The organism is Opacimonas viscosa, from assembly GCF_024199005.1.
Lineage (GTDB): Bacteria > Pseudomonadota > Gammaproteobacteria > Enterobacterales > Alteromonadaceae > Opacimonas > Opacimonas viscosa.
In genome coordinates this window covers 57,672-171,565 of sequence record NZ_JANATA010000002.1, presented here as the reverse complement: position 1 = coordinate 171,565, position 113,894 = coordinate 57,672, and the positions used below count along the sequence as shown (strand labels likewise).

The window sequence follows — 113,894 nt, the reverse complement described above, 5'->3', positions numbered from 1 at the left end:
TATTTCCGTATTTCCGTATTTCCGTATTTCCGTATTTCCGTATTTCCGTATTTCCGTATTTCCAATAATGTTTGTTGGTTAACGGTATAATGGCAAGCCTTATTTTGTTGCAGGCACAAAAAAACCGGTAAAAACCGGCCTTTTCGTATAAACACCCTTACGAGTGAGTATTTTGCTCAGTTCCGTTGCCAGAACCTTTTTCAGCTTGGATTCTCATGTAAATTTCTTCACGATGAACTGATACTTCTTTTGGGGCGTTAACTCCGATTCTCACTTGGTTGCCTTTCACACCAAGTACAGTCACGGTGACGTCATCACCTACCATTAAAGTTTCTCCAACACGACGAGTCAAGATAAGCATTCTTTTGCTCCTGTTCCTTTAAGTTATTCATCCATGTTTTGAAAACTGTCAATGACGTTTTCAGCTTCCTTGTTGTTTTCGGTCACTACGAAAACACTGAAATAAGTATATGTACAAATTTAGAAAAGACTAAATTTTTTCTTCAATAAATTTATATACTGATGACAATGCATTTTCCAAATTCTCAGGCTGACTTCCACCAGCTTGAGCCATATCAGGTCGACCACCGCCTTTACCACCTACTTGTGAGGCTACAAAGTTGATTAATTCCCCTGCTTTTACTTGGCCAACCAAATCAGGAGTCACTCCCGCGATAAGGTTAACTTTGTTTTCTCCAGGCACACCTAAAACAATGATCCCAGAAGAAATTTTTTGTTTCAGCTCATCCAACATACCGCGAAGCGCTTTCGCCTCTACACCTGGTAAATTTGCGACTAAAACATTTTGTTCTTTGATTTTTTGTACTTTACTTAACAAATCAGAACCTTGTTGACTTGCTAGCTTTTGCTTTAATGCGTTTAGCTCTTTTTCTAAGTTTTTAATATTTGCATTTTGTAGCTGTACTTTATCAAGTACATTTTTAGCATCAGTTTTGAACAGACTAGCGACTGTTTGTAACGTACTTTGCTGTTCTTGGACTAATGCCAAGGCAGTTGCGCCTGTAACAGCTTCTATTCTGCGCACACCAGATGCGATACCACTTTCTGAAGTGATCTTAAGCAGACCAATATCACCTGTTGCTTTTACGTGGATCCCACCACAAAGTTCAGTTGAAAAATCACCCATTTTGACAACGCGTACGTCATCATCGTATTTTTCACCAAACAGTGCCATAGCACCAGATGCTTTTGCTGATTCTAAATCCATCAAGCGTGTATCGAGTATGTGGTTGGCGCGAATTTGTTCATTCACACTGTTTTCCACCTCTACCAATTGCGCAGTAGTAACACCTTCAAAATGCGCAAAATCAAAGCGTAGTTTTTCGTGGTCTACTAGAGACCCTTTTTGATTAACATGCTCACCTAGGATGTTCCGTAATGCAGCATGTAGAAGATGGGTAGCACTGTGATTTAGCGCAATTGCCTGACGTCTTGTTGTATCTACTTTTGTTGTAACCGTATCACCGACATTAAGTACAGCAGCAGCCATACCCTGATGGGCAAATGCTGCATTGAGTTTTTGAGTGTCCTGAACCGTAAATACCACTTCACCTTTATTATTTAGGATGTCACCACAATCACCGACTTGACCACCTGACTCAGCATAGAAAGCGGTTTTATCCAGAATAACAATACCGCTTTGTTCGGCAGTAATACTAGAAACGGATTCATTATTTACTATGATTTCCAACACAGAGGCAGTATCACTAACACAGGTATATCCTGTAAACTCAGTATTATGCTCAACCGTTAATAACTCGTTGTAGTCTGTACCAAAATTACTCGCCTTTTGTGCTCGCGCTTTTTGTTCTGCCATAGCTGCAGCAAAGCCATCTTCATCTATAGTGTAATTTTGTTCACGGGCAACATCAGCGGTTAAATCTGCTGGGAAACCATAAGTATCGTATAATTTAAATACCAAATCACCAGGAATAACTGAACCCTCAATATCCTTGAGTGATTCATTTAATATGTTCATACCACGGTCAAGGGTCTTGGAAAATTGCTCTTCTTCTACCCTTAATACTTTTTCAATCACCGGTAACTGTTCAGTCAACTCAGGGTATGCATCGCCCATTTGCGAAGATAATGCAGATACTAATTTATAGAAGAAGATATCATCAGCACCCAAGCGATAACCATGACGAACAGCGCGACGAATGATGCGACGCAGTACATAACCACGGCCTTCATTAGATGGCATAACACCATCACAAATTAAAAAGCTACATGAACGAATGTGATCGGCAATAACACGTAATGATTTATCCGATAAATCAGTGGTTCCAACAACGTCAGCAGCAGCTTTAATCAATGCTTGAAAAATATCAATTTCGTAGTTGCTGTGCACATTTTGCAATATTGCAGAAATACGCTCTAGGCCCATTCCAGTATCAATCGAAGGTTTAGGTAATGGTTCCATAGTGCCATCGGCAGAACGGTTGTACTGCATGAAAACTAAATTCCAAATTTCAATAAAGCGGTCACCATCTTCTTCAGGTGTGCCTGGCTTACCCCCCCATATGTGTTCGCCATGATCATAAAAGATCTCAGAACATGGACCACAAGGACCGGTATCACCCATCGACCAAAAGTTATCAGAAGTTGAAATGCGGATGATTTTATCTTCTGCTAAACCAATTTTTTGCTGCCAAATGGCAAAGGCTTCATCATCTTCGTGATATACTGTGACTAATAATTTTTCAGCCGGTAAGCCTAAGGTGACAGTTAAAAACTCCCACGCCATACGAATGGCATCTTCTTTGAAATAGTCGCCAAAAGAAAAGTTACCTAACATTTCAAAGAAAGTATGGTGACGTGCTGTATATCCCACATTATCTAAATCATTGTGCTTACCACCGGCTCTGACACATCGCTGTGAAGAAACAGCTCGGTTGTAAGAACGTTTATCAGTACCTAGAAATACGTCTTTGAACTGATTCATGCCCGCGTTGGTGAATAATAACGTAGGGTCATCTGCAGGAACTAAAGATGAGCTAGAAACCACTTGATGTTGATTTTTTTGAAAATAATCAAGGAAAGCTTGTCTGATATCAGCGGTTGAGCGCGCCATAGTTAATCCTTTAGTGGAATAATAAAATAAATTAAAACAATTAGTTACGAAGAACCTGTATAAAAAATATACTTCATATAGAAAAATAAGTGCGTAAAATATCACAAATGCAGATGTGTTTTAAGATCTAATTTGGTGAAATTCTTAATAAATAGACAGATAACTAGGTCAATTTAGCAACATCTTTTGCATTTTTAGCACCATTTTTAGCACCATTGCAAAATGATAACGGGCCTCATACAACGCTTTACTCATTTCTATAAAAAAGGCAATTAGCTTCTGTACGACTCATCTTTTGGGGATTCGGTAATCGCGAAAGAAATTTGGTCTTGGCTAAAGCCGCGATATTGTAGAAAGCGCATTTGTTTTTGTTTCTTTTGCCAATCCGTCTCGACTTCTTCACCAAATTTCTTGCACTTGACTTCATAAGCTCTGCTGTACCAATCAATTTCTAATTCATCCAATGCTTCGTGCAACATCGAAGAATCAATATTGTGAACCTTTAATGCTTGTTTTACCCGAGATAAACCTTGCCCTTTCATCATACAGTTGCGGACAAAATGAAAGGTAAATCGCGCATCAGATTGGATCCCGTTTTCAACAAATTTATCTAATACCGTATTAATGTCTGAAGTCGAAAACTCTTGTTGCGATAGTTTTTGGATAATTTCCGCAACACTGTGCTCACGCTTGGACAGCAAACGCGTTATTTTATGACGCAGTTGTTTATACGTTTCTTTTTTTGCGACTGCGATATCATCAGCATCTGCGTTACTGATAAAAGCTTGCTGTGATATAGAGTCATCCGATGATTTTTTCTGACCCTTATCAGGCTCTAGAAACGAAGTGTCTGGTGTATCGACAAAATTAGATATATCCGTGGTACTTTGTTCCAGCTGAGACATCTTCTCTCTTAGTACTGCTAGCGTTTTATCTTTGTTAGGAGTTGCTTGGGACATAAACATCACTTCTTTTGTGAACCTAATCTGCGCTATTATGGTAAAAAAAACCATACAACTTGTCACTGAATCTACATGACTTATTCATTAAAATCTTTTTCAAGTATTGCGCAAATCGGTAAGGATTCTTGGCAGCGTGCTTTTGCGAATGGTGGTCCCACTCTACAGTACTCTTTTTTATTAGCCCTCGAAGAAAGCCACAGTGTCGGTTCTAAAACAGGTTGGACGCCACATTTTATTGGTATTTATAAAGCAGCTGACTTAGTCGCGTTACTGCCCGGATATAGTAAATCACATAGTTATGGCGAATATATTTTTGACCATGCTTGGGCGAATGCATACGCTCAACATGGGTTTAATTATTATCCAAAATGGATTTGTGCCGTACCGTTTACCCCAATTACCAAACAACGAATTGGGTTTATTGAGCTAGTAACTAACACCACAGAGTCAACCGACAATTCAATAAACCGCGCAGCAATAATAGACTTCCTAGGTCAAGCCTTACCCGAATATATAACAGAGCAAGGGTTCTCATCCGCGCATCTTCTATTTGTTAATCACACTGAAAATACCTTATTGAACAGTGAAACTAAACTGTCTCAAAGATGGTCTTTGCAATTTGAATGGCAAAATCAAAACTATACGGACTTTACTGACTATTTATCTTGGATGGTGTCACGCAAACGTAAATCAATCAAAAAAGAACGTAACAAAATTGCTAAACAAGGGATTTCAGTTAAACAGCACTTTGGGACTGAACTTAGCTCAGAACATATGGCATTTTTTTACGAATGCTACAAAATCACCTATCTCAAACGCAGTGGACATGAGGGATACTTGACCCGAAACTTTTTTGAACGCTTGTACAATGATATGGCTGAACACATATTACTTGTTATTGCATATGAAAATGAACGGCCTATCGCTGCTGCGTTCTTTTTGTACGACACAACTGAGTTATACGGACGTTATTGGGGTGCACTAAATGAAGCCGACGGTTTACACTTTGAGTGCTGTTACTATCAAGGGATTGAATTTGCTATCCAACAAAATATCCAACGCTTTAATCCTGGTACCCAAGGCGAACATAAAATATTACGAGGCTTTGCACCGACCTATTGTCATTCTTATCACCTACTCAATCACCCTGATTTTGCGCATGCGGTAGAAGATTTTGTCCAGCGCGAAAAACCCGCTATCCAAGCATATAAGCTTCAATGCGATGAATTATTACCATTTCGCAAGGAAAACGAGTCACTTTGATCAGAGTGTATAGACCAACCAATGTATCGCAAACTAATTGATTTCCAAACCAGCATATATCGTAGCAAAATTGACAGTGTCCACTATTTTTGTCAGTCTTTGCCTACAAAAAAATAACAACAGAACCTTAGGGAACAATAATGAATAAAACGTTAATTGCGAGCCTTGTCGCCAGTACTTTTTTACTTGGTGCATGCTCACAACAAGCACCGACAGAAGCAGCCACAGCCGTCACTACCACTGAAATTGCACCTGCAGCAGAACTTGGGTCATTTGGTATAGAGTTGGACGCACGAGACTTATCGGTAAAACCTGGTCATGATTTCTTTATGTATGCGGGCGGTACTTGGTATAAAAACTACGAATTACCCAGTGATAAAACACGCTACGGTGCTTTTTCTAAATTAGCCGACCGTTCGAACGAACAAGTTAAAGCTATTATTGACGAATTAGCAGCTAAAACGGACTTGACGGGTAACGAAAAACTGGTGGCTGATTTTTATAATGCATACATGGATACAGCGACATTAAACAAACTGGGCTTAAAACCTATCCAAGCGGATTTAGATAAAATAGCAGCTATCTCTTCTGTTGCTAATTTAACAGAAGTATTTGGTGAAGCTTGGTTAACCGGAGGTACATCCACAATTTGGGGTGGCTTATGGACTAACCGTTTAGATCCAAATGAATATCAACTGCAACTTGGTGCTGGTGGTATTGGACTTCCTGACCGTGATTACTATTTGGTTGATTCAGAACGGTTTGCCAATATCCGTGCTGAGTATACTAAGCATATTGCGCAAATGCTTAGCTTTACCGGAATTAGCGAAGCCGATGCAACAGCCCAAGCAAAAGCAATCGTTGCACTAGAAACACAAATTGCCGAATATTTGTGGCCACGTGAGAAGCGTCGCAACCGCGACCTAACATTAAATCAATATTCTCGCGAAGACTTTGCCGCTGAATTTACTGGCTTTGATTGGGATGCATTTTTTGCTTCCTCTGGTCTAAAAATTCCGCACATTAACGTAACTCAACCGGAGCCTATCAAAGCTGCGATTACACTCATTAACAATGCCGATTTAGAGACTTGGAAAGCTTATTCTACCTATCATTTGATTGCAAATAACGCATCGTTACTTTCAGAAGATATCTACAATGCTAATTTTGCCTTTGCTGGTACTGTATTAAATGGCCAAAAAGAACCTCGCCCTCGTTGGAAGCGTGCGATATCCGCTATGGCGAGTACAGAAAGTTTAGGTTTTGCTATCGGTGAGATCTACACAGAGCGTTTTTTCCCAGAAAGCTCTAAAGAAAAAATGTCAGAATTAGTTGAGAACTTGCGCACAGCACTTGGCGAACGGATTGATGGTCTAGATTGGATGGGCGAAGAAACCAAAGTTAATGCCAAAGCTAAACTTGCCGCCTTCCGTCCAAAAATTGGTTACCCTGATGTGGCTATCGATTTCAGCGGTGTTGCTATCTCTGCTGATAACTTAGTCGGTAACGTGCGTAATTTACGAGAGTTTTTCCAAGCGAAAGACGTTGCCAATGAGATGAAGCCAACTGATCGTGAACGCTGGGGTATGGTGCCACAACGCGTGAATGCATATTACAATTCATCCTTTAACGAAATTGTTTTCCCTGCTGCAATTTTACAACCTCCATTCTTTGATCCAAATGCTGATCCGGCAGTCAATTATGGTGGTATTGGTGCAGTAATCGGCCACGAAATGGGCCATGGTTTTGACGACCAAGGCTCAAAATCAGATGCCAACGGTATTCAACGTAATTGGTGGACAGACGCCGACCGTGCTGCATTTGAGGAAAAAACTCAAATGTTGGCTGCACAGTATTCTGCGTATGAGCCGATCGAAGGAAACTTCGTTAATGGTCAAAACTCATTGGGTGAAAACATCGGTGATGTCGGTGGTTTAGCCATGGCTTACCACGCTTATAAACTTAGCTTAAATGGTGAAGAAGCCCCTATCATCGATGGCACTACTGGCGATCAACGCTTCTTCTTAGCATGGGCTCAAGTATGGCGTGAAAAACGTACTGAAGAAAGTATGCTAAATCAGTTACGAGGTGGTACGCATGCACCAGGTCGCTATCGTGCACTAGCACCGCGTAACCACGATGCGTGGTATGAAGCGTTTGATGTTAAACCAGGTGACGCATTGTATCTTGCTCCAGAAGACCGTGTGCGTATTTGGTAGATCTACAGCGGAACAATGTATAAATGATACATTGTTCTTATTACCAAAAATCAAAGTTTCCTTACATACTATCCCCTTGCGATTGAGTTAGCTCTCAAGGGGATATTTTTATCATGGTTCTAAAATTTAAGCCGTCATCATTGATATATTTACCTGCACAATCCTGTTTGTGGTCTAAGGGAGCAGGTTAACTAGCGGGCCAGTTCATATACACTCATACTAACAGCACTGCCTAAATTCAAAGAATCTATTTCTCCAGAACCACCAATGGTAAACGCTTGGGCTTCAGTATTTGCTAATAATTCATGTGGAACACCGCGCGCTTCATTGCCAAATAAATAACATGCAAACGCCTTAAAATCTGGTGCTTGAATAGGTTTGCCTTGCATATCTAAATAAGCAAAGTTGGTAAACCGCGCAGTTAACTGCTGAAAAGTAACATCCAATTCGACCGGGACATGAAAAATAGCGCCCATGCTTGCTCGGACTACTTTGGCGTTGTAAGGATCGACACTATTGGGACTCAACAATAACGTAAACTGTCCAAACCAACCTAAGGTTCTCAAGATCGTACCTAAATTGCCCGGATCTTGGACTTCATGCAAATATACAAAACGCATCTTGGTATGCGTTTTTTGTTGGCTAGTTGCCTGAGAAAGAGGTACACAAGCCACCATGCCTTGAGGAGATTTGGTATCACTGATCACTTTCATCTGTTTATCGTTGACCACTTTGATTGAAAAAACAGCACTTAACGATTCAGCCCAAGCGACATGCTCGGCTGTCACATAAAGAAACAAAGGCTGTGAATGAAGGTCAAGTCGGCCTTGTTGGAATGCGTTGTAACATTCTAGAATCAAGTGTTCTCCTTCAATTAGATAATAACCAAGCTGTGTCCGGTATTTTTTTTGATGGAGTTTTTTAACATCATCCAGCTTCATTGATTTATGATCCTATAAGCAAAAATTGGCAATTTACGCGCACAAGCATACAATATGTATAGATTTTTCGATACTAGAAGCACACCCAAACAATGGCAAAATCAAAAACCAGTAAAAAATGGATGGAAGAACACGTCAATGACCCTTATGTAAAAAAGGCCCAAGCTGACGGTTATCGTTCTCGTGCGAGTTATAAGCTGATTGAAATCAATGAAAAAGATAACATCATACGACCTAACAGTACTGTGATGGACCTTGGTTCTGCTCCAGGAGGATGGTCACAAATCATCGCACCGATGGTGGGTGACAACGGTCGTGTTATCGCCTCTGATATCCTTCCAATGGACGGTATCCCTGGTGTTTCCTTCTTACAAGGAGACTTCACCGAAGCTGTCGTTTATGAAGAAATATTGAAAATGCTAGGCGATGAGATGGTTGATACGGTGGTGTCTGATATGGCTCCCAACATGAGCGGAGTGAATACGACGGATCAATACGCATCGATGTATTTGGTTGAATTGGCGCTGGATATGGCTCGCAATGTACTGAAGCCAAATGGAGCTTTTTGTGCCAAAGTTTTTCAAGGCGTAGGTTATGAAGAGTATGTCAAAGACGTTCGTTCATCCTTTAAACAAGTCATTGTTCGTAAACCTGCTGCATCTCGCCCTCGTTCTCGCGAAGTTTATCTTGTTGCAAAAGGATTCAAAGGATAGGTAAACACGTCCTAGCAAGGTATGCGTTAAGCCGCTTATTTTGTTGGGGCACTTTTATCTAGCAAATGCAACTTATCTGGGACACCGTTCCATTCATCCGCGTCTTGGGGAGCAGGCTTTAACTCAGTAATTACCGGCCATTTTTGACTAAGCTCATCATTTAAAGAAATGTAATGCACTTGATCATCTGGAATTTCTGTATCTTGGTAAATTGCTTCGGCTGGACATTCAGGCACACACAGTGCACAGTCAATACAGATACTAGGGTCGATAACAAGAAAATTAGGCCCCTCAAAAAACGCATCTACCGGACACACCTCAACACAATCAGTGTACTTACACTTGATACAGTTATCTGTTACCACAAAAGCCATGCTGAGCACCTTATTTGAAAAAACAAACGGATTTTAGTCTAACTACTTTAAAACTCAAGAACTGTGACTTTTTATCGCAAAATCGGTGTAAAACTATCATCTACTCGCTAACTCATTTAAAATAAACACATGTACAGATTGTCTGTGCGCTTACTGAGAATATTTACTATGTTACGTTTGACCGATATCATCCTCCCTTTAAACCATTCGGAAACGGATTTAGAGGAAGCTATCTTAGCAAAACTAAATATTCCTAAAACCGAGCTACAAAGTTTTGAGATGTTTAAACGCGGTTATGACGCACGTAATAACAATAATATTCAGCTCATTTATACACTTGATTGTCGCATTGCCAACGAAAACGACCTTTTGGCGAAATTTGCTAATGACCAACATGTGCGCCCTACTCCTGACATGCGCTATAAGTTTGTGGCACAAGCACCAAGCGAAGTTACTGACCGTCCTGTTGTCGTTGGTTTGGGCCCTTGTGGGTTGTTTGCTGCTCTCATTCTCGCACAAATGGGGTTTAAACCGATCGTGCTAGAACGCGGAAAAGCCGTGCGTGAACGCACTAAAGATACCTTTGGTTTTTGGCGTAAAAAACCCTTAAATCCCGAATCAAACGTGCAATTTGGAGAAGGGGGTGCCGGGACATTTTCCGATGGTAAATTGTATAGTCAGGTCAAAGACCGTAAATTTTATGGTCGTAAAGTACTCAAGGAGTTTGTTGACGCTGGTGCTCCAGAAGAAATCATGTATGTCAGTAAACCGCATATAGGGACTTTCAAACTCGTCAACATGGTCGAAAAAATGCGCGAGCAAATCATCTCTTTAGGTGGTGAAATCCGTTTTAGTACCCGTGTAGAAAAACTCGACATTGCCGGTGATACTATCCAAGGGTTACACCTGAACAATGATGAATATTTGGCATGTAAACAGGTTATTCTAGCTGTCGGACATAGTGCTCGAGACACATTCCAAGCTTTGTATGATCAAGGTGTGTATATCGAAGCAAAGCCGTTTTCAGTGGGTTTTCGCATTGAACATGAACAAAGCATGATTGATCAATGTCGCTTTGGAGAGAATGCTGGCAATCCCATTTTGGGAGCGGCTGACTACAAACTTGTTCACCATTGCCACAATGGTCGAACAGTATATAGCTTTTGTATGTGTCCTGGAGGAACCGTCGTAGCTGCGGCATCAGAACCAGGCCGCGTAGTGACCAACGGAATGAGCCAATACTCACGCCATGAACGCAATGCAAACAGTGCAATAGTCGTGGGCATTACGCCAGAACAGGATTACCCAGACCATCCTCTAGCAGGTATTGATTTACAACGTTCTTTAGAAGAATTAGCTTTCAAAGTTGGTGGCGAAAATTATCACGCTCCTGCGCAACTCATCGGTGACTTTTTGAAAGGCCAATCCAGTGCTGAGTTAGGCGAGGTAAAACCGTCTTATACCCCAGGAATTACTCTAACCGATTTGCGTAAAGTCGTACCGGATTTTGTCAGTGAAGCAATCCAAGAAGCTATTCCTGCATTTAACCGACAAATCAAAGGTTTTGCAAAACATGATGGCTTGCTCACTGGTGTTGAAACCCGTACATCATCACCTATTTGCATAAAACGCGGTAAAGGCTATGAAAGTGTTAATATTAAGGGGCTCTACCCTGCTGGTGAAGGAGCGGGTTATGCTGGTGGGATTTGGTCAGCGGGTATTGATGGGATCAGAGTCGCCGAAGCCGTTGCCTTGGCTCATTCCCAGGCAACACCTTTAAACCACGATTAGGCAGCAAATTCAGCTAGTGACTTAGGCCGCGCAACTGCAGAATGCAACTCCCAGAAATACTGATGCGAATCATATTGAGCCGAATTTAGATCTACACTTGCTAAACGATTCGGATCTGTAAAAGTCATACTAGCAGGTGACAATGTCATTAATGGCTGAACAGACTCCTCACTATGACTCAGCACCTGTGACGCGGCTTTAAAATACGTCACAAAATCATGGTCCAGCGCGATCTGTTTAGGGTAACTCACAGCATCATCCGGCATCGCGGCAGTATTAACTTTGAATACCGTTTGCCATCCAGTATCTATTGCAACTTGGTATCGCGCCTGAAGGTATTGACTCACTTGGGCATAAAATGCTTGCCAACCACAAGGCATCGATTTATCACTATTAAAAAAGCGTACGGCCCATGTCAATAAGGGATAACGGTCAGGTTCAGCAGTACAATCATCCAGTAAATCATGCATAAATTGTCCCGCAGCGACCTGATATTCCCATTGTAGGTAACGCATGACGTAGCGTAATAAACCATATCCATCCGCCATAACATACACTTCATACAACGCTTTCATTTTTTTCAGATCCGCAGGTGTATAACTATATGTAGAAGTTAAGAAACCATGTTCGTCTGCTTTTATTTCGTACTTTTCAAGATAATCTGGAGCAGCCATAGGGCTATTAGGTAGCAACTGTGTAGGGTACGCTTTGACCGAAACATCCATATCTATATAACGCTGAAGATCAGCTTGGAAACTAGCCAGAGTCATACCAGGTAAACCAATCATCAAATCCGTAGATAGAGGTAGATTCAAATCAGTGAAAGCCTGTGCCAATTCATCATAACGCTGGGTGCGGATATTCTTGCGGTTAATGACTTCAAGAGTTTTCTCATCCGTCGTTTGGATGGAGATGATCCCTTGTCCGATAATGCCTCCCTCAGTGAAAATCTTTATGATTTCCACTAAACGCCACGTGGAGTTTTTAGTGTAGTTCACAACAATTTCTTGTGGATAACCATAGCGCTTTTTGGTATCAACGATAAATTGTGAAATTTCAATATCTCGGTCGTACAAGCCATAATTCGCATCGGCAATCCACATCACTCGGATTTTATTTTCACCTATCCAGGTAATTTCATCTTTAACCCTTTCGAGGTCAAATTTACGGATTTTTTGATTCGTTGCAGAGCCCCAGTCACAAAAAGTACAACCATAAGGACAACCGCGATTTGTCTCAATAATAGCGGCTTCCACGCGGCCTTGATAAGCATCAAACAACCCTGATAAATAAGGAGATGGTACCGCGTCTGGTGATTTCATTCGCTCGCGGTCTGCAGTACGTAAAAAACGTCCCGTCGTACGCTCCCGATAAGTAAGGCCGGTGACCGAGGCCAATTTACGTAAATCAGCTTCAATACGTCCTTTTGCAGTGCGTTGTAAAGTCGCAAATATCTCAGTAATCGTGATTTCACCCTCACCGTGCACAGCAATGTCTATGGAAGGGTTTTCCGCTAGAAAAGCCTCACACGCATGTGGATAATCGGGAGTACTTGGCCCACCGTGAATAGTATAATTTCCTGCGTTATGTTGGACTACCGCTTGGCTGATTTGCAAGTTTAAATCTATCGACCACATGTAATTACTAAACAACCATACACCTGGACCAAACTTACGGTAAGGACCATTGAACAGTGCATCAGGTTTCATATAATTCAACGGGATGAAATTAAATGTATCCGTTAAAACACCATCTTCATAGGCCAATAATGCGCTGTATAACACCCCTAATGCCAAAGGAAAATGGTTTTCCATATGAGGTACAAAATACACTGGGATCCGCTGGTCTTTACTGGTTTGCTGCCAATCTTTAGGTATATCTAAAGTCAGTGCGTGCTGAGTATCGGTTTGAAACGGTTGCAGATCGAGCTCTGTTTGTGCAATCACTTCTTTTTTCGGAGCCAATAGACCAGCGGCAAACCACAGAGCGACTTTTTCCTCTAAATTCGCTTGCTGTGTTTGCAAAAATGGTTTTTGTTGGAGTACAGATGCTAACGACTTACCCTCACCAAATCCCAACAAACACATGACATCTAATGCTGTTAAGCTCACAAATTCATTAACCGCTGCTGACCATGCCACAAAACCTTGTGCCGTCAATGAAACACTAAAATGTGTACTCAACCGCAGCGCATCGGGAACAGTGGTCACGGAACTCAACAGTGGGTTTGTCTGAAGTGATGATAGCTCAGACAAAGATTTAGCTGTGATCACTGGTGGTTCAGCGACCGCTTCTGTTAATAACGCACCAACATCCACGTATTGTTGTAAACGCTGGGTTACTTTAGCGTAATCAAGGTGAGTAAATACTGAAGTGAGTAAAGGTTGCTGAGCTATTTCGTCGGCAATTTGTGGTACTGGCAAACCAGCATGAAGTGCCGCAGTCTCTATTAATACTAAATCAGCATCACCCATTGGAATAGATTGGGAGGTACCTGCAACATTGGCCAATAAAGGCATGCCATTGCGAAAGAATATAATCTTGTAAGGGTTTATAAACAAGCCAAGCACCTACTATTCAGTGATAAAGTATGTGTATCGATGTTTTGAGAATAAACCCTTGTTAATTCCTTGTAAAGGCTAACCGTTGAGGTTGGGACCTAGCCACATATCAGCTGTTTCAGTTGACCATTTTTTACGCAATGCATAATCATCACGCTGATCAGTTTGAATTTGTGCAACAGCAAAATATCTAGCTTCTGGATGAGCAAAATACCAACCAGACACAGATGCTCCCGGCCACATGGCGAAACTTTCTGTCAACTTCATACCAATGCGTTCTTCCACTTGTAACAGATCCCAAATGAGTTGTTTCTCAGTGTGTTCAGGACATGCGGCATAACCAGGTGCTGGACGTATACCTTGGTATTTTTCTCGGATCAAATCATCGTTGCCCAGCGTCTCATTCGGCGCATAAGCCCAATGGACTTTACGAACTTGTTGATGCAGATATTCAGCAAAGGCTTCAGCAAAACGATCGGCCAGTGCTTTTACCATTATCCCGTTATAATCATCACCTTGCGCAATGAAACGCTCAGCAAGTTCGTCTTCGCCAATCCCGCCCGTTACGGCAAATGCGCCAATATAGTCGGTTCTACCGGAAGATTTCGGCGCAATATAATCACTTAAGCAGTAATTAAATCCCTTAGGCTTATGGGTTTGTTGACGAAGATTATGAGCAATAACCGTTTGCCCAACTGTAGGATAAATTTCAATATCATCCAGCACACTATTCGCCGCAAATAAACCAAATACCCCTTTGGCTTGTAATGTTTTATCAGCTATCAAAGTTTGTAGCATATGTTGCGCGTCATTGAATAATTCAGTTGCTTCGCGTCCGACGACCTCATCGGTCAAAATCCGTGGGTATTTGCCAGCTAAAGACCAAGTCATAAAGAACGGCGTCCAATCGATATAATCCACTAAAGTCGCTAAATCAACCGAGACTTCTTGTACCCCTAACTGCGCTGGGGTCACAATATCCACTGCAGACCAATCACAACTAAACTTATTGGCACGAGCTGCCTCTAGTGAAATTGGTTTAGAACGCGGCTGTTTGCGAGCGTGTTGTTCACGTACTGTTGCGTATTCTTTATCGAGTTTCGCTGCTAATTGTGGACGTAACTCGTCAGAAATTAATTGCTGACAGACGCCAACAGCACGACTGGCGTTAGGCACATAAACCACTGGGTGGTCATAATTTTGCTCAATTTTTACTGCGGTATGTGCCTTTGATGTCGTTGCCCCACCTATTAGAAGCGGTAAATCCATTCCCAAACGTTGCATTTCTTTAGCGACATATACCATTTCATCCAAAGATGGCGTGATCAATCCAGATAAACCTATCATATCTGCACCCTCGTCTTTAGCTACTTGTAATATTTTCGCACAAGGTACCATCACGCCTAAATCAATCACTTCAAAGTTATTACATTGCAAGACGACACCTACGATATTTTTTCCAATATCATGGACATCACCTTTTACTGTGGCCATCACAATCTTCCCATTAGATTGGGATTTTCCGTCTTTTTCCGCCTCGATAAACGGTTGCAAATGACCAACGGCTTTTTTCATTACCCGAGCAGATTTTACAACTTGTGGCAGGAACATTTTACCTTCGCCAAATAAATCGCCCACCACATTCATACCGTCCATTAACGGACCTTCTATGACGTGTAATGGTTTTTCAGCAGCAAGACGCGCAGCCTCAGTATCTTCAATAATATAGTCGGTAATACCTTTGACCAGGCCATGTTCCAAACGCTTATTGACTGGCAGTTCACGCCAAGACAAATCTTCAGCTTTTGCTGCTTTGCCATCGCCTTGGTATTTTGGAGCCAACTCAAGTAGGTTATCAGTTGCTTCGTCATGACGATTTAAAATGACATCTTCGACAGCATCACGCAGTTCTTTGGGAATTTCATCATACACTTCAAGTTGCCCAGCATTGACAATAGCCATGTCCATACCAGCACGAATAGCATGGTACAAAAATACCGAATGCATCGCTTCTCGGACAGGGTTATTTCCTCGAAATGAGAAAGAAATATTTGATAGGCCACCTGACACATGACAATGTGGCAGGTTTTGGCGAATTTTGCGCGTTGCTTCAATAAAATCTACGGCGTAATTGTTATGTTCTTCGATCCCTGTCGCAACGGCGAAAATATTCGGGTCAAAGATAATATCTTCTGGTGGAAAGCCCACCTCTTCAACCAAAATTTTATAACTGCGGGCGCAAATATCGTATTTGCGCTCAATTGTATCTGCTTGACCGGTTTCATCAAATGCCATAACAACCGTAGCTGCGCCATAACGTTTAATTTTTTTTGCTTGCTCGATAAAAGGCGCTTCGCCTTCTTTTAGGCTGATCGAATTAACAACGGCTTTACCTTGGACGCATTTTAAACCCGCTTCAATCACCGTCCATTTCGAAGAATCGATCATAATCGGTACTTTGGAAATATCTGGTTCAGCAGCAATCAAATTCAAAAATCTGACCATGGCAGCCTCTGAATCCAACATCGCTTCATCCATATTAATATCGATGATCTGAGCGCCGTTCTCAACTTGTTGCTTGGCAACCTCTAAGGCCGTTTCATAATCTTCTTCTAGGATCAGACGCTTGAACATGGCTGAACCCGTAACATTGGTTCGTTCTCCAATATTGATAAAACGTGATGCTAAAATAGTTTGTTCACTCATCATCATCTCCTAATGAACAAATGGTTCAAGACCCGATAAACGCATTTTTACGTCGATATCAGGTAATTGACGAGGCTTTATACCAGCCGTCACTTTGGCAAATGCAGCAATATGTTCAGGTGTCGAACCGCAACACCCTCCTACTACGTTAACTAAACCTGAGTTCGCCCATTCTTTAATATGTTCAGCCATCTCATCAGCTTCTAGATCGTATTCGCCAAACTCATTCGGTAAACCTGCGTTGGGATGCGCAGAGACAAAACTCTCTGAGATAGACGATAATTCATCGACATACTGACGTAACAAATCTGGACCTAGGGCACAGTTGAGCCCAAATGAAAATGGCTGCAGGTGACGCAACGAATGATAGAATGCCGCAGTCGTTTGACCAGATAGGGTCCGACCTGAAGCGTCGGTAATTGTCCCTGAAACCATTACTGGTAAGCGTTTATCTAGTTTTTCAAATACTGATTCGACCGCATATGCAGCGGCCTTTGCATTAAGAGTATCAAAAATAGTTTCTAACATGATGATGTCAACACCACCAAAAATAAGTGCCTCAGTGGCTTCTTCATATGCTGCAACAAGCTCGTCAAAAGTCACATTCCGTGCACCTGGATCATTGACGTCTGGTGAAATAGAAGCGGTCCGATTCGTCGGACCAAGAACGCCCGCTACAAAACGAGGCTTCTCCGGGGTGGAGTATTCCAATGCCACTTCTTTGGCAATACGAGCTGCAGCAATATTGATATCTTTAGCAATATCCTGCATGTCATAATCTGCCATGGCTATCGTAGTTGCATTAAAAGTGTTGGTCTCAATAATATCTGCACCGGCAGCGAAGTAAGCGGCATGAATCGCTTTTATCGCCTCGGGCTGCGTCAAAACTAATAAATCATTATTGCCCTTTACATCACAGTGCCAATTTGCAAATTGTTCACCTCGGTAATCTTCCTCGGAAAACTGACGCTCTTGGATCATGGTTCCCATTGCCCCATCGAGAATAAGGATACGTTCTTTTGCTAACGTAGAAAGTTTGGATAAAGTTGTCACGAAAAACCTACTTATAAAAAAGCGTTATTAAATCGAATAACTGTGTTTAGGAAGTGTTGTTAAATCATACGGTGTCACTTGATACACGTAATAATTAAGCCAATTGGTATACAATAAGGTGCCATGAGATCGCCATCTAACGAGTATCTCTTGGCTGGGATCATCTGCTTTAAAATAGTTTACAGGGATAGCTGTCTCACTAGATTGAGCTGAATCTCTTATATATTCCTGTAATAAAGTATCTGCATCATACTCTGGGTGCCCTGTGACAAACACCTGTCGTTTATCTGTAGTAGCACATATATATGCACCACATTCTGAGCCTGCAGCGAGCACCTCAATGCCTGGTGTCTTTGCATAAACCGCTTCAGGAATATTACCAAACCTAGAGTGTGGCGCAAAAAAATATGGATCAAAACCACGCATTAACTCATTGGTGGGCGCAAGTACCGCATGCTCGAAAATCCCGGATAATTTAGTCGGACGAATATCCCGAACGACTCCATGGAAATGATACATCGCGGCATGTGCCGCCCAGCAAAGATACAATGTGGATTGGACATTGATTTGTGCCCAATCAAATATTTCTTGGATTTGCGTCCAATAGGTGACATCTTCATAGGCTTTGAATCCTAAAGGAGCCCCTGTGATGATCAAACCATCATATTGCTTTGCCTTAATCTGGCTAAACGGTTGATAAAAATCATCCATATGTGATTGGGGAGTATTTTTGGGCACCTGATCATCAATGCGAATCAAATCGATGTTAATTTGTAGTGGCGTATTCGATAACAAACGTAATATTTGGATCTCAGTTTCGATCTTATTTGGCATCAAATTTAAAATGCCTACTTCCATTGGCCGAATATCCTGCTCACCAGCACGTGCTAGGTCCATGACAAAGATATTCTCTTGTGTCAGTACGTTTTGTGCAGGTAAATTTTCAGGGATCCGAATAGGCATAACACACTCCTTTCAATAGCATAGAGTTATTGTGTCTGATTTGGGGTAAATGTCAAGAGTTTACGTCTAGACGTCTAAACGTCTTCGTTCGTAAATAAATTCTCAAGTGGCTAGTACCTGAACTGACTAATATATGTAGGAGCAAATGAAAATTAAGTGGCCAATGAAAATGTGCATCTACTGATACAGTGTCTTTGCTAGCTAATGCAAAGCTTTAGGTCTGCTATGCTATGAAGAACCTTGCATACTTTGTAATATCTCTAACTCTGCACGCGGCAAATCACAAGCAGTAATAATTTCCTCAATATCTGCTCCTTCAGCAATCAACTTAGCCGCTTTTGCATAGAGTTTAATTTGTGGATCTTGCTCACCTAATGCGGCAACTTTCTGACTGAGGATTTGTTGTTCATTTTGCAAAGCAAAAACAGCAGCGTCTATTTTAGTTTCGAAATGACTTAATGATTCCCCCTGCACTTGGACTTTTTGACCTAATTCGGTATGTAAATGTCCCATTTTTTGTTGTAACGCAGAAATACTCGCGAGGTTAGCTTTTTGTTCACTTAATAATTTTTGGATAAGCATTTCATGCTGAGAGACCTTTTTAGCACACATATAGGCATACAATAACCCTAGAAAGGCAATACCAAATACAACTAATAGTCCAATCTCTAAAACACTCATCAATACCTATCCTATTTAACGACGAAGAAACACTTTGTCCCAACTAACAAAGTGTTCCTTTAAATGAAGAAGCTGATTATGAGTTCTGCACTTGGCACAGTTTCTCAATTAGCGATGATTATAAACCGCCGATTTCATCCCATTCTTCTTCAGTGAGTAACTTGTTTAAGTCTACTAATATCAGCAAACCATCCTCTCGATTAGAAACACCTTGAATAAATTTAGCGCTTTCTTCGGTACCTACATTGGGTGTCGAATCAATCTCTGAGGTTTTCAAGTATACAACTTCCGCCACACTGTCGACTAAAATACCAACGACATTATTCTCTGATTCAATAATAACAATACGGGTATTATCAGTGACTTCACCTGGCAACAGTCCAAATCGAGAACTCGTGTCGATAACGGTCACTACGTTACCACGTAAATTAATAATACCTAAAACATAATCAGGGGCTCCAGGTACCGGTGCGATTTCTGTATAACGAAGGACTTCCTGAACCTGCATTACATTAATGCCGTAAGTCTCATCAGCTAAGCAATATGTTACCCATTGTAGTACTTCATCCTTCTCAGAACCAGATTGTTCGATAACACGTTCTTCATTCATACCTTTTACTCCACTGTACTCTTTATTGTTGGTTACTGACCAAACCTTGTTGCACCATATCAACAACTGCAAACGTGTCTAACAAAATGCACATTTGCTCTTTTATGATACCGGCTAACCAAGGCTTAGAGCGTGACGGATCACGCCATTTAATATTTTCTTTTTCACATAAAACAGTATCGACCAAATCATGGCAAGCTATACCCCAATTACTGTCATTTAATAAAATTACATATTGATATGGACTTTCCACTTCATCAGCAACACGACCATTAGGATCTATCAACCAGCGGCTGCCATCAACCACATTATAGTTCGTGCCTTTGATGTCCATCACACCCAAACACCACTGTGCCTTACCCGCAATACGCTCGATTTTGGATATTTGATGGATCCCACCAAGCTCAGCCAAAGGAAGCGCAATTTGAGTACCATTAATCACACATACAATACTTTGAAAAGACCTGGCAACTCGTTCGTGTAAGTAGCCATATTCAGTAACAGTCGGCGTATAATCGGTATCTGAAATGGTGCTTTGTGATGTATTGACTGAACTATTTTGCTCTTGCATTTCTGGCACAACAGGAGCAACAACTTGTGGGACAGCGAGGGCAGTAATATCTGCCGATGCGGGTGCATCAAACTCTGGTAAAACCGGCTCCGCCAACTCAGGATAACGATGTAAAGCATTTAAAAATAATGTTTCCAATGGCGAACTATCCAACTCTTCGACTAGCTCGACTGCTGAATGAGCAGGTACACGGCCAAGATGTCCCAAATTCGGTTCATCCGCTAACAACGTATCTAGAAAATCATCCAGTGGCAACACTTCACGCATGCAAGGCCCCTTGATCATTAGAGAAATCATCGATAGGTTGAGTGTTTTTATGATTGGGTAGTTTTCTGATTTTTCCAGGTCGACATTGATGTTGAATATGCATCAATGCCATCGTGTACGCTTTATTCCCTTTCGCTTTTGGGTATGCAATATTTATAGGGGTTAACTGACTACTCGCTTCTCTGAATTGAGTATCCACAGGTATGACGCCTTTCCACAAGTTTTTAGGGTATTCTTCTCTAAGCGTCTGATAGGCACGTGCACTGGCCTTTAATCGTTTATCAAACATAGTGGGTAAAATTGTGGAAGGTAATGCTTTGTGGAGTTTAGTTTCCAACATAGTCAACGATTGCATCATCTTAGTTAAGCCTTGCAAAGCCAAATGCTCAACTTGTACTGGGATCACAACATGCTGACAAGCTGCCAGAGCATTTATCATTAATACGCCTAACATAGGCGGACAATCAATTAATACATAATCGTATTCATCTACCACAGCTTTAATACCATTAGTCAGTTGCAAGCCCATTCCTTGCATTTGTCCGTATTGACCATCTAGCGTCGCTAAATTCATACTACCAGATACAATATCAATATTGGTAAATGTTGTTTTTTGAATCAGTTCTGGTAAACGTTGTTGCGGATATTGAGCGATCAATACCTCAAAAATTGAATGGTTTACTCGTGCATCTGCAGTAAAATAATGAGATAAAGAAGCGTGTGGATCTAAATCTATCAGTAATACTTTGTAGGCTTGCTCAGCTAATAATCCGGCTAACGAAACGGTGGTGGTAGTTTTACCTACCCCACCTTTTTGATTAGCAATCGTCCACACTTGACACTGTTTCATACCATTTCACTCTTGATGCATTGACTGATATGTTCGAGATCAATGTTGACTTGAGCAACCTTTGCTTTGGTCACTGCACCAGGCATACCGTAGACCACAGATGACTTTTCGTCTTGCGCCCAAATCGTTGCCCCAAGTCGTTTTAAGCGCGTACAAGCTTCAGTGCCATCACTGCCCATACCTGTCAAAATAAGTGCTAGTACATCACCACCATAGACTTTAGCAATATCAAAAAAAGTTAAATCAACACTCGGTTTATATAAAATACGACCGTCATCTTCAATGTCAGTAATTCTTATCGTACAAGCACTACTCGTTCCTTTTAATAACATTTGACGACCACCCGGCGCTAGGTAGGCGACTCCCGGTTGCACTTTCTCGCCATCTTTAGCTAACTTTACAGAAACATTTGATGTCTGATTCAACCTCTGCGCAAATGCTTCGGTAAACGAACCTGGCATATGTTGGACCAAGAATATTGGATAGGGAAAAGAAGCTGGTAATACAGCAAGTGTTTTCTGTAGCGCAACAGGCCCACCAGTAGATGCACCAATCGCTAAACATTTATACGTCTTACCTGATTTAACTACACCAGAAATGATTTTAACAGGTTCAGCGACAGGTGCAGTAACTAGTGTTTTTTCAGCTCTAATAAATGTTTTAGGAGCATTCTTTAGCTTAGCAATATCACGCGTTTGGCGTTTCAAAGTATGACGTTTACGCACTAATGTCAAAATTTTACTGCGTAGTTTAAAACCTACATCTTTATCAGGGTTAAACTTGTTATCAAATTCTTTTAATAAAAAATCAACGGCCCCAGCGTCTAATGCGTCTAATGTCTGGTCAGCACCTTCGGCCGTCAGTGACGAAAACATTAATATCGGTACAGGCTGGTGTTGCATAATTTGTTTAACCGCAGAAATACCGTCTAAAACCGGCATTTCCACGTCCATTGTGATGATGTCTGGAGACAATTCCTTTGCTTTTAAAATCGCTTCCTTACCATTACTCGCTGCATCAATAACTTTTAATCGCGCATCCTCCTCAATCATCTCCTTTAAACGGCGACGGTGGAAGATCGAATCATCTACTACCAATACTGTATAGTTCACAAATGCGTCTCTTATTTTAAGTTACTGTTAGCGTACCGCTTCAATAAACTAGGAATATCCAAAATCAACGCAATACCACCATCAGAGGTAATAGTCGCACCTGCCATACCTGCTGTACCTTGCAGTAATTTATCTAGAGGTTTTATAACGACCTCTTCCTGTCCGATCAATGCATCCACCACAAAGCCCACTTGTTGGGTTGATATCTGCACCACAACAACATGCCCTGTGTCCCTGGGGGTGGGCTCTGCTAGTGGGTTTAACCAATCATGCAAATAAAACAATGGAATTGCTCGGTCACGTACAATCATGGTTAACTGACCATCAACTTTGTTGGTCTTTTTGATATCCATATTAATAATTTCATTCACACTGCCCAATGGTAAAGCAAATGTCTGGGCACCACTTTCGATCATTAACGTCGGTAATATCGCAAGTGTCAGTGGTACTTTAATCTCTAGTCGAGTACCAACACCCAGTTCTGAGTGGATATTGACTGAGCCATTGAGTTGATTGATTTTGGTTTTCACCACATCCATACCAACACCACGACCGGATACGTCAGTGATCTCAGTTTTTGTTGAAAAACCTGGAGCGAAAATCAAATTATAAGCTTCAACATCCGACATCCTTGCCGCCGCATCAACATCTAACACACCACGGTCAATAGCGATTTGTTTCAGTTTTTCTGCGTCCATGCCTTTACCATCATCTTCGATGGTTAGTAAAATATGATCGCCCTCTTGAGAGGCCGCTAACTTGACAACCCCCATACGCGGTTTACCTGCCGCCTCACGTTCATCAGGCATTTCTACACCATGATCAACCGAGTTGCGAACCAAATGCACTAATGGATCAGCAAGTGCTTCTACCAAGTTTTTGTCTAAATCTGTGTCTTCTCCAACTAACTCCAGCGTAATTTCTTTCTTTAAACTCCGCGCCAAATCACGGACCACGCGAGGAAAACGACCAAAGACCTTTTTAATCGGTTGCATTCGGGTTTTCATGACTGCACCTTGCAAATCACCAGTAACTACATCCAAATTGGCAATCGCTTTGGTCATACTCTCATCACTGGAATTAATCCCCAGACTAATGAGACGGTTGCGAACCAATACCAGTTCACCCACCATATTCATAATTTCATCTAAACGACGAGTATCGACACGGACTGTCGTTTCAGCTTGAGGTGCAGTGTTCGCTTTCTTCGAATCTTTACCCGCTGCTTTGACTGGAGCAGAACTTTTTGCCACGTTAGATGAGGCCGGTGCTGCCGCCGATTTTTGATTTTGCGCTGTCACTGACTTAGGGGAGTTAGCAGCTGGTGTTGACGGTTGGTCGGTTTTCGAGTCTGGTGCACCAGGTTTAGCTACCTGTTGATTCTGCGGTGCTTTCCCAGATCCATGAAGCTGATCTAACAGCGCTTCAAATTCATCATCACTGATTTCGTCACTATTTGTAGTACTTGGTCCGCCAGCAGGTGCACTAGACGTTGTAGCAGCAGATCCTTTTGCACCACTTTCTGCGGTGTTGTCAGCCGCTGTTTTAAACTGGCCTTTGCCATGTAAATCATCTAATAAGGCTTCAAATTCATCATCACTGATTTCATCCGAAGAAGCGTTGGCAGAAGTTGCTTTCTCACTGTTTGTAGTGGGTGCTATTGGTGCGCCTTTACCGTGCAGCTCGTCTAATAAATCCTCGAATTCATCTTCTGTAATGGCGTCAATACCATCACCAGCATTACCTTGAGAACCCGCATTTGCATTATCATTGGTGGCTTCAGGCATCTCGTCAGTCACATTTTCAATGACTTCAGTAGACTCGCCCAAAATCGTTTCTCCAGGTGTTTCAGGAGAACTTAACTTATGCAGGATATCAATCAATTCTGCAGGTGCTGCCTCTAGCGGATTGCGCGCTTTGACATCTTCAAACATATCCACAACAACATCTGTTGCCTGAAGAATAACATCCATGACTTCAGCATTAAGGCTTCTTTGACCATTGCGCATAACATCAAAGACATTTTCAGCCCCATGGCAAATATCAACTAATTCACCCAATGATAAAAACCCAGCACCGCCTTTTACGGTGTGATAACCACGGAAAATAGCATTCAATAGTTCTCCGTCTTCTGGATTATTTTCTAGCTCAACTAGCTGTTCTTGTAATTGTTCTAATATCTCACCAGCTTCAACTAAAAAGTCTTGTAAAATATCTTCATCGACATCAAATGACATATATCCCTCTCTAGAATCCTAAACTTGATAGTAAGTCATCAACATCATCTTGTCCGTTGACCACATCATCGCGTTGTTCGGCATCAATTACGGGTCCTTCCGCTTTGATTTTATTTTCAGGCTCTGCTTTTTTATCCACCACTGGCTCACCAAAAACCGTCAGCATATGGACTAAATTATCTTGTACTTCTTTCACTAGAGTAATCACCCGTCGAATCACTTGGCCAGTAAGGTCTTGATATCCTTGGGCCATTAATACTTCGGTCATCAAACTATTAAGCTGCTGAGTTTCTTGAGAAGTATCTTTGAGTAATTTATCCAGTTCTAAGCACAAAGCTTTGAATTCACCGACGACAATCTCGCGCGACATCAACTTGTCCCATTCAGGAAGGATCTCTGCAATGCGAGTGTTTATCTCCTCAGTAATCGGCATACTTTTTTCTAAAGCATCCATGGTCGTATTGGCTGCTTTTTCAGTTTCTTCAATCACGTACTCCAAACGAGATTCAGCATCTGGAATGTCTTCTTCGACTAGACCAGTAATTCGGGCATCTAACTGAAAATTATTTAATGAATCATGTAACTGACGCGTCAATTTTCCAACTTCAGTAAATATTTCTGGCGCAGAACGCAAAGCTGCAGCATCAATAGCTGCATTTGCTTCAATTACTTGGCCATTTTCTAAATATTTCACTAGTTGGTGCGCTTCTGCAAGCGACATTAATGACGTAGTTGTTTCAGACATCAAGGTCTCCTTAACTCACTTTTTGGATTAACCCAAACGCTGGAAAATTTTATCTAACTTTTCTTTTAGAGTCGCAGCTGTAAATGGCTTCACTACATATCCATTCACACCAGCTTGTGCGGCAGCAACGATTTGTTCTTTTTTAGCTTCCGCAGTTACCATGAGTACCGGTAAATGTTTTAACTTATCATCCGCTCGAATGGCCCGTAATAAATCTATGCCTTGCATGCCTGGCATGTTCCAATCAGTCACCACAAAATCAAAGTCCCCCTGATTCAACATAGGTAATGCGGTATTGCCATCATCGGCTTCTTGAATATTAGAAAAACCCAAGTCTTTTAATAAATTTTTAATGATTCTGCGCATTGTAGAAAAATCATCTACAACCAAAATTTTCATATTAGTGTCCATGTGCCCTCTTCCTCACTTTCTAATTTTTTAACTGTAATATTGGAAACTGTTATGCTTCAGCGGTTTGCCATGACCGTAACTTTGCTTTGAGCTTTAACATAGCTTGACTGTGAATTTGGCTAACTCTGGATTCGCTCACATCAAGCACTTCACCGATCTCTCTTAGATTCAAGTCTTCATCGTAATATAATGAAAGTACAATCGCTTCACGCTCTGGTAAGGTCGTTATTGCTTTGGCCAGAGACTTTTGAAACGAACCTTGTACGAGTTCGTCATAAGGCGTATCGGCAGACTTGTTCTTATCTGTTGTAATAACATCTTCAGCAACACCCAAATCTTCGATTCCTACGAGCTTGCCGGCATTTACCTCGTTCAGCATTTGATGGTATTGCGCCAACGGCACCCCCATTCTTTCTGCGACATCAGTATCCTTGGCATCGGCACCTGTTTCACGTTCAACTTGAGAAATAGCTTCGGTGATTGCTCGAGAGTTTTTGTGGACGGAACGAGGAGTCCAATCGCCTTTGCGGATATCATCCAGCATCGCTCCTCGGATGCGAATGCCAGCAAACGTTTCAAAACTGGCGCCTTTAGTCCCATCAAAGTTTTTGGCGGCTTCGAGTAAACCAATCATACCGGCTTGAATTAAATCATCTACCAAAACACTAGCGGGTAAACGTACCATCAGGTGATGCGCAATACGTTTCACCAAAGAGGCATGCTTTTCGACTAATTCCTTTCCTTGTAACTGCTGTTGATAAGCTTGTGCTTTTGAACTCACAATTCACCTCCTACTACTTTTTTGTCGACGAGTTGTTCTAAAAAGAATTCCAAGTGCCCTCCTGGCTGATTTGGTAATGGCCATTTCGTCACCTGTTGTGCCAAATTACTTACAGCAACAGCTGCAGGTGAACTAGGAAATGCATCTACAATGGATTGTTGACGTCTCACAGACTTGCGAATATTTTCATCAAATGGCACTGTCGCCACTAACTCTAGTGCGACATCTAAAAAACGACTGGAAACCATAGATAATTTTTGAAAAAGTTCTTGGCCTTCTCGGATATCCCTCACCATATTGGCAACAATTTTAAATTTAAAAACGCCATGTTCACGGTTCAGTAATTTAATCAAAGCGTAAGCATCTGTTAATGAGGTGGGTTCGTCACATACAACCACCATAATATCTTGGGCGGCCCGACTGAAACTGAGCACCATATCTGAAATCCCAGCAGCAGTATCGACCAATAAAATATCAATCGGTGTCTGCATGTTACTAAAAGCTCGAATGAGACCGGCATGTTCAGCTATCGATAAATCAGTCATGGCTTGGGTACCGGATGATGCTGGAGCAATTTTGATTCCATGAGGTCCGGTAATTAAAATATCGTCAATGGTACATTCACCCGCCAATACGTGAGCAAGGTTTCTTTCAACGCGCAAACCCAGTAATACATCGACGTTGGCCAAACCTAAATCGGCATCCAGAACCATGACCCGTTTACCTTGTTTAGCTAGGGCTATGGCAGTATTTAATGTGATATTGGTTTTACCGACACCACCTTTACCACCGGTAACAGCAATTACTTTGACTAATTGCGACTGGTGCATTTTTCTTAAACTGCTTGCTTGATCATCCATCATATTGCTCGCGCTGCATGTTGTGTATGCATTCCTTTAGTATAGTTCACTGAATATTTTTTATATAATTTCGCTGCTTCTGCGACAATTTTTTCCGCTCCAGCAATGGCAATGTCCTCAGGGACTTTTTGTCCATTGGTGACATAACTAAGTGGCAAATCATTTTCTATCGCGACACTGAGAACTTCACCGAGCGAATAACACTCATCCGTTTTGGTCATAATACAACCGGCTAACTCGATCCCTTGATAAGCCGCGATAATGCGTTGTAACACTTGATACTGAGCGCTTGCTTGGGTGACTAGATATTTTTTAATTGGCATATTAGTCACATTTTCGAAAGTCGATAATTGGTTAATCAAACGCACATCACGCTGACTAAACCCTGCAGAATCAATCAACACTAATTTTTTATGACGCATTTGAAAAAGTATATCGGCCAACTCCTGTGAACTTTGTGCTTTTTTTACCTGACAGCCAATGATTTTTCCATATGTAGCGAGTTGCTCGTATGCCGCTATGCGATAATTATCAATGGTCACCATCGCCACAGAATCGGCACCGTGTTGTTTGGCAAATTGAGCAGCTAATTTAGCAACTGTTGTCGTTTTACCGGTTCCGGTCGGCCCGACTAAAGCCACTACACCGCCTTCTTGTGTAATATCATGCCCAGCAATGCGTAAACGATTTGCTAATAACTTCAACACAAACATCCAAGCTTGACGTTCATTACTCGTATCAGGCACAAAGGTCATTAATTGCTCTGCCAACGGTGCATTGATCCCCATTTTTTGTAATTCATGACAAAGGAAATGCTTAACGGGGTTCTGGCGTTGTTTATCTTGTTGAACTAAACCTGCGACTTGATGTGTCAATACACTGCGTAAAGCGTTTAACTCAGCTTTAATTTCCGCAATATCGGTAATATCAGCACTAGTAGTTGCTGTGGACGAGTTTGCTAGCTGTGCTGCTTGAGTTGTTTGTAACGCTGCCTGTTCAGCACTCATTTCGGCTAAACTTTTGGGTCCTTTAGCCGGTGTGTGATGTTCCTTTACATTTGCTTGTAAGGCTTGTGAATGTTGGTCCATTTGTGTCTGCTGATGAATCGTCTGAGCAGACCCATTGGTTTTAGCCATTTGCTTTTCCAACAATGCTTGTAAGTTATCTTGTCCTGAATCGCCAATGATTTCACTCAATGTTTGACTAGGACGGACAGAAGTCGAAGCTGTGTTACGGGTATTGTTCTGTGGCGTCAAAATACGTGGTGCAGTTTCGTCAGTATTTTGTCCAGTCGGATTATTGACTGACCGAGTCGAAGCAGTGTGATTACCTTGTGGCTCCTTGTCATAAGCTGCGACAAGTTCAATCCCGTTGGCCGTTTTTTTATTCGACATGATGACAGCATCTGCGCCTAGTTCTTCTTTAACTAAACGCAATGCTTCACGCATATCTTTTCCTGTAAAACGTCTTATTTTCATTTTCTACTCCGCTAAATACTGCGGTAAACTCAAGGTCTATTGACCAATTGAACTTACGATTTTAATTTGTTTGTCGTCTGGAATCTCTTGATAAGACAATACTTGCAAGCCTTGTACCGCATTTTTAAAGAATCGAGATAATACGGGTCTTAATAATCCAGACGTTAACAATATTGCCGGCTCTCCGGAAATTTCCTGCTTCTGACTTGCCTCGTTTAACGATTGTTGCAACCGCTCAGCCAGGCCTGGCTCTATTCCTGCACCGTCATCACCACCAGCTTGTAGAGACTGATGCAACATCTGTTCCAAATCTGGTGACAAAGTAATTACTGGGATTTCTAGACTGGGTCCATTAATGTCTTGAATAATTAAACGCTTTAGCGCAATTCGGCATGCTGAAACCAATACGTCAGGATCTTGACTTTTCGGCGCAAACTCAGACAAGGTCTGCACTATCGTCCGCATATCCCTGATCGGTACGCCTTCAAAAAGCAATGTTTGTAGGACTTTCACCATCGTACTCAAAGAGAGTAAATCTGGCACTAGGCCTTCTACTAACTTAGGACTTTGTTTTTCGAGCATATCGAGTAACTGTTGAACTTCTTCATGCCCTAATAGTTGGTAGGCATTATTGGTTAATAATTGGCTGACGTGTGTGGCAATCACGGTAGCATTATCAACAACGGTATAGCCTAGTGTTTGAGCATGTTCTCTTTGGTCAGGATTGATCCAAACAGCATCTAACCCAAAAGCTGGATCTTGGGTGGGTGTGCCATTTAAATTACCAAATACTTGGCCTGGGTTAATCGCCATTTCTTGGTCATACTCAATATCAGCTTCACCTACCGTGACACCCATCATGGATATATTGTAGGCATTTGGATTTAAATCTAAATTGTCGCGAATATGTACGGGTGGGATCAAGAACCCTAGTTCTTGTGAAAGCTTCTTACGGACACCTTTAATTCTAGATAACAACTCACCGTTTTGGGTCTTGTCCACTAATGGAATCAAACGATATCCCACTTCTAAACCAATAGTATCGACTTGTTGCACATCATCCCAACCGAGCTCTTTAGTCTCTTGAGGACTATTTTCAGACGGCAGCATGTCAACTTTAGCGGCGTTCTCAGACTCTTGCTTGCGTAAATAAGTACGATACAAGGCATAGCCACCCACCAAGGCACTTAACCCCAAGAATGCTAAATGCGGCATCCCCGGAACAATACCCATGACAAATAATATACCCGCTGTAACATACAAGGCTTTGCTGTTACCCAGTTGCTGACGAATCTCATAGCCCATTTCTTGTGAATCATTTTCACGTGTCACGATTATTGCCGTCGCTACAGAGAGTAGTAAAGATGGAATTTGTGCAACTAACCCATCGCCAATCGTCAGTAAGGTATACACTTCGATTGCGGTACCGAAAGCTAAATCATGTTGCATCATGCCAATAAACAGACCGCCAACAATGTTGATTAACATAATGAATAAACCAGCTATAGCATCGCCTTTGACAAATTTTGACGCACCGTCCATCGAACCATAAAAATCGGCTTCTGAGGTGACTTCTTCGCGGCGTTTTCGCGCTTCATCTTGATCGATATACCCTGCGTTCAAATCTGCATCGATTGCCATTTGTTTACCTGGCATCGCATCCAATGTGAAACGTGCTGATACTTCTGAGATACGCCCTGCACCTGCGGTAACCACTTTGAAATTAATGATGAGCAGGATAATGAATACCACAATACCCACTGCGTAATTACCACCAATGACGACTTCACCAAACGACTGAATCACTTTACCAGCCGCATCTCCACCCTCGTGTCCATACAACAAAACGACTCGAGTTGACGCCACATTCAAGGCTAGGCGCAAAACTGTAGCGACTAATAAAATAAATGGGAAAATGCCAAAATCAATAGGTCGTTTCGTGAACACCGAAACCAAAATAACGACCAAAGAAAGAGCAATATTAAAACTGAACAGAATATCCAATAAGAAAGCTGGCATCGGTAGTATCACCATGCCCATTATCGCCAAAACTACAATAGGTGCGCCTAAACCAGCCCCCATTGTTTTGAACTGTTGACGGTCTAATTTAGGAAAATAACTCGCTAATTGCATAAACAGATTATTGACGTTAGAGAAATCATACTAGAAGTAGTACAACTAACGTGCCAAGTTGCATAACACGTTTTAGGAGACTATAAGGCCACTTTGTGAAAGGTATAAACCATTGATTTATATGAGCTATATTTTTATCGACGTAATTCAGGCGGTATTGGCAAGGACTTGCTCAACGCTTTAGGACGCTGTGCTTTACCTGACTTGTAAGCTTTTAATTGATAGACATAAGCAAGAACTTGAGCGACTGCCATAAACAACTTTTGGGGGACTTCTTGATTGATTTCAGTCGAATAATAAATCGCACGTGCTAGCATCGGAGAAGGAATCAACATCACGCCATGTGCACTTGCTACCGTCCTGATATGCATCGCAAGTTCATCAATACCTTTGGCTACCATCACGGGGGCTCGTTCTCCGTCTTGATCATATTTGATAGCGACAGAATAATGAGTCGGGTTAGTGATGATAACATCGGCTTCTGGAACGTCTTGCATCATTCGGTTAGCGGCTGCTTGGTATTGTAAACGACGAACCCTACTTTTGGTCATAGGGTCGCCTTCAGCGTTTTTCCGTTCATCCTTAACTTCTTGCTTACTCATTTTCAAATCTTTGGTGTATTTATAGACTTGAAATGGGACGTCAATCGCGACAATCGGCAACATTGCTAGAGTCAAAATCAAGAATGCCCATTCGAGCATATCAATCGCATGAAATATGTTTGCAGGAAATAACTCTTGGTCTAAATGTAACGCTTCATCTTTAAAAAATAACAAAGCAAAATACGCAGCTGACAATATAACCACGATTTTAGCAATAGATTTCCCTAGTTCAACTAAAGCATTCACCCCAAACATTCTTTTAAAACCACTGACAGGGCTGATTTTGGTCATCTTAGGCGCTGCGCCTTTCCAAGTGAAATTAAACCCACCTAGTGCAATATTGCCGTAGACACCCCCCACTAATGAAACAACCAAGAACATCAGTACTGGCCACTGCACCAAGTCAATCACCCACCCCCAAGCTTGGAACATGTGAGTAGTGTCATAAGTTTCATCTCGTGATAGGGTAAACGTTCGTTCCGTCAAGCCAAATACTGCCGAAGCGATAAATGAGCCAAAAAACATAAAACCCAGTGCACTTGAGATCAATACTAACGCGGTGGATAACTCCATGGAACGTGCGACCTGCCCTTCTTTGCGGGCATCTTCTATTTTTTTGTCCGTGGGTTCTTCTGTTTTGTCGAAATCATCTTGTGCCATGACGCCCTCCTACAAACACACGCGAACCAACGAGCACATTAACTCTTGGCCACGGTTCCATTGGGTTGTAAAGTGCGTTGTCATATTTTCTAAGGTTAAGAAAATAATGATTAACCCCATGATCTGAGCGATTGAAAAACCAATCGTAAATATATTCATTTGTGGCGCTGCTTTCGTCATAACTCCAAACGCTAAGTTCACAATAAGCAAAGAGACAATGGGCGCTAAAGCGACGGTAACAGCGGCAATAAACAACCAACTCCCCCAATGCGCAATTTCTTTGAACTGTTCAGCAGTAAACCAAACTTCACCAATGGGAAAGGCCTGAAAACTCAAGGCAACGATTTGAATCATCGCCAAATGGCCATCTATTGCCCAAAAAATCAACGTTGCTAAGATTAAGTAAAATTGACCAACCGCTGGCACCGAAATACCATTGATTGGATCAACAATTGACGCAAAGCCCAAACCGGTCTGCATCGCTATTATTTGTCCCGCTAAAACAAAAGTGTCTAGCACCATAGCTGAGATAAAGCCCAGTACGACCCCAACGATTAACTGTTCAATCATCTCAACAAAAGCTCCTGCTGAAACCAAGTCAGTAATGGGTGTCGGGGGAACCATTGGCATAACAGCTACAGCAATAAACATCGCCAATAAATTACGAATCGGCGTGGGTATAGTTTTCGCACTGAAACCGACCATCGAGATCAACATTCCAGAAATACGCAAAAATGGCAGAATATAATCTGCCAAAGCTTGCATGATGGTACTAGTTAAAATTTCCATATTAGTCGGTAACTGTGAATTTTTTGTACATACAATTACCCAATCACAATTGGAATTTTGTGGACCATATTAAAGGTATAATCCATGAATTTTTGGACAAACCAATTGCCTCCCCAGCTCAATACCAACAAAGTCACAATAAGGCGTGGTAAAAAACTCATCGTTTGTTCATTGATACTCGTTGCAGCTTGGAATACTGCTACAACTAAACCAATTAATAGGCCTGGAACGATAATCGCTGAAACCAACACGATAACGAGTAACATCGCTTCTTTTAATAATTCTACGAATACTTCTGGTGACATAAATATTCCTCCTAAGTCCCCATACCAAAACTAGTGGCAAGGGTACCGAATATTAAGTTCCAACCATCCACTAAAACGAACAGCATAAGCTTAAATGGCAATGACACAATCATAGGTGAAAGCATCATCATACCCATGGCCATCAAAATCGAAGCTACAACCAAGTCGAGGATCAAAAAAGGAATAAATAACATGAAACCGATCTGAAAAGCGGTTTTTAGTTCACTTGTAACAAATGCTGGAATGAGAACGGTCAAAGGCACATCAGCGGGCTCAGCAAATTGGTCCTCATAGCCACCTATGCGAATAAACGTTTCTAGATCTTTAATCCGAGTTTGCGACAACATAAAAGCGCGCATTGGTAACTTTGCTTGCTCAAACGCCGCTTTTGCGGTCATCTCTTCACTTAAATATGGCTGTAATGCAGTTTCGTTGACCTCGTCGAACACTGGCGCCATGATAAACATCGTTAAGAATAAGCTGATGCCGATGATAATTTGGTTTGACGGTGACTGCTGCAAACCAATTGCTTGACGCAAAATAGACATCACGACAATAATTCGCGTAAAAGCCGTCATCATCATGATAAATACCGGAATAAGGCTCAAAGCTGTCATAATGAACAACGCTTGTAACGTCATCGAGTAATCTTGAGTACCATCGGTATTATTGGTGACTGTAACAGCAGGAATGCCCTGTGCGAATGACTCACTTGGGAATGCAGCAACTAAAATGCCCACTCCTAGTAAGCCCAGCTGAGTGTAGTATTTGACACCGTCCGTTTTAGTCACTAATTGCGTTAATAACGGTATGATTTGTTCCCCAAAAACCTGCGATATTTTTGCATACAGTCCAAAATTTGTGTTCATGATTTATCTCCACTGACATTTGGGTTAATTTTTTGAGCCATAGCCAGTGCTAATTTATCTTTGAAACTGCCAGTGTTGTCCGCTTCAATATCCAGTGGAGTCTCTAACTTAGCTAAATGAGAAATTTGGGTCGCTGTTACCCCAATTAAGTGCTGCTCTTGTCCTACTTGTAATACCATGATGCGTTCTTTAGTGCCTGCCATCATGCTAGCAACGACATGCATTTCGCCTTTAGTTGCATGAGTGACATTAAAACGACGCATTAAATAGGCCAAGCCAAAAATTATTGCGATAACAAATAATAAAGAAAAGAAAATTGACGCTATTTGTGAAAGACTAGAATAGGAAGTATTGGATTGGGCCAATGCGGCGGGTACAAAAAAACCAAGAAGCGAAGCACATAAAGCAGCTAACCCCTTGGTTTTAAATAGGATTTTATTTGAGTTTTTTAATTCTTTCGATTTGACTAATAACATCTGTTAACCGGATACCAAATTTATCGTTGACGACTACTACTTCTCCATGAGCAATCAACGTGCCATTTACTAAAACATCTAATGGCTCTCCGGCAACTCGGTCTAATTCGACAACTGAACCTTGGTTCAATTGCAATAGATTACGGATGCTAATACTACTTCTTCCCACCTCCATGGAAATATTGACAGGAATATCTAAAATGGTATCCAACTTGTTATTATCAAACTCAGCACCATCACTAGCATCTGATAATTCATCAAAATCAGCAACCTGGACATCATCTACATTATCTTCTGTTGTAGCACTCGTCTCAGCCTCTGCATCTGCTTGTTCAGCCATTGCTGCTGCCCAATCGTCGTTTTCTTCACTCATGACTCTTTCCTCGTACTTATAGGTCGTCGGCTAATATTTGTAATTCTTTGTCACTGTCAATCACTTGACCACCACGGGTTAGTAATTGTAAGTCTGACTTCACGGTAGTTGGTCTAGGGATTTTTTCAACAATTTGTAATGCTAAGTTTTCTCTAGAACGCCCTAACTTGGCTCTAAACGTCGGTAAATCTTCGACGAGTACCGTAAGATTTTCTGGCATATCCACAGGGATGACATCTCCAGCTTTCATGTCCATGACCTCGCGCAAAGAAAGCGTAAAATCAAGTAAATGAGTGTTGATATCTACATCAACATCCATAATTTCATCACGCAGCGCTTTGCTCCATCTAAAATCGGTATCTTCAGTATCCGATTGGACACCAGCATCCAAGAGTTCTCGAATAGGTTCCAACATGGAATATGGTAGAGACACATGAAAATCACCGCCCCCACCATCTAATTCAATGTGGAATGACGAAATGACGACAACCTCTGTAGGGCTCACAATATTCGCCATTGCTGGGTTCACCTCTGAATCCAAATACTCAAAAGAGACATCCATGACTGGCGACCAAGCTTCATTGTAATCCTCGAAAATAATTTTCAATAACATCTGAATAATACGTCGCTCAGTCGGTGTGAATTCTCGCCCTTCAATTTTGGCGTGATAACGACCATCACCACCAAAAAAGTTATCCACCAGAATAAACACTAAACGCGCTTCCATTGTAATCAACCCCGTCCCTTTTAAGGGACGAAAACGCACCATATTTAAGCTAGTAGGGACAAATAGAGTATGGATATATTCACCAAACTTGATCATTTGAATCCCGTTAATAGAAACTTCTGCCGAACGTCGCATCATATTAAAGAGACTGACCCGCATGTGCCGTGCAAAGCGTTCATTAACAATTTCCAACGTAGGCATACGACCCCGTACGATTCTGTCTTGAGAAGAAAAATCATAGCTCATCGTATCTTTATCATCGACGGTAGTATCACCCTCTTCAGGCACATCATCTACACCGTGCAATAAAGCATCAATTTCGTCTTGGGATAATACGTCACTCATAAATTTTTGCTCATTCGCTAGTTATTGCATTACAAAACCGGTAAACAATACACGTTCAATCACTCGTTGTTCAGTTACATCATTTAACCGATTCTGAACTTCTTTTGTGGCAGTCAACTTTAACGCTTCTTTGCCCGCCCCTGTGGCAATATCTTCGGCATTCGTCGCAGAAAAAACTTGTAATAACGTCCCTTCGATTAAAGGGATATGTAGCCTTGCAAGTGCATCATTCTCAACACCTCTCACCATTAATTCGACTTTTATTTGGACCAGACGCTCACGTGTCTGACCTGGAACATTGAAGACAAATGGCCTCGGCATTGCCACATACATTGCAGCTAGAGAAGTATCAATGGGTTCTTCAACCACTTCTTCTGTCGCAGTATCGCCACCTTCTTCACCGTCTGCAGCCACCGCTTCCGCCACGGGTTCTTCTGCAAATAACAAGAAATACGCAGCTGCTCCACCACCACCCAGGACAAGTATGCTCACGATAGCAATGATAATAATTAATTTGCCTTTGCCTGCTGGTTTCGCGTCTTCATCTGCCATTACTTTTTCCTTAAAACCTTAACTGTGTTTGGTACTATTCGCTCTTCTGCCCTAACATTAGCGTTAGGCATAAAAATCAATTCCGCCAATATTTCCATTCGTTATACGTTGTTCTGCAATTATGTTGCCATCTTGTTCTGACTCATCAGAAAATTCGCTATTTTGTGTATCATCATGCTTGGTAGCAAAACTTGGCGTATCCTCAGGTGCATTATCTGCACTTGAGTTATCTTGTTGAATGTTACTTTCACCCAGCTGAATCCCCTGTTCTGACAGCATTTCACTCAATCTTGCAGTGGCTTGTTCAAGCACTTCTCGTGCTTGTGCGTTTTGAACAACAAAGCTAACAGAAGCTGTGTCACCTTGCATACTGACACGAATTTGCATCGAGCCGAGATCCGCAGGATCTAACCTCATATCTGCCGTAATTTGACGATTATTAGCCATAAATCTGACTTTCTCTGTCAATTGTTGCATCCCTTCTGGCTTTTCCATGTTTAATGGCTTACTTGATGGAGTGGAGGTGGCTTTATTTTGCTCAGTCGACAACTGTTGCGTTTCTGCAGAATGTCGCTGAATATCCTGAATAGAGCCTACAATTTCAGTGCCGTTGGCTACTTGCTGTAAGTTTTGTTGAGTAGACTGCTGTAACGCTTGCTGAATACTTGGCAGGTTTTGTTGTAATTGTTGTGTCACACCGTCTATCGCCTTGGCTACTACACCATCTTGGATCGGTAATGCACTTTGTACCAACGAACGTAAATCAAGTCCCGCTACGCGTCCATTGTCTAATTGCTCTTTGACTTCACCCAACGCAGCTTTGAACTGGCCTATAAACTGAGTTTTTGCTGCTTCATTTTGACCGTCAAATACGCCTGCTTGAGCTAATTTACTGGTGGTTTGTTGCGCTAGGCTTTCAACCTGTTCAGGGGTGAGCTGTGTGGTCATCGACAATACCGGATCGAGCGTTTTATCTTTAGTATTATTCATTCCCCCAAGCCCAATGCTGCCTTTTGTCAAAAGTGTGGCATTTTCTGAACCTGAAACTCGCCCTTCAGATTGTCTTAAATAACTCATTTTATTATCTTGTAATGCATTCGCTAGTGCTGTTGCGATCGTTGTTTTTTCATGCATCTCAACTGATTGTTCCTCCTCTGTTTTCACACTAGTCTCTTCTTGTAGAATAGGTAAAATACTACTATTGTCAGTCAGGTTGACGTTATCTAGGTCGTCTACATCAAGTTTATCTGCTTGGTTCTGATCTGTATGCATGACAGTATTTGTTTCGGTATGAACGCTAGTACTCGCTTCAATTACACTTGGCAAACTCTCTGAAATTGTTGCTGGTTTATAAGTAGCCTTTAGCACATTATCTGAATTTTCAGATAATTCAGGAGAGTCACTTAGATTAGTAACGTTAGTATCGGTTTGAGCTGCAGTAAAAACCTCCTTTGTCGAAGCGCTAGGTACACTATTATTTAGCTCTGTAGAGGTGTTCTGTGCTGCTAACAGCAATTCATCCCATTGTGTTGGTGGTAATTCTTGAGCCTCTGCTGTGCCTGAGTGTGTCATTTCTTCCGCACTAGAAACAACCGTATTAGCCGATACTTGAAGCCTTTGTGCTTTCTCAGCAGCTTGGCTAGCCTGACTCCCTAAGTGCTCGTCAATCTCTGAAGTGCTAACAACAGCCCTATCTTGCTTAACGGCTTGTTCATTATGGCGCTGTTGTGCTTCAGATTTGATTACTTCGTCAGTGGCATCTTGGTCATCTTTTTGTTGCGTAGCAGTTTCTAACCTCTGCTTTTCCATGGTTACTAATTGATCTTTGCGCTCTTGCCTAGCGAGGTGTTGTTCGCTTTTTTGCATACTCTTTTCTTGTTTAGCGATTTCTCGTGCCAAGTCATCCGAAAAGACTTGAGGGGTATTTGAATCGCTCCCCCCCTGCTGTTGTACATCCTGTTTTTGCGCATCAAAAGAAAGTACCTTTGTTGCAGAGTTTGCTTGTGTGGCAAACTCTGTGGCTAAAGTGGCAACTTGTTGCATAAGATAATTCCTGTAGCAAATAAGGTTAATAAATAACTCTGGATATATTTTGTATAAAACCAGGTGATATCAGCGTGTATGGTCTCTTTACTCATTAAATAAACAAAAATAACTTGAGCTTTTGGCAATACAGCATTCTGTTTTGCAATAGTTATTCCAAGTTTACTTTTTCTGTTTTTGAATAAACCGTTGGAGGGCAAAGTCATCATGTACAGCTTGCTCTTTTCGAGACTTGGCGAGCTGAGCAGCCGATCTTTTTTTGTCAATCAACTGCTCTATTGCTTTGCGTTTTTGTTGATGTTGGATCCAAATAGATTTGCGTTGTTCTGCAACTAATACAGCTTGGGATTGTTGCTTTGCTTGCATCTCGCACGCTTGATCTAGCTGTCCAACAAAGGCTAACGATTGTTGATAGCGCAATGATTCAACACCTTGTGAGGCATCTTGTGAGATATTTCGGATATATTGAGCTCGGTATTGATTGAGCTGTTCTAATTTTTGACTTTGTAAGTTGAGTTGGTGCTGAGCAGCTTGATAATTTTGCAACGCTTTTTGTTCTTTTCTATGCTCGAGTTCAAGCACTAACAATAATTGTTGTTCGGCCATTACTGTTGTAATCCACCGGCTAATGCCGCCATAGCTTGATGACTATCGGCAAATGGAATGACTTGTTTCATACCTTGTTGGTAAAAAGCTTTAATGGCGTCGTGAGCAGCTATGGATAAATCAATTTTAGGATCAGTACCACGCGTGTAAGCGCCAATACTGATTAAATCTTCGTTCTGTTTGTAAGTAGCATGTACCTGACGAATCACTCTAGATTGTTGCATATGGGTCTCATCAACAATATTTGGCATCACACGACTGATAGATGCCTCAACATCAATAGCAGGATAATGGCCTGTGTCAGCTAATTTTCTAGACAGAACGATGTGGCCGTCCAAAATAGCTCGGGCTGCGTCTGCAATGGGATCTTGCAAATCATCACCTTCTGTCAGTACTGTATAAAAAGCCGTTATAGAGCCTTGCATTTTATTGCCTCGACCCGCGCGTTCAACCAATGCCGGCAAACGCGCAAAGACTGAGGGCGGATAACCTTTAGTTGCGGGTGGTTCCCCCACTGCAAGTGCAATTTCACGTTGAGCCATGGCATAACGGGTAAGTGAATCAACCAACAGTAAGACATTTTTACCTTGATCACGAAAATACTCGGCTACTGCAACTGCGGTTTCGCATCCTTTTAATCGCATCAAAGGAGAGGTGTCTGCTGGTGCAGCAATCACCACTGCTTTTGCTCGCTCTTCAGGCGTCAATATATCTTGAATAAACTCTTTGACTTCTCGGCCACGCTCACCCACCAGACCAACGACCACAATATCGGCATTCGTCCCTCGAGTCATCATACCAAGTAGAACACTTTTACCTACCCCACTCCCGGCAAACAACCCCATTCGCTGGCCATTACCCACCGTGATCATAGAATTTATTGCGCGTACACCAACATCTAATGGCTCTTCAATCGGTTCTCTTAATAATGGATTAATGGGTTGAGTCGTGAGTGGTACGCGTTTATTAGTCGCGATTTTACCTAGTCCGTCCAAAGGATCACCATTCGCATCGATGACTCTGCCTAAAAGTGCATTGCCAACAGGAATACCCGACTCTTTTTGCAAGGGATGGACCCGTGAACCCGGCACGATACCTTTAACATTTTCGGTTGGCATTAAATAAGTAATATCATCCGCAAAGCCAACTACCTCGGCTTCAATTTCACCATCAATGGTTTGTACCAAACACTGACTGCCGACGGGCATGGAGCAACCAATCGCCTCTAAAGTCAACCCGATTCCACGCACTAACTTACCTGAAGCAACCGCTGGCGCTTTAGGTACTTGAGTCACCAAAGACGCTATTTTATTCGCCAGTGTCTGAGCCATGCAATAATCCTTGTTCTAGCATAAATCTGTCGAGGACTTGACGCATTTTTCGTTCAATGGTCATATCAACGGAATTATTATGTGTCACAATATCGCAGCCGCCACGTGAAACTGTTTCATCAGGTACAAACTGCCAGTGTTGTTCTGCGATCACCTCTGCTGTGAAATGTGTTTGGATAATTTCAAGATCTTGGGGATGCAAGCTCACCTGATAATGAGTTTCGTTGAGAGGCAATACTTTGATTCCTTGTTGCAAAGCTCCCACAATGATTTTAGGATTTGTTTGGACTTCGACATCAAGTACCGAGCGAGTTAACTGCAAGACCAATTGAAGTAGCTGTTCTTCGAGGACATCATCAATCTTAGAAATAGGATGAAATAATGTGTTGGCTAATGACTTAAATAATTCAGCCTGAATTTCCACTCGGTTTAAACCGTCTTTTTTGCCTTGCTCAACGCCTTGGATATGGCCTTCACTTTCCCCTTTAGCAAAACCTACTTCATAGCCTTCACTATGACCTTTATCGTAACCTTCTGCGTGCCCTTGGGTTAAGCCATCTTGGAAAGCTGATTGACGTATCTCATCGAGATCACTGGCTGTCAAAGGTGGTAAATCTTCTTCAATTTCTTCTTGGGAAACGGCGACACTTCTCTGTGGTGCTTTATTTAGAGCGTTAGTAGCAGATGACGTCGCCTCTTGAATTTCAGGGATTTGCCATGCGGATAAATCATTTAAATCAGCATTATTCATAATTTATAGGAAGTCATCCCCTCCACCGCCACCTAGCATTATTTCTCCGGCATCAGCTAGTCGACGTGCCACTGATAAAATTTCTTTTTGCGCTGTTTCAACTTCAGAAACCCGAATCGGACCAAGTGCTTCTAAATCATCAAGTAACATTTCTGCAGCCCGCTTAGACATATTGCCAGTAATCTTATTCTTCAGTTCATCCTCTGCACCTTTGATGGCTTTAAGCAAGGTTTCTTGTTGTACATCGCGCAAAATAGCTTGTATTCCACGATCATCAACATCCACTAGATTATCAAAGACAAACATAAGATCTTGGATTTGTTGGCTCATTTCCTCGTCTTGTTCACGGATAGCGTCCATTAATTGACCTTCGATATTCGTATCTAAGTAATTCATAATATTCGCAGCAGATTTCAAGCCACCCATTTTGGCAGCTTGAGTGCCAGCTTGGCCGGCAAACTGTTTCTCCATAATTTCATTAAGTTCTTGCAATGCTGCAGGCTGAACTTCTTCTAAGTTAGCGACCCGCATGAGGAGATCTAAACGCACTTTTTCTGGGAATTGCGCTAGGATTTCAGCCGATTGTTCTGGCTCTAAATAAGACATAACGATAGTTTGGATCTGGGGGTGTTCATTGCGAATAATACTGGCGACTTGTTTAGAATCCATCCATTTGAGTGAATCTAGCCCTTTAGCTCCAGTTCCAGTCAAAATCTGATCAACAAGGTTGGCGGCTTTATCTTCACCTAGTGCAGCAGTCAATGCACGTTTCACAAACTCTTGGCTTTGGAAACCAATCGTAGAATAGTTTTGAATCTCGTCAACAAAGTTTTTGTGCACAGCCGTTATTTTAGGCTGCGTCATGTCTTCGATGCCAGCCATGGCTTGTCCTAAACGCTGTACTTGTTTAGGTTCAAGATGCTTGAGTATCTGGGCTGCATCCTCTTCCGATAAGCTCAAAAGGAGAATAGCTGCTTTTTCTATTCCCTCAAGTTTGGTGACATCATATTCTACTTCATTGCGTTCTGCTAAGTCATTGGGCATGGTCAGTTCCTTATTCGTCCATTAATAACCAGCCTTTGACTACCTGGGCAGACAATTCTGGTTCGTTAGCGACCAATGCTCGAACCGCTTTGAGCACGTCTTCATCTCTATGTAAATCAGGCATCATGAGAGAGCCATCAGAAGCAAATCCTACTTGACCTTCATCAAAGTCTGTATTAAGCATATCTAGAGTATCATCCCCTAGATCTAAGCCTTCATCAGCATCATAGTCACTGGCATCCATACCGCTGTTAGGATCTATCAAACGACGTAGCATTGGACGCACCACAAAGATTATCAACACGATAATAACCAATGCACTTAATGCTAACTTCAAGATAGGTAAGAATCGTGGCTGCTCCCAAAAAGGAATTTCTGCCACAGCGCCCAGATCCATTCGAGTGAACGGGATACTTACTACCTCTAAAGAGTCTCCACGGGTAACATCAAAACCAATTGCACCTTGGAGTGCTTGGCGGATCTTCATTAATTGCTCTTGGGCACGAGGCTCTGAAGTACTGGTCCCGTCCGCCGCTGTAGTATTTATATAATCGACCGCCACAGACACGCTCAAACGACTCAACACACCGGTCTGTTGCTTGGTATGGCTAATGGTTGTATCTAGTTCAAAGTTTCGGGTCGCTTCTTTGCTCGTGTTGCTAGGCGTCACTCGTTCGTTAGCGTTGGCACCTGTCGCATCTTCAGGTAATTGCGCATCAGCCGGCGGTTGATTAGATAATGCGCCTGGGATCCCTGCGATTACCGAACCGTTGGTGATGGTTTCAGACGTCTGTTCACTGCGCACAGCAGGTAAATCTGGGTTGTAGCGACGTTGTGTTTGCTCAACTGAGGTAAAGTCCATAGTGACATCAACTTGAGCGGTATAATTACCTAATCCCAAAATAGGAATTAAAATAGAATCGATTTTTTCGAGATATTCACTCTCACGCTTATTTTCAATTTCATATTCTTTTCTAGCTCGAGAAGATATAGAATTTTGCGAACCAGAGTTCAGTAAACGACCTGTACTATCTGTAACGGTGACACTTTCTGGGATCATTCCAGGTACTGCAGAAGCAACAATATCTACAATAGAGTCGACTTCTTCACTGGCAATGACCGAGCCGCGTTTGGTTTTTAATACGACCGTTGCTGATGGCTTTTTCTCACGGCGTGCAAATACATTTTCTTTTGGAATAGCCAGTAATACTTGTGCGCTTTGCACAGCATTCATCTTTTCAATTGTGCGGGCAATCTTTTGTTCACGAGCATGTTTAAGGCGTTCCATTTCCAATCGTTGCGAAACACCAAAACCCATATCTTGCATGATAATGTCAGAGCCACTATCCGAAGATTGTTGCAAACCTTGTCTAGCCATACCTAATTTAATATTTTGAAAACTTCCTTCTTCTACAAGAATCGTGTTGCCTTCCAAGCGATATGGAATTTGATTTTGGTCAAGATGGTCCAGTGTTTCAATCAGCTCTTCAGTCTGATAAGTACCCAGAGGTCTGTATTCAGGTTGTTGTGCCCAAATCACAATAAATATAGCAATGGCAATACAAATCACTAAGGCAACGACCAAGGTTAATTGACGCATCATATCCGCTGTACCAACAGCTTCTAAAAAACCTGATTTTTGTTCTGCTTGTCCTGAACTACCGATGGTATCGTCACTTATTGCTAGCTCAGTGTTGGTTGCTTCAGCCATAATTTATCTCTTTTTTATACCGGCATATTCATAATGGATTTATATGCTTCCAAAACTTTATTGCGTACTTGTAGTGTTGCCTCAAAAGCAATACTAGATTTTTCTTTAGCCACCATAACATCAGCTAGACTTAGATTGGGATCACCCATATCAAAGGCATTTTGCATATTTCTAGAGGTTGCTTGCATGTTATTCACGTTGTTCACAGCTGATGTCAACATATCTGCGAAATTACTTCCTGAGTTATTTCCCACTTGGCCAATAGGATTAGGCATTGGGCTAGGTTTGATTTCTCCAACCATATTTTGCATTTCTTGATAAAGTGCATTTGCTTTAATATCCATGATGTCTCCTCAAGATGTCACTATTCTGACAGTACTCATAAAATGTTGTGCGTATTACCTAACAACGCAATATGCGTACCAAACTAAAAAATTTTTTAATCCTCTGTAGGTTTAGCTTAGTTTACTAAGGCAACTCAATCCCGACATCCCGCATTTTTGCAAGCTTGTAGCGCAAAGTCCGCGGTGAAATACCTAATTTTTCAGCAACATCTTTGCGCTTGCCATGGCATTTTTGCAACATATCCAGAATAATTTGATGCTCTTGTTGTTGGAGTTCTGTCCCTAGTAAAGGTGACGTTTGTTCAACTATGGAAGCTTGTTGTGCCGATAGGATCTGAGTGTCCATTTCTAGCATTAAATCTTGGCTTTGAATCATATTGTCTTCACACAGTATCAGCGCTCGTTGGATGACGTTTTCTAACTCTCTGACATTGCCAGGCCAAGGGTGCTGTTGAATTTTATTTTTTGCAGAGGCGCCGATAATAATCTTTGGAGAACCGGCTGGTGAATGTTTAGCAACGAGGTGCTCCGCCAATGGTAAAATATCACCAGGACGTTGGGCTAAAGGTAACCAAGTTAGCGGGAACACGTTTAAACGATAGTATAAGTCCTCTCTAAACTCACCATTTTTGACGGCCTCGAGTAAGTCTCTATTGCTCGTAGACAACACTCTTACATCTAACGTTATGGTTTTTCTGGCCCCAAGGCGTTCGACTTCTTTTTCCTGTAGTACACGGAGTAATTTAGCCTGCAAAGACAAATCCATTTCAGTAATTTCATCTAACAAAATAGTGCCACCTTGAGCTTGCTCAAACTTACCTGGACAAGCCTGAATCGCACCAGTAAAGGCGCCTTTTTCATACCCGAATAAAGTTGCTTCCAACATATTATCGGGGATCGCAGCACAGTTAATTGCAACAAAGGGTTGCGCCTTGCGCTTGGAGTGCTGGTGAATATATTGTGAGATCACTTCTTTACCTGAACCTGACGGCCCAGTAATCATTACATTAGCTTCTGATTGAGCAACCTTCCTAGCTAATGTGAGTAAAGCGGTACTTGAGGGATCACCAACAATCGGTTCCGACTGGTCAATCTTATGCATAGGTGCATATTTGTCGACTAAATTAATCAAGACCTGAGGCGCAAAAGGCTTAGTCAAATAATCAACAGCCCCCATGCGAATAGCTTTCACAGCATCATCAATATTGCCATAAGCTGTCATCAAAATAACCGGTAGCTGAGGATGCTTTTTGGTAATATTAGCTAGTAAATTTATCCCCGAAATATTGCCCATCTGTACATCTGAAATGACTAAATCCACCTCAGAGTTATTCAACTCAATCATTGCTTCTTCGGCATCTTGTGCACAAAAAACAGTGTAGCCCCCCAGTAGTAAGGTATCCTCTAGGGCTTCACGTAAACCGTGATCATCTTCAACTATTAAAATTTTTGTTGGCTTCATTTTAACGACTCCTGAGATTGTTTATGCATGGTGACATTAGTGGCTAACGGTAAGGTACAGATAAATTCAGCCCCATCATTATTCGGTTTATTTTTGGCACGAATAGTCCCTTTGTGACTTTGTATAACAGATGCAACCACCGCTAAACCTAAACCTGTTCCATGAGTTTTCGTAGTATAAAAGGGGGTAAACAACTGAGGAATGTGTTCGGGTTTTAAGCCTGGTCCATTATCGCTAATAGTCACCCGTAGGTTGTGCTCTGGAGTGACTGACATGACACAGGTAACAGTGTCACCCATTGCTGAAACCTGAACAGCATTGTGCAGAATATTTTGTAATGCGCCAGCAATCGCATCTTGATTCCCCAATAAATGAATATCCATAGCAGGAACATCAAACGTGAGTGCTATTTTATGTTTAGCTAAAATCCCCGCCATATTACTGTCAATTTGTTGCTGCAAAGAAAATACTGAAAATGTTTTTGCTAATGGTTGCTGCCCACTTTTGGCAAAGACCAACATATCGTTGACTTGCATTTCTAACTCTTTCAACCGAGCTAAAAGCTTTTGACTAAAACGTTGCTGTAAATTTGAAGAATTTGTATCGCCATTGAGGTTTTCGGCATATAACAAAGCAGCGGATAATGGGGTGCGTATTTGATGTGCTAATTTAGCAACCATCTGTCCTAGCGAAGACAAGCGCTGCATATGAGAAATTTTGGCTTGTAACTGACGAGTTTCTGTTAAATCCGTCAAGACGATTAGCTGTCCTATGCTACCTTGTAAAGGGCTAGTCGCTACTTTGACGAGTTTGCCATTACGTAAAGAAACCTCATGACCATCTGACGCTTTTGGCATAAAACAGCTATGAATAATTTCTCGCCACGGTTGATTCAACAATATTGTATCTAATAAAGAATGAGCTGCACTATTCGCTTCTATAATGACCCCTCTACTATCAAGTACCAATAAACCATCGGGCATAGATGCAAAAATTGCAGCATGTTGCTCAATAGATAAGGAAGAAATATGATTGTTTGGAATGATCTGCGCTAGCATAAATACCCTTGTCAATTAAACGGCAATTATTTGCCGTTTACCTAACAAAGCAGTTACTGTGCCAAATAAAAAAACCACCTAAAAAAGGTGGTTTAACTATTGATAAATAAGAACTTTTATTATCTATTGATTTCGTATTTACGCATTTTCTCAACCAAAGTCGTTCTTCGCATCCCTAGTTGATCTGCCGCTCTCGCCACCACCCATTCTTGTTGCTCAAGCGCTTGTTGAATTAAGTTGATTTCTAATTCTGACAAATACTCTTTAAGGTTCACGCCATTGGTCGGTAATGTCGCAGCTCCTGCTGAAGGAATACCAGCTGGCTCTATCTCATCGGCAAACTCAGTGACGTGACGACCGGCAAAGACTTCATTGATCATATGTTTTTCTAGCGCCGCTTCTGTTTCAACCGTTTGGGTTGTTGGCAGCTCGCCACATTGATATTTTGTTGGTAAATCAAACACATCAACCACTTGTGCTGGAAACAATATCGCCAAACGTTCGACCAAATTTGATAATTCTCTTACATTGCCCGGCCATTTGTATTGGGATAAAGAAGTTAGGGCACCTTGTGTAAAACGGACAGTTCTTTGTCCCTGTCCTTCTAGACGAGCAATTAACTCTTGTAACAATAATGGAATATCACCCGCGCGTTCTTTCAGAGATGGGCTTTCTATCGGAAATACATTTAATCGATAATATAAATCTTCACGAAAACTTTCTTCCTCGATCATTTTATCAAGATTTCTATGCGTAGCTGCTAGGATCCGTACATTACATTTAATGGATTTATTACCACCCACGCGTTCAAAAGTTCGCTCTTGTAACACACGCAACAATTTAACTTGCATTTGTAACGGCATGTCACCAATCTCATCAAGAAATAGTGTCCCACCTTCGGCGAGTTCAAAGCGTCCTTTTCGAGCAGATACCGCACCTGTAAAAGCGCCTTTCTCATGGCCAAATAACTCACTTTCTAAGAGTTCATCAGGAATTGCACCACAATTAACAGGAACAAACGCCTGATCTTTACGTGGTGACATATAATGAATATTTCTAGCAATCACTTCTTTGCCAGTCCCTGATTCACCCAAAATAAGCACGTTCGCTTCAGTTGGCGCTACTTGCTCAATAAGTCTTCTTACATGTTGGATCTGCTGACTTTCACCAACCAAAGAACGAAACAAAATGGTTTTAGACGTTTTGCGTGATTTCTTGGGACGGTTCATTAAATGGCTTCTGCATTTTTCCAGCATTTGAGTTAATGCAGGATAAGTAACTGGCTCGATTAACTCCCCGATAATATTGGGCACAATTGACTGATGATCTGGTTTAGAACCGACAATCACAAAAGGAATAAGGGGGAATTTTTCTGATACATCCAAGGCTAGTGAGACATCTGTAGCATCAATAATGACACCTTCAAGCTCTGCTCCAACTTTTAGTAAATCAATGGCTTTACCGAATTCTGCTGTTCGGCAATTTTCACCTAAAAAATTTACAATAGTGGATAAATTTTGGCGACGAGAAATATCGTCACTAATAATTAAAAAGTCTTTCATAGCATCCTTGCCATCTTGGTTTTGACTGTCGTTCTTTCTGGTGTAGTTAGAATCTAAATACATAATATTTTACTGCTTATCAAGAAAACTCAAAATTCAACAGCAAGACATCCTTTGTCTTAGTACTTAGAGCAACATTATTGAGAAGTATAACAAAGTTTTGACGTAGTAGCAGATTTTTTGACGATGGTGACGCTTATTATTTTGTAAGAGATTGCCGATTTCCCTCTGCAGCTCTTGATTCCAAAGCAACAGTCAATTTCTTACAGTAAAATACGCCAATTTTCAGGCGAACATTTTTTAATCAACCAAAAAACATCCACGGTATAAAAAACAATACCCAACATGGATGCTATATTACTTTTTAGTATCGTTGGGTAGCCTTATATCTGCATGAGTAAATTTACTAAAAACTCTTTGCAGCCTCATACCTGCAGTCAACTTTTGTTGCTTGCGGGATAACGTCTTTGAGCTTATAAATAAAAACCAATATGAGTCATAACGATATTCAGTCTGTTGTGCAGGTATTCGAGGGAATACAATATCCGTGAGTTGTGCTGAATAACTTGATTTAATCATAACCCACTCCGCAATACTTTGGTGCGCCATAATCGTCAATAATTTCAAAAAAAGTTGATTCGTATCTCGGTGAGTAAATGCTGCATTTTCTGGGTCGATGATACGTGTCTGGTAGCTGCCCTCTTGGCTATTAGAGTGGCATTGATAATAAAACACGACATTCTCATTATCCTTTGTATCACTTAACTCAGCACTGATTTCGCGTGTTTTACTATTCACCACGAATAGTGTTTTGAATTTCTCTTGTACATCTGACGCATTCGTATGTACTGAGATAGCGTGGTCAAGTTGATAAAAACTGATTAAATCTTCGAGTACTTCAGCCACTGGCGAATCGCAACAAAATATTTGTAGTTGATGAGTACTATCAACATAGTATTCTTTTAACAACTTTTGTGCGACAAATTCTGGATGGGCACATGTCGTGTCAAAAGGGAGTCCTTCTGGATCATCTATTCTAGCCGTTAATTCGTAAATAAAATGGTTCCACGCGTCAATAATCGTACCAAGTAATTGAGTATCATCAAAACAGTATGCATGTTTAAGTAGACGGGCTAAGAAACCTTGTAATGTTCCATTCAAGCAATACAAGGCAATACTGTGTTCTTTAACAAGCTTGACTTGTTTAGCTCGTAAATCCTCAATAAAACTAGACATAGACCTATGCTGCAAAGGCAGTTCAATGACAAACTCTTTTAACAACGATGCAGAGAGGGGGGCATCAATTTTAGCATTGAGCTTAAGCGAAGAAGGTTTAATAAATTGGCTGTCAAAAAAAGTGTTGAGCACCGCTTTTTTATCGCTGTTAGGGATCATTAATAAATCCGGTTGCAAGGGAAAAGTCCCGGGAATAAACGCGCCGTTACTGGTGTTATAAACTACAACTCCTTTATATGCTTTGAGTAGATCCCGCATAGTATCTACAGCTAACTTAAATTCAAACTTGGTTTCGACCTGTTGTAGAAAATTTCCTGGCACTTTCAAAGTATCTGCATTGTCTGCGACAAAATTCGTTATTTCCTGGCCGTCTGAATAATACCCTGACTGTTTAGAATGATGATTTTCTTTGTTGATAAAGCCAAGATCAACGCCATGTAAATAGACGTTTTCAAACCCTGCAGCCAGCACAAAACTCAAAACAAAGTTACTGACTGTTGGATACGCATGATGTAATTTTTGCAGTTGCGGATACGCCTTAAAAAAATAATGACTAGCTGACTCTCCAGCTTTGACCGCAAGAAAAGACATATCAAACAAATCAACCGTATCAGGATGCACGCCGTTACAAGAAATAAAATGTATACCAGCACGCTGTTCTGCTGAACTATTTCTTACAATCCAGCAGTAAGATGCCATATTAGCTTCGACCTCAGCATGAATATCGGGTTTGATACCATAATTCAATAGTGCAGACAAAGCCGTGCCACAGGATATGATGATTGCATTGTCGGCATTTTCTCGTATTTCGGAGATAGCATTATCCAACGAGGGGCCATTACCAATAATAAAAACCGGCGTTTGTTTGTGCTCTTGAGAATCTGACACAGCTAATATCGGTAAGTCGCGATTAATTCCTTCTTGGGTATGTGCCAGACAATGCAGTGAATAATCCGCATTTTCCCCTAGGATAAGTGCTGAGCGCAATGAATCCCTTAATTCATTAAAAATCTCATCTAAATGTACATTCGGGTAAGGTTTATAAAAATAGGTTTGGGCTAAATTATGTTGACCGATCTTGTGAAACTGTAGATTAAAGTCATCAATCAGATGTTGTCCGTTATCCCCGATATTAAAATAAATATGCCCATCATCTTTTTTACAACGTTCCAATATATTGGCCCAATCAACAAAATATAATGAAGCGTAGAAAAAATCCAATTCGCTTTCACAGATGATCAAGTTTTTGATGGTTAATTTGGCAGTGAGCGCTTCAAAACAAAACCCTACTTCCAATCCATAGACAATAAAAGACTCAATCACTTCGGGTAATATGTTTTTTTCAACAAGTTCCCCATCAATTAACTGTCCAATTTTTTGATTCATTTGATGATGCAAGTAATGGATATGTTTGATGCTTTTTATATTAATAATCAACTCATCTTTATGCGGATCAGTCATAAAGTTTTGCACATTGAGTTCACTACTTTTAGCGTGCAGGTAATCAAACAAAAGCACGTGAGTAGATTGATCAATCAGGTTAAATGCGCCATCAATAATACAAGGCGTCCATTGTTTAGGAGTATACTGGTGGTATGTTTGAGCAATATTAGCAATCTCGTTATTAAACGTGGCTATATTTTTTTGAAACTTATCATTAGAAGATGTTAGTAGCTGCAACGTATTTCGGTCACCTGCTGAATATTTTGGATAAAAACTATCATCGATATCATCCAACACAGATTCTGGGTACAAAACACTTGCCATAAACTCACAAAATACTTTGTCATTAAAATGCTGATAGATGTAGACATCACCCACAACACATTGTTGACGCAACTCTTTTAAATCATCCGAAATACGCTGTCCGCTGTTGGGGATCTGCAAGAAAATTTGTGTTTGTTGCTCTTCTGCTAACTGAAAAATATGTGTCCAATCAATAATTTGGGCACTGATATTTAACATGTCACTTTGCGTATCGTAGACAATAATGTATTTGAACTTTTTGGCCGTAAGCATATGCTCTAAATGCCAGCCTGCACCAAGTCCCAATATGACACACACATCACTGGATTGTTCGGTATTTATATGGCGATTCGCTAACTTATATTCGGATAAATTTTCAATAAAACTTTGAAATTGAAGAGCTACACTTTGTTTACCATGATAACCGTATACGCATTGCTGAGTTTTGATTGTAAAAATATTTGTCGGCTGAACACCATCCGATGCATCATGCGCAAATACTTCATACTTTGTGCTTGGTTGTTTAACCAAAGGTAATAGACTTGGAATGGATTTTCGAAAGGCTTTGAGGTTACTTTCAAACAGAGGTTTTGATTGGTTAATATGCGCACTTACTGCTGCAATAGGGTCACGGGTATAATTACTGAGATTTTTATCCATTTATCCAAACTTCTTAATATCCCTCCTAGCTCGCTTCAACTGTGCCAATGTTTGCTGAGTGGCATCTCGCAAATTAGCAAACAGTTCTTCAAGGTACTTCTGGGAGAGTAGCTCTTTTTCAATAAAGCCTTGTTTATTTTTGATTTGATCATCTCTTAAATAATTATCAATGAAAGTACACCTTACATTAACCAACTTAAGAGCTACTGACATTTTTTCGTCATTCAAATCAGCACTTTCATTCGAAGTATGCAATAAACCTTCCAAGTTTGTATTAATTTCGGCCAACGCAGGAGGAGTAAACTCATGTGATAACATAATCCTGTCCTCTACGCTGACTTACTCTGATATGCTGACTCTATTTCACTTTTTGGAATACTCGCCCACGCATCCCTTATAGGTGCTAACAACCCGATCACATCGGAAATTTCAGATGTAGAGTTCTCGATGTTGGCCTGATTAATCAATTCCAACATATAGTTATAAAGCGCCACTATGTTTGACCCAAATTCTGGACTGACATCAATATCAACGGTATCGCGTAAGTTAATTATAATTGCCGTCGCTTTTGACAAATACTCTGATTTCGCAACGAGATCTGTGCGATCTATAGCACCTTTTGCATATGCTAAACGATCTATAGCTCCACTCATCAACATCAAGGTTAATTTATGCGGATCAGCATTCACTAATTGTTGTTTCAGAGAGTCTTTCTGATAAGCATTGATTGCTTTGTATGACATTTTCTACTCCTACCCTAACGAGGATAATAATGCTTGGCTGGTTTGATTCAAACGAGCGACCGTTTGATCCAGGTTCAAATATTTATCTCTTAATGTATCTTCATAACTTGCCATTCTGAGTTCTAGCGTGGCACGGTCATCATTTATTGCATCTTGTTCACTTTTTGCCGTGGTTTCTCGTGATGAAATTAAACCTGAGGAACTGATATATTGTTCAACAAAATCGTTTAATAGATATGCTATGCCAGTATTTTCTGACGCAAATAAATTCGCAATTTCATCAAAATTGTCATCTAGGGCATCGTCCAATCTTTCAGCGCCTGAACCGAGACCAAAGTCAGATGAACCTATTTCTAAGCGACCATCACTATCTAGCTCAACCCCGATTGAGAACAAACCACCCAAAGCATTGCCAGCTACAGCACTACCAACGATGGAAGATAATCCTTGACGGATCCCACGTGTCATTGAATCACCTGCGAGTGCACCATCAGCATCAGCATCGGTCTCACCATAACTGGTCAAACTATCAATCTCGTCAACCAAGCTGTTATATTTTTCAACAAAGGCTTCAATTTTTTCCTTTGTCGCATCTTTATCTAAACCAATATTTAATTCTGTAGCTTGGCGGGTCACCCCGTCATTACCAAATGGTGATACATCTTTAACAGTGAAGCTGACGTTTTGTATGGTATTTTCAAATTCATTAGATGTACTTTCTACCGCTATACCATCAATTACAGCCTTGGCATTGTCTGCAGCAACCACCGGAGATAAATAACTAGCTGTCCCGGTAGAATCTGTTGTACTCAATTTTTGTAATTCGGCAATGTCGTCAGTATTTTCGATGATAAGGTCATTACCCTTCCCGGTTTTCTCTGAAAGAAAGACCAACTTAACCCCATCAGCAGTGCCAGTATCGATAATGTTCGCACTGACACCAAAGTTATCTTCATTTGCATTAATAGCTTCCCTAAGTTCAGTCAAGGTCATGCCAGCAGTCACATCAATAGAAAAACTGTCACTATCCGACGCCAAGGAGAACGTCAGTTTTCCCGTGCCCGATGACAGCACACTATCTGCTGAATTAGCAAAACCGCCATTTTGTGCGTTGACTGTTTCGATTCGAGAGCCACTGGCAAGTTGCTGAACAGTAACTTGATATGCACCTTCTAGGGCTTTTGAACCAGCGGTAGCCTCAAGCACTTCAATGTCCTCAGATGGCTCCGAGATCAAGGGTTTACGCGACTGTAAATCCGAAGCTTCCAGTAAATCTTCTAAAGACGTTTGAAAATCAGAAAGTTTGGACTTTAATTTCCCAAAACTAGAAATAGTAGACTCAACAGCACTTTCTCTTCGATCAAGTGCTGCGACTTTAGGCGCTCTTTCAGCATTGAGTAATTGTCCGACTAAAGACTCTAAATCAAGACCTGAACCTACACCTAATGATTGGATTGACATAAGTCACCTATACTTCACTATTAAATAAAATGCCTGAGCGCAATTCACTATTCTCAGCCATATCTTTTATCTTTTCGGCAATTTTGATAAATTCTTCAGAAGGGATTTGTCGAATCACATCTCCCGACTCACTATCCACAACAGAAACAATAGTTTTAGCGCTGTTTTTATCTATCTGAAAATTTAAATCACGATTGACGGGTTCTAAGGTCGCTACCGCAGCTTCTAGCTCTACTAGATTTGTCTCTAGTGTCACATCATTTTGCATACGTATTTTTTCCTGTTCGCCCAGATTAACTGTTACCTCAGGATATGTTGGCTGAACCGTCCCCTTTTCATTCAAGCTGTTTGCAAGAATCTGACCACTTGTAGTTGAATTGATTTCCATAATACATACCTCATAAACAAGAAACGGGGCCTAGGCCCCGTTTTATCATATTGTAAATTAACCTAGTAGGGATAACGCAGCCTGTGGTCGCTGGTTTGCCTGACTCAATATTGATATTGACGCCTGTTGTAGAATCTGATTACGGGTAAGATTTGCCGTCTCTGTGGCAAAATCTGTATCTCTAATGCGAGAACGTGCCCCTGAAAGATTTTCTGCAATATTTGAGATATTTCTAATGGTGGATTCAAAACGGTTTTGTGTCGCACCTAAGTCAGCTCGAATACCATTGACTGTCGAAATAGCTCCATCGATAGCTGCCATTGCAGTTGATGCTGCAGCGGCTGTACTGACTGAAGAAGCATTAATACCTAGAGTAGTAGCATCTGTATCAGCAATCGTAATATTGATATTTTGACCAGTATCTGCACCTACTAGGAAATTCGCATTAAATGTGCCGTCGAATAAACTGACACCATTAAATTCAGTATCCGAGGTGATTCTAGAAATTTCCGTTACTAAAGCTGTCACTTCTTTGTTTAGAGCTTCGCGATCATCTGCACTATTAACACCGTTTTGAGATTGTACTGCGAGTTGACGCATACGCTGTAATGATGTGGTGATCTCGCTAAGTGCACCCTCAGCTGTTTGTGCAACTGAAATCCCATCGTTAGCATTTCTAACGCCTTGGTTTAAACCTTGGATTTGGGTAGTTAGACGGTCAGAAATTTGTAAACCAGCAGCATCATCAGATGCAGAGTTAATTCTAAAACCAGAAGATAAGCGTTCAAAAGACGTGCTTAAAGAGTTGTTTGTATCAAACATTTGACGTTGCGCGTTTAACGCGGATACATTTGTATTAACGAATAAAGACATTTTATATACCTCATGTGAACTATCGCTACTTCCGGTATATGCGAATAATTCAACCTATTTTTGACTTTGGTCACTACTCCAAAAGTCGCCTCGAATAAACAACCCACTACAGTTATTCATTCCTCTCAAATAAGTTATCGTCACCTAAGAAAAAAGCTTAAGGTTTTTTTGTAATAAATATAATATTCATATAAATCAACCTTCTAGTGTGTACGTATTTCAGTGATAAAGACTCTTATGCAACATGCAGAAACTCTTAGGTAGCCAAACAGACTCTATGTCTTAGGAACAATGAGACGATAATAAGATTTCTTTGCAAAAGTTTTGGAAGTTGGCATAAGGTTTGCTGAATATCGTTTGTAACTTTGCTCATATCTTTTTTGTCATTTAATTGACAAAAAAAAAGCCAAACGCAATGTTTGGCTAAATGCTCTCGTTAGGAGTTGAGCAACTGTTTTCTCGACTGGTGGGATTAAAGTTTGAAAACTGGCCTCTCAACCACTTCTTTACTCTCAGTCCTGCCAGTCGATTTTTTAAATATAACCTACCCTATTGTTAACCTTGTAGCAGGCTCAAAGCAGCCTGAGGTTTTTGGTTTGCCTGCGTCAAAATCGTTGTCGTAGCTTGTTGTATAATCTGAGAGCGGGTAAGTTCTGCCGTTTCAGTGGCAAAATCCGTATCTCGAATTCGAGATCTTGCCGCACTTACGTTTTCAGCTATGTTAGTTAAATTTCTAATCGTCGAATCAAAACGATTCTGAATCGCACCTAGGTCCGAACGTGTGCCATTAATGGTCGATAATGCGGCATCAATTCTTGCTAATGATGTTGATGCATTCGTCTTCACATCGATATCAAACCCTGAAAATAGACCATTGTAACCAAATCCATTTAATTTTGATAAATTAATATCAATCGTTTGTCCTGCATTAGAGCCTACCAAAAAAGAAGCTTTAAAATCACCGGTTAATACGTTTACCCCATTGAACTGTGAAGTACTTGCAATCCTAGAAATTTCGTCTTTAAGCGCGCCTATTTCTTTTTGTATTGCATCAAGATCAGCATCTGTATTGATCCCACTTTGTGCTTGGATCGTCAATTGACGAATACGTTGCAAAGCTGATGATGATTCCTGTAATGAACCTTCAATGGTTTGGGCTAAAGAAATACCGTCATTTGCATTTCTAATACCTTGTTGCAAACCTTCTATCTGAGATGTCATTCTGTCTGAAATCTGTAAACCAGCGGCATCATCTTTAGCACTATTGATTCGAAAACCCGACGATAACCTTTCAAAAGCTGTGTTCAAACTATTGCTTGAGTCAATCAGTTGTCTTCTCGCTGTAATCGAAGACATATTAGTATTAACGTAAATAGACATCCTTTTCTCCTAACTTCCATTTAAATATATTTTTTGGCACACTAAATGCTTTATCCTATTGCCAGTCAAGGATTTGACTGGTGCTTATAACTCACTAATTATAAGCTTAAAGGGAGCGCGAGCTCTAGCTGACGGACAGGTATGATGATTCAGACCTCATACCTCTCACTACCTCCTGGCATCATTCCTGTCAGTCGGCATCCAACTTGCCCATAGTGTGCATCCTTTTCATCCAAAAAACTCTCCGGTTTTCTTAGATAGTATTTGCTTCAGTATACTTAACACTAAAGCAAACTAACCTTGCAGTAAACTTAACGCAGCTTGTGGTCTTTGATTCGCTTGGGAAAGTATTTGGATACTTGCCTGTTGAATAATTTGCCATCTGGTTAGTTCCGCTGTTTCTACAGCAAAGTCGGTATCTCTAATTCTCGATCTAGCTGCACTCACGTTTTCGCTAACGTTTGCTAAATTTCGAATGGTCGACTCAAAGCGGTTCTGAACAGCACCTAAACTTGCTCGTTCGGTGTTCACCGCATCTATTGCAGTATCTAATCTAGCAATAGCCGAGACTGAACCAGCCACAGTACTTACTGATAGAGCGGCTGCTCCGAGTAAACCGATTGCACCAAACCCTTGATTACGCGATAAGTTGATACTGACAGTTTGACCACTTTGTGCTCCAACTAAAAATGCTGAAGAGTAGTCTCCTTGAAGTATCGAACTACCGGCAAACTGAGTTGTAGCCGCAATTCTACTCACTTCCTCTAATAGGTCTTGAACTTCTTTATCAAGTGCATTTCTATCAGAGTCGGAATTAATTCCGTTTTGTGACTGAATAGCTAACACTCTAATTCTTTGTAAAGAACTGGTGATTTCAGTCATGGCTCCTTCGGCAACTTGTGCTAAAGAAATCCCATCATTTGCATTTCGAACCGCTTGTTGCAACCCTTCTATTTGGGTGGTCATGCGGTCTGAAATCTGTAATCCCGCTGCATCATCCTTGGCGCTATTAATTCTAAATCCTGAAGAAAGACGTTCAAAGGCTGTATTAAGCCTATTTGACGATTCGAACATTTGACGTTGAGCACTCAACGAAGAAATATTCGTATTGACATTTAACGACATAGTCATCTCCTAACGAATTGTAATAGACACCTTTATTATTTTTATTTGTGTCAGTAGATACGTGGCTTTGCGCTCTGTTGTATCGGGTCAGGGTACGTTGATTTTTATAGTGTTCCTCTGACATATAAGTTATCGTCCAGACACGAAAAAACCTTTAGCAAAAAACACTAAATTATGAAGAAATATTGAAGAAGTGTGAAAAATCGGGGCCGAAGCCCCAATTATTGCTAGTTTAGAGAGGTAGCAAACTCTTCTTTGCATTTGAAAAAAGCCATTCTACCTCCTGGCATCATTCTCAAATGTCATTCACTTAACCTAACAGCTGTAACGCAGATTGTGGTCTCTGGTTAGCTTGGGCTAAGATAGTTGAGCTTGCTTGCTGTAGGATCTGATTACGGGTTAACTCAGCCGTTTCTGTAGCGAAGTCTGTATCACGAATTCTGGAACGCGCACTGGCAGTATTTTCAGAGACATTCGTTAAATTACGGATAGTCGAATCAAAGCGGTTTTGGACGGCACCTAAGTCAGCACGCATGCCATTGACCTTACTGATAGCGCCATCGATAACAGCTAATGCGTCAGCTGCACCAACGGAGCCACTAACAGCTGCGGCTGTGATATCAATATCTGCTATATTATTTGTATTATCACCAAGATCAGCAGCGTTCATGCCCGAGTCGAGTTTCACGGTGATAGTTTGTCCTGCCTCAGCTCCGACAAGAAATGAACGGTCAGTACTATTAAACACACGTTGGTTGTTGAATTCTGTATCGTTAGCTATGCGATCAATCTCAGTCACTAATGCAGTAATTTCTTTTTGCATCGCAACTTGATCTTCATCCGAGTTAATACCACTTTGAGATTGCACGGCTAGTTGACGGATTCGTTGTAATGAATTGGTTGTTTCATTCAGTGCACCCTCAGCGGTTTGCGCTAACGAAATACCGTCGTTTGCATTGCGTACAGCTTGGTTTAAACCATTAATTTGTGAGGTCATTCGGTCAGAAATCTGAAGACCAGCAGCATCATCAGACGCGCTGTTGATTCGAAAACCTGAACTTAAACGTTCAAAAGATTGGCTTAGGGCATTTGAAGAATTGGTAAGTTGGCGCTGCGCGTTTAGTGCAGACACATTTGTATTGACGAACATTGGCATATGAGTCACTCCTTTACTCTCAGTCCAGCACGAGCTGGCAGGCCGGAATCATTTCCGGATATATATATTTAAAGTCCCACCAAGGTAAAATCTTGGTGTTACTGGCTCTCTCAGAATCCTTATCGACAAATCAAAAATTCCCTTTAACAAATATTGACTATTTACAAAAAAAGATAGAAATACAGGACATGAAGACAACAACACCATTTTTTTGACGATTATTTTGAAGTTTGTGAGGTACTGTGAAGTTTGTGAGGTACGGTGAAGTTTGTGAAGTTTGTCGAGTTCGGTGAAGTTAGTGGGGTACTTTGGAGTTTGTGATGTGCAGGATTTACACCTGCCGATGCAATCTTTTTGAATCGACAGGTGTAGGGAAGTATATAAATACTATATGTATTGGAATAGACTTAAATTGGTGACTTTCGGAAAGGTCGCTAGTGCAGCATTGAACGCCGTTTCTTGTAATGAAAAGCGCGTTGTGGCCTCTGCATAATCTAAATCTTGAATAGAAGAACGGGCTGTTTTGTTGGCAATTTCAATATCTAAATTTGCTGTATTGATTTGCTCAGCGACATTCATTCGTGCACCCAATGAAGAACTTTCTAAAGCAATCTTATTCGCCGCATTATCTATACCAACCAAAGTATCTGATAAGGCTTGAGCAAAGTCACTATCCGATATTGTGGCATCTGTTAATGAACGAACAAATTGGTTTAACGTTTCAGCAGCGTTTCTTTTTACTGGGGGATCTAGTGATATTGTAATCGACTGTCCTGGTGTTCCAGTCAGATTTAACTCTAAGCCCTCATACTCGAAAGCTGCGTCACTCACAAAAGGTAAAGTGTCAATAATAGTGCCTGTACCTACTTGTATGACCTCAATCTCATTGGTCCCGTTGACACGCATTTCAAATTGGTTATTAGTAGGATTTGTTGGGTCATAATAAGTATTATGAAATTGATCGAAGGTAGCTTGCTTTGTAACATCAATACTATTAGCCGTCATACCTGATGAACTATCCAGACTAAATCGTTTACGCGCAAACACATTTTCAAAAATATCTTGCCCAGAAGATGTACTTTGGATGGCCACACTATCAGAAATTTTTACTTCATTGGTACCAGTATCTCCCTGAAATGTATATTGGGCTCCAGTAGCGCCGTAATTGAATGCAAAAGCAGGTTCCTGAGATTGATAACCAGCAAAAATAAATTCTCCACTCGCATTTTGGGTATTCATTAAATCGAAAACTTCGTCTCTGATCTGTGAAATCTCACTAGCAATGGCTTGTCGTTCAGCAACCCCAACAACACCAGAACCGGACTGAACAGTTAACACTCTAGCTCGATTGAGCGCCGTTTTAATACTAGTTAACACGGTATCTTGTTGCTCTAGTGAGTTTTGCAAAAGATCATTATTGCGTTTGAATTGGGTGATTTTATCTAACTCTTCGGTAATGCGAATTACTTTAGCGGCTCCTACTGGGTCGTCCGACGGTTTTGTCAGTTTTTTACCCGTAGCGAGTTGCATTTGAGTTTCACTCAAAGCTGATTGGTTATCTAGGATCGCCCGTAAATTTTGGTTATAAATTTGATTAGTAGAGATACGCATTATTTACCTCACCGCCGCTAAAATTGTATCGAAAATCTCTTGAGCTGTCGTAATAATCCTAGCGGATGCCGCATATGATTGTTGAAAACGCACTAAATTTGCAGCTTCCTCGTCCAAGTTAACACCTGAAACTGAATCAAACCAATTCTCAGATTGGGTTTTCATGACTTCTGCAGCCTCCAGAGAAATCTGAGCACGGCCAGCCGCTTCGCCTACTTTACCTACCATGTTGGCATAGTTTTCATGCAGGGTGGCAAGTTGGCCAGTGCTATTATTACTAATTTTGATAGTGCCTTTAGATTGAATATCCGCCATAGCAATAGCATTACTATTATCTGTAATACCATTTAGGTTATACGCTAGAAAAAAACTATCATTGGCGCGCGGTTCACCCTGTAGGCTTACGTCATATCCAGGATAATCATTGAGTGCGCTAAACGATGCTGGCCACCCCGACGCACCATCATTCTTGGCCTGAGCTAATAAGTTATCTAAGCTAGTCACGCCTGTTACGGAAGCAATAGTGGCCCCATTAGCGTCCAACACGTCATAAGCATCACGAGCTGTAAAACGGATTTCTGTAGGTGGTCCTAACACAGGATCAGGTGATTGGGTTGCCGTCTGCAATGCTTTGGTGCTAGTAAAGGCTGATTGCTCCTGTCCTGAACCCACTGTACTTGTGTTGGTAACAATGGTTGCAGTCACTTTTGCATCGCCAAGATTATTAATACTTTCTTGGGCTCTTAATGGCGCCGCAAAGGCTAAATCTTCAGCTCGAGTCGTTGCCATAGTAATCTCAGTCGCGGCATTACGCGTGGGCTGAATTAAAAACCGATCACCCACTACATAGTTACTTCCTGAAGGAAACTCTAGTTCTATACCACCATTAACAGGGGTAAACGTAGCAGCCTCAGCACTAACCGTCAGAGTTTGTGTAATCGGGTTGTTAAACTCATCTAACGTTGGAGCCCCATCAGGATCAAGCGCATCAACCGATATATCAAATGTATTCGGAGTGCCCCCTGAAGGAGGTGTTAAAATCGTAATTCTGTAATCAGAATCTATCAACTGATGGCTGGCACCGGGAGTTAAGCGACCATACATTTCTGAATCCAAATTAGCATTATCAATGTAGTTCAACGCTGCAAATTCAGGAACCGCTATGATATCACTACCTATTTGTTGGTCGAGATCCATACCCATAGCATTTTGTTGATTCAGATTATCCGCTAAAACCAAAGCCATTTGTCCGAGTTCTCTAGCTGTCGGTTCCAATACATCATTGCGAAACTTGAATAACCCACCTAATGCACCACCAATGTTTTCCTCTGTCACATGGATGGAGGTATTTAACTTCGAGGCAGTGCTAGAGTATTCGGTATTCAATTCCAAAGTACGGAAATTTAAATCTGCCTCACTACTCATTTGCAAAATATTAAATTTTCCAGTATCCATGATCAACGCCTCACCTGAGGATAAACTGACATTGATCGCCCCGGTTCCATTTTGCGAAACCCTAGTCTCAATAGACAAGATCTCAGCTAATTCGAGAATATTTAAATCTCTCTCATTCATAAGAACATTAGGATCACCTACTTGACCATTACCTGATACAACACTAATCGACTCATTTAAATCAGCAATATTTTGAATGAGGCTGTTAGCTCTTTGTACTTGGTTATCAAAGGATAGATTTAATTCGCGCTGTAAATCATCCATGTACGAACCAATCCCAGACATCCGCCCCAGTAAAGTGGTCGTTTGTCCAATCACGAGATCTCGTGATGGTAAATTAGTTGGGTCATCTGCTGCTGTTTGAATAGCTGCAAATAAAGAACTCATCCCCTGAGTGACACTATTTGCTTCATTCGCGAGTATAGAATCTAGATTCCCAGTATTTTGGGCAAAGGACGTTAATTCACCAACATTGGTCGTGTCACGACGCAATTGATTGGTCGCAAAAGAACTCAGTACTCTTTCAGTCGTGCCTTGTCCTACACCACCGTGCTGTTCCCCGATGAATTGCGTGGTTTCACGAACATACCCTTCTGTATTGACGTTGGCGATATTACGACCTGTCGTACTAAGCAAGGTGTTAGACGCAGTGACACCTGAATTGGCTATCGTGAATAAATTAGAATTAATCGTCATAGTTAATCACCTTTCCTTTGCTGCGCTGGGTCAACTTGCATACCATCATTACTCAGTACACTACTGGCAACTGACGCAGAGGCATTCATTTTCGCTAGATCTGAATTATTCAACGCATCCTGCATCGTTTTACTATCTAACACATGCAGTACTTTACGAGCATAATCAGGGTCTGTGGCATACCCTGCTTTTTGTAACTCGGTAAAATATGCTTTAGGTGAGGCGGTGTTGGCAAGTGCCGTTTTATAACGCGGGTTATCTTGTAAAAACTGGACGTAGTCATCAGCCGCATCAGCAAATGAATCATATTGACGAAACTCTGCATGTACTTTTTTAGCTGTACCATTTTCATATTCTAACGTAGGTACTTGGACCTTCTCTCCATGCCACCCGTTATGCGCTTTTATGCCAAATAAATTATGTGCATTCGCATTATTCGTATGGAACATATATTTTCCCCAACCCGTTTCAACCGCAGCTTGGGCTAACAAAGCTTGAGGCTCTAAACCTATATCGTCTGCTACTTTTTCTAGAACTGGGTAAAGAGTAGTGACAAAATCTTCCGGACGTGAAAATGCAGCTGTTTTAGTGACAGTCACGTCTGGTGCGATTGAGTTTTCCGTATTCATTCTAGTGTCACGAACTGCGTCAAGAGATATGTTAGATACCCCATTATGCGTTGCTGCTTGAGTACTGACTCGCAAATGAGGGTTGCGCTGTAAATCTGATAAATTACCATCTGAGCGAATAACGGTAGAAGGTGTGAATGAATCATCCCCACCAAACTGTTGATAGATAACGTTTGCTAATCCCATACTACTGTTCGTCGCCATGGATGTTGCCATTTGTTTGTCATGCATATCACGATAAAACGATACTTGTTGAGAGTTCATCGGTGAATCCTCGTCAGCTAGCACATCACTTGCTTTACGCATCGATTTAATCATCATATTAATGAAGATTCCTTCAAACTGCTTACTAGCTTCCATTAAAGCAGCTTTGTCACCTGTTCTTGCAGCTTGACGTAACTTATCCAAGCTCCCTAAATCATGCACATTACGTGACATATCCAAGGTATCTTGTAATTGCTGACCCGGCATAAAACCGTCACTTTTAATCATTAGATAACAACCAATTCGCCTTGCAATGCACCCGCTTGACGCAGAGCTTCCAAAATAGCCATTAAATCACCAGGTGCAGCACCAACTTGGTTGACGGCACGCACGAGTTCATCTAGCGTCACTCCTGGATCAAATTTAAACATTCTTGAATCCGCCATATCCACGTCTATGATGGATTGAGGAGTAATAGCGGTCTCTCCTTGAGCTAGTGGGTTTGGTTGATCAACTTGAATATTCTCTGAAATCGTGACTGTCAAACCACCATGGGTAATTGCCGCCGGCAGTAATCTAACATTTTTACCGACCACAATCGTTCCGGTCCGAGAATTAATCACGACACGGGCAGAAGCATCCGCAGGGGTAAAGGTAAAGTTTTCTATGGTAGCCAAAAAGCCAATGCGTTGACTCTGATCAGTTGGCGCAGAAACCTTGACTGAGGTTGCGTCAATCGGTCTGGCGATAGCAGTACCGTTAAGAGGATCACCACCCAAACGTTCATTAATTGCATTAGCTAAAGCTTGTGCGGTAGAAAAATCAGGGCGATGTAAATTGAGTGTCAATTCTTTGCCATGCATTAGTCCACTGGGGACTTCTCTTTCTACTAGCGCCCCGTTTGGGATCCGTCCAACCGTAGGTGTATTAGCGATAATACGAGAACCATCTGCACCTTGAGCACCGAAACCACTCACCACTAAACTGCCTTGAGCAACGGCGTACACTTGGCCATCTAAGCCTTTTAAAAAAGTACGCAATAATGTGCCACCACGCAAACTAGATGCTTCACCTACCGATGAAACGGTGATGTCAATCGTTTGTCCTGGCTTGGCAAATGCTGGCAACTCAGCATGTACGGCGACGGCAGCTACATTTTTAATTTTCGGTTTGGTATTTTCATCCAAACTGATCCCAAAGTTTGACAACATAGTCCGAAAACTCTGTTCAGTAAAAGGACTCTGCTCACCGGTTCCAGGTAAACCAACGACTAAACCATAACCGACTAATTGATTAGCTCTAACCCCTTGAATAGAAGCGAGATCTTTAATTCTTTGTTGGGCGAAAACAGAGGTACTTAAGACTATGCTCAGTACTAATCCAGCGCAGAAAAGCTTTGTCAGTGGGTTTTGCATTTTCATAAACATTATAATGGCCACCATGAAGAGTTAAAGAACCGGGTTAGCCAGCCTTGTTGTTGAGCTTCAGAAAAACTTCCCGTACCACTATATTGGATACGTGCATTTGCTATTTTGCTCGATTCGATTTGGTTACCTGGAGAGATGTCTTCTGGGCGAATAATCCCTGTTAAACGGATGTATTCATCCCCTGCGTTTAGGGTCAGCCATTTTTCTCCGCGAATAATCAAGTTATTATTTGGCAAGACATTCACGACTGTCACTGAAATATTGCCAGATAAACTATTACTTTGATTAGTTGAAGCATCACCGCTGAATTCGGTACCACCGTTAATCCCTAATTGAATGGCTTGTCCACCTATATTAATAGCATTGCCACCTAGACCGGTAATCGGACTCAGCTCAACACCACTTTCTCGTGACGTCGCAGTTGCTGCCGATTTACTGGCATTAGTATTTTCTCTTAATTGCACCGTGATGATGTCACCAACCCGTCTTGCTTTTACATCAGAGTATAAACTGTTGGCCGTTTGCGCTCGAAATAACCCGCCATCTTCGACAATCTTTGTCGCGGCTATAGGTGGGATCGGCGGTGCGTAAAACGGGTCATTGGCTTGCACTGGTGGTGTCGTTGTTGTCGAGGAGCACCCCTGCAACAAAAACACAGCAAACGACAGACTGAATAAATAATGAAAACGCATCACGACACCTCTTAATTAGCCATTAAAGTTGTTGAATCACTTGACCAAGCATCTGATCCACAGCAGAAATCACTTTGGAGTTCATTTCGTATAAACGTTGCGACTCAATCAAATTCACCAGCTCTTCGGTCACATTGACATTGGATGTTTCTAAAGCACCTTGCACCAAAGATCCCAAACCATCCACGCTAGGGTTCCCCTGAATAGGCGCTCCACTCACCGCCGTTTCAACGTACAGGTTTTGCCCAATTGGCTGTAAACCGGTTGGATTAATAAAATCACTAATGGTTAGCTGACCGAGTACTTGTGGTTCAGCCTGACCTCTGATAGTGGCTGATACTTCCCCATCTTGTGAAATGGTAATTTGTTGGGCATCAGGTGGAATAGTGACTACTGGTTGTAACAGTAAGCCGGCTCCCGGTGTTACCATTTGGCCTTGGTCATTCAAAGTAAACTGGCCATTGCGGGTATAAGACAAACTGCCATCCGGCTGTTGTATTTCAAAAAAACCACGCCCTTGTACCGATAAATCTAAGGCATTTTCAGTCGTTAACATATTGCCTTGAGTATGAGTCTTCTGTGTTGCGACGACTTTAGAACCAGCGCCGAGCATTAATCCAGAGGGTAATTCGGTATCCGCTGAGGACCGTCCACCTGGCTGATTGATATTTTGATAAAGTAAATCTTCAAAAATAGCTCGGTCTTTTTTAAAGCCTACAGTGCTTGCGTTAGCTAAGTTATTTGATACCACTGATACATCAGTTTGTGCGGCATCTAACCCTGTTTTACTGATCCATAATGCTGGGTGCATAAGCCTTCTCCCCCAATTTATTTATAGAATTCTAAGTAGCTGATTTGCCCGGGTAGATAAGGTATCTGCCTTTTTCATCAACTTAACTTGCATTTCATAATGACGCTGTAATGAAATCATACTAACCATTTCATCAACCGCATTGACATTTGAGCCTTCTAACATGCCACCGGCAACAATTACGGTGGCATCGGCATCAGCTAATTCCGCATTTTTCATGCGAAATAAGCCATCTTCACCGCGTTTAACATCGCTGTATTCTGGTTTAACTAATTTTATTCTACCGACTTCTGCAAGTTCTGTTTCAGGAGCGCCTTGAGGTCGCGTCATCACCATCCCATCGCTAGCAATACTAATATTATTGAATGCCCCTGGGATATTGATTGGGCCGTTGTCACCCATAACTAAATTACCTTTGGCATCTTGTAACATGCCATTGGCATTGATTTGTAAACTGCCTGCTCTGGTATACGCTTCAGCACCATTTTGGTCTTGGACAGCAAAAAAACCATCGCCTTGAATAGCCATATCCAAATCACGACCGGTGGTTTGCAATGGACCTGACTCATAATTATTAGTAGGGCTTTCTGTCATTGCAAAAACACGAGTCGGCAAACCTTCGCCGTATGCAGGCATCGCTCTTGCCTGTTCAAGTTGAGCTTTAAACCCTGTGGTTTGTGCATTGGCTAAATTATTGGCGCGTACGGCAGTACCAAGTAAATCTTGTTTTGCTCCACTTGCCGCAATGTATAACATTTTATCCATGACAATCACTTGACCTATAAAAACATATATTAACTAAAGCAAAGTCAATGCCATAAATGCAAAAAACCGCTAAGATAGCGGTTTTAATGGGATTGTAATTCGATATAAAGATAACCGACAGGAAAATGCCGGTTATTCATTGGTAAACTTATCTAATGTTCAAGATAGTTTGGTTTAACTGATTATTTACTTCTAACGCTCGTGAGCTCGCCTGGAAGTTTCTTTGTGCAACAATCATATCAATCAACTCAGTCGTCAAGTTCACGTTGGCTTGTTCTAGTGCAGAAGAATTAATATCACCATAAGTGCCAGTCGTTGCTTCACCTGCTAATGCTTCGCCTGAAAGGATACTTTCTTTCCATTGCGTCGATGATTGTTGAGTCAAACCCTGTTCATTGGAGAAACGTGCCAAAGCCACTCTGACAATCGGTTCTGACGTACCATTTGAGAACGTTGCTCTAACTAAGCCATCCGCTCCAATATCAATCCCTGTTAACCGTCCTACAGGTAAACCATTTTGCTCTAACGAGGTGACCTCAAAAGCAGATGCAAATTGAGTCGGCTCATTAGGTGTCGCACCATTGGTTTGTAAGTTAAAGTCAATCGATATTTGTTGAGTAGCATCAGAACCGTTAGACAAAATCATGTCACCTAACGCAACTGTTTTTAACTTACTGTCTAATTGGGCAATACCATCGGCAGATTCTATACCAATAAAATCTCCGCCTTGACTGAACTTCAGTTTGCCTGCAGCGACAGCATTACCTGTATTCGCACCTGCTACATTAGCTGCAAGTGCAAGATCTGGTGCTGAACCATCGGAGTTAGTTAAATCCACTAATTCGTCGTCAACTGCAGCTATCACATACCACTCATTACTAACATTTACATCTTGGTCTTTGACAAAGTAATAAGTCATCACATGGCTATCACCCAAAGAATCATAGACAGTGACAGAGGTTGCTGCGTTATATGTGAGAGGATCATCGGGATCAAAGTTTGCCACATCATTAGTTTGGTCACCTGCTGGTAAATTCATCCGCAAATCAACTTCACTGGTAGATTGAGGAGAGCCAGAAGAGTCTGGAATTCGCACAGGAACAGATGTAGATAAGGCAACAGATGAAGATGTACCATCTGGATTCACAGGAAAACCAAGTAAATTATCACCATTGGAATTCACTACGAAGTTATCAGAATCCAGTTTAAATTGACCGGCTCTGGTAAAGGAGAAATCCCGTGAAGTTATCTCAGGCACCGTAGCAAAAAAACCATTACCCGTTATCGCTAAATCTAATGCGTTCTGAGTAAAGGATAAACTACCTTGAGAAAACTGCTGTGAAACTTCTTGAGTTAATACCCCGTCACCCACTTTGGTCTTCCCTGATGAAAGGAGTGAAGAAGCATATACATCACCAAACTCAGCACGTGACTCTTTAAAGCCGACGGTATTGACGTTTGCAATGTTATTAGAGGTTGTATCTAAATCTTTTTGTGCCGCTGAGACACCACTTAAAGCAATATTAAAAGACATTTGCTTACTCCTACTGATTAACCAATTTGAATGACGTCATCAAGCAATATGCTGACGTCACCATCTAAATTTAATACGACGCCATTTGCGCCACCTGATAAGCTGACACTATCAACGTGTCGATTAATTGCGGTTGGTAAAGCGACGCCTTCACCGAACACGGTTCCTTCTGCTTTTACTGAGTAATTACCCGCCGGCAAATCATTGCCATTTTGGTCTTTACCGTCCCAAGCAAATTCAATATTGCCTGCAGCTTGTGTCCCCACATCAATACTTTTTACAATCTCACCACTTGCGTTATAAATATTTATCGACATATCCTGTGCCGTTTGCTCATTCACCACGACTCCAGAGATACCTTGACCTTGAGCTTTATAGCCTGTATCACCAGCGACCAATACATCTTGCCCAATCAGCCCTGAGGCCTGGAGCGCTTGGTTAGAATTCATCGATGAGGCAAAGCTAGTAAATTGTTCGTTTAACTGAGAAATACCATCGGCAGTGGTAAATGAAGTCATCTGGGCAACGAGTTGATCATTTTCGACCGGCTTAGTTGGATCCTGATTGGCTAATTGCTCCGTCAATAAGGCAAAAAAGTCTTCCTGCTTTAAGGTTTGTTCGGTTCCATCTGAGACTTTAACGGCTTCTTCTTGCCAGTATAGTTCTTGGTTTAACCCCGTATTATTTATTGTATTCATGACTTAACCTTAACGCCCTTGACCTAGTTGTAATACTCTGCGGAAGATACGTTTTGTTGTATCAGCGACTTGTACATTCGTTTCATAGGCTTTAGAGGCAGACATCATATCTGCCATTTCTTCAACAATATTGACGTTGGGTTTATAAATATAACCATTTTCATCGGCCATCGGATTACCTGGTGCATATTCGATTTGGAGAGGCTTGCTGCTTTCGACTACACCCAACACTTTGACGCCATTGCCTTTTTCACCCGAATTGCCACCCAACGCTTTTTGCATTTCTGCGGCAAATACAGGATAGCGCGCTCGATAAGTCTCTCCGGCACTACTACTTACAGAATTCGCATTCGCAATATTACTGGCTGTTGTATTTAAGCGCATACCTTCTGCACTCATGCCGGTAGCGGCAATATTCATCACATTAAATAGGCTCATTATTGCCCTCCAGATAAGGCTTTTTTCATACCTTTAAACTTGCCGTCCAAAAATTGTAGACTAGCTTGATAACGCATACCGTTATCCAAAAACTCATTTCTTTCGCGCTGAACATCAACGGTATTGCCGTCACCTGTATCGGGTTGATCCGAAACTCTGAACTGAGCATCACCGATGGCGCTGTTATTGCTTAGAGGGATGTGATTACTATGGGTTGTTTTTAGACCACCAATATTTTGACCACCTTGCAACGCTTTTGACATTGCATTGTTAAAGTCAATTGCACGGGCTTTGTAGCCGGGGGTATTCGCATTTGCCAGGTTACTAGAGATCACTTCCATCTGGTCAGTGCGGACACGGACCGTTGAGTGATGCAGGTGAACCATTCTGTCTAAGTTAATTGCCATAAAAAAACTCCTCGTTTGATGAAGAGTTTGCAAGTGGGATGCCAAAAGTAATAAAGATAAAAAAAAGGAACTAAAAAGTTCCTTTAAATATTATTTAGACACTTGATAATAAAGGCCTGGCGAGGCTTTTACCATGGTGAAAAGGTTTTCAGTGAAGGATACAGATTCCGATGCACCGAGGAACAAAATACTGTCAGGTGTCATCCGATCGGCAATTTGTTGCAGTATTTTGCGTTTCACGTCAGTTGAAAAATAAATCAAAACATTGCGACAGAACACCACATCAAATTTACCTAAACTTTGATAACTATGCATCAGATTCAATGGTTGAAATGAGATGAGCTGTTTCAAATCATCATTGACTTGATGTTTACCCTTGCCATTCACGTGGAAAAATTTATCTAAACGAATTTTGTTCATTCCTCTGGCCAAAGCATGATCATCATATGAGCCTTCTTTGCAGTTCGCCAGCATCTCACTAGATAAGTCTGTCGCTATGATCTTAAATCCATGACGAAACCCATTGGGGTATTTTTCTTTGTACTCTTTATAGCAAATAGCAATTGAGTAAGGTTCCTGCCCCGAAGAGCATGCTGCACTCCACACAGTAATAGGCTTGTTTAACGCATCTAGTTTTGGCAAAATTTCTTTTGCCAGTAACTCATAAGGATAATTATCCCTGAACCATAACGTTTCATTGGTAGTCATGGCATCAATGACTTTATTTTGTAACTGCCGGTTAGAACCTCTGATAGCGGTTTGCAGCACAGTGGTAAGATCTTTTAAGTTAAACTCTTCAATAAATGGAAACAAACGACTGCGTACCAAATATTGTTTACTGTCACCTAATACAATACCGCAGTTTTTTTCTAAAAATTGGCAAAAGTCACGATATGTTGCATCACTAAATTCTCGGTTCTGCACAAAAACTCCTTAGGTATCTAACCACTTTTGTACAGATGTTGCCAACTCATCAGGTTGGAATTTAGCAATAAAATCGTCCGCACCCACTTTCTCGACCATAGCTTGGTTAAAGACACCACTGAGAGAAGTGTGTAAGACCACTTTTAAATTTACTAATGTGGGATCGTTTCTAATCTCGGCGGTGAGTGTATAGCCATCCATTTCTGGCATTTCTATATCGGAAACAAGTACTGCTATTTTATCATTGATATTACCAGTCTCTGCTGCGAGTTCTTTGAGTCTATCCAATGCATCTTTACCATTTTTGGCCATTTCAATTTCTAAACCAATAGGGAGAAGTGCCTTTTTCACCTGATTTCTGGCCACAGAAGAATCATCAGCAATAAAAATAATTTTATCTTCATTACCAACTGTGCTAAGTGTATTTTTCACTTCTTCAGAAACATCAGTACTTAACGGTGAGATCTCATTTAAAATCTTTTCAACGTCGAGGATTTCAATTAACTCGTCTTCTATTTCAGTGACTGCAGTTAAATATGACGCCCCACCCGTTCCTTGGGGAGGAGGTAAAATAGAATCCCAGTTGGTATTAATGATGCGTTCTACTGACCCCACCAAAAAACCTTGAACCGAACGGTTGTATTCAGAAATAATGATAAAACCAGTTTCTACATCTTTTATTGGAGCACCACCTGTAGCCATACTCAAATCAATGATAGAAATCGTTTTTCCACGAATATGTGCAACACCTCGAATTAATGAATTTAACTTCGGCATAGAAGTCAACTTAGGGCACTGCAATACTTCTCTTACTTTAAATACGTTGATACCAAATCGTTGTTTGCTATTTAATCTGAATAAAAGAAGTTCAAGTCGGTTCTGCCCAACTAACTGTGTACGTTGATTGACAGAATCCATAATACTGGACATAAAGGTCTCCAAAATTTTCAGGCACGCTAATTGCTTTCTTAATTGAAATCGTCAAATTACATAACGATTAAACAATTTTTTGACACAAAGCATCCACGTCGATGGTGTTAATAAAGTATAGTTCTGTATCGGCAGTTTTTTGAAAAATAGAAGGTTTTATGAAGAAAAGTATTCAGTTTTTTGTATTTCTGTTGATCATGTCATGTGCAATTTCAGTCAGTCATGCGCTAGCTGATACAAAGCACAGGGATATCATGCTGCAAGCTGCGCAATATATTGCTGAGCGACTTAATGAAGATGCTTTTTATGTCGATGATGAGCAAGTTACGACAAAAGTACAGCCGCAAAAACTCGATCCGAGAACTCATATAGAGGATTGTACGCAGTACACGTTTGCAGTGGCTCCAGACGAATTACTCCAAAAACATATTACAGTGAAAATTTCTTGTTCCGATAAAGAGTGGAGCATGTTTGGTTTTATCCGGGTACATCGAACAAAAGATATTATTGTCGCAAATGGTAATATGGCACCGGGTGATTTATTGACGACCAATAATGTTTCTATTTTGGCAACACCGGTGGAACAAATCAGAGGCTCTGTTTTTTATACTATTGAAGATGTCATCGGTACGAGAGTTAACCGAAGAACCAGAGCCGGCACAATTTTGACACAAAACTTGGTGTGCCATGTATGTGAAGGTGACAAAGTAGATATCATTGCTAGTGCAGGCGGTTTAGCTATTAAAACAGAAGGTATTGCACTGGAGAGTGGCGCTAAAGGCGCCACAATTGCGATACAAAACTTGCGTTCAGAAAAAACGATCATGGCAAAAGTGAGTAATGTCGCACAAGTTAATGTGAGTATTTGAAAAAAAACATTAAGGTATTTATTAAATTGTCGATAAGATCAGAGAGATGTAGTTTGAGGATTTGTAATAAAAGAGGATCATTATGAGTATTAACAATATAAACAGCAGTAACAACCCGCAAATTGAAAGTCAACGGATACAGCAGCAAAACGCTCGCAAAGAGGCCGTTGCTTCACCAAGCGTAGCTGCACAAGAAGATTCTGTGTCTTTGACTCAGTCAGCACAAGAGCTCAACAAACTTCAGGCACAAGCTTATGAAGCTCCGGTTAACAAAGAAAAAGTAGCAGAGATCCGCAACTCGATTCTCAATGGTGAATATCGTGTTAACCCAGAAGCACTTGCGTCAAAAATTGCTAAAATAGAATCGGAAATCTTTGGAGCTTAACTTGTCATCTTTACTTGAAAGCTTAAAAACACAAGAACAACAGCTATCAGATTTAATTGCTGTTCTGGACCAAGAGTTACATTTAATCAGTACTCGAGATGCGGAACAGCTTTTTAAACTGCTGAAAGATAAAGAAGCATTGTTAGAAGCTATACAAGATTTAGATAACGATATCGAACGCTGGTATAGTAAAGCCAAAGAGAAAGGCGAACTCGATAAGGATATCGAACAACATATCGAAAAGTGTAAAAAGCTAATAGATCAGTGTAAATTCCGCACAGAGGTCAATCAAACAGCGGTAGAGAATGGTCAGTTGAGACTAGAACACTTACGCAACATTCTGACCGAACTTAGAGCTAAAGAAACACTGACATATGATAAAGCAGGTAAACCACACTCACGAGCAACATCTCCAGTAATCAAAGCTTAACTTCGCGTATTTCTGAACACTACTGCTCACAACTATATATTTAATAGTAAGTAATCTTACCTATTTTTTTGGGCTTACTAACCGCAATATCTAAATCTCTGATTCTCTGCATATCTAAACTTAACTCGGTAACATAGCTATCTTCACCTACAGGGTAACTTTTTATCACCTTGGCACCTTTGATCAAGCCTTGGACAGACATGCTTAACCGCTGATTATTTATCAGTAAATCCTCTACAGTAGCTTGACTATTCACTTGCACACCATGCACTTGTTCAGCCAACTCTTGGTAGGCTAGTATCTTAGACGCTGTCATTGCGTTAAGCATTTTAGTTTCTCTGTCGGCACCATTTTGAGCTGAAATAGAAGCATATCCAACGCTAGTTAAAATCGGATATTGTTGAGGCTCAATCGTGTCATATGCAATATGAGTGTTCATAATTTGACTACACCCACTCAACATTATCGCCACACTCATCGAACCCGAGACAACAACTCGTGCAAGTTTACGAGGAACTGGATGGGTAGCTTTATGAATATATGGTCGCTCAGTTTTTTGCTGACCCTCTGTAATTTTTTTACCTAGCATCTTTTATTCCCATAAGATTAATTCACATGCATAACCTAAGCACAAATCATTCCATCTATTTATATGTAGTAAAAATCTACACCAATGAACGTGATGCATACACATAGTGGCACAAGTCATGCTTTTAACAACTCGAATAAGTGAATAGCAGTCCAAGAGTAAGTCAAAAAGCAATCATTAAACATGCTGCTACATAGATTTGGAAAATCAGAATGAGATTATCAAAGTACCTAATATTAATACTATGTTTCCTAAATGGTGGGCAATGTTTTGCCCAATGGCAAACTTTAACCGGTACAAGTACCATCCAAAATAACAATATTGCCGATGCGAGAGAAAGAGCAGTAAAAAATGCTTTAGCTAAACTGCCCTTCTCTACTGCACCATTGTTTTCCCAAGAACATAATATTGTGAATGGGGTATTACAAGACTCTACGCTAGCACTCAAGAAATCACTACCACTACATAACATTGATATCACAAATGAAACAATTAAAGATGGTACTCTAAGCATACACATTAGAGTCATGACGGGGCTTAATACCACCCATTGCCAGAGCGATAATGCCTTTAATGTGAATATTGTGACAGGCAAAGCCATTGTCGCAATACCTGAACAATTTTTGGATAACGAACTCTTTGCATTACCTAGTATTATCCCAAACCTGCTAGCGCGAAAATTACATGATAGTTTTGTGCGTATTAATGTTGCTGATATCGTCTTACCACAGGTTTTATCGAGTCAAGAAACACAACATTTAGCACGTGCCGAAAATAGCCAATATGTTCTGCAAATTTTCATCGATGACATAAGCATACAAAGGAGTTTCGCTAAAAAAGGGTACTTCTGGGCAAATGATTCCGCTCAAAGAAATTTGGCGCTAAGATTTTTGGTCAAAGATCAATTAAACGGGGAAAATTTGGTTGACCAAGGGTATAAATTTCAAACGCAATGGCCATTCGCTATCGGGGAAAAAGTAGATGTGTATAGTGCAAGATTTACCCAAACCGAATTTGCCCAAGGATTACGTGACGTTATCGATACCGCAGCCAGCTTAATCAAAGAAAGACTGCGTTGTTTACCATTAACTGGTAATGTACTGAATGTAAAAAACAACCAGGTCATGATTGATTTGGGGACTAGAAACAGAGTAAATATTGGTCAAAAATTTATCTACCCACAAACAGGGGAAATACTTGAAGTGATAAAAACCTCATATAAAACAGCCACTTTACAATCAAGCGACCCTTTATATGTAGGAAATATTCAACCCAAAGACACTGTTGTTACGTATAATATGTAGGGTTTTATAATTGTGAGACTATTATGCAAGACAAGAACGACGATGTACTCGCTTTTATGGCAGAAATGTCTGACGTCAAACCATTGGCTCAGACCGAACATGTCACAATCACTCCCCAAGAAACGTCACTAGCCCAAAAACTCAAGCGGGAAGCGCTAGAACGTGAAGAGGCTAAACTTGCATATCAGTTGACTTTGGAACTGCAAGAATACCTTGACCCTTACGATCTACTTACGCACAAGCAAGATGGGATCCAAGAAGGTGTCTACAAAAACTTGAGACTCGGTAAATACCCTATTGAAAATAGAGTTAGCCTACTCAAAATGAGTTTAGTTGAAGCCCGAGAAAGGTTAATTCAAGTCATTGAAAAGGCTTATGAGAAAGGCCAACGTGTTATTTTGATCCAGCATGGGCTCGGACTCAACAGTCAACCAAAACCGGGGAAGTTAAAAAGCTATATCAATGTTTGGTTAGCTCAGTTTCCCCAGGTAATTGCATTCCACTCTGCCCACAAACAGCATGGTGGTAGTGGTAACACCTATGTGATGTTAAAGAAAAACCCACAACAGAAACTGATTAATAGAGAGAAACATCAAAAACGGTACTAGAAGAGACAACTTAAGGGTAGTTTGTCTCATGTAGTTTTTTCATTTCTTTTTTGGGGTATAAAGTTGGATTTCACTGACCTGGATGGGAACTGCACATGCATTAGATTGCAAAAAAAGAAATAATACAATGTAGGATGCTTTGTACAATTTACAATATAACTACATCACAGTGGATAGATGCCTGCACTAGCCGTTGCGCTCATTAGCGCTGCAATCGTCATAACTACAACCGCAACAAATACACTCGTAAAACCTAATCGCTTGTTTCGTTTAAACATCATATTCCCTGAAATTTATTATTGTTCTTTTGTTCAGTACTATATCTAGTACACATACTATAACCAAAAATTAATTTTTAGCAAAAAAAATCTGGCACCCACTTATATTAAAGCAGATGCCAGATAATTCAAGTTATGCTTTTGTATACCTGATATGCTTTCGATATATATATGGCTGCTCGCTAACAACGAGTGAATTGTTTACCCGACAAATGTACGCGCATTTCTGAACATACGCATCCATGGACCATCTTCTTGCCAGCTTGGATCTTGCCAAGAGTTAGCAACAGCCCGGAAAACTCGCTCAGGATGAGGCATCATGATAGTGACACGACCATCAGTAGAGGTTAACCCAGTAATACCATTTACCGAGCCATTCGGGTTGGCAGGATATTGTTCAGTTACCTGTCCATTGTTATCAACAAAACGCAAGGCAACTTGGTTTTGTGCCTCGATTGCAGATAAGGCATCGGCATGACTAAACTCGGCATGGCCCTCTCCATGAGATACGGCAATTGGCATTCTAGAACCTGCCATACCTTTGAGCAGTATTGATGCTGATTCTTGTACTTCAACCATAGCCACACGAGCTTCAAAGCGAGCTGACTGGTTTTGCACAAAATGCGGCCAATGTTCTGTACCAGGTATGATCGAATGTAAATTAGAAAGCATTTGACAGCCATTACACACACCTAAAGTAAATGTATCTTGGCGCGCAAAAAACTCTGCAAACTGAGTTTTTGCTTGGGCATTATATAAGACTGATTTTGCCCAACCTTCACCGGCGCCCAATACGTCACCATAAGAGAACCCACCACAAACCGCTAAACCACTGAATTGCTCAAGTGTTTTCTTACCACTCAAAATATCAGACATGTGGACATCAACCGCTGTAAATCCTGCACGGTCAAAAGCAGCCGCCATTTCATAATGAGAGTTAACACCTTGTTCACGAAGAATAGCGATTTCTGGACGTATGCCCTTGGCAATATAAGGTGCGCTAATATCTTCATTAATATCGTAAGTTAACTGCGCGTGCAAACCTGGATCCTTCGGATTTTGCTTTGCTTCATGTTCTTGCTGAGCCGTTGCTGGATTATCTCGTAAAGCCTGCATATTGTAGGTCGTCTCAGCCCAAATAGTCCGTAATCGTAAGCGTGAATCATTCAGTACAGTACGCTCATTTATTTGGACTTTGATTACATCTCCTGATACTGCGGTACCAATTTGATGTACATAGTCTGTCAGGCCATGTTTAGCCAACTCCGACAAACACGCCTCTTTATTTACTGCACTGACCTGTAATACTGCTCCTAACTCTTCATGGAATAAAGTCGTAATCTCATCCCCAACAGCAGATAAGTTGATATCAAGACCACAATGCCCTGCAAAGGCCATTTCAGCTAATGTTGTAATTACACCGCCATCAGATACATCGTGGTAAGCCAATGCTAATCCATTTTTGTGGATCGCTTGCATGGCATTAAAGAACGCTTTTAATACTTGCGGATCATCGACATCAGGTACTGTTGCACCGAGCTGTGAATAGACTTGAGCTAAACAAGATGCACCTAAACGAGCTTGCTTTCCACCCAGATTAATATGTAAAAGAACGTGCTCACCTTGGTCTATTTTTAACTCTGGCGTAAGTGTTTTACGAATATCTTGGACTGGGGCAAATGCAGTAATAATCAAAGACATAGGAGCAGTTACAGACTTATCAACGCCATCTTCTTGCCATTGCGTTTTCATTGACATCGAATCTTTGCCAACTGGAATGGTAATCTCCAGCTCTGGACATAGTTCCTCACCAACTGCCTTAACCGCCTCGTACAAACCGGCATCCTCGCCTGGATGACCAGCTGCAGACATCCAGTTAGCCGATAATTTCACACGCTTAATGTCGCCAATATCCGCCGCACTCAAGTTAGTTAGTGCTTCAGCGACAGCTAATCTAGCAGATGCCCCATAGTTGATAAGCGCCGCTGGGGTTCTCTCCCCCATCGCCATTGCTTCACCGTGATATGAGTCGAATGAACTGGCAGTAACAGCAACATCCGCTACTGGGATTTGCCATGGACCGACCATCTGATCTCGCGCAACTAAGCCAGTAACAGAACGGTCACCAATAGTGATTAAGAAGGTCTTTTCAGCCACTGTTGGTAAGCGCAAGACACGCTCCAGCGCATCTGTTACATCGATACCTGTTGTATCTACATCTGTATTTGCTAATGTTTTACTGACCACATCTCTATGCATCTTTGGTGGTTTACCTAATAACACGTCCAATGGCATATCAATTGGATTATTGCCAAACTCTGCATCAGTTAGTAACAGATGTTCTTCTGCTGTGGCCTCGCCTACCACTGCAAATGGCGCTCTTTCACGCGCACAAATATCAGCAAATACTTGAAGGTTTTCTGGCGCAACCGACAGTACATAACGTTCTTGAGATTCGTTACACCAGATTTCATGAGGTTTCATGCCTGGTTCATCGTTGGGAACATTACGTAACTCAAAGTTCCCTCCACGACCGCCATCACTGACTAACTCAGGGAATGCATTAGAGAGGCCACCGGCACCCACATCATGAATAAATTGGATAGGGTTTGCATCGCCCATCTGCCAACATGTATCAATGACTTCTTGACAGCGACGTTCCATTTCTGGGTTATCGCGCTGCACTGAAGCAAAGTCTAAATCAGCATTTGATTGTCCAGATGTCATAGACGATGCCGCGCCACCGCCTAAACCGATATTCATTGCCGGACCACCAAGTGCAATCAACTTGGCGCCTACGGTAATTTCACCTTTTTGGGTATGTTCTTTACGGATATTACCTAAACCACCGGCAAGCATAATCGGCTTGTGATAGCCCCTGACTTCCGTGCCATTAAAACTGTTTACTTCTTGTTCGTAAGTTCGGAAATACCCCAACAAGTTGGGACGTCCAAACTCGTTGTTAAATGCTGCACCACCAAGAGGGCCATTGAGCATGATATCTAATGCGGTAACAATTCTTTCTGGTTTACCATAAGGTTTCTCCCATGGCTGAGTAAATCCAGGAATAGCCAGATTAGAAACACTGAAACCCACCAGACCAGCTTTGGGTTTTGAGCCACGGCCCGTAGCGCCCTCATCACGGATTTCCCCACCAGAACCTGTAGCTGCCCCAGCAAAAGGAGCTATCGCAGTTGGGTGATTATGTGTTTCTACTTTCATCAATATATCAATATGTTCTGCGTGATACTCATACTGGTGTGAAGTGGGTGAAGGAAAGAAGCGACCTGCGAAATTACCTTCCATCACAGCCGCATTATCAGAGTAGGCTGAATGCACATTGTCAGGAGTCACTTCATAAGTATTCTTTATCATTTTAAATAATGATTTAGGTTGTTCTACGCCATCGATGGTCCAGTCTGCATTGAAAATTTTGTGACGACAATGCTCAGAGTTTGCTTGGGCAAACATGTATAACTCAATGTCATTAGGGTTTCTTTGCAGACGAGTAAAACTGTCAAATAGATAATCAATTTCATCATCAGCTAAAGCCAAGCCGTATTCTTGGTTTGCAGTAACCAGTGCTTGCTTCCCTAGTCCTAAAATATCTACCGCAGTGAATTCCCCAGGCGTCGCTTTTACAAATAAATGTTCAGCTTGTGCTATGTCATCTAATACGACTTGGGTCATACGATCGTGAATGAGGCTAGCGAAAGTACTAAGCTGAGTGTCATTTAATGGCGTCTCAGTGGTAAAAGTAAAGATCTCACCTCGTTCAATACGGGATACTTTGTGCAGACCGCAATTATGTGCAATATCCGTGGCTTTGGATGCCCATGGTGATATTGTTCCAAACCTAGGTACAACAATGAATTCTTCACCGGTAATCTCAACACCGTCACTTTTTGGACCGTAAGTCAGTAATTTATCCAGGACATCTTGCTCATTTGCACTCAAACTTTCAGTGTTATCGACAAAATGCACAAAACGCGCAGAGATATTCACTATTGGTAATGCGTGTTCACGACATAATCCTAATAATTTTTGTACAGAGAAAAAAGATAAACTGGTGCTGGCTGGCAGAACTAACATAGGGAGGATCCATGCAAATAAGGAGTTTTTAATTAATCATATTATAGATTATTTAATACCGAATGATAAGTAACTCGTTTATTTGCTGATAATATGCTTATTTTTTACACATTGATTGTTATAATCGAGGGGAGCATTGATTTCATCATGAAAAAGGGTCCCAAATGCATAAGGTAGTGGTTTTATTTACACTCGTGTTCCTAGCGAGTTGTACACCTGTGGAAACCAAAGAAAATGAGCTTGTGAATGTATTGGAAAAACAACAACTTATCGTAGGCACAGAATATGGCGGTCACTCTTATTTTTTACATGATTTGCACCCTGCAGGGTTTGAATACGAGCTGATGCAAGGTTTCGCAGATTTTTTAAATGTCGAATTATCCGTAAAAATATTTTCTCAGCCTGAAGCACTTTTAAAAGCATTAAAAAACAAAGAAATCGATCTTGTTGCCAGTCAGTTTTTATTTGCACCTTACCAGACTCAAGCATTCAAAAAAGGACCTACTTACCAATATTTTGATTTAGTTTTAGTGAGTCATAATCCCGATCACCCAAGGGTCAAAACGCCTGATATTAGTGGCAGCTTATGGCTCCAAAAAGGCAGTTATGCGAGTTATATCCTAAACCAACAAGCACTGAATACCGAGTTAAATTGGCAAACCCATACCGATTTTGATGCAGCTGAACTTTTGAGTTTAGTCGCAAACAAAGAGGTAGACTACACGATCACGGACTCTTTGCTGTTAAATAAAACCAAATTAGCGCTCCCAGAATTAAAAGCAGTAAATACCTTGGTCGAAAACTTAGAGCGCCGTTGGTTATTACAACCAAATCAAGATGATGCCTTGATGGGTGCCTTATTGGAATATTTCGGCGAGGTACACGCCTCAGGACAATTAGCGATCTTACATGACAAATATTTCAGCCATATTGCTAAAATTAATTACGTGGATATTCGTGAATTTATAAAATCCGTAGAAACAACATTACCTAAATATCGTGATTGGTTTATCCAGTATGCTACAGAAGTCGATTGGACGTTGTTGGCTGCATTGAGTTATCAAGAAAGTCATTGGGATCCCAAAGCAGTATCGCCAACTGGAGTCCGTGGTTTAATGATGTTGACCCAGCCAACAGCGAAGGAAGTCGGCGTCACTCGAAGAACCGATGCCGAACAAAGTATCCGAGGTGGGGCGATTTATTTTCAACGCTTATACAACCGCTTACCTGCTCGCATCACTAAACCTGATCGAATTTATTTTGCGTTAGCCGCCTACAATCTAGGGTTAGGACATTTGGAAGATGCCCGTGTTCTTACGCAACGGGCAGGCCTCAACCCTGATTACTGGGTAGACGTAAAACAGTTCTTGCCTTTATTAGTCAAAAAGAAATACTATGATCAAACACGATACGGTTTCGCTAGAGGTGACGTTGCCGTGTTATATGTGGAAAATATTAGGCGCTACTACGAAAGCTTAGAATACATCATAACCCAGGAGCAGGCGAGTCATGCAAATAAAGAGCTTTAAACGTAACACAAATGTCGCTATGAAAGGTTCTCGCCGCCGTCTAATTCAAAAGAAAGCTCATCAAAGGATGTTGAATCGCAGAAAACAATTCCTACAACTCACAGAAGAAGGCTCAGTCGAACTCTCTTCTTAGTAATTTATTGACTTACTCAGTCTTTGTACTGCACGTATCGTCTTTTGCCTTGGCTTTCTCTTCTGTACGTTTGGCTTTGATTTGCTTACGGCGCATTTTAAAAAAATCAGAAATTTGCGTACTACAGACATCACTCAAACACCCATTGTGCACATCCACCTTATGATTTAATGCCGTATGAGTCAGAAGATTCATTACTGAACCGGCAGCACCCGTTTTTTGATCAGAAGCTCCATATACCACGCGTTTTATTCGACTGTGTACAATAGCTCCTGCACACATAGGGCAAGGTTCTAAGGTTACATACAACGTCGCATTCACAATGCGATAATTCTCGATATGCTTGGCAGCATCTCTGATAGCAAGCATTTCAGCATGCGCACTAGGATCATTATCAATAATACTACGATTAAAGCCCTGCCCAATTATTTTGTCATCTAAGACAACAATAGCTCCTACAGGTACTTCGCCCAAAGCTTCTGCTTCAGTTGCAAGCGTTATGGCTTTAGCCATCCAATATTCGTCTTGCTCGTTCGAAACAATTATCATGTGGTGAAATTCACTATTTTTTGGCGAAGTTACTAACTCCAGATACGTAAAGGTATCGGCTGCTAATCGCTAAACTGTTGAAAATAAATTATTTTTTTGGTTGGCATACAACTTGAAACATCTTATTTATCCAAATGATGTGCTTTGCATAAAAAAGTATTTGAAGCATCATACAATGCCAACTAATATTGTACTAAAAGAAGAGGAAAATACCATGGATATGACTGCAATTGCGATTGTTGCTATTATTGCTTGGATGATTGTTTCAATTGTTGAAGCAAGTAAAAAAGGCCAGAAAAAACAACAAGAAACACAACAAGAGCGTAATGAAAGCCGCCAAGAGATTGCCGAACTTAAAGCACGTATAGAAGTTCTCGAAAAAATCGTCACCGATGATAAATATACGCTTAACCAAGAATTTGCTAATTTAAAAAAGAATAATGTCGCATAAGCGGCTTTATTCTTTTGACTGTTTTTGTGCTTTTTTAGTTTCGTTTAGTCCTCAGCACAACTTGGATTAATCAATGTCCATCGAGGATTTTTCGCTCGGCTCGTTCGACTCGTCTGGGTTTACCCGAGATAATTAATACATCACCTGCAGCAACGACAAATCCACCACTTGGCTCATTAATTTCTTCATATGCTCGTTTCACTTTTTTCACTTTAACCCCGTGTTTGTCAAGGTTACATTCGTGTATTGTGCGCCCTGCGACCCAAGCAGAATCAGATATTGTAATAGCATGCATAAACTGTAACTTATCAATATTCTCGTAACTAACCTCGGTTGTTTCTCCAGGAAATACTCCGTGTAAATGGTCATATTTTTGTTTACGCTCTTTTTGTATCCTTTTTAAGATGCGTGAAATGGGTACGCCACTGTAATGATAAATTTGAGAAACGAGCATAAGGCTACCTTCTTGGATTTCAGGCACAACCTGAGATGCACCAGCAGCATACAAAGTATCCAAATGATAATCTTTTCTCGTACGAACAATAATAGGCAATGTTTCGGAAATATCTCGAATAGTTCGAATAGCGTCGACCGCTTTATTCGTTTGATCAAAAGTAATCACCACACTTTGCGCATACTCTATATTCGCATTATGCAAGATACTCTTTTGGCTCACATCACCGAAGATAATTGGCTCTGAAGCCAACAGTGATTCTTGGACACGGATCGGATCAAAATCGATAGCCATATAGGCGATTTTTTCCATACCTAACATCCGCGCTGCTGATTGTCCGACCCGGCCAAACCCTAAAATAATGACATGTCCTTTGGCAGGAGGAGAAACATCGGGAAACTCCGTAGCGGTAAGCTTTTGGTTGCCGGTCGTCAGAATATTGGCAAAACGCACACTGTTATGGACCAAGAAAGGCGTCACAGCCATACTTAAAATACCAATAGTGACTAAAATAGATGCGGTAGCTGCCTCCAAGACACTATGAGTCACTGCAAGAGAGGCCAATATAAAACTAAATTCGCCCATTTGGCAGAGCTTGAACCCCGCGGCCCAAGCATCGGTTTTATTTGCTTTAAAAATACTCGCGGCAACTCTCACTATCAACACTTTGAGCAACAACATACCTAGCGTGCCAAATAATATAATATGCCAATACGGTAAGATAGTTGAGGTTTCTAGGCGCATCCCAACAGTCACAAAAAATAGTCCCATCAAAATATCTTTAAAGGGTCTGATATCTGATTCTATTTGATGTTTGTACTGACTTTCTCCCAGCATCATACCGGCTAAAAAGGCCCCAAGCGCAAGCGATAAGCCCATTGCATAAGTCAAACCCGCAGCTAGTAGCGCTGTAACAATTGTGGTCAGTACAAATAACTCATCGGTTCGGGTACTCGCAATCTCTTTGAAGACACGAGGGAGCAACCACTTACCGGCCCACAACAAGAACCCGATCACCACGATACCTTTGGCCAGTGCTTCACCAACGATAGTCATGATACCTGCATCGGCAGGTTGATTTATTAACGGTATAGCAATTAAAAATGGGACTACGGCCAAATCTTGAAAAAGTAAAATACTCACAGCTAACTGCGATCGTGGAGTATTCAAAATGCCCATCTCTGTCGTTTGTTTAATGACAATCGCGGTTGAAGATAAACCAAACATGCCACCAATGATCAACGCTGGCGCTAGTGAAAAACCAAACAAGAACGCAATAGCTGAAAACGCACCAGTTGTTAGAACCATCTGTCCCAAACCGAGTCCAAATACTAAGTGCCGCATCGCCACTAATTTTGGTAAAGAAAATTCTAAGCCTAATGAAAACAGTAAGAAAACTATCCCTATTTCAGCTAGGACATGCATTTGTTCAGGGTGGTCAAATAAATTGAGGAAGGCAGGACCGACTAAAAATCCAGCCATTAAATAAGCTAAAATAGGAGGTAAATTAACACGCTTAAAACACCATACGCACAAGACAGCAACGAGCATGAGTGAAATAACGGATATAAACTCTTGTGGCATTCCTTTTCCTTAAAAAAACAGGTTAACTTACATCAAAATGAATAAATAATCCGGTATTAACAGATAAAGGTATCACTCTGCAGCCAATAACAAGACCTACTGGCACATCATTTATCGCAATTAAAACAGTGGGCTTACGTTGCCAAGCTGGGATCCCGTAGAGTTTGCACCACTGTTTTATGGGTTTAGAGTGCTTAGCATCCCATGGTTTTATGAGTGCAGACAATGCCACTTCAGTACAAGTCATAGAAAAGTCTTCTAAATCTGCGCTTTCTGGAAACCCTAAGTGTAAATGATGTAGTTCAGATAATTCCGTAAATAGGCTGTTGACGGCTCCCGTTTTACTAACCTTAGCAGGTGCGTCAAGTAATTGCTTCACGAATGTCTCAGTAAGTGTGATTAATCGCGCTTCTTGTATTTCAGAGCTCAGCCATAAACGATCAGCGAAACGACGAATAATATAGCCCCCTACTCTGAGTTCACCTTGGGCATCGTCTTGGGCATTGATAACTTGAAACAGAGAACGGATTTGGGCCGTTGATAACACCAAATGCACAGTGTGTTTCAAATGGTATTGGCAAATCTTGACTTGCCAAGATTCAGAGTGCCTTTGTAGTTGTGAAATGATTAAATCTGAATTTTCATCAATGCACAGAGCGTATTTTTCTCTAACAACCTCTTCTAAAAGCGCTAAATCCTGTTGTAAGTGCGCCACAGAACGAGCTATGACAGGTGTCACGTTGGGCCAATGTGCAACAAAAGGCGCTACAATATTTTTGCGGATAAAATTTCTTGCGAAATACGTATCGGTATTGGATGGATCCTCGACCCATGCCAAGTTATGGGATTTTGCATAAGCAAGAATGTCAGCTTGTGCAACAGTAATAAAAGGGCGATAGAAAGATCTATGTGCTTGTTCACGCCAGCGTGGCATCCCCGCAATTCCGACACTACCAGCGCCACGTTTCAAACTCAGTAAAATGGTTTCAAACTGGTCATCAGCATGCTGCCCTAACACTATCACACTGTGTTGCGGTAAATGTTCTAAAAATGCTTGATAGCGAGCTTCTCGGGCATGTTCTTCGATATTTTTACTGGCATCAACAGTGACGGGGATAGTGAGTAATTGAATCCCAAGAGAAGTACAAAACTGAGCACAAAAATCAGCCCAATGATCTGCAACAGATTGCAGTTGATGATTGATATGAATTGCTGATAGAGGAAAGGTCGTATCACTTGGCCAATGGCTAGCAAGTGTGTGGAGTAATACTACTGAATCAACGCCGCCACTCAAGGCAACAAAAACTGGGCGAGAAGTTAATTCAGCCCAGTCCTTTGAGGTAATATTGTGCTGCAGGTTAACAGTAGCCAAATGACATCAAACGCTCGTAACGTTGCTCTTTTAATTCATCAAGAGATAACGTTTGCAGATGCGTTAATTGTTGTTTAATGGTCGCTTTAAAGTTAACGGCCATTTGCTTATGATTGCGATGAGCGCCACCTAATGGCTCTTCGATAATGTCATTAATCAAATCTAATGCTTTGATCTGTTCAGCGCCAACTCCCATTGCTTCTGCCGCAAGTGGTGCTTTATCAGCACTCTTCCAAAGAATGGATGCACACCCTTCTGGTGAGATAACAGAATAGGTAGAATATTGAAGCATATTCACTTTATCGCCAACACCAATCGCTAATGCACCGCCAGAACCACCTTCACCAATCACTGTACAAATAATAGGTACATTTAGCTCAGCCATTTCTTTTAAGTTACGGGCAATGGCTTCAGATTGGCCACGTTCTTCTGCACCGACTCCTGGATAAGCTCCCGGAGTATCAATCATGGTAATAATAGGTAAGTTAAAACGTTCCGCCATCTTCATCAAGCGTAAGGCTTTGCGATACCCTTCTGGTTTTGGCATACCAAAGTTACGTTTAATTTTCTCATGAGTATCACGGCCTTTCTGATGACCGATAATCATCACAGGCTGATCATCCAACATAGCCAAGCCACCAATAATGGCTTTGTCGTCTGCGTAAGCTCTATCTCCAGCTAATTCGTTAAAATCAGTGAAAGCATGGTCCACATAATCTTGGGTATAAGGACGCATTGGATGACGAGCTAATTGAGAAACCTGCCAAGCGCCTAGATTACCAAAGATTTTACGTGTTAAATCGAGGTTTTTTTCCTGTAATTTTGTAATTTCTTCTTCGATACCAACATCAAGGTCACCACCGCGATTGACAATCCGAAGTTCTTCTATCTTCGCATCTAATTCCGCAATAGGTTGCTCAAAATCCAAAAAGTGTAAGCTCATTTTTTACCCTTGTGTGTTACTTGGTTAGGCAAAGTTCAAAACAACGTTTTGTTTGCCCAGTAACTGTTTTAATTCATAAAGTAGTTGATCACTTGGCGTTACATACCAATTCGCATCCGGTTGTAACGTTACTGATAATTCTTGGTGCTCGACTGCGACTTCTAATGGGCAGGTGCCACCTACGTACTGTTGTAAGATGTTGACCAGGTCTTTAGTAATGGACGGTTGGTTAATATCTGGCAGTACTAACTGGATATTTTTGATGTAGTGTTCACGTGCATCCGTAATATCCATTAATGATCTTACTGTCATTGTATTACCATCAGAAAACTCATCAAAGCTGACCTGTCCTTTTACAAACAAAATCTTATCTGTTTGGAGCAACGGTTCGTACTCTTCATAGCTATCGGGGAACAATCTGGCATCGACTCGACCCGATTTATCATCCAAAGTAACAATGCCCCAGCGCCGCCCTTTCTTATTTGTCATCACACGGACACCGAGCACTAAACCTGCAATGGCTGATTGTTGCTCTTTACCCGTCGGCTTCAAGTCAGCAATTTTACAACTCGTATACGCCCTGAGTTCAGATAAATACTGGTTTATCGGGTGACCTGTCAAATATAAGCCCAATGTTTCTTTTTCGCCATCTAGCCATACTTTTTCTGGCCAAATGGGTACTTGAGCGAAGGCATTTGCAGCCTCATCGGCATCTGTTAATAAACCAAACATATCTGTTTGACCAAAACTTTCAGCCCTTGCATGCTGGTTTGCAGCTTCGAGCGCATCGGTTAGACTAGCCATTATGGCTGCGCGATGAGGACCAAGATTGTCCATCGCTCCCGCTAAAACTAATTTTTCCAAAACGCGTTTATTGATTTTTTTAGTGTCTATTTTTGCACAAAAGTCGAACAGATCGCTAAAGTGTCCTTGGGTCTCTCTAGCTTCAATGATGGCTTCAATCGGGCCTTCACCAACCCCTTTGATTGCACCAATACCATATACGATTTCTTCTTTTTCATTGACCGTAAATTTGTACTTTCCTGCGTTTAAATCTGGCGGCAGAATTGGGATCCCCATGCGCTGACATTCATCAACCAAAGTAACGATCTTATCAGTGTTATCCATATCAGCAGACATTACCGCAGCCATGAAATGCGCCGGATAGTGGGTTTTCAGCCACAAAGTTTGGTACGAAACGAGGGCATATGCAGCCGAGTGAGATTTATTAAATCCATACCCAGCAAACTTCTCTACCAAATCAAAGATTTTCATAGCCAAGTCAGGATCTATATTGTTGTTTTTGGAACCTTCAGCAAATACAGAACGCTGTTTTTCCATTTCTTCGGGCTTTTTCTTACCCATTGCACGACGTAATAAATCAGCACCACCTAGAGAATAGCCCGCCATCTCCTGCGCAATCTGCATCACCTGCTCTTGGTACAAAATAATACCGTAAGTTGGCTCTAGAATTTCTTTTAAACACTCATGTTGATAGTTAGCATCTGGATAAGAAATAGCTTCTCTGCCATGTTTACGATCAATAAAGTTATCAACCATCCCTGACTGGAGAGGTCCTGGTCTAAACAAGGCTACTAATGCAATAATATCTTCAAAACAGTCCGGTTGAAGCCGTTTAATGAGATCCTTCATCCCTCTTGATTCTAACTGGAAAACAGCTGTTGATTCAGAACGTTGCAGCAAAGCGAAACTTTTCGGATCTTCGAGAGGTATTTGGGTTATATCAACTTCTTTACCCGTACCCTCTTTGATCATATCAATCGCCCACTGAATAATCGTGAGTGTCCGTAAACCCAAGAAATCAAATTTCACTAAACCAGCGGTCTCGACATCATTTTTGTCAAATTGGGTAACCGGGTTTTGCCCTGCATCATCACAATATAACGGGGAAAAGTCCGTAATTTGCGTCGGCGCAATCACTACACCACCAGCATGTTTGCCGGCATTTCGAGTTACCCCTTCCAAGATCCTAGCCATGGTCAAGAGCTCTTTAACGTCTTCGTCGTTATCTTCTAGCTCACCTAACCTTGGCTCAACATCAAACGCCTTGGCAAGCGTCATACCTGGATCAGAGGGAATCAGTTTTGAAATACGATCGACAAACCCATATGGATGACCTAAGACCCGTCCAACATCACGAACTACAGCTTTAGCAGCCATGGTACCGAATGTAATAATCTGTGATACGGCTTCTCTACCATATAGCTCGGCAACGTGATCAATCACTTCATCACGGCGGTCCATACAAAAATCGATATCAAAATCGGGCATGGAGACTCGTTCAGGGTTTAAAAAACGTTCAAAAAGTAGGTCAAACTCCAGAGGATCCAAATCAGTAATATCTAACGCATAGGCAACCAGTGATCCGGCACCAGATCCCCGTCCAGGTCCAACAGGGATACCATTATCCTTGGACCATTGAATGAACTCCATCACGATCAGGAAATATCCAGGAAAGCCCATTTGATTGATGACAACAAGCTCAATTTCTAGTCGCTCATCGTACTCTTTGCGTTTTATTTCTCGCTCGGCTGCATCTGGAAAGAGCTTGAGTAGACGACGTTCTAGGCCTTCTTGAGACACTTTAACCAAGAAGTCTTCTGTCGATAAATCTCCCGTTGGGAAATTAGGTAGAAAATACGTACCAAGCTGAACGGTGACATTACAACGCTTAGCAATTTCTACGGTATTGTCGAGCGCCTCTGGAATATCGGAAAACAGTTCAGCCATTTCTTCTGGAGTACGTAAATACTGTTGTTCAGAATAATTTTTAGGGCGGCGGCTGTCCTCTAAGGTGTAGCCGTCATAGATAGCTACGCGAATTTCATGTGCTGCGAAATTCTCTTTATCCAGAAAAACGACTTCATTCGTCGCAACGACTGGTAAACCAAACTCGGCAGCGTGATTGACTGCTGCTTGGATATATTCATTTTCTCCAGCACGGCCCGTACGCGTCAATTCCAAATAGAAATTATCTGCAAAATGTGTCTGATAAAAAGCGGTAATTTGACTTATTTGCGGGCCTTGGTTTTTCAGCAATGCCATGCCTAAATCACCATTAACGCCACCAGACAAAATCAATACGCCCTCGGCATGTTCCACTAACCAATCTTGTTCAATAACTGTTTTTCCGTCAACATCACCCCGTAAATATGCTTTTGAAATCAACACAGTAATATTTTTGTAGCCAGCATTGTTCGTCGCAATCAAAGTCAAACGAAATATACTGGGACCTAGCACATTCCCTTTTACCCAAACATCTACGCCGATAATTGGCTTGATGCCTCGATTATGAGCTTCAGAGTAAAATTTGACTAAACCACACATGTTCATCTGATCTGTAATCGCAAAAGCAGGCATTGCCATTTCAGAGCAACGCGCCAACAACGGTTTGACTTTATTTAAGCCGTCCATCATCGAGAAATCACTATGCACACGTAAATGAATAAAAGGTTGCGACATGGGGAAATTTTTATAAGTTATTGTCGTTTGATTATAGCAAAACTATACCAGAAAAAAGAGCGATAATTATCTGAAACCAGTTTTTTCTGCGTCTTATTTGAGAGGGCTTCTACAAGCTAATAAGTTCGCTATGGGTTTAAAGGATGTGCGGTATTCAGGCAGTATCGGTAAGTGCTGCAAACTCTCCAAATGAGCCTTGGTCGGATAACCTTTGTGTTGAGCAAAGCCATATTCTGGATGCAGTGCATCTAATGTTTGCATTTCTGTATCACGAATGACTTTAGCTAGAATTGACGCAGCTGAAATTTCAGGAACACTGCCATCACCTTTGACAATTGCTTCAGCAGCAAAACGCCATTGGGGTAAGCGATTACCATCCACTTTGACAAAATCTGGTGTCACAGTGAGTCCCTCTACTGCCCGAGTCATAGCCAGCATCGTCGCATGTAAGATGTTTAATTCATCGATTTCTGCTGGTGAAGCGCGCCCAATAGACCACGCTAGGGCGCGTTCTTGAATAATCGGAAACAAGGCATTGCGTTTCTTCTCGCTTAGTTTTTTGGAATCATTCAGCTCCCCAATGGGTTTTAAGGGATCCAGAATAACTGCAGCAGTGACTACGTCACCAACCAAGGGCCCGCGACCAACTTCATCGACACCCGCAATCAACATTCGTTTTGCTCCAATAATTTACACACTGCATGGTGTGCTTGTAAATCTGCATTTCTTTGTAAAGCCTGATGTAATTCAGCAAAACGCTGAAAAACGTGACGGCAATGTTCGGCTGTGGGTTCTACCATACTAGAACCTGCAACAAGCAACTCTTTGGTCGGCAACGAAAGTAGTAAACGTTGGGCGCCATCTGATAGTTGCTCTGAAGCATCTAACAAAACTTGGCTTAGATACCCTGACAAGACGACTGGATTTACATCTTCTTGTAAAACCTCAGGAACTAATAATTCATCTGCTAAAATATTAGGGAGTGCAAAAAAATCAGGTTTGTACAATCTTCGCATCATACGATACGTCATTTTGGACATTGTATAAGCCGCTATCATAGGTTTTTGACACAGCATAGCTTCCAATGTGGCAGTGCCAGAAGATAATAAAACAGCGTGACTAGCCAACATGATGTCTCGAGCTGGGCGTTCCAAGACAACAATGTTCTTTGCCTCAGCCAAACTATGCTGGGCAAGTAATGTTTTGATTTGGGCATAACGTTCTGAATTTGCTGCAGGAATCAGTGCTTGCAGTTGGACTGGAACATCTAAAGAAGCAAACTGCTCTTGTAACAGTGCCAGAGTATCTAAAAACGTAGGGAGTAACGTTGCAACTTCCGCAGCGCGAGAACCCGGTAAAATAGCTAAAGTTAGACAGTTTTCAGGCACCTCACAACGTTGACAATAGTCTTCTCTCACTGTATCTAACGGGATAGCATCTGCCATAGGGTGACCAACAAAAGTATAAGGAACACCGTATTTTTCGTAAACCTCGGCTTCAAATGGGAATAAACCCAAAACATGGTCAGCCGCTTTTTTAATTTTGTGCATCCGCCCTTCACGCCATGCCCACACTGTAGGGCTCACATAGTGAAGTGTTTTGATGCCTTTATTTTTGAGTTTTGTTTCTATGGGGAGATTAAAATCAGGCGCATCCACGCCAATGTAAATATCAGGAGAGAAATCTAAAATTTTATGCAGTAATTGTCTGCGTATTTTTAGTAATCGTGGTAAATGCTTAAGCACCTCGACCAAACCCATGACACTCAACTCGTTCATGTCAAACCAAGAACACAGACCGGCTCCTTGGGTCAGTGGGCCACCAATACCTCTAATCTCGGCGTTAGGATATGTGCTTTTCAAATTTCGTACTAACCCCTCAGCAAGCATATCTCCTGAAGGCTCAGCACAAACTACGACTATTTTGGGCGCTAGCTTAGCCATAAGCTAGCGGATAATGCCTCGGTTTGGCACAGACAAGAAATCGACTAACATATCCAGCTCAGGTGTGGCTGCAGCTAACTCTTTAATCTCAGCAATCGCTTCAGTCACGGTTAAATTCTGACGATACAAAGCTTTGTAGGCACGTTTAATTTGCATGATTGTGGCCGCATCGAAACCGCGTCTTTTTAAGCCTTCGCTATTAATCGTTTGTGGGATATGTTTTAGTCCATTCACCATCACATAAGGTGGTACGTCACGCAGAATGACAGACCCACCACCCGTGAAAGCATGCGAGCCAATATGACAGAATTGATGAACAGCAGTCATACCACCCAAAATAACAAAATCACCAATGTGCACATGACCAGCAACGGTGGCGTTGTTGGCAAATATATTGTTATCACCCACCATACAATCATGCGCTAAATGCGTGTTCACCATAAGCAGATTATTATTGCCAATTTGCGTCAAGCTATTGTCTTGGATAGTGCCACGATGGATCGTACAAGATTCTCTAAATACATTGTTATCACCAATTACTAAACGCGTTGGCTCCGCAGCGTATTTTTTATCTTGGCAATCTTCACCAATCGAACAGAACTGAAAAAAATGATTCTTTTTTCCAATAACAGTATCACGCTTGACTACAACATGAGATTCAAGCACTGTTTCTGCACCGATAACCACATTCTCGCCAACATAACAAAATGGACCAATTGTTACGTTTTCACTGATTACCGCTGAATTGTCAACAATAGCGCTCGTATGCACTGTTGCTGTTGGATGAATATTGCTTTGATTTTGCTTCACTATTTACATTGCTCTCATTGCACACATAAATTCTGAACTACATACTTCTTTACCATCTACAGTAGCAGCTCCTTTGAATTTCCATATCCCACGACGCTCCTTGATTAACTCAACACTCATGTCCAAACGATCGCCTGGTACAACGGGTTGTTTAAACCTAGCATTATCTACACCAGCAAACAAATATAGCTGGTCAGTTTTTTCCATACTTTTGAAACCAAGTACACCAGCAACCTGTGCTAATGCTTCTAATATTAGCACACCTGGGAAGATTGGTTGTCCCGGAAAGTGTCCTGTGAAACAAGGTTCATTAAATGTGATATTTTTATAGGCTTTGATGGATTGTCCTAACTCATAATCTGTGACGCGATCAACCAATAAGAAAGGATAACGATGCGGCAATAAATCCATGATTTCACGAATTTCAATCGTGTTTAACTCGTTAGACAAAATAATACTCCAAGAAGATAGAAAAACGCCGCTACCATACAGGTTTATGGCCTTAAAACAAATCAGACCAAACGCTTGCACGCTTGGTCTGAAATAAAATATTGCCAGTATGAATTAGTTAGCTTGGCTAACTCGATCGATAACTTTTTGCGAAATGTTGAACTCTGGTTTAACAAATGTTGCCGCACCAGCATTTAACACTAAGTCATAGTCTTCTGCTGCAGAGATAGCATCAATCGCTTGCTTAACCAAACCTAATAATTTAGTCTGCTCTTCGTTTTGACGACGTTGCACTTCTTGTTGCAATGGCGTCGCTTTTTGTTGTAACTGAGCACGAATGTCCATTATCTTAGTCTCTAGCTCTTTTTTCTGAGCTTCTGACATAGTAGCACCATCACGACGTAATTTTTCGACGTTAAACTCACCATCTTTTTGTAAGTTTTGGACTTCTTCGAATTGTGCTTTGAATTCGTTATTGATGCTAGCCACAATTGCTTGTGTTTGTGGTAAAGACTGCAATACAGCTTGTACATCAACTACCGCAATTTTTTGCATGGCTGAAGCGCTAGCGCTCACAGCAATAGTGGCAAGTAATAAGGTTTTAATTAGCGTTTGCGTAAATGTTTTCAAGTGACACTCCTAGTGTTCTGTATAGTTATTATCTGAAAATAAATTAAAAAGTTTGACCAATATTGAAAGTAAAGAACTTCGCATCATCACCTGGTCTTTCTTTGATTGCTCTAGAGAAACTGAATACCAGTGGCCCCATAGGTGAAACCCATTGTACCGATAAACCAGCTGAACTTCTAAAGTTTTTCCAATCGCTATAATCTAAAAGTGGGTCGCTATTCACGGACAAACTTAGATCTTTATAAGCATCGTAATCAAATTCTGTATCCCAGACGTTGCCAACATCATAAAACAAACTGGTGCGCACTGACGAATCATATTCAACATCCAAAAATGGCGTCGGCACAATTAATTCTAAGCCAGCGATTGCCATGGCGTTTCCTCCCAAACTACGCTGAGAAGTAAACAACAAATCGTTTTCAGGATTACCAGGAATAGCCACACCATCTGGAGTTCCAATGGTTGACTGAGAGGTGCGCTGAACCCCTCGAGGGCCTACTGTGTTATTTTCGAAACCACGTAAGGTATCAGAACCACCGGCGGTAAAGTTCTCTGTAAATGGGAATATCTGCTCCACGCCATTTACGTCACCATAACCATTACCATAGCCAAGTCGCGCTCTGGCTAAAACCGTCCAACGTTGAGACCTAGTCAGAGGAAAGTAAAACTTCGTATCTAACATGGTTTTAAAATACTGCACATCAGAATTAGGTGTAGTCACACTAAATGATGCTCTTTGGGAAGAGCCTGCGGAAGGGAATAAACCTCTGTTCAGTGTGTTTCTAATCCAAGAAACTGACGCTTGTAAGCTTTCGTATTTCACTGCCGCATCAGGATTTGACTCATCTAAGAATTGCTCATAAAAACGTTCGGTTTGCTCATAAAAAGAACGATTGAATAATTCAACATTGGCGTAAGTTAAACCAAAGTTAATGCGATTGACTGCATTAATAGGATAGCCAATATTCGCACCAACAGAATATTGCTTAGAGTTATAACTGACGACATTGAAATCACTGCCATCAAATTCAGAATAACTAATTGACCCACCTAAGCTGATACCATCAATTGTGAAATATGGGTCGGTATAGCTTAACTGGACCGACTGCTGATAAGACACCGTATTCAAGTTAATGGCAACTCGCTTCCCTGTACCCAAGAAATTGTCTTGTTGGATACCGGCTTGTAAGCTGAGTTTAGTTCTATCACCATAACCAATACCGGCGTTAAATGACCCTGCTGGTTGTTCTTTGACAGAGAAATTTACATCAACTTGATCTTCTTGCCCAGGTAAGCGGACCGTATCAAACTCAACTTCTTCCATATAGGTTAATCGAGATAGCTGTGCCTTTGACGTTTCCAATGCTTGGTTGGATAACCAGGCACCTTCCATTTGAGTCACATTTTGACGTAATACATCATCAGCCGTTGTTGAATTCCCCTCAAAATTAATACGACGCACATAAATGCGTTTGCCAGGGTCGATGGATAGCAGCAGTTTTACTGTATTATCGTCATCATTAATCTCAGGGATCGTAGTAACCGTTGGGTAAGCATAACCAAAACGACCTAAATACTTACTCAAAAATTCTTCTGCATACGTGACTTGGGCCTGGTTATATAGCTCTCCTTTACGCAGTGGAGTAATCGCTTTTATATATTCATCCTGACCGATTAAATCACCGACCAACTCGATGTCAGAGACGGTATATTTTTCGCCCTCTGAAACATTCATGGTAATGTAAATACCATCTTTATCAGGGGTCATGGAAACTTGGGTAGAATCGATAGCAAAACGCAGATAGCCACGGTCCATATAGTAGCTTGTCAGTGTTTCCATATCGCCGGATAGTGTCTGTTGCTGATAACGCGTTTCAGACATAAAGTCCCACCATGGCGCGCCAAATTTCAGCTCCATTTGGTCAAACAGCTCTTCATCCGAGTATATTTCGTTCCCGACAATATTAATTTGTGCGATATCCGCAGCATCACCTTCTTCAAACAGAATTTTCAAATCAACTCGGTTGCGCGGTAATGGCGTGATGATAGCGGTGACGTCGGCTGAATACTTACCAATGCTGTAGTAAAAGTCTTTAAGGCCATTTTCAATCGAAGTTAATACGGTCTTATCTAAAGGTTCACCAACTATGATATTCGAGCCATCCAAAGATTCTTGTAACTGCTCGTCTTTGATATCGTCATTGCCTTCAAAAATAATACTACTGATAGTAGGCCGTTCCGATACTTTAATTACTAAAGTTTGGCCATCTCGTAATAATTCTATGTTCTCAAAATGCGTTGATGAATAGAGTGAACGGATAATTTGTTTGGTTCGGAATGGTGTTACGGTATCACCGACCTGAACCGGTACGTAAGTCAACGCAGCGCCTAGTGCAACCCTTTGCAAGCCTTGGATGCGAATATCATCAATGACAAACTCAGAAGAGTTGGCAAGAGTAAATGGTGCTGTAAGCAATAAGCTGCACGCGAATAAAAAATGTCTACACTTCATTAACTGTTATTCTTCCTAGACGAATTATTGTTATTGTATGGAATTGTGGGGTTCAGCGCAAAATTAACTGAATCGCATAATATCGTTAATTATAGCAATACCCATTAAACCAAATAAAATTACTGCACCAAAACGAAAGCCAATTTCTTGGATGTGTTCTGGTACGGGCTTACCGCGCACTGCCTCAATGATAAAGTACATTAAATGACCACCGTCTAACATAGGTAATGGCAGCAAATTTAAAATACCCAGGTTCACACTAATTAATGCTAAAAAGCTTAAAAAATAAACGATACCATAACTAGCACTCACACCTGCGCCTTGTGCAATTGAAGCTGGACCGCTGAGAGTTTTGACTGAAATATCACCAGTCACTAATTTAGCTAGCATTTCTGTCGTTAACGTCATCAACCGCCAAGTTTTTTCTATCCCAGCGCCTAACGCAGCAAAAAGACCAAACGAACGAGTTTCAATATATTCCTCAGGCCAATCCGTAAACTGCGGATTCACTCCCAATATTCCTATTCTGCCACTATCTGTATCGCGATAACCCAACGTGACATATCGATCAAAAACATCGCCGTTTCTTTCTACTGTGAGGGTGACATCTTGACCTGGGCGTTCTTGCACATAAGCCACTATTTGTTCCCATTTGGTAAAAAGAGTTCCATCAATTTTTAAAATAATATCACCTACTGCAAGTTCGGCTCGACTTGCTGGTGAATTTTCTGCGATGCGCCCTAACGACATTAATGCGCTAGGTTGATATGGACGAAACCCCAAAGTTGTAAAAGCGGAATCTTTATCTGGGGCAAAATCCCAAGATGTAGTATTTAGGGAAAGTGTTCTTTGAGTCCCCTCTTCAGTCACACTCAGGGCAATCATAGGATCGCCAATATGACTCACCAGTTCTAAGTTTACAGCTTCCCAATCAACCGTTTCTCGACCAGCCACAGCTACAATTTCCATATTTGGCTGAAGACCAGCGTCAGCGGCGATGGAATAAGGTGTCACATTGCCAATAATGGGTTTAACGGTAGTCAGACCGATCATATACATAGCAGTCAGAGCTAAAATAGCAAAGATGAAGTTAACTAAAGGACCAGCAAACACTATAGCAAATCGTTGTAAGACCGTTTTACTGTTAAAGGTCTTATGTTGTTGGGAGGCGGGCACGTCTTCCACTCTCGAATCTAACATTTTCACATAGCCGCCCAAGGGTATAGCCGCTATGGCAAACTCCGTACCATGCTTGTCTGTTCGTCTAAATAACACTTTACCAAAACCGATAGAAAAGCGTTGCACATGGACCTTGCACCAACGGGCAACAATAAAATGCCCCCATTCATGTACAGCGACTAAGATACCAAGCGCAATGATAAAAGAAGCAACATTCCATAAAATAGCTAACATGTCACTTGCTCCACCAAGGATTGGCTATATGTGCGGGTTGCCGCATCTAACTTTAGAACATCAGCGATAGAAGTACACGATTGGCTGGTGTGCTCTTGCAAGACCTGTTTGTTCAATTCTGCAATTTGAGTAAAAGAAATGGTACCTGCTAAAAAAGCCGCGACAGATATCTCATTAGCTGCGTTGAGGACTGTACAAGCTGATTGACCTTGTTCAGCAGCTGCAAGTGCTAAATATAAATTCGGGTAACGCTCGGGCTCAGGAGTACTAAAGGTAAAATCCTGTAACGCATTAAAATCCAAAGGAGCAACACCTGAAGCAATACGTTCAGGGTAAGTAAGGGCGTGAGCGATAGGTGTCCGCATATCCGGATTACCCATTTGCGCAAGTACAGAGCCATCTGCATATTGCACCATAGAATGAATAGTAGACTGGGGATGTAATACGATTTGAATATCATCATTAGCCAGACCAAACAACCATTTTGCCTCAATGAACTCCAGGCCTTTGTTCATCATCGTTGCAGAGTCAACCGATATTTTTTGGCCCATAGACCAATTCGGATGGGCACACGCCTGGTCAGCGGTTATCTGAGAAAAGCTATCTAAAGTTCGCTCTAGAAATGGCCCGCCAGATCCTGTTAACAATACTTTAGTGATTCCAGAGGTAGCCAGGTCGCCATAAACAAAATCATGCGGTAAACACTGGAAAATAGCATTGTGCTCACTATCGATAGGTAATATTGTGGCCCCAGATGCATTAGCCGCTGAAATAAAAATCTCACCGGTCATAACGAGACTTTCTTTATTCGCAAGCAGGACTTTTTTGCCTGCTTGTACCGCTGCAAACGTAGGTAGCAAGCCGGCAGCACCAACAATCGCAGCCATCACTGTATCTACATTGGCATCTGCAGCAATGAAATCAAGTGCAGCAGAGCCATAGTGTAAATCGGCACGACACCCTGATGATTGATAGTATGCGTTCGCCTCTTGGGCACAAGAAACATCCGTTAATACAATATGTTGAGCACGAAATTTAATAGCATCATCAATTAATGCTTGATATTGAGAATGTGCCGATAATCCAAAAACACGAAATTTCTCAGGATGCAAACTCAAAACAGCTAATGTACTTTGGCCTATCGAACCAGTTGCACCTAAAATTGAGAGGGTCTGCATTAGGCCATCCAAACCACATAGCAAAAGGCAAATACAGGAAAGGCTGCTGTTAGGCTATCAATCCGATCTAACACACCACCATGTCCTGGAAGCAAATTCCCTGAGTCTTTGATCCCCGCACAGCGTTTAAACATTGATTCATTTAAATCACCTAAAGCAGAAACGCCGACCGTAATGACACCGACCAAAATATGTAAAGTAATACGTGCAGGTTCAACCTGGTAATGCATCGCTGCAAAAGCAATAATTGCCAAAGACGCCATCACCCCACCGGCTAGACCTTCGTAGGTTTTACCAGGAGAAACATTTGGGCGTAATTTACGTTTTCCGAATTTTACACCAACAAAAAAAGCACCTACGTCTGCCGCCCAAACAATCCCTAATACATAAAAAATAAGAGAAGCACCATAAGTCGCATCTACATCATGTAAGCTAGTTCGTAAAACGACAATGGCAACCCATGTTGGAACTAGCGTAAAAACACCAAATAAATTACGAATAAAATTTGAGCGCTGCCAAAAATTACTATATTTCGGGTACACGATAATCATGACCAACGAGTACGCCCACCAAACTGTTGCACTGGTAAGGATCCAATAAAAAACTGAATTTAACTTACCTTGCACCCAAATCTCAGTGGCAGGTACCACGATACTTAGCAGTAAACACAAAGCTGAAATCAAGACCGTAAATACTAATTTCATTCGACGTTGAATAAGACCAGACATGTTCGCCCATTCATAAGCGCCTAAGCCCATCACAAAAACAACGGCATACTGAAAGTAATCAACAGGTAAAAAGAGAATAGCGAATAAAGCTAAAGGCGCTAAAATAAGTGCGGTGAGGATACGTTGTTTTAACATCAGGTAATTTGTTCCGAGATTTTACCGAAACGCCTCTGTCGATCCTTGTAGGCACTAATTGCATCGGCGAATGCCTGCTCATTAAAGTCAGGCCATAAAATATCTGTAAAGTAAAATTCTGCATAGGCGCATTGCCATAATAAAAAGTTACTTATGCGTTCTTCGCCACCAGTGCGAATCAATAAATCTAAATCAGGTAACTGAGCAAAAGAGGTGTAACTATCAAAAACGGACTCATCGACGTCTTCTGCCAACAGCCTTCCTTTGGCAACATCCACAGCGATTTTTTTAGCCGCTTCGGTAATGTCCCAACGACCACCATAATTAGCTGCGATATTAAGATTTAGTTCAGTATTATTTTGGGTGAGTATTTCTGCTGCTTGGATTTTTTTAACCAAACTCGCATCAAACGCCGATAAATCTCCAATCACTTTTAAGCGCACGCCATTTTTATGAAGTTTTTTAACTTCACTGCTTAACACGAGTTTAAACAATTCCATCAAAACAGACACTTCATCTTTCGGACGTTTCCAGTTTTCAGAACTAAATGCGAATAATGTCAGTGCAGATATACCATTCTTTCGGGCATAACGGACCGATGCCCGCACAGATTCAACACCTGCTTTGTGCCCAAAAGTACGCAATTTTCCTTTTTGCTTTGCCCAACGACCGTTACCATCCATGATGATGGCAACGTGTTGTGGGTTCGTTGGTATCGAATTAGATACAGCAACGGGTTCCTTTTCTAAAATTTCCATGGAGTATTATATTTCCATTAGTTCTTTTTCTTTTACCGCTAACATTTCATCGACTTTTTTAATGAAATCATTGGTATAAGATTGAACGTTTTCTTCGCCAGCGCGAGCTTGGTCTTCACTGACCTCTTTCTCTTTTAATAACTCTTTAATGTCAGAGTTTGCATCACGACGAATATTTCGAATAGCGACACGGCCGTTCTCAGCTTCACTACGAGCAACTTTGATTAAATCTTTACGACGTTCTTCAGTCAATGGAGGTAGAGGTATACGGATAGAACCACCTGCAGACATAGGATTTAAACCTAAATCTGATTGCATAATCGCTTTTTCTACCGCTTGGATTGCTGACTTATCAAAAACGGATAAAGCCAAAGTTCGACTATCTTCAGCAATAACATTAGCCACTTGTTTTAACGGAGTATCGGTACCGTAATACGGGACCATAATACTGTCTAACAAACTTGGATGAGCACGACCTGTTCGGATTTTTGCAAGTTGTGACTTTAATGAGCCTAAGCTCTTTTCCATGCGGTCTTGGGCATCTAATTCAATTTCATCAATCATTTCAAATCCTATTTTTCTAATTTTTCTGCATGTGTAATTAATGTACCCTCATCTTCCCCCATGACAACACGCTTTAAACAACCTGGAATATTCATATTGAAAACACGAATAGGTAGCGAGTGATCGCGGGCTAGAGTAAAGGCAGATAAATCCATGACTTTTAATTCTTTTTCTAACACTTCGTTGTACGTCAGTGTTTTTAATAGTTGGGCTTCAGGGTCTTTGGCAGGATCAGATGTAAACACGCCATCTACCTTAGTTGCTTTTAATACCGCATCAGCTTCAATCTCGATACCGCGTAAACATGCAGCTGAATCAGTAGTAAAGAATGGATTACCTGTGCCTGCAGCAAATATAACTACGCGACCTGATTTTAATGAGCTAATCGCTTCAGCCCAGTTATACCCATCACAGACTCCATTTAATGGAATCGCAGACATTAGACGAGCATTAACAAAAGCACGGTGCAACGCATCACGCATCGCCAAACCATTCATCACAGTAGCCAGCATCCCCATATGGTCGCCCACTACTCGGTTCATACCAGCATTCGCTAATCCTTCACCTCGGAATAAATTACCACCACCGATAACTAAGCCTACTTGAACACCCATTTCTACCAGTTCTTTGATTTCCTGAGCCATGCGGTCAAGGACTTTCGCATCAATACCGAACTCACCATCTCCCATCAGGGCTTCACCTGATAGTTTAAGTAGAATACGACGATATACAGATTTTGATGAGATACTCATGAATGATATTTTCCTTAAATTCGGTTAGCGACTTCCCATATATTGGGTATAAAAAAGCACCTCCTAGGAAGTGCTCTTAGTTTATCTGATGTTTTACAGAGTAAAAAGAGTTCTGCGAAATTATTTCTTCGCAGCTTCCATTTGCGCAGCAACTTCTGCAGCAAAATCTTCTTCTTTTTTCTCGATACCTTCACCCACTTCAAAGCGAACAAAGTCAACTACGTCAGCGTTTTTGCTAGCTAATAATTGACCGACAGTTTGGCTTGGATCTTTGATGAATGCTTGACCAGTTAAGCTGATCTCGCCAGTGAATTTTTTCATGCGACCAGAAACCATTTTCTCAGCAATATCAGCTGGCTTACCAGACTGAACTGCAATATCGATTTGAATTTCTTTTTCTTTCGCTACGACTTCTGCAGGTACATCTTCAGGTTTTACAAACTGAGGAGATGCCGCAGCAACGTGCATTGCTACGTCTTTTGCTAAGTCTTCATCGCCACCGTTAAGGATAGCAACAACACCAATGCGACCACCGTGTACGTATGCGCCAAGGTTATCACCTTCCACATTAATCACACGACGTGCTGAGATATTTTCACCGATTTTAGCAACCAAAGCGTCACGTACAACTTGTACTGTTTCGCCGTCTAATTCAGCTGCATTTAGTGCTTCGATATCACTAATGCCATTTGCACTAGCAACATTAATTAATTTTTGACCAAAAGCTAAGAAACCTTCGTCACGAGCAACGAAATCAGTTTCACAGTTAACTTCCATCATTGTTGCAACATTACCGTTAACTTTAGTTAAGATAACACCATCAGCTGCGATACGGCCGGCTTTTTTAGCCGCTTTTGCTTGACCAGACTTACGCATATTTTCAATTGCAAGTTCGATGTCACCGTTAGCTTCAACTAATGCTTTTTTACAATCCAACATACCAGCTGCGGTACGTTCACGTAATTCTTTTACCAGTGCTGCAGTTACTGCCATGATAATTTCCTATAGAAATAAAGTTGATACAAAAATGCCAAACCCTAGAGTTTGGCATACTTTACAAATTACTCAGAAGCTTCTACGAACTCTTCTTCAGCTTGTACTACAATGTTTTGCTCACGACCAGCGATAACTGCGTCTGCAACTGCATTGGTGTATAACTGAACAGCACGAATTGCATCGTCATTACCAGGGATGATGTAGTCTACGCCATCTGGGTTAGAGTTAGTATCAACTACACCCACTACTGGAATACCTAAGTTACGAGCTTCTGTTACTGCAATGTGTTCGTGATCTGCATCGATAACAAAAATTACGTCCGGTAAACCGCCCATATTCTTGATACCACCTAAGCTGCTTTCTAGCTTAGTCATTTCACGTTGTAACATTAACACTTCTTTTTTCGTTAATTTATCAAACGTACCGTCAGTGCTTTGCACTTCAAGGTCTTTTAAACGTTTGATTGACTGACGAACCGTTTTCCAGTTTGTTAACATACCGCCTAACCAGCGCTTGTTCACATAAAATTGGTCACACTTAAGTGCTGCTTCTTTAACTGCTTCACCCGCGGCACGTTTGGTACCTACGAATAACACTTTACCTTTTTTCTGAGCTACACCAGAGATGAAACCTAGCGCTTCATTGAATAAAGGAACTGTTTTTTCTAAGTTAATGATATGAACTTTGTTACGAGCGCCGAAAATGAAAGGCTTCATTTTTGGGTTCCAGTAACGAGTTTGGTGACCGAAGTGTACGCCTGCTTGTAGCATGTCACGCATAGAAACGTTTGCCATAATAATTCTCCAAATTTGGGGTTAGGCCTCCATATATCCCTTTGTTCGATTTAGACAAAACTGGGTTTTGCTTAAACACCCCGAACGCAGTGTCGATATATGTGTGTTTTAAATTAACGTAAAGGTGGGTTTATTGAGTCATTATCGAAGCGATTCCAACTCAAAACAGACACACATTTACGCGGTTGTTTACGCAATCACAAAATTGCGGTGGCATATTAAATCATTATTAAGCGCATAATTCAACATTTGCACCTCAGTTTTATTGTCTTGTCGTGCCATCTGTACAGACTTATTAAAATATGCGTAAAATCTCCGGCCCCCGCCTGCAACTGATTATTTTTAATAAGTGCATGTTGCGCCCAACAACACTGTTTTATAGAAAATTGGCACAAATACTTGCTTCACTGCTGACTAACAGTAAAATGTGACGCAATGATATCAAACTACGGAATTAACTATGGCTGCCACAATAAAAACAGCAGAAGAAATCGAAAAAATGCGCGTAGCGGGAAGGCTAGCTGCAGAAGTGCTCGATATGATTGGTGAGCATGTCATAAAAGGCGTGACAACCGATGAGCTAAATACCCTGTGTCATAATTATATCGTAGACGTCCAAGGTGGGATCCCTGCCCCTTTAAACTACGGCAATCCTCCATTCCCGAAGTCTATCTGTACCTCTGTTAACCATGTTATATGTCATGGCATTCCCAGCGATAAAAAATTAAAAGAGGGGGATTGTGTGAATATCGACGTGACCGTTATCAAAGACGGGTACCACGGCGATTCCTCAAAAATGTTTGTTGTGGGCAAGCCTTCTATTATGGCTGAGCGACTCATCAGAGTGACCCAAGAGTGTTTGTATAAAGCTATTGAAATAGTCAAGCCCGGCACTACCTTAGGCGATATCGGGCATATCATTCAACAACATGCCGAAGCACATAACTACTCTATTGTCCGAGAATTTTGTGGACATGGCATTGGCGCTGTATTTCACGAAGAACCGCAAGTTGTGCACTATGGTCGACCAGGTACTGGCGAGGTATTAAAAGAAGGAATGTGTTTTACCATCGAACCGATGATTAATGCCGGTAAACGCTACTCTAAAATTTTACCCGATAACTGGACTGTTGTGACCAAAGACAGAAGTTTGAGCGCCCAATGGGAACATACCTTGTTGGTCACTGCCGATGGGGTCGAAATCTTGACTCATCGAGCAGATGAAACCATTCCTAAAATCATCTCGCATGCCTAACCTGTTGTGACAGACTATTAAATAAGAGCAACGACATGATTAATTTTTGGTAGAACCTAGTCATATCAGGTTCTACCACTTTGATTATCTAAGAGTGGCATTGTGTTAAATGTCACAACACGCTAATCTTGTAGATACTTCCTCTTTAAATTATCTGATTCAAATGGATTTACAGACACTCCAAAAAAATGTCACCGCAATTCAAGATTTATCTGATATCGCAAGTTTTAAACGCTGTGTGCAAGATTGTTATACTTGGCTAAATGACAGTTTTTCATCAACACAAGTTGATGATTTAGTCACTGGAAGGGCCGATTTTGTTGACACGTTACTTACTCATGCTTGGACACTAAGTGGCCTCAAAGACGTCCCTGACTTATCTCTCGTCGCTGTAGGGGGCTATGGTCGTGGTCAGTTACAACCCTATTCCGATATTGATTTACTTATCCTCAGTAAAAAGACACTGAAGCCTGCTGTAGGTGACAAAGTGTCCGCCTTTATCACTTTATTATGGGATTGCCGCTTAGATGTTGGTCAAGCAGTTCGAACGATTAAAGACTGTGTGGAACAAGCCAAATTAGATATCACCGTTGCAACTAATATAGTGGAGTCTCGTTGTTTAATCGGCAGTGAAACATTGTTTGCTGCCATGCTAGAAAAGGTCAATCATAAAAGAGTTTGGTCTAGTAAGGATTTCTTTAGTGCCAAATACGAAGAACAAAAACAACGTCATAGCAAATTCAATGATACCTCGTACAATCTCGAGCCAAACGTCAAAGAAAACCCTGGATGCTTAAGGGATATTCAATCTATCGGTTGGGTTGCCAAGAAACATTTTAAAGAGTATGACGGCTACGAACTTGTCGGGCACGGTTACTTCACAGAACAAGAACACCAAGAGTTGATTAACTGTCGCAGTCAGTTATGGCGCATTCGGTTTGCACTTCATTTGGTTGCTGGTCGTAGCGAAAACCGATTATTGTTTGATTATCAGGCAGATGTTGCACATAAACTGGGCTTTAATGATTCAGATAAAAAGTCCGTCGAAAACATGATGAAGGGCTTTTTCCGTATCGTGCGTCGGGTGACCGAATTAAATACGATGCTTTTGCAACGGTTTAAAGTTGATATCCTCAACACTTCGGTTTCTTCAGGCAGAACACTCAATGATGATTTTGTGCTATGTGAAGATAAAATATCCCCACGTCATCAGCACGTGTTTAAACAGCCTGAAGATGTATTTACATTTTTAGAGTTAGTGGCCAATACACCTGATTCAAAAGGTTTAGATTTCGAATGTATTCGACTGTTGCGCAATGCGCGTAGAGAATTTTCTTCTGCCTATTGGGTAGAATATCCGTCCTGTAGAGAAGCATTTATGCGCCTTATGAAGAATCCAGCTTTCTTCAATTTAGGTTGGGATATCATGCATCTTCATGGGATATTACAAGCCTACCTGCCACAATGGGACAACGTTGTAGGCATGATGCAATTTGATTTATTCCATGCATATACAGTAGATGAGCACACCTATCGCCTAGTGAAGTTCATTGCGCATTATTTTTCTCCATTGAATAGAGCCTTCCCTCGCTGTGGCAACATTGTTAAAAATTTGGATAAACCTGAACTACTATTTATTGCTGGTATCTTCCATGACATAGGTAAAGGTCGAGGTGGAGACCATTCTAAGTTAGGTGCGGCTGATGTCATTGAATTTGGTGAAAAGCATGGTTTAAGTTCTGATGATACCGCCATGATTAGTTGGTTAGTTGAGTCACACTTACTCATGTCAGTGGTGGCGCAACGTCGAGACATATATGATCCTGAAGTCATTAATGATTTTGCCTCTACCGTGAAGTCAACGAATCACTTAAATCTGCTATACGCACTCACTCTAGCTGATATTCGAGCTACCAATGATAATCTGTGGAATGATTGGAAATCATCACTCCTAAAAGAATTATATGTGCTAACCACTAATGCGTTAGAAAATGGCTTGCAGTGCCAAGTCACCCTATTTGAGCGGGCAGAACAAAATAAAACAGATGCTAGAGAATTGTTAGTCGAAAAGCATTCTGCTGAGGCTATTTCTGAATTATGGCAACGTTTGGACAATAGTTATTTCACTCGGTTTAAACCTGTGCAAATTGCTTGGCACACTTCGGTTATTCTGCAACACACGGCACAAAACGCTGACTCTTGGTTGATAAAAATGTCTAACGATACTACCAAGGCAGGGAGTGAATTACTCATTTATGGCAAAGATCGGCCTGCAATGTTTGCCCAAATAGCCTCTGTGCTTGATAGTAGTAATTTATCAATACTTGACGCGCATATTGCAATAACACCGGATAAATATGTGTTTGATAGCATTATTGTGACAGATGGACAAAATGAAAAAATAGCAAATGACAAGCGTCTCAAGCGAATTGAAGACGCGATCCAAACACAACTTGAAAAACCAACCGTTAAACATGATAATAACCGGAAATTATCTCGTCGCTTGAAGCAATTAAACGTACCGACTAAAGTCCGGTTCTTTTCCGCCTCAGATGATGCGACACTTATAGAATTAGAAGCCTTGGATGCACCAGGCCTACTTGCTGAAATTGGCCACATATTTGTTGATTTCAACCTCACCTTACGACTTGCTAAAATTTCAACTATTGGGGAGCGTGCTGAAGATATATTTATTGTCAGTGACGAGTTCGACCAAGCATTGAATACAGAATTACAGCTTGCTTTAAAAAAGCAGATTATTTTGCAACTTGATCAATCGGAAAACCATTCATAATGAGCGATTTACAACAAACAATCGAAGCGGCATTTGATGCCAGAGACACTATTTCACCTAGTACAGTAACAGCAGAAGTCAAAGCAGCTGTAGACCAAAGCATCGCCTTGTTAAACAGTGGTGAAGCTCGCGTTGCTGAAAAAATTGATGGCGAATGGGTCGTTAATCAATGGCTCAAAAAAGCTGTCTTATTATATTTTCGTTGTTACAACAATGACATTATTGATGGCGCTGAAACGCAATATTTTGACAAAGTTCCTTTAAAATATACTGACTATACTGCTGCACAATTCGCCGCAGAAGGTGTGCGTATTGTACCCCCAGCCGCAGTTCGAACTGCTACATTTATTGGTAAAAACGCAGTTATCATGCCTTCTTACGTAAATATTGGTGCCTACGTTGACGAAGGCACTATGGTAGATACATGGGCAACTGTTGGCTCATGTGCACAAATTGGTAAAAACGTCCATTTATCTGGTGGTGTAGGCATTGGTGGTGTACTTGAACCATTACAGGCGAATCCAACTATCATTGAAGACAACTGCTTCATTGGCGCACGCTCTGAAATCGTAGAAGGTGTCATTGTCGAAGAAGGCGCTGTCATCTCTATGGGGGTTTACATCGGTCAGTCGACTCGTATATATGATCGTGAAACGGGTGAAATCCACTATGGTCGTGTTCCTGCAGGCTCTGTTGTCGTATCAGGTTCTCTACCAAGTAAATGTGGCAACTACAGCTTGTATGCTGCGATTATCGTGAAAAAAGTAGATGCAAAAACACGTGCTAAAGTAGGTATCAATGCCCTACTTCGTGATGCTGAATAAAGATTAGGTTTACACCTAATTAAAAAGGAGCCTAGGGGCTCCTTTTTTGTTGTTGGAATAAAACCAATGTCAATTAAGACATAACTAAACGCTGGTTAGTTAGTCTTTAATTAAATTTGTCATGGTGCTCTTCTAGCCACGCTAAAACATCTTTTTCTGGTTCAAATGTTTCCATAGCATCGATTTCTAATAACGGTTGAATAGGTTCACCTTGGAGGTCGCTCAACAATGCAAAAAACTGCTTTCCTGCACCGCAATACGATTCACAGTAAGAGCTATCGCCTAATGCAGCAACTGCGAACTTTTTGCCTGTTTGCATTGGCATTAAGTCTTTTGCATCAGCAAAGAAAAGTTCCAAATTTGGCGGCACATCTCCCATACCGGTGGTCGACGTAACCACAAATATTGCATCATGATCGTCCAAAATACCCAGGTCAGGATCTGTCTCAGTAATAACCTCATGGCCATTATTCGTTAAAAATTCTGCAGCTTGCTCAGCAACATTTTGTGCATTGCCATAAACTGAACCTACTAAAATACCGATATTTGCCACTTACTATTCCTCTAAAATTGCAAAAGCTTCAAGATATTTCGAAAATTTCTGAAGCTCTTCAGATAATGGACATTCTATAACTAAAGGCGCGTTCGTCAAAGGATGTATCATTGTTAAACGGGTATGAGCCAAACCCAAACGGTGCAAGTCACCCTCATCTCGATAAAATTGATTGTGCTTACCATCACCATGCGTAGTATCTCCCAAAATGGGATGATTAACATGTGCTAAGTGCCTTCTTAGCTGATGTTTTCTCCCTGTGTGTGGGATTAACTTTACAAAACTACACCGAGTAGAAGCGTAACGCCCTGTCGCTTTAGGGATTTCAAAACGCCGTAAACAACTAGCATCTGTTTGTGCTACTTGGGCTGCTTTATCTTGATCGGCCATTTTATCAGCTATTTTGTCAAGTTTCTCTTTTAAAGCATAGTCAATATGTTGGTCTTTCAACCAGCCTCGTACCCATGCATGATACTCCTTATGCCACTGTTTAGCTTCAATTTGCTGACTGACTACTCGCGCAATATCACTTGACAAAGCAAACACTAAAATACCTGATGTGGGTTTATCCAAACGATGAACGGGATACACATACTGACCAATCTGATCTCGGATAATACGCATAGCATAGCGAGTCTCATGCTTATCAATCAGGCTTTTGTGCACTAATAAACCGCTGGGTTTATGGACGACAACCAACGCTTCATCTTGATACAGTATTGGTAAGATCTCAGGCGTATTAGTTGCTTCTTCTGACATGTAACCAGCCTTAAAATAACAAATTCTGTACGGATATTACCACAGAGGGGTTTCATCGATATAGCGTTTCTTTATGGCATGAGTATAATGACTATTTTTATTCTTTGGGGTCATTTATGTCTGAACCTACGATCAACTCAATATGTGAATTTTTACATGCAGCAGGTTCTCAATTTAAGATCATTGATATGGGTCGTGGTCTGCGTACTTTGACAGAACAAACGTTTTTAGAAATCGAGTATCAAAGACAAGCCGTCCCTTTTCCGCGGCAGCAACATATGTGGCTAGGCTGTATTTTTTGGAATCCGAATTTATCTGACCAACAATTCATTTGGTTTTTAAAACTACCACTAGATGAAAGAGGATTACTCAATCAAGCTGCTCGAAATATGTTCTTGGAGAAAGTCGTTGAGGCACTAGGCGCTGATTTAGGTTTATCTGAGGAGAAAAATGGGGAACTTGGCGACAATCCTTTTACTTTCACACCGACACAAACCCAGCTTGCGCATTTTTCCGCTCTGGCCAAAGTTCAACTAGACTTACCCGCTACTGACTTAACTTCGGCTCTGGCTTATATCGCAGAACCAATGAAAGTAGACTGGCAAACACTCAGTGTGCAAAGTATCGCTGAACTCACCATCAGGCACGCATCCCCTGAGATTTATCCATTACTAAACAAGCACTTAGGACAATTACATGGCCCCGTCTTAAAAATGCTGTTCGAGGGTTTGGAAAACTGTGAATTACATAAACCGCTGGCGATAACTATTGCCAAACAACTACAGGATTTTATTGCTGATTATGCGACATATACTGACCAGGTACATTTATGTATAAGAGCTTTGGCCCAAGCTTCCCTAGAATTACAGGTTAAATACTTAAAACATATTTTAGCTCTTCCATCCCTAGAAGTGGATACACTCATCCTCCTAAGTGCACGCTGGATGAATGCATTGTCTGCCACCCCTAATGATTTGGATCGATTTTTAGTACATTTAACCCATTGTGAAGATGATGTGTTTATTGGTTTGTATCAGGATTTAGTACAATTACCTAATGTTAGGCCGGTTTTATTGGGACTCATCCATCAAAAAACAGCTTCTCCTGTTATTTTAACGAAACTCCAATCCATATTAGAGCAATAGCAGATGGCAATATCCCTATTAGAAATTTTGCTAATCGTCATATTTTGTGCGCTCACAGTATGGTTTTGGCGCATTCGAGAGAATGCGGAGCGTGTCAGGCAATTTGCTCAACAATATTGCCAAAATCATCATTTACAATTTATCAGTATCGCACGTAAAAACATCACCTTTTGGCCTAAAAATGATAAAAAAGTCGGCTTAATTGAATATTCATTTTGTTTCTCTGGCGATAAAGAAACTGCTTATGAGGGGATTATTTCTGTGTACAAGGGCAAGATTAAACAGATTGATTTACCAGCGTATCGCATTAATGAAGATGTGTAATTGGACATAAAAAAAGGCAGTTAAATGAATAACTGCCTTCGTGATTTCGAGTATCCTTCTCAGCGTTCCCTTGCTACAATAATCATCCCGATTAACTTCCTTATACGCCCCTTTCCTTTTTATCCAACTCTTCCTAAGCTGGCCGCGACTCCATCCACGGGTCCCTTTCCTTGAATCCAGTCCGAAGTTGTACATCCATACTACAACCTACTTCCATCCTGGAATTGTTCCATATGGTCATCATGACCATTGTCCTGTTCCTTTGTCCTTGTTCAGTCTAGCTTCCATGCATAACTATTACCCGAAGGCTTGTCCTTATGACTATTGCAAGTCAATCCTGTGTCCTTGAAAAAATATCATCCTGATATTTTATTACCCGAAGGCTTGTCCTCATGACTATTGCAAGTCAATCCTGTGTCCTTGAAAAAATATCATCCTGATATTTTATTGCCCGAAGGCTTGTCCTAATGACTATTGCAAGTCAATCCTGTATCCTTTGTAGAATCTCATCCTGAGATAATATGACCGTATGGCTTGTCCAAAACTTTA

At 41.3% G+C, this 113,894-nt stretch carries 100 protein-coding genes; 16 read left to right on the top strand and 84 right to left on the bottom strand.

Annotated features, from left to right (window positions below):
• Positions 1-157: 157 nt before the first annotated feature.
• The 3 genes from csrA to NLF92_RS02745 all read right to left on the bottom strand — a co-directional run bounded on the left by csrA (position 158) and on the right by NLF92_RS02745 (position 4,053).
• Positions 158-361 (bottom strand): carbon storage regulator CsrA, encoded by a 204-nt coding sequence (gene csrA / locus NLF92_RS02755; RefSeq protein WP_254098626.1) that lies wholly within the window; start codon positions 359-361, stop codon positions 158-160.
• A 129-nt stretch (positions 362-490) separates the two neighbouring features.
• On the bottom strand, positions 491-3,094 hold the full coding sequence (gene alaS / locus NLF92_RS02750) for an alanine--tRNA ligase (RefSeq protein ID WP_254098624.1): 2,604 nt from the start codon (positions 3,092-3,094) through the stop codon (positions 491-493).
• Between the two features lie 272 nt (positions 3,095-3,366).
• On the bottom strand, positions 3,367-4,053 hold the full coding sequence (locus NLF92_RS02745) for a regulatory protein RecX (protein ID WP_254098622.1): 687 nt from the start codon (positions 4,051-4,053) through the stop codon (positions 3,367-3,369).
• 75 nt (positions 4,054-4,128) lie between these two features.
• Here NLF92_RS02745 and NLF92_RS02740 point away from each other — a divergent pair, with 75 nt between their 5' ends.
• Together NLF92_RS02740 and NLF92_RS02735 are read left to right on the top strand one after the other, a co-directional pair.
• A complete protein-coding gene (locus NLF92_RS02740) occupies positions 4,129-5,319 on the top strand; it encodes a GNAT family N-acetyltransferase (RefSeq protein WP_254098620.1) in 1,191 nt (396 codons plus the stop codon).
• 140 nt (positions 5,320-5,459) lie between these two features.
• Complete coding sequence (locus NLF92_RS02735; protein ID WP_254098618.1) at positions 5,460-7,538, top strand: M13 family metallopeptidase; 2,079 nt, start codon at positions 5,460-5,462, stop codon at positions 7,536-7,538.
• Positions 7,539-7,729: 191 nt separating this feature from the next.
• On the opposite strand, the gene NLF92_RS02730 is transcribed toward NLF92_RS02735, so the two are convergent.
• On the bottom strand, positions 7,730-8,479 hold the full coding sequence (locus NLF92_RS02730) for a TrmH family RNA methyltransferase (protein ID WP_254098616.1): 750 nt from the start codon (positions 8,477-8,479) through the stop codon (positions 7,730-7,732).
• 92 nt (positions 8,480-8,571) lie between these two features.
• Between NLF92_RS02730 and rlmE the strand changes: the two genes are divergently transcribed.
• Complete coding sequence (gene rlmE / locus NLF92_RS02725; RefSeq protein ID WP_254098614.1) at positions 8,572-9,192, top strand: 23S rRNA (uridine(2552)-2'-O)-methyltransferase RlmE; 621 nt, start codon at positions 8,572-8,574, stop codon at positions 9,190-9,192.
• Between the two features lie 35 nt (positions 9,193-9,227).
• On the opposite strand, the gene fdxA is transcribed toward rlmE, so the two are convergent.
• Positions 9,228-9,566 carry a ferredoxin FdxA gene (fdxA, locus tag NLF92_RS02720; protein ID WP_254098612.1) on the bottom strand — a complete coding sequence of 113 codons (339 nt, stop codon included), beginning with the start codon at positions 9,564-9,566 and terminating at the stop codon, positions 9,228-9,230.
• Between the two features lie 168 nt (positions 9,567-9,734).
• Between fdxA and NLF92_RS02715 the strand changes: the two genes are divergently transcribed.
• Positions 9,735-11,357, top strand: a complete 1,623-nt coding sequence (locus NLF92_RS02715) for an NAD(P)/FAD-dependent oxidoreductase (RefSeq protein ID WP_254098610.1) — start codon at positions 9,735-9,737, stop codon at positions 11,355-11,357.
• Here the strand turns inward: NLF92_RS02715 and NLF92_RS02710 are convergent.
• The 56 genes from NLF92_RS02710 to NLF92_RS02435 all read right to left on the bottom strand — a co-directional run bounded on the left by NLF92_RS02710 (position 11,354) and on the right by NLF92_RS02435 (position 72,975).
• A complete protein-coding gene (locus NLF92_RS02710; RefSeq protein WP_254098608.1) occupies positions 11,354-13,918 on the bottom strand; it encodes a B12-binding domain-containing radical SAM protein in 2,565 nt (854 codons plus the stop codon). The two genes, NLF92_RS02715 and NLF92_RS02710, sit on opposite strands and share 4 nt — an antisense overlap.
• 78 nt (positions 13,919-13,996) lie before the next feature.
• Entirely contained in the window at positions 13,997-16,624 is a 2,628-nt protein-coding gene (gene metH / locus NLF92_RS02705) for a methionine synthase (protein WP_254098606.1), read from the bottom strand.
• Positions 16,625-16,633: 9 nt separating this feature from the next.
• Positions 16,634-17,677: a homocysteine S-methyltransferase family protein gene (locus NLF92_RS02700; protein ID WP_254098604.1), complete on the bottom strand. Its 1,044-nt coding sequence runs from the start codon at positions 17,675-17,677 to the stop codon at positions 16,634-16,636.
• A gap of 27 nt (positions 17,678-17,704) precedes the next feature.
• Positions 17,705-18,640 carry a homoserine O-succinyltransferase gene (locus NLF92_RS02695; protein WP_254098602.1) on the bottom strand — a complete coding sequence of 312 codons (936 nt, stop codon included), beginning with the start codon at positions 18,638-18,640 and terminating at the stop codon, positions 17,705-17,707.
• A gap of 228 nt (positions 18,641-18,868) precedes the next feature.
• Positions 18,869-19,321, bottom strand: coding sequence for a DUF2802 domain-containing protein (locus tag NLF92_RS02690; RefSeq protein WP_254098600.1), 453 nt, complete (start codon positions 19,319-19,321; stop codon positions 18,869-18,871).
• Between the two features lie 118 nt (positions 19,322-19,439).
• Complete coding sequence (locus NLF92_RS02685; RefSeq protein ID WP_254098598.1) at positions 19,440-19,931, bottom strand: chemotaxis protein CheW; 492 nt, start codon at positions 19,929-19,931, stop codon at positions 19,440-19,442.
• Positions 19,932-19,953: 22 nt separating this feature from the next.
• A complete protein-coding gene (locus NLF92_RS02680; protein ID WP_254098597.1) occupies positions 19,954-20,769 on the bottom strand; it encodes a chemotaxis protein CheW in 816 nt (271 codons plus the stop codon).
• Entirely contained in the window at positions 20,762-21,619 is an 858-nt protein-coding gene (locus tag NLF92_RS02675) for a ParA family protein (RefSeq protein WP_254098595.1), read from the bottom strand. Before NLF92_RS02675 ends, NLF92_RS02680 begins: the two co-directional genes overlap by 8 nt.
• A complete protein-coding gene (locus tag NLF92_RS02670; protein ID WP_254098593.1) occupies positions 21,616-22,731 on the bottom strand; it encodes a protein-glutamate methylesterase/protein-glutamine glutaminase in 1,116 nt (371 codons plus the stop codon). Before NLF92_RS02670 ends, NLF92_RS02675 begins: the two co-directional genes overlap by 4 nt.
• Before the next feature lie 11 nt (positions 22,732-22,742).
• Complete coding sequence (locus NLF92_RS02665) at positions 22,743-24,968, bottom strand: chemotaxis protein CheA (RefSeq protein WP_254098591.1); 2,226 nt, start codon at positions 24,966-24,968, stop codon at positions 22,743-22,745.
• A gap of 10 nt (positions 24,969-24,978) precedes the next feature.
• Complete coding sequence (locus NLF92_RS02660; protein WP_254098589.1) at positions 24,979-25,713, bottom strand: protein phosphatase CheZ; 735 nt, start codon at positions 25,711-25,713, stop codon at positions 24,979-24,981.
• Between the two features lie 27 nt (positions 25,714-25,740).
• Positions 25,741-26,124 carry a chemotaxis response regulator CheY gene (gene cheY, locus NLF92_RS02655; protein ID WP_254098587.1) on the bottom strand — a complete coding sequence of 128 codons (384 nt, stop codon included), beginning with the start codon at positions 26,122-26,124 and terminating at the stop codon, positions 25,741-25,743.
• Positions 26,125-26,173: 49 nt separating this feature from the next.
• Positions 26,174-26,905: an RNA polymerase sigma factor FliA gene (locus NLF92_RS02650; protein ID WP_254098585.1), complete on the bottom strand. Its 732-nt coding sequence runs from the start codon at positions 26,903-26,905 to the stop codon at positions 26,174-26,176.
• Positions 26,902-27,768: a MinD/ParA family ATP-binding protein gene (locus tag NLF92_RS02645; RefSeq protein ID WP_254098583.1), complete on the bottom strand. Its 867-nt coding sequence runs from the start codon at positions 27,766-27,768 to the stop codon at positions 26,902-26,904. Before NLF92_RS02645 ends, NLF92_RS02650 begins: the two co-directional genes overlap by 4 nt.
• Complete coding sequence (gene flhF, locus NLF92_RS02640) at positions 27,765-29,243, bottom strand: flagellar biosynthesis GTPase FlhF (protein WP_254098576.1); 1,479 nt, start codon at positions 29,241-29,243, stop codon at positions 27,765-27,767. The genes NLF92_RS02645 and flhF overlap by 4 nt, the downstream gene beginning before the upstream one ends.
• A 36-nt stretch (positions 29,244-29,279) precedes the next feature.
• Complete coding sequence (flhA, locus tag NLF92_RS02635; protein ID WP_284700346.1) at positions 29,280-31,376, bottom strand: flagellar biosynthesis protein FlhA; 2,097 nt, start codon at positions 31,374-31,376, stop codon at positions 29,280-29,282.
• A 134-nt stretch (positions 31,377-31,510) separates the two neighbouring features.
• The gene (gene flhB / locus NLF92_RS02630; RefSeq protein WP_254098574.1) at positions 31,511-32,638 is read right to left on the bottom strand and encodes a flagellar biosynthesis protein FlhB; all 1,128 of its coding nucleotides are present in this window, start codon (positions 32,636-32,638) and stop codon (positions 31,511-31,513) included.
• A gap of 9 nt (positions 32,639-32,647) precedes the next feature.
• Entirely contained in the window at positions 32,648-33,427 is a 780-nt protein-coding gene (gene fliR, locus NLF92_RS02625) for a flagellar biosynthetic protein FliR (RefSeq protein ID WP_254098572.1), read from the bottom strand.
• Positions 33,428-33,462: 35 nt separating this feature from the next.
• A complete protein-coding gene (locus NLF92_RS02620; protein WP_254098570.1) occupies positions 33,463-33,732 on the bottom strand; it encodes a flagellar biosynthetic protein FliQ in 270 nt (89 codons plus the stop codon).
• 11 nt (positions 33,733-33,743) lie between these two features.
• Positions 33,744-34,601, bottom strand: coding sequence for a flagellar type III secretion system pore protein FliP (fliP, locus tag NLF92_RS02615; RefSeq protein ID WP_254098568.1), 858 nt, complete (start codon positions 34,599-34,601; stop codon positions 33,744-33,746).
• Entirely contained in the window at positions 34,598-35,077 is a 480-nt protein-coding gene (gene fliO / locus NLF92_RS02610; protein WP_254098566.1) for a flagellar biosynthetic protein FliO, read from the bottom strand. Before fliO ends, fliP begins: the two co-directional genes overlap by 4 nt.
• A complete protein-coding gene (fliN, locus tag NLF92_RS02605; RefSeq protein ID WP_254098564.1) occupies positions 35,037-35,450 on the bottom strand; it encodes a flagellar motor switch protein FliN in 414 nt (137 codons plus the stop codon). Before fliN ends, fliO begins: the two co-directional genes overlap by 41 nt.
• Positions 35,451-35,466: 16 nt before the next feature.
• The gene (gene fliM, locus NLF92_RS02600; protein WP_254098562.1) at positions 35,467-36,522 is read right to left on the bottom strand and encodes a flagellar motor switch protein FliM; all 1,056 of its coding nucleotides are present in this window, start codon (positions 36,520-36,522) and stop codon (positions 35,467-35,469) included.
• A gap of 21 nt (positions 36,523-36,543) precedes the next feature.
• Positions 36,544-37,074: a flagellar basal body-associated protein FliL gene (gene fliL / locus NLF92_RS02595; protein ID WP_254098560.1), complete on the bottom strand. Its 531-nt coding sequence runs from the start codon at positions 37,072-37,074 to the stop codon at positions 36,544-36,546.
• A gap of 63 nt (positions 37,075-37,137) precedes the next feature.
• On the bottom strand, positions 37,138-39,117 hold the full coding sequence (locus NLF92_RS02590; RefSeq protein ID WP_254098558.1) for a flagellar hook-length control protein FliK: 1,980 nt from the start codon (positions 39,115-39,117) through the stop codon (positions 37,138-37,140).
• A gap of 162 nt (positions 39,118-39,279) precedes the next feature.
• Positions 39,280-39,723: a flagellar export protein FliJ gene (gene fliJ / locus NLF92_RS02585; protein WP_254098556.1), complete on the bottom strand. Its 444-nt coding sequence runs from the start codon at positions 39,721-39,723 to the stop codon at positions 39,280-39,282.
• Positions 39,723-41,054, bottom strand: a complete 1,332-nt coding sequence (fliI, locus tag NLF92_RS02580; protein ID WP_254098554.1) for a flagellar protein export ATPase FliI — start codon at positions 41,052-41,054, stop codon at positions 39,723-39,725. The genes fliJ and fliI overlap by 1 nt, the downstream gene beginning before the upstream one ends.
• A complete protein-coding gene (fliH, locus tag NLF92_RS02575) occupies positions 41,032-41,805 on the bottom strand; it encodes a flagellar assembly protein FliH (RefSeq protein ID WP_254098552.1) in 774 nt (257 codons plus the stop codon). Before fliH ends, fliI begins: the two co-directional genes overlap by 23 nt.
• A 3-nt stretch (positions 41,806-41,808) precedes the next feature.
• Positions 41,809-42,849 (bottom strand): flagellar motor switch protein FliG, encoded by a 1,041-nt coding sequence (fliG, locus tag NLF92_RS02570; protein WP_254098550.1) that lies wholly within the window; start codon positions 42,847-42,849, stop codon positions 41,809-41,811.
• 10 nt (positions 42,850-42,859) lie between these two features.
• Positions 42,860-44,560, bottom strand: coding sequence for a flagellar basal-body MS-ring/collar protein FliF (gene fliF / locus NLF92_RS02565; protein WP_254098548.1), 1,701 nt, complete (start codon positions 44,558-44,560; stop codon positions 42,860-42,862).
• A gap of 14 nt (positions 44,561-44,574) precedes the next feature.
• Positions 44,575-44,904: a flagellar hook-basal body complex protein FliE gene (fliE, locus tag NLF92_RS02560; protein ID WP_254098546.1), complete on the bottom strand. Its 330-nt coding sequence runs from the start codon at positions 44,902-44,904 to the stop codon at positions 44,575-44,577.
• Between the two features lie 124 nt (positions 44,905-45,028).
• Positions 45,029-46,366: a sigma-54-dependent transcriptional regulator gene (locus NLF92_RS02555; protein ID WP_254098544.1), complete on the bottom strand. Its 1,338-nt coding sequence runs from the start codon at positions 46,364-46,366 to the stop codon at positions 45,029-45,031.
• Positions 46,363-47,424, bottom strand: a complete 1,062-nt coding sequence (locus NLF92_RS02550; RefSeq protein WP_254098542.1) for a sensor histidine kinase — start codon at positions 47,422-47,424, stop codon at positions 46,363-46,365. The genes NLF92_RS02555 and NLF92_RS02550 overlap by 4 nt, the downstream gene beginning before the upstream one ends.
• Before the next feature lie 119 nt (positions 47,425-47,543).
• A complete protein-coding gene (locus NLF92_RS02545) occupies positions 47,544-48,986 on the bottom strand; it encodes a sigma-54 dependent transcriptional regulator (RefSeq protein ID WP_254098640.1) in 1,443 nt (480 codons plus the stop codon).
• Positions 48,987-49,343: 357 nt separating this feature from the next.
• Positions 49,344-52,628, bottom strand: coding sequence for a motility associated factor glycosyltransferase family protein (locus tag NLF92_RS02540; RefSeq protein ID WP_254098540.1), 3,285 nt, complete (start codon positions 52,626-52,628; stop codon positions 49,344-49,346).
• Positions 52,629-52,946 carry a hypothetical protein gene (locus tag NLF92_RS02535; RefSeq protein ID WP_254098538.1) on the bottom strand — a complete coding sequence of 106 codons (318 nt, stop codon included), beginning with the start codon at positions 52,944-52,946 and terminating at the stop codon, positions 52,629-52,631.
• A gap of 11 nt (positions 52,947-52,957) precedes the next feature.
• Positions 52,958-53,371, bottom strand: coding sequence for a flagellar export chaperone FliS (gene fliS / locus NLF92_RS02530; protein WP_254098536.1), 414 nt, complete (start codon positions 53,369-53,371; stop codon positions 52,958-52,960).
• A 9-nt stretch (positions 53,372-53,380) separates the two neighbouring features.
• Complete coding sequence (fliD, locus tag NLF92_RS02525) at positions 53,381-54,832, bottom strand: flagellar filament capping protein FliD (protein ID WP_254098534.1); 1,452 nt, start codon at positions 54,830-54,832, stop codon at positions 53,381-53,383.
• A gap of 7 nt (positions 54,833-54,839) precedes the next feature.
• Positions 54,840-55,220 (bottom strand): flagellar protein FlaG, encoded by a 381-nt coding sequence (locus NLF92_RS02520; RefSeq protein WP_254098532.1) that lies wholly within the window; start codon positions 55,218-55,220, stop codon positions 54,840-54,842.
• A 57-nt stretch (positions 55,221-55,277) separates the two neighbouring features.
• Entirely contained in the window at positions 55,278-56,093 is an 816-nt protein-coding gene (locus NLF92_RS02515) for a flagellin N-terminal helical domain-containing protein (protein ID WP_254098530.1), read from the bottom strand.
• A 555-nt stretch (positions 56,094-56,648) separates the two neighbouring features.
• Positions 56,649-57,473 (bottom strand): flagellin N-terminal helical domain-containing protein, encoded by an 825-nt coding sequence (locus tag NLF92_RS02510; RefSeq protein WP_254098528.1) that lies wholly within the window; start codon positions 57,471-57,473, stop codon positions 56,649-56,651.
• Between the two features lie 294 nt (positions 57,474-57,767).
• Entirely contained in the window at positions 57,768-58,598 is an 831-nt protein-coding gene (locus NLF92_RS02505) for a flagellin N-terminal helical domain-containing protein (protein WP_254098526.1), read from the bottom strand.
• A gap of 310 nt (positions 58,599-58,908) precedes the next feature.
• Complete coding sequence (locus NLF92_RS02500) at positions 58,909-59,754, bottom strand: flagellin N-terminal helical domain-containing protein (RefSeq protein ID WP_254098524.1); 846 nt, start codon at positions 59,752-59,754, stop codon at positions 58,909-58,911.
• Between the two features lie 387 nt (positions 59,755-60,141).
• Positions 60,142-61,365 carry a flagellar hook-associated protein FlgL gene (gene flgL / locus NLF92_RS02495; protein ID WP_254098522.1) on the bottom strand — a complete coding sequence of 408 codons (1,224 nt, stop codon included), beginning with the start codon at positions 61,363-61,365 and terminating at the stop codon, positions 60,142-60,144.
• Positions 61,366-61,368: 3 nt separating this feature from the next.
• Positions 61,369-63,516: a FlgK family flagellar hook-associated protein gene (locus NLF92_RS02490; RefSeq protein WP_254098520.1), complete on the bottom strand. Its 2,148-nt coding sequence runs from the start codon at positions 63,514-63,516 to the stop codon at positions 61,369-61,371.
• Positions 63,517-63,518: 2 nt separating this feature from the next.
• Positions 63,519-64,637 (bottom strand): flagellar assembly peptidoglycan hydrolase FlgJ, encoded by a 1,119-nt coding sequence (gene flgJ / locus NLF92_RS02485; protein ID WP_254098518.1) that lies wholly within the window; start codon positions 64,635-64,637, stop codon positions 63,519-63,521.
• Positions 64,637-65,776 (bottom strand): flagellar basal body P-ring protein FlgI, encoded by a 1,140-nt coding sequence (locus tag NLF92_RS02480; protein ID WP_432420203.1) that lies wholly within the window; start codon positions 65,774-65,776, stop codon positions 64,637-64,639. Before NLF92_RS02480 ends, flgJ begins: the two co-directional genes overlap by 1 nt.
• Complete coding sequence (gene flgH, locus NLF92_RS02475) at positions 65,776-66,468, bottom strand: flagellar basal body L-ring protein FlgH (RefSeq protein ID WP_254098516.1); 693 nt, start codon at positions 66,466-66,468, stop codon at positions 65,776-65,778. The genes NLF92_RS02480 and flgH overlap by 1 nt, the downstream gene beginning before the upstream one ends.
• Before the next feature lie 22 nt (positions 66,469-66,490).
• The gene (gene flgG / locus NLF92_RS02470) at positions 66,491-67,279 is read right to left on the bottom strand and encodes a flagellar basal-body rod protein FlgG (protein WP_254098514.1); all 789 of its coding nucleotides are present in this window, start codon (positions 67,277-67,279) and stop codon (positions 66,491-66,493) included.
• 21 nt (positions 67,280-67,300) lie between these two features.
• Entirely contained in the window at positions 67,301-68,044 is a 744-nt protein-coding gene (gene flgF, locus NLF92_RS02465) for a flagellar basal-body rod protein FlgF (protein WP_254098512.1), read from the bottom strand.
• Positions 68,045-68,192: 148 nt separating this feature from the next.
• Positions 68,193-69,578, bottom strand: coding sequence for a flagellar hook protein FlgE (gene flgE / locus NLF92_RS02460; protein WP_254098510.1), 1,386 nt, complete (start codon positions 69,576-69,578; stop codon positions 68,193-68,195).
• A gap of 17 nt (positions 69,579-69,595) precedes the next feature.
• On the bottom strand, positions 69,596-70,276 hold the full coding sequence (locus NLF92_RS02455) for a flagellar hook assembly protein FlgD (protein ID WP_254098508.1): 681 nt from the start codon (positions 70,274-70,276) through the stop codon (positions 69,596-69,598).
• 9 nt (positions 70,277-70,285) lie between these two features.
• Positions 70,286-70,714, bottom strand: coding sequence for a flagellar basal body rod protein FlgC (gene flgC, locus NLF92_RS02450; protein ID WP_254098506.1), 429 nt, complete (start codon positions 70,712-70,714; stop codon positions 70,286-70,288).
• Positions 70,714-71,121 carry a flagellar basal body rod protein FlgB gene (gene flgB / locus NLF92_RS02445; protein ID WP_254098504.1) on the bottom strand — a complete coding sequence of 136 codons (408 nt, stop codon included), beginning with the start codon at positions 71,119-71,121 and terminating at the stop codon, positions 70,714-70,716. The genes flgC and flgB overlap by 1 nt, the downstream gene beginning before the upstream one ends.
• Before the next feature lie 90 nt (positions 71,122-71,211).
• A complete protein-coding gene (locus NLF92_RS02440; protein ID WP_254098503.1) occupies positions 71,212-72,045 on the bottom strand; it encodes a CheR family methyltransferase in 834 nt (277 codons plus the stop codon).
• 9 nt (positions 72,046-72,054) lie between these two features.
• On the bottom strand, positions 72,055-72,975 hold the full coding sequence (locus tag NLF92_RS02435) for a chemotaxis protein CheV (protein ID WP_254098502.1): 921 nt from the start codon (positions 72,973-72,975) through the stop codon (positions 72,055-72,057).
• A gap of 158 nt (positions 72,976-73,133) precedes the next feature.
• Between NLF92_RS02435 and flgA the strand changes: the two genes are divergently transcribed.
• The 3 genes from flgA (at position 73,134) to flgN (ending at position 74,659) form a co-directional block, all read left to right on the top strand.
• Positions 73,134-73,844, top strand: a complete 711-nt coding sequence (gene flgA, locus NLF92_RS02430; protein WP_254098501.1) for a flagellar basal body P-ring formation chaperone FlgA — start codon at positions 73,134-73,136, stop codon at positions 73,842-73,844.
• An 82-nt stretch (positions 73,845-73,926) separates the two neighbouring features.
• A complete protein-coding gene (gene flgM / locus NLF92_RS02425; protein WP_254098500.1) occupies positions 73,927-74,229 on the top strand; it encodes a flagellar biosynthesis anti-sigma factor FlgM in 303 nt (100 codons plus the stop codon).
• A gap of 1 nt (position 74,230) precedes the next feature.
• Positions 74,231-74,659 (top strand): flagellar protein FlgN, encoded by a 429-nt coding sequence (flgN, locus tag NLF92_RS02420; RefSeq protein WP_254098499.1) that lies wholly within the window; start codon positions 74,231-74,233, stop codon positions 74,657-74,659.
• A 40-nt stretch (positions 74,660-74,699) separates the two neighbouring features.
• Here the strand turns inward: flgN and NLF92_RS02415 are convergent, their stop codons facing one another.
• On the bottom strand, positions 74,700-75,248 hold the full coding sequence (locus NLF92_RS02415; RefSeq protein WP_254098498.1) for an LPP20 family lipoprotein: 549 nt from the start codon (positions 75,246-75,248) through the stop codon (positions 74,700-74,702).
• Positions 75,249-75,460: 212 nt separating this feature from the next.
• On the opposite strand from NLF92_RS02415, the gene NLF92_RS02410 reads away from it, so the two are divergent.
• Positions 75,461-76,552, top strand: a complete 1,092-nt coding sequence (locus NLF92_RS02410; protein ID WP_254098497.1) for a flagella assembly protein FlgT middle domain-containing protein — start codon at positions 75,461-75,463, stop codon at positions 76,550-76,552.
• Between the two features lie 23 nt (positions 76,553-76,575).
• Positions 76,576-77,160, top strand: coding sequence for a DNA endonuclease SmrA (gene smrA, locus NLF92_RS02405; RefSeq protein ID WP_254098495.1), 585 nt, complete (start codon positions 76,576-76,578; stop codon positions 77,158-77,160).
• A 479-nt stretch (positions 77,161-77,639) separates the two neighbouring features.
• Here smrA and purL read toward each other — a convergent pair whose 3' ends face one another.
• Positions 77,640-81,530, bottom strand: a complete 3,891-nt coding sequence (gene purL, locus NLF92_RS02400) for a phosphoribosylformylglycinamidine synthase (protein ID WP_254098493.1) — start codon at positions 81,528-81,530, stop codon at positions 77,640-77,642.
• A gap of 164 nt (positions 81,531-81,694) precedes the next feature.
• Between purL and mltF the strand changes: the two genes are divergently transcribed.
• Positions 81,695-83,059: a membrane-bound lytic murein transglycosylase MltF gene (gene mltF, locus NLF92_RS02395; protein WP_254098491.1), complete on the top strand. Its 1,365-nt coding sequence runs from the start codon at positions 81,695-81,697 to the stop codon at positions 83,057-83,059.
• 145 nt (positions 83,060-83,204) lie between these two features.
• Here the strand turns inward: mltF and tadA are convergent, their stop codons facing one another.
• Positions 83,205-83,741 carry a tRNA adenosine(34) deaminase TadA gene (gene tadA, locus NLF92_RS02390; RefSeq protein ID WP_254098489.1) on the bottom strand — a complete coding sequence of 179 codons (537 nt, stop codon included), beginning with the start codon at positions 83,739-83,741 and terminating at the stop codon, positions 83,205-83,207.
• A 112-nt stretch (positions 83,742-83,853) separates the two neighbouring features.
• On the opposite strand from tadA, the gene NLF92_RS02385 reads away from it, so the two are divergent.
• Complete coding sequence (locus NLF92_RS02385; protein ID WP_254098487.1) at positions 83,854-84,192, top strand: hypothetical protein; 339 nt, start codon at positions 83,854-83,856, stop codon at positions 84,190-84,192.
• Positions 84,193-84,262: 70 nt separating this feature from the next.
• Here the strand turns inward: NLF92_RS02385 and NLF92_RS02380 are convergent, their stop codons facing one another.
• From NLF92_RS02380 to rpsB, 18 genes are all read right to left on the bottom strand, one after another.
• Positions 84,263-86,230 (bottom strand): monovalent cation:proton antiporter family protein, encoded by a 1,968-nt coding sequence (locus NLF92_RS02380; RefSeq protein ID WP_254098485.1) that lies wholly within the window; start codon positions 86,228-86,230, stop codon positions 84,263-84,265.
• Between the two features lie 22 nt (positions 86,231-86,252).
• Complete coding sequence (gene tilS, locus NLF92_RS02375) at positions 86,253-87,602, bottom strand: tRNA lysidine(34) synthetase TilS (protein ID WP_254098483.1); 1,350 nt, start codon at positions 87,600-87,602, stop codon at positions 86,253-86,255.
• The gene (accA, locus tag NLF92_RS02370; protein ID WP_254098481.1) at positions 87,589-88,545 is read right to left on the bottom strand and encodes an acetyl-CoA carboxylase carboxyl transferase subunit alpha; all 957 of its coding nucleotides are present in this window, start codon (positions 88,543-88,545) and stop codon (positions 87,589-87,591) included. Before accA ends, tilS begins: the two co-directional genes overlap by 14 nt.
• Before the next feature lie 24 nt (positions 88,546-88,569).
• The gene (dnaE, locus tag NLF92_RS02365; protein WP_254098479.1) at positions 88,570-92,028 is read right to left on the bottom strand and encodes a DNA polymerase III subunit alpha; all 3,459 of its coding nucleotides are present in this window, start codon (positions 92,026-92,028) and stop codon (positions 88,570-88,572) included.
• Positions 92,029-92,121: 93 nt separating this feature from the next.
• The gene (rnhB, locus tag NLF92_RS02360) at positions 92,122-92,700 is read right to left on the bottom strand and encodes a ribonuclease HII (protein ID WP_254098477.1); all 579 of its coding nucleotides are present in this window, start codon (positions 92,698-92,700) and stop codon (positions 92,122-92,124) included.
• Positions 92,694-93,971, bottom strand: coding sequence for a lipid-A-disaccharide synthase (gene lpxB, locus NLF92_RS02355; protein ID WP_254098475.1), 1,278 nt, complete (start codon positions 93,969-93,971; stop codon positions 92,694-92,696). Before lpxB ends, rnhB begins: the two co-directional genes overlap by 7 nt.
• Before the next feature lie 3 nt (positions 93,972-93,974).
• Entirely contained in the window at positions 93,975-94,781 is an 807-nt protein-coding gene (gene lpxA / locus NLF92_RS02350) for an acyl-ACP--UDP-N-acetylglucosamine O-acyltransferase (protein ID WP_254098473.1), read from the bottom strand.
• 3 nt (positions 94,782-94,784) lie between these two features.
• Positions 94,785-95,231, bottom strand: a complete 447-nt coding sequence (gene fabZ / locus NLF92_RS02345) for a 3-hydroxyacyl-ACP dehydratase FabZ (RefSeq protein WP_254098472.1) — start codon at positions 95,229-95,231, stop codon at positions 94,785-94,787.
• A 114-nt stretch (positions 95,232-95,345) separates the two neighbouring features.
• Positions 95,346-95,861 (bottom strand): OmpH/Skp family outer membrane protein, encoded by a 516-nt coding sequence (locus tag NLF92_RS02340; RefSeq protein WP_254098470.1) that lies wholly within the window; start codon positions 95,859-95,861, stop codon positions 95,346-95,348.
• Between the two features lie 43 nt (positions 95,862-95,904).
• Positions 95,905-98,373 (bottom strand): outer membrane protein assembly factor BamA, encoded by a 2,469-nt coding sequence (gene bamA, locus NLF92_RS02335; RefSeq protein ID WP_254098469.1) that lies wholly within the window; start codon positions 98,371-98,373, stop codon positions 95,905-95,907.
• 63 nt (positions 98,374-98,436) lie between these two features.
• A complete protein-coding gene (gene rseP / locus NLF92_RS02330) occupies positions 98,437-99,786 on the bottom strand; it encodes a sigma E protease regulator RseP (protein WP_254098467.1) in 1,350 nt (449 codons plus the stop codon).
• On the bottom strand, positions 99,780-100,964 hold the full coding sequence (gene ispC, locus NLF92_RS02325; RefSeq protein ID WP_254098465.1) for a 1-deoxy-D-xylulose-5-phosphate reductoisomerase: 1,185 nt from the start codon (positions 100,962-100,964) through the stop codon (positions 99,780-99,782). The genes rseP and ispC overlap by 7 nt, the downstream gene beginning before the upstream one ends.
• Positions 100,964-101,827, bottom strand: coding sequence for a phosphatidate cytidylyltransferase (locus NLF92_RS02320; protein WP_254098463.1), 864 nt, complete (start codon positions 101,825-101,827; stop codon positions 100,964-100,966). Before NLF92_RS02320 ends, ispC begins: the two co-directional genes overlap by 1 nt.
• Positions 101,827-102,585 carry a polyprenyl diphosphate synthase gene (gene uppS, locus NLF92_RS02315; RefSeq protein WP_254098461.1) on the bottom strand — a complete coding sequence of 253 codons (759 nt, stop codon included), beginning with the start codon at positions 102,583-102,585 and terminating at the stop codon, positions 101,827-101,829. The genes NLF92_RS02320 and uppS overlap by 1 nt, the downstream gene beginning before the upstream one ends.
• Positions 102,586-102,591: 6 nt before the next feature.
• Positions 102,592-103,149, bottom strand: coding sequence for a ribosome recycling factor (frr, locus tag NLF92_RS02310; RefSeq protein ID WP_254098456.1), 558 nt, complete (start codon positions 103,147-103,149; stop codon positions 102,592-102,594).
• A gap of 8 nt (positions 103,150-103,157) precedes the next feature.
• On the bottom strand, positions 103,158-103,901 hold the full coding sequence (gene pyrH / locus NLF92_RS02305) for a UMP kinase (RefSeq protein WP_254098454.1): 744 nt from the start codon (positions 103,899-103,901) through the stop codon (positions 103,158-103,160).
• Between the two features lie 120 nt (positions 103,902-104,021).
• Complete coding sequence (tsf, locus tag NLF92_RS02300; RefSeq protein WP_254098452.1) at positions 104,022-104,894, bottom strand: translation elongation factor Ts; 873 nt, start codon at positions 104,892-104,894, stop codon at positions 104,022-104,024.
• Positions 104,895-104,962: 68 nt separating this feature from the next.
• Entirely contained in the window at positions 104,963-105,691 is a 729-nt protein-coding gene (gene rpsB, locus NLF92_RS02295; RefSeq protein ID WP_254098450.1) for a 30S ribosomal protein S2, read from the bottom strand.
• Between the two features lie 460 nt (positions 105,692-106,151).
• Between rpsB and map the strand changes: the two genes are divergently transcribed.
• The 3 genes from map to dapD all read left to right on the top strand — a co-directional run bounded on the left by map (position 106,152) and on the right by dapD (position 110,564).
• The gene (gene map / locus NLF92_RS02290; protein ID WP_254098448.1) at positions 106,152-106,946 is read left to right on the top strand and encodes a type I methionyl aminopeptidase; all 795 of its coding nucleotides are present in this window, start codon (positions 106,152-106,154) and stop codon (positions 106,944-106,946) included.
• 163 nt (positions 106,947-107,109) lie between these two features.
• A complete protein-coding gene (glnD, locus tag NLF92_RS02285; protein ID WP_254098636.1) occupies positions 107,110-109,740 on the top strand; it encodes a [protein-PII] uridylyltransferase in 2,631 nt (876 codons plus the stop codon).
• Complete coding sequence (dapD, locus tag NLF92_RS02280) at positions 109,740-110,564, top strand: 2,3,4,5-tetrahydropyridine-2,6-dicarboxylate N-succinyltransferase (RefSeq protein ID WP_254098446.1); 825 nt, start codon at positions 109,740-109,742, stop codon at positions 110,562-110,564. The genes glnD and dapD overlap by 1 nt, the downstream gene beginning before the upstream one ends.
• 106 nt (positions 110,565-110,670) lie before the next feature.
• Here dapD and NLF92_RS02275 read toward each other — a convergent pair whose 3' ends face one another.
• Together NLF92_RS02275 and NLF92_RS02270 are read right to left on the bottom strand one after the other, a co-directional pair.
• A complete protein-coding gene (locus NLF92_RS02275; protein WP_254098444.1) occupies positions 110,671-111,117 on the bottom strand; it encodes a flavodoxin domain-containing protein in 447 nt (148 codons plus the stop codon).
• A 3-nt stretch (positions 111,118-111,120) separates the two neighbouring features.
• Positions 111,121-111,876, bottom strand: coding sequence for a pseudouridine synthase (locus NLF92_RS02270; protein WP_254098442.1), 756 nt, complete (start codon positions 111,874-111,876; stop codon positions 111,121-111,123).
• Positions 111,877-111,992: 116 nt separating this feature from the next.
• On the opposite strand from NLF92_RS02270, the gene NLF92_RS02265 reads away from it, so the two are divergent.
• Both NLF92_RS02265 and NLF92_RS02260 read left to right on the top strand, forming a co-directional pair.
• Complete coding sequence (locus NLF92_RS02265) at positions 111,993-113,021, top strand: DUF3549 family protein (RefSeq protein WP_254098440.1); 1,029 nt, start codon at positions 111,993-111,995, stop codon at positions 113,019-113,021.
• A 3-nt stretch (positions 113,022-113,024) separates the two neighbouring features.
• Positions 113,025-113,345 carry a DUF3301 domain-containing protein gene (locus NLF92_RS02260; RefSeq protein WP_254098438.1) on the top strand — a complete coding sequence of 107 codons (321 nt, stop codon included), beginning with the start codon at positions 113,025-113,027 and terminating at the stop codon, positions 113,343-113,345.
• Positions 113,346-113,894 lie beyond the last annotated feature (549 nt).

Bases quoted from the DNA above. Each gene is read 5' to 3' on its own strand.
- csrA (WP_254098626.1), bottom strand. From the start codon at position 361: ATGCTTATCTTGACTCGTCGTGTTGGAGAAACTTTAATGGTAGGTGAT.
- alaS (WP_254098624.1), bottom strand. From the start codon at position 3,094: ATGGCGCGCTCAACCGCTGATATCAGACAAGCTTTCCTTGATTATTTT.
- NLF92_RS02745 (WP_254098622.1), bottom strand. From the start codon at position 4,053: ATGTCCCAAGCAACTCCTAACAAAGATAAAACGCTAGCAGTACTAAGA.
- NLF92_RS02740 (WP_254098620.1), top strand. From the start codon at position 4,129: ATGACTTATTCATTAAAATCTTTTTCAAGTATTGCGCAAATCGGTAAG.
- NLF92_RS02735 (WP_254098618.1), top strand. From the start codon at position 5,460: ATGAATAAAACGTTAATTGCGAGCCTTGTCGCCAGTACTTTTTTACTT.
- NLF92_RS02730 (WP_254098616.1), bottom strand. From the start codon at position 8,479: ATGAAGCTGGATGATGTTAAAAAACTCCATCAAAAAAAATACCGGACA.
- rlmE (WP_254098614.1), top strand. From the start codon at position 8,572: ATGGCAAAATCAAAAACCAGTAAAAAATGGATGGAAGAACACGTCAAT.
- fdxA (WP_254098612.1), bottom strand. From the start codon at position 9,566: ATGGCTTTTGTGGTAACAGATAACTGTATCAAGTGTAAGTACACTGAT.
- NLF92_RS02715 (WP_254098610.1), top strand. From the start codon at position 9,735: ATGTTACGTTTGACCGATATCATCCTCCCTTTAAACCATTCGGAAACG.
- metH (WP_254098606.1), bottom strand. From the start codon at position 16,624: ATGAGTGAACAAACTATTTTAGCATCACGTTTTATCAATATTGGAGAA.
- NLF92_RS02695 (WP_254098602.1), bottom strand. From the start codon at position 18,640: ATGCCTATTCGGATCCCTGAAAATTTACCTGCACAAAACGTACTGACA.
- NLF92_RS02690 (WP_254098600.1), bottom strand. From the start codon at position 19,321: ATGAGTGTTTTAGAGATTGGACTATTAGTTGTATTTGGTATTGCCTTT.
- NLF92_RS02685 (WP_254098598.1), bottom strand. From the start codon at position 19,931: ATGAATGAAGAACGTGTTATCGAACAATCTGGTTCTGAGAAGGATGAA.
- NLF92_RS02680 (WP_254098597.1), bottom strand. From the start codon at position 20,769: ATGCGTGAAGTGTTGCCACTGGATGATTTTCTAGATACGTTGTTAGCG.
- NLF92_RS02675 (WP_254098595.1), bottom strand. From the start codon at position 21,619: ATGAAACAGTGTCAAGTGTGGACGATTGCTAATCAAAAAGGTGGGGTA.
- NLF92_RS02665 (WP_254098591.1), bottom strand. From the start codon at position 24,968: ATGTCATTTGATGTCGATGAAGATATTTTACAAGACTTTTTAGTTGAA.
- NLF92_RS02660 (WP_254098589.1), bottom strand. From the start codon at position 25,713: ATGTCTGAAACAACTACGTCATTAATGTCGCTTGCAGAAGCGCACCAA.
- cheY (WP_254098587.1), bottom strand. From the start codon at position 26,124: ATGGACACTAATATGAAAATTTTGGTTGTAGATGATTTTTCTACAATG.
- NLF92_RS02645 (WP_254098583.1), bottom strand. From the start codon at position 27,768: ATGATGGATGATCAAGCAAGCAGTTTAAGAAAAATGCACCAGTCGCAA.
- flhF (WP_254098576.1), bottom strand. From the start codon at position 29,243: ATGAAAATAAGACGTTTTACAGGAAAAGATATGCGTGAAGCATTGCGT.
- flhA (WP_284700346.1), bottom strand. From the start codon at position 31,376: ATGCAATTAGCGAGTTATTTTCCTAAATTAGACCGTCAACAGTTCAAA.
- flhB (WP_254098574.1), bottom strand. From the start codon at position 32,638: ATGGCACAAGATGATTTCGACAAAACAGAAGAACCCACGGACAAAAAA.
- fliR (WP_254098572.1), bottom strand. From the start codon at position 33,427: ATGGAAATTTTAACTAGTACCATCATGCAAGCTTTGGCAGATTATATT.
- NLF92_RS02620 (WP_254098570.1), bottom strand. From the start codon at position 33,732: ATGTCACCAGAAGTATTCGTAGAATTATTAAAAGAAGCGATGTTACTC.
- fliP (WP_254098568.1), bottom strand. From the start codon at position 34,601: ATGAACACAAATTTTGGACTGTATGCAAAAATATCGCAGGTTTTTGGG.
- fliO (WP_254098566.1), bottom strand. From the start codon at position 35,077: ATGTTATTAGTCAAATCGAAAGAATTAAAAAACTCAAATAAAATCCTA.
- fliN (WP_254098564.1), bottom strand. From the start codon at position 35,450: ATGAGTGAAGAAAACGACGATTGGGCAGCAGCAATGGCTGAACAAGCA.
- fliM (WP_254098562.1), bottom strand. From the start codon at position 36,522: ATGAGTGACGTATTATCCCAAGACGAAATTGATGCTTTATTGCACGGT.
- fliL (WP_254098560.1), bottom strand. From the start codon at position 37,074: ATGGCAGATGAAGACGCGAAACCAGCAGGCAAAGGCAAATTAATTATT.
- NLF92_RS02590 (WP_254098558.1), bottom strand. From the start codon at position 39,117: ATGCAACAAGTTGCCACTTTAGCCACAGAGTTTGCCACACAAGCAAAC.
- fliJ (WP_254098556.1), bottom strand. From the start codon at position 39,723: ATGGCCGAACAACAATTATTGTTAGTGCTTGAACTCGAGCATAGAAAA.
- fliI (WP_254098554.1), bottom strand. From the start codon at position 41,054: ATGGCTCAGACACTGGCGAATAAAATAGCGTCTTTGGTGACTCAAGTA.
- fliH (WP_254098552.1), bottom strand. From the start codon at position 41,805: ATGAATAATGCTGATTTAAATGATTTATCCGCATGGCAAATCCCTGAA.
- fliG (WP_254098550.1), bottom strand. From the start codon at position 42,849: ATGCCCAATGACTTAGCAGAACGCAATGAAGTAGAATATGATGTCACC.
- fliF (WP_254098548.1), bottom strand. From the start codon at position 44,560: ATGGCTGAAGCAACCAACACTGAGCTAGCAATAAGTGACGATACCATC.
- fliE (WP_254098546.1), bottom strand. From the start codon at position 44,904: ATGGATATTAAAGCAAATGCACTTTATCAAGAAATGCAAAATATGGTT.
- NLF92_RS02555 (WP_254098544.1), bottom strand. From the start codon at position 46,366: ATGAAGCCAACAAAAATTTTAATAGTTGAAGATGATCACGGTTTACGT.
- NLF92_RS02550 (WP_254098542.1), bottom strand. From the start codon at position 47,424: ATGCTAGCGCAGATCATTCCAAACAATCATATTTCTTCCTTATCTATT.
- NLF92_RS02545 (WP_254098640.1), bottom strand. From the start codon at position 48,986: ATGAAAGACTTTTTAATTATTAGTGACGATATTTCTCGTCGCCAAAAT.
- NLF92_RS02540 (WP_254098540.1), bottom strand. From the start codon at position 52,628: ATGGATAAAAATCTCAGTAATTATACCCGTGACCCTATTGCAGCAGTA.
- NLF92_RS02535 (WP_254098538.1), bottom strand. From the start codon at position 52,946: ATGTTATCACATGAGTTTACTCCTCCTGCGTTGGCCGAAATTAATACA.
- fliS (WP_254098536.1), bottom strand. From the start codon at position 53,371: ATGTCATACAAAGCAATCAATGCTTATCAGAAAGACTCTCTGAAACAA.
- fliD (WP_254098534.1), bottom strand. From the start codon at position 54,832: ATGTCAATCCAATCATTAGGTGTAGGTTCAGGTCTTGATTTAGAGTCT.
- NLF92_RS02520 (WP_254098532.1), bottom strand. From the start codon at position 55,220: ATGGAAATCAATTCAACTACAAGTGGTCAGATTCTTGCAAACAGCTTG.
- NLF92_RS02515 (WP_254098530.1), bottom strand. From the start codon at position 56,093: ATGTCTTTATTCGTTAATACAAATGTATCCGCGTTAAACGCGCAACGT.
- NLF92_RS02510 (WP_254098528.1), bottom strand. From the start codon at position 57,473: ATGTCTATTTACGTTAATACTAATATGTCTTCGATTACAGCGAGAAGA.
- NLF92_RS02505 (WP_254098526.1), bottom strand. From the start codon at position 58,598: ATGTCGTTAAATGTCAATACGAATATTTCTTCGTTGAGTGCTCAACGT.
- NLF92_RS02500 (WP_254098524.1), bottom strand. From the start codon at position 59,754: ATGCCAATGTTCGTCAATACAAATGTGTCTGCACTAAACGCGCAGCGC.
- flgL (WP_254098522.1), bottom strand. From the start codon at position 61,365: ATGCGTATCTCTACTAATCAAATTTATAACCAAAATTTACGGGCGATC.
- NLF92_RS02490 (WP_254098520.1), bottom strand. From the start codon at position 63,516: ATGACGATTAATTCTAATTTATTCACGATAGCCAATTCAGGTGTCACT.
- flgJ (WP_254098518.1), bottom strand. From the start codon at position 64,637: ATGATTAAAAGTGACGGTTTTATGCCGGGTCAGCAATTACAAGATACC.
- NLF92_RS02480 (WP_432420203.1), bottom strand. From the start codon at position 65,776: ATGTTTATGAAAATGCAAAACCCACTGACAAAGCTTTTCTGCGCTGGA.
- flgH (WP_254098516.1), bottom strand. From the start codon at position 66,468: ATGCGTTTTCATTATTTATTCAGTCTGTCGTTTGCTGTGTTTTTGTTG.
- flgG (WP_254098514.1), bottom strand. From the start codon at position 67,279: ATGCACCCAGCATTATGGATCAGTAAAACAGGGTTAGATGCCGCACAA.
- flgF (WP_254098512.1), bottom strand. From the start codon at position 68,044: ATGGATAAAATGTTATACATTGCGGCAAGTGGAGCAAAACAAGATTTA.
- flgE (WP_254098510.1), bottom strand. From the start codon at position 69,578: ATGTCTTTTAATATTGCTTTAAGTGGTGTCTCAGCGGCACAAAAAGAT.
- NLF92_RS02455 (WP_254098508.1), bottom strand. From the start codon at position 70,276: ATGAATACAATAAATAATACGGGGTTAAACCAAGAACTATACTGGCAA.
- flgC (WP_254098506.1), bottom strand. From the start codon at position 70,714: ATGAGCCTATTTAATGTGATGAATATTGCCGCTACCGGCATGAGTGCA.
- flgB (WP_254098504.1), bottom strand. From the start codon at position 71,121: ATGGCAATTAACTTAGACAGAATGGTTCACCTGCATCACTCAACGGTC.
- NLF92_RS02435 (WP_254098502.1), bottom strand. From the start codon at position 72,975: ATGTCCAGTATTATGGATTCTGTCAATCAACGTACACAGTTAGTTGGG.
- flgA (WP_254098501.1), top strand. From the start codon at position 73,134: ATGAAGAAAAGTATTCAGTTTTTTGTATTTCTGTTGATCATGTCATGT.
- flgM (WP_254098500.1), top strand. From the start codon at position 73,927: ATGAGTATTAACAATATAAACAGCAGTAACAACCCGCAAATTGAAAGT.
- NLF92_RS02415 (WP_254098498.1), bottom strand. From the start codon at position 75,248: ATGCTAGGTAAAAAAATTACAGAGGGTCAGCAAAAAACTGAGCGACCA.
- NLF92_RS02410 (WP_254098497.1), top strand. From the start codon at position 75,461: ATGAGATTATCAAAGTACCTAATATTAATACTATGTTTCCTAAATGGT.
- smrA (WP_254098495.1), top strand. From the start codon at position 76,576: ATGCAAGACAAGAACGACGATGTACTCGCTTTTATGGCAGAAATGTCT.
- purL (WP_254098493.1), bottom strand. From the start codon at position 81,530: ATGTTAGTTCTGCCAGCCAGCACCAGTTTATCTTTTTTCTCTGTACAA.
- mltF (WP_254098491.1), top strand. From the start codon at position 81,695: ATGCATAAGGTAGTGGTTTTATTTACACTCGTGTTCCTAGCGAGTTGT.
- tadA (WP_254098489.1), bottom strand. From the start codon at position 83,741: ATGATAATTGTTTCGAACGAGCAAGACGAATATTGGATGGCTAAAGCC.
- NLF92_RS02380 (WP_254098485.1), bottom strand. From the start codon at position 86,230: ATGCCACAAGAGTTTATATCCGTTATTTCACTCATGCTCGTTGCTGTC.
- accA (WP_254098481.1), bottom strand. From the start codon at position 88,545: ATGAGCTTACACTTTTTGGATTTTGAGCAACCTATTGCGGAATTAGAT.
- dnaE (WP_254098479.1), bottom strand. From the start codon at position 92,028: ATGTCGCAACCTTTTATTCATTTACGTGTGCATAGTGATTTCTCGATG.
- rnhB (WP_254098477.1), bottom strand. From the start codon at position 92,700: ATGTTGATTGCGGGTGTCGATGAAGTTGGTCGCGGGCCCTTGGTTGGT.
- lpxB (WP_254098475.1), bottom strand. From the start codon at position 93,971: ATGGCTAAGCTAGCGCCCAAAATAGTCGTAGTTTGTGCTGAGCCTTCA.
- bamA (WP_254098469.1), bottom strand. From the start codon at position 98,373: ATGAAGTGTAGACATTTTTTATTCGCGTGCAGCTTATTGCTTACAGCA.
- rseP (WP_254098467.1), bottom strand. From the start codon at position 99,786: ATGTTAGCTATTTTATGGAATGTTGCTTCTTTTATCATTGCGCTTGGT.
- ispC (WP_254098465.1), bottom strand. From the start codon at position 100,964: ATGCAGACCCTCTCAATTTTAGGTGCAACTGGTTCGATAGGCCAAAGT.
- NLF92_RS02320 (WP_254098463.1), bottom strand. From the start codon at position 101,827: ATGTTAAAACAACGTATCCTCACCGCACTTATTTTAGCGCCTTTAGCT.
- uppS (WP_254098461.1), bottom strand. From the start codon at position 102,585: ATGGAAATTTTAGAAAAGGAACCCGTTGCTGTATCTAATTCGATACCA.
- frr (WP_254098456.1), bottom strand. From the start codon at position 103,149: ATGATTGATGAAATTGAATTAGATGCCCAAGACCGCATGGAAAAGAGC.
- pyrH (WP_254098454.1), bottom strand. From the start codon at position 103,901: ATGAGTATCTCATCAAAATCTGTATATCGTCGTATTCTACTTAAACTA.
- tsf (WP_254098452.1), bottom strand. From the start codon at position 104,894: ATGGCAGTAACTGCAGCACTGGTAAAAGAATTACGTGAACGTACCGCA.
- rpsB (WP_254098450.1), bottom strand. From the start codon at position 105,691: ATGGCAAACGTTTCTATGCGTGACATGCTACAAGCAGGCGTACACTTC.
- map (WP_254098448.1), top strand. From the start codon at position 106,152: ATGGCTGCCACAATAAAAACAGCAGAAGAAATCGAAAAAATGCGCGTA.
- glnD (WP_254098636.1), top strand. From the start codon at position 107,110: ATGGATTTACAGACACTCCAAAAAAATGTCACCGCAATTCAAGATTTA.
- dapD (WP_254098446.1), top strand. From the start codon at position 109,740: ATGAGCGATTTACAACAAACAATCGAAGCGGCATTTGATGCCAGAGAC.
- NLF92_RS02270 (WP_254098442.1), bottom strand. From the start codon at position 111,876: ATGTCAGAAGAAGCAACTAATACGCCTGAGATCTTACCAATACTGTAT.
- NLF92_RS02265 (WP_254098440.1), top strand. From the start codon at position 111,993: ATGTCTGAACCTACGATCAACTCAATATGTGAATTTTTACATGCAGCA.
- NLF92_RS02260 (WP_254098438.1), top strand. From the start codon at position 113,025: ATGGCAATATCCCTATTAGAAATTTTGCTAATCGTCATATTTTGTGCG.